Annotated in this window: 119 protein-coding genes, 2 tRNA genes and 4 pseudogenes (2 of these 125 running past the window's edge); 49 read left to right on the forward strand and 76 right to left on the reverse strand. The window is 62.8% G+C overall.

Annotation, left to right across the window (positions count from 1 at the left end):
- The 11 genes from rplV to rpsL all read right to left on the reverse strand — a co-directional run.
- Positions 1-166, reverse strand: partial view of a 50S ribosomal protein L22 gene (gene rplV, locus ATN00_RS01470; protein WP_021244949.1) — the start only. It extends 221 nt beyond the left edge of the window; only the first 166 of its 387 coding nucleotides appear in the window; it begins with the start codon at positions 164-166; the stop codon falls past the left edge of the window.
- Complete coding sequence (rpsS, locus tag ATN00_RS01475) at positions 166-441, reverse strand: 30S ribosomal protein S19 (protein ID WP_021244948.1); 276 nt, start codon at positions 439-441, stop codon at positions 166-168. The genes rplV and rpsS overlap by 1 nt, the downstream gene beginning before the upstream one ends.
- A 5-nt stretch (positions 442-446) precedes the next feature.
- Entirely contained in the window at positions 447-1,283 is an 837-nt protein-coding gene (gene rplB / locus ATN00_RS01480) for a 50S ribosomal protein L2 (protein WP_062061180.1), read from the reverse strand.
- 10 nt (positions 1,284-1,293) lie between these two features.
- A complete protein-coding gene (locus ATN00_RS01485) occupies positions 1,294-1,608 on the reverse strand; it encodes a 50S ribosomal protein L23 (RefSeq protein WP_021244946.1) in 315 nt (104 codons plus the stop codon).
- Entirely contained in the window at positions 1,601-2,224 is a 624-nt protein-coding gene (gene rplD, locus ATN00_RS01490) for a 50S ribosomal protein L4 (RefSeq protein WP_062061183.1), read from the reverse strand. The genes ATN00_RS01485 and rplD overlap by 8 nt, the downstream gene beginning before the upstream one ends.
- A 3-nt stretch (positions 2,225-2,227) precedes the next feature.
- The gene (gene rplC, locus ATN00_RS01495) at positions 2,228-2,986 is read right to left on the reverse strand and encodes a 50S ribosomal protein L3 (protein WP_062068266.1); all 759 of its coding nucleotides are present in this window, start codon (positions 2,984-2,986) and stop codon (positions 2,228-2,230) included.
- 256 nt (positions 2,987-3,242) lie between these two features.
- Positions 3,243-3,551 carry a 30S ribosomal protein S10 gene (rpsJ, locus tag ATN00_RS01500; RefSeq protein WP_004208724.1) on the reverse strand — a complete coding sequence of 103 codons (309 nt, stop codon included), beginning with the start codon at positions 3,549-3,551 and terminating at the stop codon, positions 3,243-3,245.
- 203 nt (positions 3,552-3,754) lie between these two features.
- Entirely contained in the window at positions 3,755-4,945 is a 1,191-nt protein-coding gene (gene tuf, locus ATN00_RS01505; protein WP_062061185.1) for an elongation factor Tu, read from the reverse strand.
- A gap of 137 nt (positions 4,946-5,082) precedes the next feature.
- Complete coding sequence (fusA, locus tag ATN00_RS01510; RefSeq protein WP_062061188.1) at positions 5,083-7,155, reverse strand: elongation factor G; 2,073 nt, start codon at positions 7,153-7,155, stop codon at positions 5,083-5,085.
- A 207-nt stretch (positions 7,156-7,362) separates the two neighbouring features.
- On the reverse strand, positions 7,363-7,833 hold the full coding sequence (gene rpsG / locus ATN00_RS01515; protein WP_062061191.1) for a 30S ribosomal protein S7: 471 nt from the start codon (positions 7,831-7,833) through the stop codon (positions 7,363-7,365).
- An 18-nt stretch (positions 7,834-7,851) separates the two neighbouring features.
- The gene (gene rpsL / locus ATN00_RS01520; RefSeq protein ID WP_026002556.1) at positions 7,852-8,223 is read right to left on the reverse strand and encodes a 30S ribosomal protein S12; all 372 of its coding nucleotides are present in this window, start codon (positions 8,221-8,223) and stop codon (positions 7,852-7,854) included.
- Between the two features lie 345 nt (positions 8,224-8,568).
- On the opposite strand from rpsL, the gene ATN00_RS23870 reads away from it, so the two are divergent.
- The 3 genes from ATN00_RS23870 to ATN00_RS01535 are packed head-to-tail and all read left to right on the forward strand — an operon-like array spanning position 8,569 to position 10,655.
- Positions 8,569-9,315 carry an EAL domain-containing protein gene (locus tag ATN00_RS23870; RefSeq protein WP_231746356.1) on the forward strand — a complete coding sequence of 249 codons (747 nt, stop codon included), beginning with the start codon at positions 8,569-8,571 and terminating at the stop codon, positions 9,313-9,315.
- Positions 9,251-10,288: a M23 family metallopeptidase gene (locus tag ATN00_RS01530; protein WP_231746357.1), complete on the forward strand. Its 1,038-nt coding sequence runs from the start codon at positions 9,251-9,253 to the stop codon at positions 10,286-10,288. Before ATN00_RS23870 ends, ATN00_RS01530 begins: the two co-directional genes overlap by 65 nt.
- Positions 10,227-10,655 (forward strand): bactofilin family protein, encoded by a 429-nt coding sequence (locus ATN00_RS01535; protein ID WP_062061200.1) that lies wholly within the window; start codon positions 10,227-10,229, stop codon positions 10,653-10,655. Before ATN00_RS01530 ends, ATN00_RS01535 begins: the two co-directional genes overlap by 62 nt.
- 2 nt (positions 10,656-10,657) lie before the next feature.
- Here ATN00_RS01535 and ATN00_RS01540 read toward each other — a convergent pair.
- The 3 genes and pseudogenes from ATN00_RS01540 to ATN00_RS23565 form a co-directional block, all read right to left on the reverse strand.
- Positions 10,658-11,452, reverse strand: a pseudogene (locus ATN00_RS01540) (YifB family Mg chelatase-like AAA ATPase); the annotation flags it as partial.
- Between the two features lie 64 nt (positions 11,453-11,516).
- Positions 11,517-12,323 carry a hypothetical protein gene (locus ATN00_RS23285; protein ID WP_156415194.1) on the reverse strand — a complete coding sequence of 269 codons (807 nt, stop codon included), beginning with the start codon at positions 12,321-12,323 and terminating at the stop codon, positions 11,517-11,519.
- Complete coding sequence (locus ATN00_RS23565; protein WP_062061206.1) at positions 12,275-12,502, reverse strand: DUF6471 domain-containing protein; 228 nt, start codon at positions 12,500-12,502, stop codon at positions 12,275-12,277. The genes ATN00_RS23285 and ATN00_RS23565 overlap by 49 nt, the downstream gene beginning before the upstream one ends.
- Positions 12,503-12,578: 76 nt before the next feature.
- Here ATN00_RS23565 and ATN00_RS01555 point away from each other — a divergent pair, with 76 nt between their 5' ends.
- Together ATN00_RS01555 and ATN00_RS01560 are read left to right on the forward strand one after the other, a co-directional pair.
- On the forward strand, positions 12,579-13,559 hold the full coding sequence (locus ATN00_RS01555) for an IS1595 family transposase (RefSeq protein ID WP_082635054.1): 981 nt from the start codon (positions 12,579-12,581) through the stop codon (positions 13,557-13,559).
- Positions 13,560-13,670: 111 nt separating this feature from the next.
- The gene (locus ATN00_RS01560; RefSeq protein ID WP_062061213.1) at positions 13,671-14,324 is read left to right on the forward strand and encodes a PIN domain-containing protein; all 654 of its coding nucleotides are present in this window, start codon (positions 13,671-13,673) and stop codon (positions 14,322-14,324) included.
- 10 nt (positions 14,325-14,334) lie between these two features.
- On the opposite strand, the gene ATN00_RS01565 is transcribed toward ATN00_RS01560, so the two are convergent.
- From ATN00_RS01565 to yajC, 8 genes and pseudogenes are all read right to left on the reverse strand, one after another.
- Positions 14,335-14,721: a hypothetical protein gene (locus tag ATN00_RS01565; protein ID WP_156415195.1), complete on the reverse strand. Its 387-nt coding sequence runs from the start codon at positions 14,719-14,721 to the stop codon at positions 14,335-14,337.
- 112 nt (positions 14,722-14,833) lie between these two features.
- Positions 14,834-15,559: pseudogene (locus ATN00_RS01570) on the reverse strand (magnesium chelatase domain-containing protein); the annotation flags it as partial.
- A gap of 30 nt (positions 15,560-15,589) precedes the next feature.
- Entirely contained in the window at positions 15,590-16,264 is a 675-nt protein-coding gene (locus tag ATN00_RS01575) for an RlmE family RNA methyltransferase (RefSeq protein WP_062061219.1), read from the reverse strand.
- Positions 16,261-17,370: a Ppx/GppA phosphatase family protein gene (locus tag ATN00_RS01580; protein WP_062061222.1), complete on the reverse strand. Its 1,110-nt coding sequence runs from the start codon at positions 17,368-17,370 to the stop codon at positions 16,261-16,263. Before ATN00_RS01580 ends, ATN00_RS01575 begins: the two co-directional genes overlap by 4 nt.
- Positions 17,371-17,464: 94 nt before the next feature.
- On the reverse strand, positions 17,465-17,803 hold the full coding sequence (locus ATN00_RS01585) for an Mth938-like domain-containing protein (RefSeq protein WP_082635056.1): 339 nt from the start codon (positions 17,801-17,803) through the stop codon (positions 17,465-17,467).
- A 56-nt stretch (positions 17,804-17,859) separates the two neighbouring features.
- Positions 17,860-18,843 (reverse strand): protein translocase subunit SecF, encoded by a 984-nt coding sequence (secF, locus tag ATN00_RS01590; RefSeq protein WP_062061225.1) that lies wholly within the window; start codon positions 18,841-18,843, stop codon positions 17,860-17,862.
- 18 nt (positions 18,844-18,861) lie between these two features.
- On the reverse strand, positions 18,862-20,460 hold the full coding sequence (secD, locus tag ATN00_RS01595) for a protein translocase subunit SecD (protein ID WP_062061227.1): 1,599 nt from the start codon (positions 20,458-20,460) through the stop codon (positions 18,862-18,864).
- Between the two features lie 7 nt (positions 20,461-20,467).
- Positions 20,468-20,803, reverse strand: coding sequence for a preprotein translocase subunit YajC (yajC, locus tag ATN00_RS01600; RefSeq protein WP_062061230.1), 336 nt, complete (start codon positions 20,801-20,803; stop codon positions 20,468-20,470).
- Positions 20,804-20,997: 194 nt separating this feature from the next.
- Here yajC and ATN00_RS01605 point away from each other — a divergent pair.
- From ATN00_RS01605 to ATN00_RS01630, 5 genes and pseudogenes are all read left to right on the forward strand, one after another.
- Positions 20,998-21,074: transfer RNA gene (locus ATN00_RS01605), tRNA-Pro, on the forward strand.
- A 146-nt stretch (positions 21,075-21,220) separates the two neighbouring features.
- Positions 21,221-21,760 carry a glycoside hydrolase family 108 protein gene (locus ATN00_RS01610; protein ID WP_062061233.1) on the forward strand — a complete coding sequence of 180 codons (540 nt, stop codon included), beginning with the start codon at positions 21,221-21,223 and terminating at the stop codon, positions 21,758-21,760.
- An 11-nt stretch (positions 21,761-21,771) separates the two neighbouring features.
- A complete protein-coding gene (locus ATN00_RS01615) occupies positions 21,772-22,044 on the forward strand; it encodes a 3TM-type holin (RefSeq protein ID WP_062061236.1) in 273 nt (90 codons plus the stop codon).
- A gap of 69 nt (positions 22,045-22,113) precedes the next feature.
- Positions 22,114-23,478: a transposase gene (locus tag ATN00_RS01620; RefSeq protein ID WP_013039168.1), complete on the forward strand. Its 1,365-nt coding sequence runs from the start codon at positions 22,114-22,116 to the stop codon at positions 23,476-23,478.
- Positions 23,479-24,322: 844 nt separating this feature from the next.
- A pseudogene (locus tag ATN00_RS01630) lies at positions 24,323-25,531 on the forward strand (AIPR family protein).
- 262 nt (positions 25,532-25,793) lie between these two features.
- On the opposite strand, the gene ATN00_RS01635 reads toward ATN00_RS01630, so the two are convergent.
- Positions 25,794-26,444: a glutathione S-transferase family protein gene (locus ATN00_RS01635; RefSeq protein ID WP_062061245.1), complete on the reverse strand. Its 651-nt coding sequence runs from the start codon at positions 26,442-26,444 to the stop codon at positions 25,794-25,796.
- Positions 26,445-26,633: 189 nt separating this feature from the next.
- Here ATN00_RS01635 and ATN00_RS01640 point away from each other — a divergent pair, with 189 nt between their 5' ends.
- The 4 genes from ATN00_RS01640 to ATN00_RS01655 all read left to right on the forward strand — a co-directional run bounded on the left by ATN00_RS01640 (position 26,634) and on the right by ATN00_RS01655 (position 28,814).
- Positions 26,634-27,122, forward strand: a complete 489-nt coding sequence (locus ATN00_RS01640) for a disulfide bond formation protein B (RefSeq protein ID WP_062061248.1) — start codon at positions 26,634-26,636, stop codon at positions 27,120-27,122.
- On the forward strand, positions 27,119-27,679 hold the full coding sequence (locus ATN00_RS01645) for a demethoxyubiquinone hydroxylase family protein (RefSeq protein ID WP_062061250.1): 561 nt from the start codon (positions 27,119-27,121) through the stop codon (positions 27,677-27,679). Before ATN00_RS01640 ends, ATN00_RS01645 begins: the two co-directional genes overlap by 4 nt.
- A 12-nt stretch (positions 27,680-27,691) precedes the next feature.
- On the forward strand, positions 27,692-28,273 hold the full coding sequence (locus ATN00_RS01650) for a hypothetical protein (RefSeq protein WP_062061252.1): 582 nt from the start codon (positions 27,692-27,694) through the stop codon (positions 28,271-28,273).
- 118 nt (positions 28,274-28,391) lie between these two features.
- Positions 28,392-28,814 carry a hypothetical protein gene (locus ATN00_RS01655; RefSeq protein WP_062061254.1) on the forward strand — a complete coding sequence of 141 codons (423 nt, stop codon included), beginning with the start codon at positions 28,392-28,394 and terminating at the stop codon, positions 28,812-28,814.
- A gap of 217 nt (positions 28,815-29,031) precedes the next feature.
- Here the strand turns inward: ATN00_RS01655 and ATN00_RS01660 are convergent, their stop codons facing one another.
- Positions 29,032-29,544: a hypothetical protein gene (locus ATN00_RS01660; protein ID WP_062061257.1), complete on the reverse strand. Its 513-nt coding sequence runs from the start codon at positions 29,542-29,544 to the stop codon at positions 29,032-29,034.
- 200 nt (positions 29,545-29,744) lie between these two features.
- Between ATN00_RS01660 and ATN00_RS01665 the strand changes: the two genes are divergently transcribed.
- From ATN00_RS01665 to gltB, 7 genes are all read left to right on the forward strand, one after another.
- Positions 29,745-30,278, forward strand: coding sequence for an Mpo1 family 2-hydroxy fatty acid dioxygenase (locus ATN00_RS01665; RefSeq protein ID WP_062061259.1), 534 nt, complete (start codon positions 29,745-29,747; stop codon positions 30,276-30,278).
- A 288-nt stretch (positions 30,279-30,566) separates the two neighbouring features.
- Positions 30,567-31,142 carry a TMEM165/GDT1 family protein gene (locus tag ATN00_RS01670; RefSeq protein WP_062061261.1) on the forward strand — a complete coding sequence of 192 codons (576 nt, stop codon included), beginning with the start codon at positions 30,567-30,569 and terminating at the stop codon, positions 31,140-31,142.
- 82 nt (positions 31,143-31,224) lie between these two features.
- Positions 31,225-32,160, forward strand: coding sequence for a complex I NDUFA9 subunit family protein (locus ATN00_RS01675; protein ID WP_231746358.1), 936 nt, complete (start codon positions 31,225-31,227; stop codon positions 32,158-32,160).
- Between the two features lie 143 nt (positions 32,161-32,303).
- Complete coding sequence (locus ATN00_RS01680) at positions 32,304-33,113, forward strand: undecaprenyl-diphosphate phosphatase (RefSeq protein WP_062061265.1); 810 nt, start codon at positions 32,304-32,306, stop codon at positions 33,111-33,113.
- A gap of 166 nt (positions 33,114-33,279) precedes the next feature.
- Positions 33,280-34,731 (forward strand): NAD(P)-dependent oxidoreductase, encoded by a 1,452-nt coding sequence (locus ATN00_RS01685; protein ID WP_062061267.1) that lies wholly within the window; start codon positions 33,280-33,282, stop codon positions 34,729-34,731.
- Complete coding sequence (locus ATN00_RS01690) at positions 34,728-35,477, forward strand: DUF2059 domain-containing protein (RefSeq protein WP_231746359.1); 750 nt, start codon at positions 34,728-34,730, stop codon at positions 35,475-35,477. The genes ATN00_RS01685 and ATN00_RS01690 overlap by 4 nt, the downstream gene beginning before the upstream one ends.
- On the forward strand, positions 35,477-40,018 hold the full coding sequence (gene gltB / locus ATN00_RS01695) for a glutamate synthase large subunit (RefSeq protein WP_062061272.1): 4,542 nt from the start codon (positions 35,477-35,479) through the stop codon (positions 40,016-40,018). The genes ATN00_RS01690 and gltB overlap by 1 nt, the downstream gene beginning before the upstream one ends.
- 13 nt (positions 40,019-40,031) lie before the next feature.
- Here the strand turns inward: gltB and ATN00_RS01700 are convergent, their stop codons facing one another.
- The gene (locus tag ATN00_RS01700; RefSeq protein ID WP_062061274.1) at positions 40,032-40,517 is read right to left on the reverse strand and encodes a hypothetical protein; all 486 of its coding nucleotides are present in this window, start codon (positions 40,515-40,517) and stop codon (positions 40,032-40,034) included.
- A 134-nt stretch (positions 40,518-40,651) separates the two neighbouring features.
- Here ATN00_RS01700 and ATN00_RS01705 point away from each other — a divergent pair.
- A tRNA-Leu gene (locus ATN00_RS01705) sits at positions 40,652-40,738 on the forward strand.
- A 124-nt stretch (positions 40,739-40,862) separates the two neighbouring features.
- On the opposite strand, the gene ATN00_RS22705 is transcribed toward ATN00_RS01705, so the two are convergent.
- Genes ATN00_RS22705 through ATN00_RS01770 form a run of 14 tightly spaced genes read right to left on the reverse strand, consistent with a single transcriptional unit; the run spans position 40,863 to position 53,382 of the window.
- Positions 40,863-41,087: a hypothetical protein gene (locus ATN00_RS22705; protein WP_082635058.1), complete on the reverse strand. Its 225-nt coding sequence runs from the start codon at positions 41,085-41,087 to the stop codon at positions 40,863-40,865.
- A gap of 9 nt (positions 41,088-41,096) precedes the next feature.
- Positions 41,097-41,432, reverse strand: a complete 336-nt coding sequence (locus ATN00_RS01710; protein ID WP_062061276.1) for a DUF736 domain-containing protein — start codon at positions 41,430-41,432, stop codon at positions 41,097-41,099.
- The gene (locus tag ATN00_RS01715; RefSeq protein WP_062061279.1) at positions 41,429-41,650 is read right to left on the reverse strand and encodes a DUF2274 domain-containing protein; all 222 of its coding nucleotides are present in this window, start codon (positions 41,648-41,650) and stop codon (positions 41,429-41,431) included. Before ATN00_RS01715 ends, ATN00_RS01710 begins: the two co-directional genes overlap by 4 nt.
- A 14-nt stretch (positions 41,651-41,664) precedes the next feature.
- The gene (locus ATN00_RS01720; RefSeq protein WP_062061282.1) at positions 41,665-42,972 is read right to left on the reverse strand and encodes a TraB/TrbI/VirB10 family type IV secretion system protein; all 1,308 of its coding nucleotides are present in this window, start codon (positions 42,970-42,972) and stop codon (positions 41,665-41,667) included.
- Positions 42,969-43,949 carry a P-type conjugative transfer protein TrbG gene (trbG, locus tag ATN00_RS01725; protein WP_062061284.1) on the reverse strand — a complete coding sequence of 327 codons (981 nt, stop codon included), beginning with the start codon at positions 43,947-43,949 and terminating at the stop codon, positions 42,969-42,971. The genes ATN00_RS01720 and trbG overlap by 4 nt, the downstream gene beginning before the upstream one ends.
- A complete protein-coding gene (gene trbF, locus ATN00_RS01730) occupies positions 43,946-44,773 on the reverse strand; it encodes a conjugal transfer protein TrbF (RefSeq protein WP_062061287.1) in 828 nt (275 codons plus the stop codon). The genes trbG and trbF overlap by 4 nt, the downstream gene beginning before the upstream one ends.
- 5 nt (positions 44,774-44,778) lie before the next feature.
- A complete protein-coding gene (gene trbL, locus ATN00_RS01735) occupies positions 44,779-46,098 on the reverse strand; it encodes a P-type conjugative transfer protein TrbL (RefSeq protein WP_062061290.1) in 1,320 nt (439 codons plus the stop codon).
- A 25-nt stretch (positions 46,099-46,123) separates the two neighbouring features.
- Complete coding sequence (gene trbJ, locus ATN00_RS01740; protein ID WP_231746360.1) at positions 46,124-46,807, reverse strand: P-type conjugative transfer protein TrbJ; 684 nt, start codon at positions 46,805-46,807, stop codon at positions 46,124-46,126.
- 41 nt (positions 46,808-46,848) lie between these two features.
- Positions 46,849-49,314, reverse strand: coding sequence for a conjugal transfer protein TrbE (trbE, locus tag ATN00_RS01745; RefSeq protein WP_062061296.1), 2,466 nt, complete (start codon positions 49,312-49,314; stop codon positions 46,849-46,851).
- Positions 49,308-49,595, reverse strand: coding sequence for a VirB3 family type IV secretion system protein (locus ATN00_RS01750; RefSeq protein ID WP_082635059.1), 288 nt, complete (start codon positions 49,593-49,595; stop codon positions 49,308-49,310). The genes trbE and ATN00_RS01750 overlap by 7 nt, the downstream gene beginning before the upstream one ends.
- Positions 49,595-49,927, reverse strand: a complete 333-nt coding sequence (locus ATN00_RS01755) for a TrbC/VirB2 family type IV secretion system protein (protein WP_062061299.1) — start codon at positions 49,925-49,927, stop codon at positions 49,595-49,597. The genes ATN00_RS01750 and ATN00_RS01755 overlap by 1 nt, the downstream gene beginning before the upstream one ends.
- 5 nt (positions 49,928-49,932) lie before the next feature.
- Complete coding sequence (gene trbB / locus ATN00_RS01760) at positions 49,933-50,910, reverse strand: P-type conjugative transfer ATPase TrbB (RefSeq protein WP_197413645.1); 978 nt, start codon at positions 50,908-50,910, stop codon at positions 49,933-49,935.
- Positions 50,907-51,311: a ribbon-helix-helix domain-containing protein gene (locus ATN00_RS01765; RefSeq protein ID WP_062061302.1), complete on the reverse strand. Its 405-nt coding sequence runs from the start codon at positions 51,309-51,311 to the stop codon at positions 50,907-50,909. The genes trbB and ATN00_RS01765 overlap by 4 nt, the downstream gene beginning before the upstream one ends.
- Positions 51,312-51,327: 16 nt before the next feature.
- Positions 51,328-53,382, reverse strand: coding sequence for a conjugal transfer protein TraG (locus ATN00_RS01770; RefSeq protein ID WP_062061305.1), 2,055 nt, complete (start codon positions 53,380-53,382; stop codon positions 51,328-51,330).
- A gap of 211 nt (positions 53,383-53,593) precedes the next feature.
- On the opposite strand from ATN00_RS01770, the gene ATN00_RS01775 reads away from it, so the two are divergent.
- From ATN00_RS01775 to ATN00_RS01785, 3 genes are all read left to right on the forward strand, one after another.
- On the forward strand, positions 53,594-53,896 hold the full coding sequence (locus tag ATN00_RS01775; protein ID WP_062061308.1) for a type II toxin-antitoxin system TacA family antitoxin: 303 nt from the start codon (positions 53,594-53,596) through the stop codon (positions 53,894-53,896).
- 3 nt (positions 53,897-53,899) lie between these two features.
- Positions 53,900-54,409, forward strand: a complete 510-nt coding sequence (locus ATN00_RS01780; RefSeq protein ID WP_062061311.1) for a GNAT family N-acetyltransferase — start codon at positions 53,900-53,902, stop codon at positions 54,407-54,409.
- 203 nt (positions 54,410-54,612) lie between these two features.
- Positions 54,613-56,046, forward strand: coding sequence for a DUF2235 domain-containing protein (locus tag ATN00_RS01785; protein WP_062061313.1), 1,434 nt, complete (start codon positions 54,613-54,615; stop codon positions 56,044-56,046).
- A gap of 140 nt (positions 56,047-56,186) precedes the next feature.
- Here the strand turns inward: ATN00_RS01785 and ATN00_RS23290 are convergent, their stop codons facing one another.
- A complete protein-coding gene (locus tag ATN00_RS23290) occupies positions 56,187-56,684 on the reverse strand; it encodes a hypothetical protein (RefSeq protein ID WP_156415196.1) in 498 nt (165 codons plus the stop codon).
- 257 nt (positions 56,685-56,941) lie between these two features.
- Here ATN00_RS23290 and ATN00_RS01795 point away from each other — a divergent pair, with 257 nt between their 5' ends.
- Positions 56,942-58,285, forward strand: coding sequence for a hypothetical protein (locus ATN00_RS01795; RefSeq protein WP_062061317.1), 1,344 nt, complete (start codon positions 56,942-56,944; stop codon positions 58,283-58,285).
- Positions 58,286-58,469: 184 nt separating this feature from the next.
- On the opposite strand, the gene ATN00_RS01800 is transcribed toward ATN00_RS01795, so the two are convergent.
- Entirely contained in the window at positions 58,470-59,102 is a 633-nt protein-coding gene (locus ATN00_RS01800; protein ID WP_062061320.1) for a tyrosine-type recombinase/integrase, read from the reverse strand.
- Positions 59,103-59,215: 113 nt separating this feature from the next.
- Between ATN00_RS01800 and ATN00_RS01805 the strand changes: the two genes are divergently transcribed.
- Positions 59,216-59,506: a type II toxin-antitoxin system RelE/ParE family toxin gene (locus tag ATN00_RS01805; protein WP_062061323.1), complete on the forward strand. Its 291-nt coding sequence runs from the start codon at positions 59,216-59,218 to the stop codon at positions 59,504-59,506.
- On the forward strand, positions 59,496-59,798 hold the full coding sequence (locus ATN00_RS01810) for a HigA family addiction module antitoxin (RefSeq protein ID WP_062061326.1): 303 nt from the start codon (positions 59,496-59,498) through the stop codon (positions 59,796-59,798). The genes ATN00_RS01805 and ATN00_RS01810 overlap by 11 nt, the downstream gene beginning before the upstream one ends.
- 205 nt (positions 59,799-60,003) lie before the next feature.
- On the opposite strand, the gene ATN00_RS01815 is transcribed toward ATN00_RS01810, so the two are convergent.
- Both ATN00_RS01815 and ATN00_RS01820 read right to left on the reverse strand, forming a co-directional pair.
- Positions 60,004-60,900 carry a hypothetical protein gene (locus tag ATN00_RS01815; RefSeq protein WP_062061329.1) on the reverse strand — a complete coding sequence of 299 codons (897 nt, stop codon included), beginning with the start codon at positions 60,898-60,900 and terminating at the stop codon, positions 60,004-60,006.
- Between the two features lie 88 nt (positions 60,901-60,988).
- The gene (locus ATN00_RS01820; protein WP_082635060.1) at positions 60,989-62,230 is read right to left on the reverse strand and encodes a S8 family serine peptidase; all 1,242 of its coding nucleotides are present in this window, start codon (positions 62,228-62,230) and stop codon (positions 60,989-60,991) included.
- Positions 62,231-62,312: 82 nt separating this feature from the next.
- On the opposite strand from ATN00_RS01820, the gene ATN00_RS01825 reads away from it, so the two are divergent.
- Together ATN00_RS01825 and ATN00_RS01830 are read left to right on the forward strand one after the other, a co-directional pair.
- Entirely contained in the window at positions 62,313-62,813 is a 501-nt protein-coding gene (locus tag ATN00_RS01825) for an RNA polymerase sigma factor (protein ID WP_257720669.1), read from the forward strand.
- The gene (locus ATN00_RS01830) at positions 62,810-63,517 is read left to right on the forward strand and encodes an anti-sigma factor family protein (protein ID WP_062061335.1); all 708 of its coding nucleotides are present in this window, start codon (positions 62,810-62,812) and stop codon (positions 63,515-63,517) included. Before ATN00_RS01825 ends, ATN00_RS01830 begins: the two co-directional genes overlap by 4 nt.
- A gap of 269 nt (positions 63,518-63,786) precedes the next feature.
- On the opposite strand, the gene groL is transcribed toward ATN00_RS01830, so the two are convergent.
- Positions 63,787-65,406 (reverse strand): chaperonin GroEL, encoded by a 1,620-nt coding sequence (gene groL / locus ATN00_RS01835; protein WP_062061339.1) that lies wholly within the window; start codon positions 65,404-65,406, stop codon positions 63,787-63,789.
- A gap of 55 nt (positions 65,407-65,461) precedes the next feature.
- On the reverse strand, positions 65,462-65,776 hold the full coding sequence (gene groES / locus ATN00_RS01840; protein ID WP_062061342.1) for a co-chaperone GroES: 315 nt from the start codon (positions 65,774-65,776) through the stop codon (positions 65,462-65,464).
- Positions 65,777-66,026: 250 nt separating this feature from the next.
- Between groES and ATN00_RS01845 the strand changes: the two genes are divergently transcribed.
- From ATN00_RS01845 to ATN00_RS01855, 3 genes are read left to right on the forward strand one after another with little or no spacing between them, the layout of a single operon-like run.
- On the forward strand, positions 66,027-66,263 hold the full coding sequence (locus ATN00_RS01845) for a hypothetical protein (RefSeq protein WP_062061345.1): 237 nt from the start codon (positions 66,027-66,029) through the stop codon (positions 66,261-66,263).
- Entirely contained in the window at positions 66,260-66,529 is a 270-nt protein-coding gene (locus ATN00_RS01850; protein WP_062061348.1) for an usg protein, read from the forward strand. The genes ATN00_RS01845 and ATN00_RS01850 overlap by 4 nt, the downstream gene beginning before the upstream one ends.
- Entirely contained in the window at positions 66,526-66,900 is a 375-nt protein-coding gene (locus tag ATN00_RS01855) for a hypothetical protein (RefSeq protein WP_062061351.1), read from the forward strand. Before ATN00_RS01850 ends, ATN00_RS01855 begins: the two co-directional genes overlap by 4 nt.
- A gap of 43 nt (positions 66,901-66,943) precedes the next feature.
- On the opposite strand, the gene ATN00_RS01860 is transcribed toward ATN00_RS01855, so the two are convergent.
- The 4 genes from ATN00_RS01860 to ATN00_RS01875 form a co-directional block, all read right to left on the reverse strand.
- Positions 66,944-67,507 (reverse strand): hypothetical protein, encoded by a 564-nt coding sequence (locus tag ATN00_RS01860; RefSeq protein WP_062062632.1) that lies wholly within the window; start codon positions 67,505-67,507, stop codon positions 66,944-66,946.
- A gap of 35 nt (positions 67,508-67,542) precedes the next feature.
- Positions 67,543-68,052, reverse strand: coding sequence for an NADH dehydrogenase ubiquinone Fe-S protein 4 (locus ATN00_RS01865; protein WP_335338080.1), 510 nt, complete (start codon positions 68,050-68,052; stop codon positions 67,543-67,545).
- Entirely contained in the window at positions 68,015-68,536 is a 522-nt protein-coding gene (locus ATN00_RS01870; RefSeq protein WP_062068276.1) for an Hsp20/alpha crystallin family protein, read from the reverse strand. Before ATN00_RS01870 ends, ATN00_RS01865 begins: the two co-directional genes overlap by 38 nt.
- A gap of 84 nt (positions 68,537-68,620) precedes the next feature.
- Entirely contained in the window at positions 68,621-69,094 is a 474-nt protein-coding gene (locus ATN00_RS01875; RefSeq protein ID WP_062061360.1) for an Hsp20 family protein, read from the reverse strand.
- Positions 69,095-69,529: 435 nt separating this feature from the next.
- Here ATN00_RS01875 and ATN00_RS01880 point away from each other — a divergent pair, with 435 nt between their 5' ends.
- The 4 genes from ATN00_RS01880 to ATN00_RS01895 are packed head-to-tail and all read left to right on the forward strand — an operon-like array spanning position 69,530 to position 71,925.
- A complete protein-coding gene (locus tag ATN00_RS01880) occupies positions 69,530-70,168 on the forward strand; it encodes a Bax inhibitor-1/YccA family protein (protein ID WP_156415324.1) in 639 nt (212 codons plus the stop codon).
- Positions 70,169-70,184: 16 nt separating this feature from the next.
- Complete coding sequence (locus ATN00_RS01885) at positions 70,185-70,826, forward strand: HdeD family acid-resistance protein (protein ID WP_062061365.1); 642 nt, start codon at positions 70,185-70,187, stop codon at positions 70,824-70,826.
- Positions 70,823-71,068: a hypothetical protein gene (locus ATN00_RS01890; RefSeq protein WP_062061368.1), complete on the forward strand. Its 246-nt coding sequence runs from the start codon at positions 70,823-70,825 to the stop codon at positions 71,066-71,068. Before ATN00_RS01885 ends, ATN00_RS01890 begins: the two co-directional genes overlap by 4 nt.
- The gene (locus tag ATN00_RS01895; protein ID WP_231746361.1) at positions 71,065-71,925 is read left to right on the forward strand and encodes a trypsin-like peptidase domain-containing protein; all 861 of its coding nucleotides are present in this window, start codon (positions 71,065-71,067) and stop codon (positions 71,923-71,925) included. Before ATN00_RS01890 ends, ATN00_RS01895 begins: the two co-directional genes overlap by 4 nt.
- Positions 71,926-71,953: 28 nt before the next feature.
- Here ATN00_RS01895 and ATN00_RS01900 read toward each other — a convergent pair whose 3' ends face one another.
- The 11 genes from ATN00_RS01900 to ATN00_RS01955 form a co-directional block, all read right to left on the reverse strand.
- Positions 71,954-73,003 (reverse strand): PAS domain S-box protein, encoded by a 1,050-nt coding sequence (locus ATN00_RS01900; protein WP_082635061.1) that lies wholly within the window; start codon positions 73,001-73,003, stop codon positions 71,954-71,956.
- 1,341 nt (positions 73,004-74,344) lie between these two features.
- On the reverse strand, positions 74,345-75,577 hold the full coding sequence (locus tag ATN00_RS01910; protein WP_062068283.1) for an APC family permease: 1,233 nt from the start codon (positions 75,575-75,577) through the stop codon (positions 74,345-74,347).
- 29 nt (positions 75,578-75,606) lie between these two features.
- Complete coding sequence (locus ATN00_RS01915; protein ID WP_062061372.1) at positions 75,607-76,032, reverse strand: c-type cytochrome; 426 nt, start codon at positions 76,030-76,032, stop codon at positions 75,607-75,609.
- An 88-nt stretch (positions 76,033-76,120) separates the two neighbouring features.
- Positions 76,121-77,380, reverse strand: coding sequence for a ferredoxin reductase family protein (locus ATN00_RS01920; protein WP_062061374.1), 1,260 nt, complete (start codon positions 77,378-77,380; stop codon positions 76,121-76,123).
- A gap of 192 nt (positions 77,381-77,572) precedes the next feature.
- Positions 77,573-79,342, reverse strand: a complete 1,770-nt coding sequence (locus ATN00_RS01925) for a SulP family inorganic anion transporter (RefSeq protein WP_062061376.1) — start codon at positions 79,340-79,342, stop codon at positions 77,573-77,575.
- Positions 79,343-79,365: 23 nt separating this feature from the next.
- Entirely contained in the window at positions 79,366-79,785 is a 420-nt protein-coding gene (locus ATN00_RS01930) for a protein tyrosine phosphatase family protein (RefSeq protein WP_062061378.1), read from the reverse strand.
- Complete coding sequence (locus tag ATN00_RS01935; protein WP_062061379.1) at positions 79,782-80,216, reverse strand: YeeE/YedE family protein; 435 nt, start codon at positions 80,214-80,216, stop codon at positions 79,782-79,784. The genes ATN00_RS01930 and ATN00_RS01935 overlap by 4 nt, the downstream gene beginning before the upstream one ends.
- A 3-nt stretch (positions 80,217-80,219) precedes the next feature.
- The gene (locus tag ATN00_RS01940; RefSeq protein WP_062061383.1) at positions 80,220-80,654 is read right to left on the reverse strand and encodes a YeeE/YedE family protein; all 435 of its coding nucleotides are present in this window, start codon (positions 80,652-80,654) and stop codon (positions 80,220-80,222) included.
- The gene (locus tag ATN00_RS01945) at positions 80,654-81,583 is read right to left on the reverse strand and encodes an MBL fold metallo-hydrolase (RefSeq protein ID WP_062061386.1); all 930 of its coding nucleotides are present in this window, start codon (positions 81,581-81,583) and stop codon (positions 80,654-80,656) included. Before ATN00_RS01945 ends, ATN00_RS01940 begins: the two co-directional genes overlap by 1 nt.
- Positions 81,580-81,939, reverse strand: a complete 360-nt coding sequence (locus ATN00_RS01950) for an ArsR/SmtB family transcription factor (RefSeq protein WP_062061389.1) — start codon at positions 81,937-81,939, stop codon at positions 81,580-81,582. Before ATN00_RS01950 ends, ATN00_RS01945 begins: the two co-directional genes overlap by 4 nt.
- Before the next feature lie 225 nt (positions 81,940-82,164).
- A complete protein-coding gene (locus tag ATN00_RS01955; protein ID WP_062061392.1) occupies positions 82,165-83,061 on the reverse strand; it encodes a LysR family transcriptional regulator in 897 nt (298 codons plus the stop codon).
- A gap of 120 nt (positions 83,062-83,181) precedes the next feature.
- On the opposite strand from ATN00_RS01955, the gene ATN00_RS01960 reads away from it, so the two are divergent.
- A complete protein-coding gene (locus tag ATN00_RS01960; RefSeq protein ID WP_062061395.1) occupies positions 83,182-83,790 on the forward strand; it encodes a DUF6448 family protein in 609 nt (202 codons plus the stop codon).
- 146 nt (positions 83,791-83,936) lie between these two features.
- On the opposite strand, the gene ATN00_RS01965 is transcribed toward ATN00_RS01960, so the two are convergent.
- The 5 genes and pseudogenes from ATN00_RS01965 to ATN00_RS24175 form a co-directional block, all read right to left on the reverse strand.
- Positions 83,937-84,569: a tyrosine-type recombinase/integrase gene (locus ATN00_RS01965; RefSeq protein ID WP_062061398.1), complete on the reverse strand. Its 633-nt coding sequence runs from the start codon at positions 84,567-84,569 to the stop codon at positions 83,937-83,939.
- A 244-nt stretch (positions 84,570-84,813) separates the two neighbouring features.
- A complete protein-coding gene (gene arsH / locus ATN00_RS01970) occupies positions 84,814-85,554 on the reverse strand; it encodes an arsenical resistance protein ArsH (RefSeq protein ID WP_062061401.1) in 741 nt (246 codons plus the stop codon).
- Between the two features lie 13 nt (positions 85,555-85,567).
- Positions 85,568-86,638 carry an ACR3 family arsenite efflux transporter gene (gene arsB, locus ATN00_RS01975; RefSeq protein WP_062068285.1) on the reverse strand — a complete coding sequence of 357 codons (1,071 nt, stop codon included), beginning with the start codon at positions 86,636-86,638 and terminating at the stop codon, positions 85,568-85,570.
- A 20-nt stretch (positions 86,639-86,658) separates the two neighbouring features.
- Positions 86,659-87,087, reverse strand: a complete 429-nt coding sequence (arsC, locus tag ATN00_RS23570; protein WP_062068287.1) for an arsenate reductase (glutaredoxin) — start codon at positions 87,085-87,087, stop codon at positions 86,659-86,661.
- Positions 87,088-87,201: 114 nt separating this feature from the next.
- Positions 87,202-87,453: pseudogene (locus tag ATN00_RS24175) on the reverse strand (ArsR/SmtB family transcription factor); the annotation flags it as partial.
- Positions 87,454-87,594: 141 nt separating this feature from the next.
- Here ATN00_RS24175 and ATN00_RS01985 point away from each other — a divergent pair.
- The 4 genes from ATN00_RS01985 (at position 87,595) to ATN00_RS02005 (ending at position 92,541) form a co-directional block, all read left to right on the forward strand.
- Positions 87,595-88,641 carry an ArsO family NAD(P)H-dependent flavin-containing monooxygenase gene (locus tag ATN00_RS01985; RefSeq protein ID WP_062061404.1) on the forward strand — a complete coding sequence of 349 codons (1,047 nt, stop codon included), beginning with the start codon at positions 87,595-87,597 and terminating at the stop codon, positions 88,639-88,641.
- A 364-nt stretch (positions 88,642-89,005) separates the two neighbouring features.
- On the forward strand, positions 89,006-89,347 hold the full coding sequence (locus ATN00_RS01995; RefSeq protein WP_062061410.1) for a cupin domain-containing protein: 342 nt from the start codon (positions 89,006-89,008) through the stop codon (positions 89,345-89,347).
- Positions 89,348-89,403: 56 nt separating this feature from the next.
- Positions 89,404-91,647, forward strand: a complete 2,244-nt coding sequence (locus tag ATN00_RS02000) for a nitric-oxide reductase large subunit (RefSeq protein ID WP_062061413.1) — start codon at positions 89,404-89,406, stop codon at positions 91,645-91,647.
- A gap of 261 nt (positions 91,648-91,908) precedes the next feature.
- Positions 91,909-92,541 carry a tyrosine-type recombinase/integrase gene (locus ATN00_RS02005; protein ID WP_062061416.1) on the forward strand — a complete coding sequence of 211 codons (633 nt, stop codon included), beginning with the start codon at positions 91,909-91,911 and terminating at the stop codon, positions 92,539-92,541.
- An 87-nt stretch (positions 92,542-92,628) separates the two neighbouring features.
- Here ATN00_RS02005 and cueR read toward each other — a convergent pair whose 3' ends face one another.
- Together cueR and ATN00_RS02015 are read right to left on the reverse strand one after the other, a co-directional pair.
- The gene (gene cueR, locus ATN00_RS02010; protein ID WP_062061419.1) at positions 92,629-93,048 is read right to left on the reverse strand and encodes a Cu(I)-responsive transcriptional regulator; all 420 of its coding nucleotides are present in this window, start codon (positions 93,046-93,048) and stop codon (positions 92,629-92,631) included.
- On the reverse strand, positions 93,045-95,408 hold the full coding sequence (locus ATN00_RS02015; RefSeq protein ID WP_062061422.1) for a heavy metal translocating P-type ATPase: 2,364 nt from the start codon (positions 95,406-95,408) through the stop codon (positions 93,045-93,047). The genes cueR and ATN00_RS02015 overlap by 4 nt, the downstream gene beginning before the upstream one ends.
- A 152-nt stretch (positions 95,409-95,560) precedes the next feature.
- Between ATN00_RS02015 and ATN00_RS02020 the strand changes: the two genes are divergently transcribed.
- From ATN00_RS02020 to ATN00_RS02035, 4 genes are all read left to right on the forward strand, one after another.
- Positions 95,561-95,902, forward strand: coding sequence for a hypothetical protein (locus tag ATN00_RS02020; protein ID WP_156415198.1), 342 nt, complete (start codon positions 95,561-95,563; stop codon positions 95,900-95,902).
- Between the two features lie 31 nt (positions 95,903-95,933).
- Positions 95,934-96,179, forward strand: coding sequence for a hypothetical protein (locus ATN00_RS02025; protein WP_062061428.1), 246 nt, complete (start codon positions 95,934-95,936; stop codon positions 96,177-96,179).
- 85 nt (positions 96,180-96,264) lie between these two features.
- A complete protein-coding gene (locus ATN00_RS02030; RefSeq protein ID WP_062061431.1) occupies positions 96,265-98,073 on the forward strand; it encodes a copper resistance system multicopper oxidase in 1,809 nt (602 codons plus the stop codon).
- On the forward strand, positions 98,070-99,086 hold the full coding sequence (locus ATN00_RS02035; RefSeq protein WP_062061434.1) for a copper resistance protein B: 1,017 nt from the start codon (positions 98,070-98,072) through the stop codon (positions 99,084-99,086). The genes ATN00_RS02030 and ATN00_RS02035 overlap by 4 nt, the downstream gene beginning before the upstream one ends.
- Positions 99,087-99,506: 420 nt before the next feature.
- On the opposite strand, the gene ATN00_RS02040 is transcribed toward ATN00_RS02035, so the two are convergent.
- A protein-coding gene (locus ATN00_RS02040) for an IS3 family transposase (protein WP_373886176.1) occupies positions 99,507-100,870 on the reverse strand; the annotation gives its coding sequence in 2 pieces (ribosomal slippage) (positions 99,507-100,520 and positions 100,523-100,870; 1,362 coding nt in all).
- 90 nt (positions 100,871-100,960) lie between these two features.
- On the opposite strand from ATN00_RS02040, the gene ATN00_RS24180 reads away from it, so the two are divergent.
- Together ATN00_RS24180 and ATN00_RS02050 are read left to right on the forward strand one after the other, a co-directional pair.
- Positions 100,961-101,083 carry a hypothetical protein gene (locus tag ATN00_RS24180; RefSeq protein ID WP_257720653.1) on the forward strand — a complete coding sequence of 41 codons (123 nt, stop codon included), beginning with the start codon at positions 100,961-100,963 and terminating at the stop codon, positions 101,081-101,083.
- Positions 101,080-102,156, forward strand: coding sequence for an SAVED domain-containing protein (locus ATN00_RS02050; protein ID WP_062061437.1), 1,077 nt, complete (start codon positions 101,080-101,082; stop codon positions 102,154-102,156). The genes ATN00_RS24180 and ATN00_RS02050 overlap by 4 nt, the downstream gene beginning before the upstream one ends.
- Positions 102,157-102,379: 223 nt before the next feature.
- Here ATN00_RS02050 and rlxS read toward each other — a convergent pair whose 3' ends face one another.
- From rlxS to ATN00_RS02080, 6 genes are all read right to left on the reverse strand, one after another.
- The gene (gene rlxS, locus ATN00_RS02055; protein ID WP_062061440.1) at positions 102,380-104,371 is read right to left on the reverse strand and encodes a relaxase/mobilization nuclease RlxS; all 1,992 of its coding nucleotides are present in this window, start codon (positions 104,369-104,371) and stop codon (positions 102,380-102,382) included.
- Between the two features lie 291 nt (positions 104,372-104,662).
- Positions 104,663-104,800 (reverse strand): hypothetical protein, encoded by a 138-nt coding sequence (locus tag ATN00_RS23300; protein WP_156415200.1) that lies wholly within the window; start codon positions 104,798-104,800, stop codon positions 104,663-104,665.
- Positions 104,801-105,052: 252 nt separating this feature from the next.
- Positions 105,053-105,709, reverse strand: a complete 657-nt coding sequence (locus tag ATN00_RS02065; protein ID WP_062061446.1) for a lytic transglycosylase domain-containing protein — start codon at positions 105,707-105,709, stop codon at positions 105,053-105,055.
- Positions 105,697-106,284, reverse strand: a complete 588-nt coding sequence (locus ATN00_RS02070; protein ID WP_062061449.1) for a S26 family signal peptidase — start codon at positions 106,282-106,284, stop codon at positions 105,697-105,699. Before ATN00_RS02070 ends, ATN00_RS02065 begins: the two co-directional genes overlap by 13 nt.
- Entirely contained in the window at positions 106,277-106,522 is a 246-nt protein-coding gene (locus ATN00_RS02075; RefSeq protein WP_062061452.1) for a helix-turn-helix domain-containing protein, read from the reverse strand. The genes ATN00_RS02070 and ATN00_RS02075 overlap by 8 nt, the downstream gene beginning before the upstream one ends.
- Positions 106,523-106,705: 183 nt before the next feature.
- On the reverse strand, positions 106,706-107,038 hold the full coding sequence (locus tag ATN00_RS02080) for a DUF736 domain-containing protein (RefSeq protein ID WP_062061455.1): 333 nt from the start codon (positions 107,036-107,038) through the stop codon (positions 106,706-106,708).
- 533 nt (positions 107,039-107,571) lie between these two features.
- On the opposite strand from ATN00_RS02080, the gene ATN00_RS02085 reads away from it, so the two are divergent.
- Positions 107,572-108,213, forward strand: coding sequence for a hypothetical protein (locus ATN00_RS02085; RefSeq protein ID WP_062061458.1), 642 nt, complete (start codon positions 107,572-107,574; stop codon positions 108,211-108,213).
- Positions 108,214-108,284: 71 nt separating this feature from the next.
- On the opposite strand, the gene ATN00_RS02090 is transcribed toward ATN00_RS02085, so the two are convergent.
- Together ATN00_RS02090 and ATN00_RS02095 are read right to left on the reverse strand one after the other, a co-directional pair.
- A complete protein-coding gene (locus tag ATN00_RS02090; RefSeq protein WP_062061461.1) occupies positions 108,285-110,090 on the reverse strand; it encodes a ParB/RepB/Spo0J family partition protein in 1,806 nt (601 codons plus the stop codon).
- A 98-nt stretch (positions 110,091-110,188) separates the two neighbouring features.
- Positions 110,189-110,453 carry the 3' portion of a DUF2958 domain-containing protein gene (locus tag ATN00_RS02095; protein ID WP_062061464.1) on the reverse strand. It continues 143 nt past the right edge of the window, so 265 of the gene's 408 nt are visible here — the last part of the coding sequence; its start codon lies off the right edge, out of view; its stop codon occupies positions 110,189-110,191.

The raw sequence follows: 110,453 nt of genomic DNA on the forward strand, positions 1-110,453 counted from the left end.
CCATCGCCTTCTTCGAGAAGGTGAGCACATTGAGCGCGTCCTCGACCTTCCGGCCACGGATCAGCGCGGCGACCAGGTTCAGCTTCTGGGCCGAACCGCGAATCTGCGTGCCAACGGCCAGCGCCTCATTGTCGGCGACGCGACGGGGAGCTTTTTCCTTGCTCATTAGCGCTTGCCCTTCTTGTCGGCGGCGTGGCCGGGGAAGTAGCGGGTCGGAGCGAATTCGCCCAGCTTGTGACCCACCATATCCTCGTTGACGGACACCGGAACATGCTTGCGGCCGTTATAGACGTTGAACGTCAGGCCGACGAACTGCGGCAGGATGGTGGAGCGGCGCGACCAGGTCTTGATCGGCGCACGGCCACCGGCGTCCTGCGCGGCTTCCGCCTTCTTCAGAAGGCTGAGGTCCACGAACGGACCTTTCCAGACGGAACGAGCCATCTCGCTTACCTCTTCTTCTTGGCGTGGCGGCTACGGATGATGAACTTGTCCGTCGCCTTGTTGTGGCGGGTGCGCGCACCCTTGGTCGGCTTGCCCCAGGGCGTGACCGGATGACGGCCGCCCGAGGTGCGGCCTTCACCACCACCATGCGGGTGATCGACCGGGTTCTTCGCCACGCCGCGCGTCAGCGGACGGCGGCCGAGCCAGCGACTGCGGCCCGCCTTGGCGAGATTGGTGTTCGCGTTGTCGGGGTTCGACACGGCGCCAACGGTGCCCATGCAATCCGAGCGGATGTAGCGCTGTTCGCCCGAAGACAGGCGAACCATCACCATGCCACGATCGCGACCGACCAGCTGGGCGTAAGTGCCCGCCGAACGGCAGAGCTGACCGCCCTTGCCGGGCTTCATCTCGATATTGTGGATGATGGTACCGACCGGCATCTGACCCAGTTCCATCGCGTTGCCCGGCTTCACGTCGGTCTTCTTGCCTGCGATGACCTTGTCACCGGGAGCAAGACGCTGCGGCGCCAGGATATACGCCTGGGTGCCGTCGGGATAATTGACCAGCGCGATGAAGGCGGTGCGGTTGGGGTCATATTCCAGACGCTCGACCGTGCCTTCCACGTCCCACAGCCGACGCTTGAAGTCGATGATGCGGTAACGCTGCTTGTGACCGCCCGCGATACCGCGCGAGGTCACATGGCCCTTGTTGTTACGGCCACCGGTCTTGCGCTTGCCTTCGGTCAGCGCCTTGACGGGCTTGCCCTTATGCAGGCTGGATTTGTCGACGAGGATCAGGCCGCGCTGGGCCGGGCTCGTCGGATTATAGTGCTTGAGTGCCATCTATCCTGCCTCAAATACCGGTGGTGACGTCGATGGACTGGCCTTCGGCCAGCGTGACGATCGCCTTCTTGACGTCCGAACGCTTGTAGGGCTTGCCCTTCCAGCGCTTCGTCTTGCCCTTCTGCACCAGCGTGTTGACCGCCTTCACGGTCACGCCGAACAGCGCTTCCACAGCTGCCTTGATTTCCGGCTTGGACGCATCGCCCGCCACCTTGAAAACCACGGCGTTGTTCTCGCTGAGAAGGGTCGACTTCTCGGTGATGTGCGGGGCGACCACGACGTCATAATGACGGTTGTCAACCGTTGCGGCTTGCTTCTTAGCCATTGAAACGGGCCTCCAGCTTTTCGACCGCGGCGCGGGTGAGCACCAGCGAGTCGGCCTTCAGGATGTCGTAAACATTGGCGCCCACGGCGGGCAACAGGTTTACGCCGACGATGTTGGCCGAGGCCTTGGCAAAGCTGATGTTGACCGCGTCGCCGTCGATGAACAGCGCCTTGGAGAGGTTCAGCTTGGCGAGGCTGGCGACCAGTTCCCGGGTCTTGCCGTCCTTGACGTCGAGAGTGTCGATGATGGTGAGCGAACCGCTCTTGACCTTCGACGACAGCGCCATCTTCAGGCCCAGCGCGCGAACCTTCTTGTTCAGCGAGGGGTTGAAGTCGCGGACGCGGGCGCCATGAGCCTTACCACCACCGATGAACACCGGAGCGCGGCGATCACCGTGACGAGCGGTGCCGCCACCCTTCTGGCGGCCGAACTTCTTGCCGGTGCGGGCGACGTCGCTACGCTCGCGGGTGCCACGGGCGGTGCCGCGACGCTTTTCGAGCTGCCAGGTGACGACGCGATGCAGGATGTCGGCGCGGGGCTCGAGGCCGAACACGGCATCGTTGAGCTCCAGGTCGCCGGCGGCCTGCGCGTCGAGGGTCTGTACCTTGACCTTCATGGTTTAGCCCTCCTGGCCTTCGGTGGCTTCCACTGCCACGACTTCTTCAGCCGGGGTATCAGCAGGAGCGCTGTCGTTGCTGTTGTCAGCCTTCTTCAGGCTGGCGGGATAAGGCGCATCCGCCGGACGGGCGACCTTAACGGCGTCGCTGACAGTCAGCCAGGTGCCCTTGGCGCCCGGAACGCTGCCCTTCACGAACAGCAGGCCGCGCTCGACGTCCGTGCGGACGATTTCGAGGTTCTGCTGGGTCCGCTCACGATCACCCATGTGGCCGGCCATCTTCTTGTTCTTGAAGACGCGGCCCGGATCCTGCCGGTTACCCGTCGAACCATGAGCACGGTGGCTGATCGACACGCCGTGGGTGGCGCGCATGCCGCCGAAGCCCCAGCGCTTCATAGCGCCGGCAAAGCCCTTGCCCTGGGTGTGACCGGCAACATCGACCAGCTGACCGGTGATGAAATGATCGGCCGCGATCTCGGCACCGACATCGAGGAGCGCATCCTCGGCGACGCGGAATTCGACCAGACGCGCCTTCGGCTCCACTTCCGCCTTGGCGAAGTGGCCGCGCTGCGGCTTGGCGACATTCTTGACCTTCGCGACGCCCGCGCCGAGCTGGACCGCGACATAACCGTCACGATCGACTTCCTTGCGGGCCACGACCTGATTGCCCTCAAGGGCAAGAACCGTAACCGGAACATGACGTCCGTCCTCTTGGAACAGACGGGTCATCCCGACTTTCTTAGCGATAACGCCAGTGCGCATCACCATTACTCCCATAGAGGCCCGCCTTAGCAGCGGGCGTATCCAACGAAAAAACCGCTCCGGATTCCTCCTTCGCGGCCAACCCAATGTGTAGATCACCCCGTCCGGGTTGGATGCCACCCCCTACTCGGGAACAGCGACGGGGGACCAGGACCGCGACATGAGTCGCGCGGTATCCCTTGTGTCGTTTGAGCCTCGGGATACCCCGAAACGCCCGATACCCTGCCCTCCTTTCGGAAAGCAGGGACTTGTCGGCTCAGGCCAACTTGATCTCTACGTTCACGCCGGCAGCCAGATCCAGCTTCATCAGCGCGTCGACCGTCTGCGGCGTCGGCTGCACAATGTCAAGCATACGCTTGTAGGTGCGGACCTCGAACTGCTCGCGCGACTTCTTGTCGATATGCGGGCCACGGTTGACCGTGAACTTCTCGATGCGCGTCGGCAAAGGAATCGGACCGCGAATGAGGGCGCCCGTGCGACGGGCGGTTTCGGCGATGTCGCCGGTCGCCTGATCGAGCACGCGATGATCGAACGCCTTAAGGCGAATGCGGATGTTGCTGTCCATATCCCTAACCGATGCGAAAGAGCCAAAAACCAGAGCATTTTCCAGTCAGCTGGAACAGCTGACGATTCAGAAAATGCGCCAAACCAAAAATATACCGCCTCAACATTGCCCTTCTAGCTCCTGCGAGCCGGAGAAAGGCGATCCGAGGCGGCGAAAATTCCAAGCGGCGCGAATCAGGCGATTCGCGCCGCTTGGTGCCTATATTACTTCGAGATCGTGCCGACAACCCCTGCGCCAACCGTGCGGCCACCTTCGCGGATCGCGAAGCGCAGACCGGAGTCCATGGCGATGGGAGCAATCAGCTTCACGCCGAGCTTCACATTGTCGCCGGGCATGACCATCTCGGTGCCCTCGGGCAGGACAACCTCACCAGTGACGTCCGTGGTGCGGAAGTAGAACTGCGGACGATAGTTGGCGAAGAACGGCGTGTGACGGCCACCTTCTTCCTTCGACAACACATAGACTTCCGCATCGAACTCGGTGTGCGGCGTAACCGAACCGGGCTTAGCCAGAACCTGGCCACGCTCGACATCTTCACGACCCACGCCACGAACCAGCGCGCCGATATTGTCGCCCGCGCGGCCCTCGTCGAGCAGCTTGCGGAACATTTCGACGCCGGTGACGGTGGTCTTGCGGGTATCCTTGATACCGACGATCTCGACTTCCTCGCCAACCTTGACGATGCCGGTCTCGACGCGGCCGGTGACGACGGTGCCGCGACCCGAGATCGAGAACACGTCTTCGATCGGCATCAGGAAAGGCTTGTCAACCGGACGCTCCGGCTGCGGGATCCAGCTGTCGACGGCAGCCATCAGCTTCAGAACGGCTTCACGACCGATTTCGTCGTTGGAACCGTCCAGAGCCTTCACGGCCGAACCGGCGATGATCGGAATATTGTCGCCGTCGAAGTCGTAGGACGACAGCAGCTCGCGGATTTCCAGCTCAACAAGCTCGAGGATTTCCGCGTCGTCGACGAGGTCGACCTTGTTCATGAACACGACCAGCTGGGGAACGCCGACCTGCTTGGCGAGCAGGATGTGCTCACGGGTCTGCGGCATCGGGCCGTCAGTGGCCGACACGACCAGAATCGCGCCATCCATCTGGGCGGCACCGGTGATCATGTTCTTCACATAGTCAGCGTGACCCGGGCAGTCGACGTGCGCGTAGTGACGCGCTTCGGTTTCATATTCGACGTGCGCGGTCGAAATGGTGATGCCGCGCTCGCGCTCTTCAGGCGCCTTGTCGATATTGGCATAGTCGACAAAGGTCGCGCCGCCGGTTTCGGCGAGAACCTTGGTGATTGCCGCGGTCAGCGAGGTCTTGCCATGGTCGACGTGACCGATGGTGCCGATATTGCAGTGCGGCTTCGTCCGCTCAAACTTAGCTTTCGCCATTTTTTCCTACCTTCTAATCAAATCCGCTGTGTGGTTTGACCGCTCGGCCGCGCCTTGCGAAGGCGCGTCCATAGCAGCAAATTTCTAGATTACCAGCCCCAAACCGACCCGCTCGCGCAGGCCGGTCGGGAAAATCGTCAGGCCATCTTCGCCTTGACTTCGTCCGCGACATTTTGCGGCACTTCATCATAGTGCGAAAACTGCATGCTGTACTGCGCGCGTCCCTGCGTGAAGGAGCGCAGCTGGTTGACATAACCGAACATGTTGGCCAGCGGCACCAGTGCATCGACAGTCTGAGCGTTGCCGCGGCTGTCCGTGCCCTGGATCTGTCCGCGACGGCTGTTCATGTCGCCGATGACGTCGCCCAGATATTCTTCCGGGGTCACGACTTCGACCTTCATGATCGGTTCGAGCAGCTTGATCCCGGACTTCTGCGCCGCCTCGCGCATCGCGCCGCGGGCACAGATTTCAAAGGCCAGCGCCGACGAATCGACGTCGTGGTACGCGCCGTCCGTCAGGTGAACTTCGAAGTCGATGATCGGGAAACCGATGAGCTGACCGGTCAGAGCCGTTTCGCGGAAACCCTTTTCCACCGACGGGATATATTCGCGCGGAATGTTGCCGCCCTTGATCTCGTCGAAGAACTGGAAGCCCGAACCGCGCTCGCCGGGGACCACGGTCACCTTGACGCGGCCAAACTGGCCCGAGCCGCCCGACTGCTTCTTGTGGGTATAGTCGATGTCGACCTTTTTCGCGAGATATTCGCGATAGGCCACCTGCGGCGCGCCGACATTCGCCTCGACCTTGAACTCGCGCTTCATGCGGTCGACGAGGATTTCGAGGTGAAGCTCGCCCATGCCCTTGATGATCGTCTGGCCCGATTCGTGATCGGTCGAGACGCGGAAGGATGGATCCTCGGCAGCCAGGCGGTTGAGGGCGATGCCCATCTTTTCCTGGTCGGCCTTGGTCTTGGGTTCGACCGACAGTTCAATCACCGGCTCGGGAAATTCCATCCGTTCCAGAATGATCGGCTGCTTTTCCGAACACAGCGTGTCGCCGGTAGTCGTTTCCTTCATCCCGGCCAGCGCGACGATGTCGCCGGCATAGGCCGTATCGACGTCTTCACGGCTGTTCGCATGCATGAGGAGCATACGGCCGATCTTTTCCTTCTTGTCCTTGACCGAGTTCAGATAGGTGCCCTTGGTCAGGGTGCCCGAATAAACGCGCAGGAAGGTCAGCGAGCCGACGAAGGGATCGTTCATGATCTTGAACGCAAGGCCAGCGAACGGCGCATCGTCGCTCGTCGGGCGACTGTCGGGGGTTTCGCCGTCCATCTTGACGCCCTGCACGTCTTCAATGTCGAGCGGACTGGGCAGGTAGTCGACAACGGCGTCGAGCAGCGGCTGCACGCCCTTGTTCTTGAACGAGGAGCCGCACAGCACCGGTACGAATGCCTGCCCGAGCGTACCCTTGCGGATCAGCTTCTTGAGCGTATCGACATCAGGCAGATTGCCTTCCAGATAGGCTTCCATCGCCTCATCGTCCTGCTCGACGGCAAGTTCGATCAGCCTTTCGCGATATTCGGCGGCCTTGTCGGCCAGATCGGCCGGAATTTCCTTATATTCGAACTCGGCGCCCAGGCTTTCATCCTTCCAGATGATCGCGCGGTCATGCACGAGATCGACCAGGCCGACAAAGTCCGACTCCGCGCCAATGGGGAGATAGAGGACGGCCGGGATAGCGCCCAGGCGATCAATGATCGTCTGCACGCAATAGTAGAAATTCGCGCCGGTGCGGTCGAGCTTGTTGATGTAGCACATCCGCGGCACTTTGTACTTGTCCGCCTGGCGCCACACGGTTTCCGACTGCGGCTCAACGCCCGCCACGCCATCAAACGCGGCGACCGCGCCGTCCAGCACGCGCAGCGAACGCTCGACTTCGATGGTGAAGTCGACGTGGCCGGGCGTATCGATGATGTTCAGGCGGTGGTCGTTCCAGAAGCAAGTGGTGGCCGCGGACGTGATGGTGATGCCACGCTCCTGCTCCTGCTCCATCCAGTCCATGGTGGCGGCGCCGTCATGGACTTCGCCGATCTTGTAGGACTTGCCGGTATAATAAAGGATACGCTCGGTCGTGGTGGTCTTACCGGCGTCAATATGCGCCATGATACCGAAATTGCGATAGCGTTCGAGCGGATGGCTGCGGGCCATGATCGTTACTCCGTTGCCGCGATGCGGCGGTCAAACCTTGAGACTTGGGACTGAAACTTCAATCCGTTCGGCCCTTCGACTGCACTCAGGAGAGCTTGTCGAAGCCCTGTTTCCTTCCCGGGAAGGCGTGCAGCCCTTTGACAAGCTCCGGGCGAACGGGAACCAGGGAAGCGGGAACCGCATGGCCCCCGCTTCCCAATATAGTGCTTACCAGCGATAGTGCGAGAAGGCGCGGTTCGCTTCCGCCATGCGATGTGTGTCTTCGCGCTTCTTGACCGCATTGCCGCGGTTGTTGGCAGCGTCCAGAAGCTCGCCCGACAGGCGGGCGGCCATGGTAGTTTCGCTGCGGTTGCGCGACGCGGTGATAAGCCAGCGGATGGCCAGCGCCTGGGCGCGCTCGGGGCGCACTTCGACGGGCACCTGATAGGTCGCACCGCCAACGCGGCGGCTGCGGACCTCGATGCCGGGCTTCACATTGTTCAGCGCGTCATGGAACATCTGGATCGGATCCTTCTTGGCCTTAGCCTCGACGGTATCCAGCGCACCATAGACGATCGATTCGGCAACGGCTTTCTTGCCGTCCTGCATGATGCTGTTCATGAACTTGGAAAGAACGATATCGCCGAACTTGGGATCGGGCAGGATAACGCGCTTTTCGGGGCGACGACGACGTGACATATTATTGGCCTCCCCTTCTTACTTAGGACGCTTCGCGCCGTATTTGGAACGGCTCTGCTTACGGTCCTTGACGCCCTGGGTATCCAGAACGCCGCGCAGCACATGGTAGCGCACACCGGGAAGGTCGCGTACGCGACCGCCACGGATCAGCACAACGCTATGCTCCTGAAGGTTATGACCTTCACCCGGAATGTAGGTGATGACTTCGCGCTGGTTGACCAGACGCACCTTCGCCACCTTACGGAGAGCCGAGTTCGGCTTCTTCGGGGTCGTCGTGTAGACGCGGGTGCAAACACCGCGCTTCTGCGGGTTCGCATCCATTGCAGGGACCTTCGACTTGGCCTTCTGCGGTTCGCGGCCCTTCCGGACCAGCTGGTTGATTGTTGGCATGAAGCCCTTCACCTTTTTTCAGTTACTTTACCGCGCGCACTCCCGCGTTCCTGGCCGAAAGAAGAGATAATCTCCAAACAGCAAAGGCCCCCGGCGGGCAAACGCCCCCTGGAGCCGCAAGAGCACCCGGCAATGTTCAGCTCTGTGTTCGCCCGGCGAATGTGGAAAAAAGACGAGTCCTTCCGCCGCAGGTCGCTGGGCTGGCGCGCCTATAGCGAAGCGGGCTTTTATGGTCAAGCACGGGCCGGATGCGCTCCACCCCATTAACAAGGAGGCGTGGTCAACGTGCCGCTCTGGCAAATAATGGCGCAACGCTGAAACGCATATTCATGACCGTGCCAAGTCGTGGAATATAATCTGCAACGATTGAGCGCCGCCGGCATTTCCATCGCGCTGGACGATTTCGGCACCGGCTATGCTTCGTTCTCCCACCTCACGCAATTTCCGATCGACATCATCAAGATCGACCGCTGCTTCCTCCGGGATCTTAAAACCAATCCCGACGACGCCGCCATCGTCCGCATCGTGCTGAACCTGGCATATAGTTTGGGCATCCGCACCGTGGCCGAGGGTGTGGAAAATGAAAATCAGCTCGCTTATCTGCGCGCCGGCGGATGTCATTATGGACAGGGCTTCCTGTTCGGCGCGGCGGTCCCGCGTCCCGGATTTCTGAACTTCAGCGAATCGACCGCCGCCTGTTCGCTGGCTGATGACAAATTTTTCTCGCCAACAGAGGAACCAAAACGCCTTTTCCTCGTTTTGCCGCGCCCAGCGCTCGACTCGTCACGAGTCCGTAATGATGGATTCGCGCCAACCGGATTCTTTTTGCTAGCCGCCCGCTACTCACATCAAGAGTCGGACGGGGTCGCAATTGCCGCAACGAAGCAAGAAGGGGAGGATTTCCTTCAGGGAAAGGCTTGCAGCCTTTTGCCCGGAAAGAGAGATTTTCCTACGCTCCGGCGGCCAGGTGAAATTCATCCGGATTTCCCGGCGTTTACAGCTGTGTGCCGCGGGGGCATTGTCCATCGTGCTGATTGGATGGGCCGCGCTCACCATAGCCATGGTGGCGGGCAGCGCCGCCGTCGCACATGACCGTGCCGTGCTGGCGCAACAAGGCAAAACCGTCGCCAGCAAGGCCAGCAAGGTCGAACATTACCGGAAATCCGTCGAAGAACTGACGCAGGATCTGGAAGAGCGTCAGGATTTCATGGACGATCTCTACCGGACGCATTTCGGTGCCGAAGGCGGCGCCCTATCGGCGCGGGTAATCGGCTCTCCTGACGCGGAAACGAAGAAGGACGCGGAGCAGGGCGGCCCGGCCACAAAGACAAGCATGGCGCCCGAAGCGGCTCCCCTCATGAAGATCGATGCGCGGCAACGGCATTTTGCGCTGTTGCTCGCCACCGCAGTCGAGCGGCGCGCGGACAAAGCCGCTGCCGCCATCCGCAGCTTCGGCCTTAATCCCGAATCCCTGAGCCGCAATGCCGCGCGGGCGCAGGGCGGGCCCTTCGTGCCATGGCCTGGCGAGCGGGAGGACATGCCCAGGGAACTCGCCCGGCTCGCCAGCGCACTGTCCCGCCTGGAATTTCTTGAAAGCGGCCTGATCGCCATCCCTTCGGGCAAGCCGACAACGGCGCCGATGGAAACAAGTTCATACGGCTATCGCCGCGACCCGTTCAACGGTCATGCCGCTTTCCATGCAGGCATGGATTTCCCCGGCCGCCATGGCCAGCCCATATTGGCCGCAGCCAAGGGCAAGGTGGTCTATGTCGGACAGCGTCAGGGCTATGGCAATGTGGTGGAGGTCGAACATGGCAATGGTCTGATGACCCGCTATGCTCATCTATCCGGTTTTTCGAGCCGCGTGGGCCAGACCGTCGCGCGCGGCGACGCCATCGGACGCATGGGATCGACGGGCCGTTCGACCGGCACGCATCTGCATTTCGAAGTGCGTATCGACGGCCAACCCATCAACCCCCGCCGTTTCCTGGAGGCCCGGCAAGATGTTCTCCAAATCCAGCAAATCGCAAAGGCCCGTTTCGCCGGCATCGGCAACCGGGGCTAAGAAAACGCCCTTTTCGCTGATCGGCGGCGATGTCAGCATCACCGGCGATCTGAGCGCCTCGGTTGACCTCCATATCGATGGCAGGATCGAAGGCGACATCACCTGCGCCGCGCTGGTGCAGGGCCCCGACAGTCACATCATGGGCCATGTGATAGCCAGCAGCGCCCGGCTCGCCGGACTGGTCGACGGATCGATCACGGCAGAGGAACTGACGGTGGAGAGCAGCGCACGGATCACCGGCGATGTAACCTACAGGCGGATTTCCATCGAACCAGGCAGCCGGATCGACGGAAGGCTGACGCACCGGGACGGTGAAGAAACCCCAGCCGCCGAACTGAAGCTGATTACCAGCGACGGCGCGGCCTGAATTCAGTTCACCGGCGGGCGGCGACGATAGCTGAGCGCTTCGGCCACATGCACGCGGCCCACACGGTCGGCTCCGGCAAGGTCGGCGATGGTCCGGGCGACGCGCAGAACGCGGGTGTAGCCGCGCGCGGACAGCTTCATGGCGGCGGCAGCCTGCGCCAACAACTCCCGTCCCGCCTCGTCCGGACCCGCCACATCTTCCAGCCTTTCGCCATCCACCTCCGCATTGGTCCGGGTGCGCGTTCCGGCATAGCGTTCGGTCTGGATCGTCCGCGCGGCCGCAACGCGGGCGGCGACTTCGGCAGACCCCTCGCTGGGCGGGGGCAGGACCAGATCGGCGCCTGTCACCGCCTGCACTTCCACATGCAGGTCGATGCGATCCAGAAGCGGTCCCGATACCTTCGCCTGATAGTCCGACGCACAACGCGGCGCGCGTGAGCAGGCGAGGGCCGGATCGCCTAGATGCCCGCAGCGACAGGGATTCATCGCCGCGATAAGCTGAACCCGTGCCGGGAAAGTGACATGGGCATTGGCGCGCGCGACCGTCACTTCGCCGGTTTCGAGCGGTTGGCGGAGGGAATCGAGCACGGCCCGCTGGAATTCGGGAAGTTCGTCGAGGAATAATATGCCCAGATGCGCCATGCTGACCTCACCGGGCCGGGCACGCAGTCCGCCCCCCACCAGCGCGGCCATGGAAGCGCTGTGGTGGGGCGCACGGAAGGGACGCGCACGGCTGATCCTCCCCCCCTGCAATGTGCCCGCGACGCTTGCGACCATGGAGGTTTCCAGCGCTTCCGGCATTATGTAGCAAACGCACCAAGGGAGGGCGCGCCTGCGCTAAGGGTGCGTGATTAGCGCGACTCTATTCCTCGCGCTCAGTCTCTTTGGCGGTGTCGGGGTAGACATGCAGTTCCCACGGCATTTTTTTGAAAAGCCAGTCAGCGAGATAAAACGTGGCCTCCCGGTTCCATTTTCCGCCCATCTGATCGTCGTACGAAATCGCGATCTTAATATGCAGCTTGCAAGGTTTTGTAGGGAGCGTTGGACCATAGGTTCCGGCACGGATAACGCCAGTCACGCAATGATCTGGATCGACCATGCCAAAAGGATGATTCACAGGAAACCATTCTCCGTTTTCATCAATCATGTGCCGCGTGATCATCTTGACGTTGACAGCGGGAGTCTGGCCAAAATTCCGGACGCGAAGTTTGATGACGGACCGCGATTCCACAATAACGGATTCAATTCCGAGATAAGCGCGAAGCTGACGGATTGCGGAGTTTTTTGCGATGCTGTTGGCTTCCCTGGCTTGGGCAAGGGACTTCTCAGTCTGCCTAAGCGCCATGACAACCAGCACCACGCTGACAAAGGAGAGAACACCTCCAAATCCGCCGATCAGGTTCCCCCACCAGCCACTTTCCGCAGCTTTTTCCGCCGCGACGGCGGCGCGCCACTGGGCGCAAAGATCGGCGGTGTCGTGGTCTTTGGCTTGGTAACAGCTATCGGCATATTTATCGGGATAAGCCGCGTAGTTGCCAGTAGGCGCGGTGGCGCTCTTTTCCTGCTGCTCGGTTTTGGCGCTTGGGCTTTCTTTATGTGGTGGAGCAGCCCCTAGTAAAACTATCCATCCGACAGCCGCAAGGATGACGCCCCTATCGCCTCTAAACATTGTATGAGAAACACCGCTGTGAATTTGCCCCGGCTCAGCTTGTTCCTGATATTCGGCTCAGAGTCCACCACGCCGACAGCGGCGAGCTTCTCAACTAGCTGAGCATAAGAGACATTTCGGCGCTTCAATTCCGCCTTCAGCAACCCCTTAACCTTCGCTTCCCATTCCGTATCGGCCACGTTTGCACTCCATTCGTCGCAAACGCCATCATACACGATACATTTGCCCTTGTGCAAGATACAGTTATGTCATTATATGCGATGCATAAGCAACGGATACGATGACATGCAACACTTCCTCCTTTCCTCCAAAGCCCGCACGATCAGCCTCAAGGCTGTTTTCAGCATGGGCGAGGACAAGGCGTATCAAACCTTCTGCGATATGCGTTGGGCTGACACGGACGGCGAAGCTGTGTGCCCGCGCTGCGGCTGCACGGAAAGCTACAGCATTGCCACGCGCCGCAAGTTCAAGTGCGTTGGCTGTCACCACCAGTACAGCGTCACCAGCGGCACTATCTTCGCCTCGCGTAAGATGAGCTTCACCGATCTGCTGGCCGCTATCGTGATCTTCGTGAACGGCGCGAAGGGCGTTGCCGCGCTCCAACTGAGCCGCGACCTGGATTGCCAGTACAAGACGGCTTTCGTACTCACGCACAAGCTGCGCGAGGCGATGGCGCGTGAGCAGATGGACCGCCAGCTTGACGGCGTGGTGGAAATCGACGGCGCGTATTTCGGCGGCTACAGCAAGCCGGAAAACCGCAAGGAAGATCGCAAGGATCGCCGCTTGAAGGCGAACCTCACTGGCAAGCGCCAGTGCGTTGTCATCATGCGTGAGCGCAACGGCAAGTCGCTGCCCTTCATCGTCCGCAATGAAGGCGATGCCGTTCCCTACGTCCGCGATCATGTTGGCACCGTTGCCACGATCATGGCCGACGAAGGTACGGGATGGGATGCGCTTCATGCCGGTTGGGATACGCGCCGCGTAAATCACTCGGTAGCGTTTCTGGACAACGGCGCTTGCACCAATCAGGCCGAAAGCTACTTCTCTCGCCTGCGTCGGATGGAAGTCGGAACGCACCACCATATCGCTGGCCCGTACATCGGCCAGTATGCGCGGGAGGCTTCGTGGCGCGAAGATAACCGCCGCGTCGATAACGGCACTCAGGCGGTGATGGTGACGGCTGCGGCAATGGAAGCGCCGGTTAGCCGTCAGTGGAAGGGCTACTGGCAGCGCTAAAAAGCAAAAACCCCAAGAGCCGTAGCTCCTGGGGGATCCGCTGGGCGCACCATGCGGCGTTGCAATTGCTGATCTAGGAATCTACCGAGTCCGTGTCAACAGGGAGTTAACGTGCGCGGGGCACTTTATATCGACGGATTCAACCTCTACCACGCAGTGGATGATCTTGGAGTTCCGCATTACAAATGGTGTAACTTCTGGAAATTGGCCGAGCTAATTTCCAAGGGGCAGGCACGTTCGATAACCCGCGTCGTATTTTGTACCGCATACTTCAAAGGCGACCATGGCAAGCGGGTCAGGCACGAGGCGCTTGTAAACGCTCAAGCCATCGTGGGAGTTGAAACCAAGTTGGGTCACACCACAACCGAGCCTATGAAATGCAAAAGGCACAGTTGCGGGCATCGTTGGGATCAGCCCCGTGAAAAGGAAACGGACATAAACCTGTCTCTGTCCCTTTTTGCCGACGCCTGTGACGATGTTTTTGACGTAGCTTTTCTGCTGACCGCCGACACCGATCAGGCGGCAACAATATCATTCTTCCGCAATCGCTTTCCCGATAAACGCATCGTCAACGTGATCCCTCCCGGCAGAATGCCGTCGCAGCACCTTGCAAACTTGGCTCACGGAAAGATCCGGATGACAGCGAATCACCTGGATACGTGCGCCTTGCCTGAAATGGTGGCTAAGGATGGGTTCAAAACGATATACCGGCCCGCTGAGTATGCGCCGCCACCGGGTTGGGTCCACCCAGACGACAGGCCGTAAGGCTTTAGGGCTACCTGACAATCTCCCACTGCAGCCAAAGCCCCGTTTCCTCAACCGACCGCACTAGGCCATTCTGGCGCTTATCGCGCAGCACATGGCCCACCCGCCGGGTCATGATGTTGAGGATACCAGCATCGTTCTCTAGCCCGCGCTGATCCACGATCATGGCGGCTATCTCCCGCGTGGAAAGCGGCCCCTTTGCTACACGCAGGATCGACAGCACTGCGCGGCTCATCTCCCCTCGCTTGCTCCATGACTTGGGTGGCACGAACACCTTGGGCAAAACGCTCTCCTGCACGAAGTCAGGGGCGAACAGCCGGAGTGTGGCGTCCAGATGCTCCAGATCGGTGGATAGCTGCTGAAGGCGAGCGTGGCACAAGGCAATCTCGCCGGTCATCTCTGCGCGCTTCCGTTTGAGCGCATCTAGGGCGTAGTCCGTCATACGATGACATTACGCACTACAGGCGATTACATCTATCTAGAGGCTGGTGCGTTTGCTACATAATGCCGAGCGCTTCTCCGGGGGTCAGTTCGGGGAGGATGCCAGGCAGGCAACTTGCCATCAGTGATTTACCCGCGCCCGGAGGCCCCATCATCAATAGATTGTGGCCGCCGGCCGCCGCGATCTCCAGGGCACGTTTGGCTGTTTCCTGTCCCTTCACCTGCTTGAGATCCGCAGTGCGGGCTGGCGGTTCAACCGCGCCTGGCTGCGGTGGCGACAGGGCGGCCGTGCCTTTGAAATGATTGAGAAGACCGAGAAGATCAGGCGCGGCGATGACTTCGACCTGTCCGGCCCAGGCGGCCTCCGATCCTTGCGCGACGGGGCAGACAAGGCCCATCTCCCGCTCCCCTGCGTGGAGCGCGGCGAGCAGCACGCCCGGCGTCGGCGCGATCCGCCCGTCAAGGCTGAGTTCGCCTACGACGACATAGCCCGCCAGCGTTTCCGCATCGATAACGCCCATCGCGCCAAGCAGCGCCAGCGCAATGGGAAGGTCGAAATGCGATCCTTCCTTAGGCAAGCCGGCAGGCGACAGGTTGACCGTGATCCGCTTGGGCGGGAGCGACAGGCCAATGGCAGCGATAGCATTGCGGACGCGCTCACGGCTTTCTGCCACCGCCTTGTCCGGCAGGCCGACGACGATGAAATTGGGCAGACCCGCAACAAGCTGGCACTGCACTTCGACGCCGCGCGCCTCCAGCCCGAGATAGGCCACTGTCGATACCGTGGAAACCAAGAGCCCCCCTGCCCTTTTCTGATGGCCGTTTCAGTCCTGCTTTTCAGGCTGGCCCTTGAACCCCTGCGCGACGACATACCATTCGACGCTGCCCTTTCGGCTGGCGGGCGGCTTGGCATGTTTGATCGTGGTGAAATGCTTCTTGAGCACGGCAAGGAGATCGGCGTCGGTGCCGCCCGCGAAAACCTTCGCGACGAAGGTGCCGCCCTTGCGGAGATTTTCGACCGCGAACCATGCCGCGGCCTCGACCAGCGCCATGGTCCGCAGATGGTCCGTCTGCGGATGGCCGACCGTGTTCGCCGCCATGTCGGAAATCACAAGATCGGGCGCCTCGCCCAACGTATCCCGCAATAGGTCAGGCGCCTTGTCGTCCATGAAGTCCATTTCGAACAGGGTGACGCCGGGAATGGGATCGGTCGGCAGCAGGTCGATGCCCACCACCTTCGCCTTGGGGCTGAGCTTCCGCACGACCTGCGCCCAACCGCCGGGTGCGACGCCCAGATCGACGACGGCGCGCGATCCCTTCACGAAATGGAATTTCTCATCCAGTTCGATCAGCTTGAAGGCGGCGCGGCTGCGCCATCCTTCCGCCTTGGCGCGGCGGACATAGGGGTCGTTCAGATGCCGTTCGAGCCAGCGGGTCGATTGGGCCGTGCGCCCTTTCGCCGACTTCACCCGAATCTTGCCAGCGCCCGCGCCCCTCACATCATGCCTCCATCGCGTTCCATCAGGCTACGCAATATGCCTTCGCGGATGCCCCGGTCCGCGACGCCCAGACGCGCAGCGGGCCAGATGTCCAATATCGATTCGAGGATCGCGCAGCCCGCCACGACCAGATCGGCCCGTTCCGTACCGATGCAGGGCAGCTTCTGCCGCTCCGCCAGGTTCATAGTGGAAAGACGCGCGGAAATGGCGCGCATCGACGTGGAGGGAACGATGAGCCCGTCTATGACATGCCGGTCATAGCGTTGCAGATTGAGGTGCAGGCTGGCGAGCGTCGTCACCGTACCCGATGTGCCCAGCAACCGGATATCCGCCTGATCTCGGGGCAGACGGCGTGCAATGGCGGAAAACGCATCTGCGACCCGCGCGCGCATCCGGCCATAAGCGGCCAAACGTTCGGCGGGATCGGCGTGATCGAACGCTTCGCTTTCGGTCAATGAAACGACGCCCCATGGGGCGCTGATCCAGTCCACTATTTGCGGGGTGCCCTTGCTTCTCGCTTCCACCAGCACCAGTTCGGTCGAACCCCCGCCAATGTCGAAGATGAGCGCGGGACCGTTGCCTGGCTCCAGTAGCGCATGACAGCCCAGCACGGCCAGCCGCGCTTCTTCCTGCGCGCTGATGATATCAAGCGCTATGCCAGTTTCTCGATAGACCCTGTGGATAAACGCCTGCCCGTTGGTGGCGCGACGGCAGGCTTCCGTCGCGACCGAGCGGGCCAGGGTGACATGACGGCGGCGCAGCTTTTCAGCGCAGACGGACAGAGCGGCAATGGCCCGATCGATCGCCGCGTCGCTGATGCAGCCCGTGGCGGCCAGCCCTTCACCCAGACGCACGATCCGTGAAAAAGCGTCGACGACAATGAAACCGTCCGACGACGGCTTGGCGATCAGCAAACGGCAGTTGTTGGTGCCCAGATCGATGGCAGCATAGGCATGGCGTTGGTGCGATATATGGGCGCCCCGTTTGGTTGGGGGAGGAATGACCGCAGCCTTGCTCCCACTGTCCGGACCGTTGCGGGCGCGGTTGCCCGAAAAACGGCCGGCTGGGCCGGAACTCTGCGGCGATGGGCGGCTGTGCTGCACCATGGCCGTATCTCACTTCATCAACGCCGGGCCGGGAGGCTCCGGTACTTGATGACAAACCTAGGCAGATGCGCGCCAAAGCGCAAGGCGCATGGAATCAGAGAGGTAAGAGCGCCGCGACAATCCAGCGTTCCTCCGCCCTGAGCACGCCCCAGGCGCGCGCCGCCGCGCGGCTGTCCATGACTTCGACGCCGATCCCCCTGGCTTCCAGATCGCGAACGAAGCTGCGGGAAGGTTGACGCAAACCGGCGCCCGTTCCAAGGAGGAGAAACTCCGGGCGGGGATCAAGGTCGAACAGGTCACCCAAGGCCGCAGCCGTCAGCACATCGGGGCTGCGCGCTTCGTCCCAAGCCAATGCTCTTAAAGGACTGAGCAGCAGTCCGGCCGGGAAGACATCGTCTTTCACGCGGAAGCCGCGACCGCAAAAGCCGGTCACGATCGGCCCCTGCCCCGCATCATCACGGCGCAGCTCTATTCCGGTGCGTTTGCCGTTCAGGGCCGCGCCCCATCGTCGCGCGGTCCCACCCGCTCAGCCTGCGCGGCGATGGACTTGCGCTCCTTGCGCTCGCCCGCCTGCGGCGTCAGGCCAAGGGTGATCAGCAGCGAGGAGGACACATAGACCGACGAATAAGTACCCACGACAATGCCCAGCATCATGGCGGCGGTGAAGCCGCGCAACACATGGCCGCCGAACAGCAGCAACGCGCCCAGCGCCAGCATGATCGTCACCGAGGTCATGACCGTGCGGGGCAGCGTTTCATTGACGGACAGGTCGATCAGAGCCTTCATGTCCATCTTGCGGTATTTCCGCATATTCTCGCGGATGCGGTCGTCGATCACCATCTTGTCGTTGATGGAGTAGCCCACGATCGTCAGCACGGCGGCGACGATATTGAGGTCGAATTCCAACTGGGTGATGGCGAAGAAACCGAGCGTCATCAACACGTCGTGCATGATCGCGACGAAGGTCGATATGCCGAACTGCCATTCGTAACGGAACCAGGAGAAGATCGCGATACCGATCACCGCCAGCATGACGGCCAGCACGCCGTTCTGGATCAACTCACCCGACACCTTGCCCGATACCGTGTCATACCGGGAAAAGGTGACGCCGGGGAACTCCGCCGTCATCGCCTTGCGCGCCTTTTCCACAATGGCGTTGGCCGCGCCCGCCCCGCCCTGTTCGGGGAGCGGCAGGCGGATCTGAACCGTCCTGGGATCGCCGAATTGCTGGAGAGATCCGTCGCCCACGCCCAGACGGTCGACGGTCGTGCGGACCTTGTCGAGTTGGGGCGGTTGCTGGAAGCGGGCTTCGATCATCAGGCCGCCGACAAAATCGACGCCCAGATTGAGGCCGCGATGCAGGGTCGCACCAACGGCCAGCACCGTCAGCAGCGCCGTGAGCGCGAACGCCCAGTGCCGCAGCTTGACGAAGCCGATATTGGTGTTGTCGGGGACGAGCTTAAGCAGTTTCATATTGTCTCTCCCGCCCCGTCAGATGTTGATTTCGGTCGGGCGCTTGGTACGCAGCCACCACGCGGCGAGCACACGCGTGAAGGTCACGGCGGTGTATACGCTGGTGGCGATGCCGATCAGCAGCACGATGGCGAAACCCTTGATCGGACCCGAACCCAGCGCCAGCATGATGCCGCCTGCAATGGCGTGAGTCACGTTCGCCTCGAAGATGGTGCGGCTGGCTTCCTTATAGCCATATTCGATCGCCTGCACCACGCCCCGGCCACGTCGCCGCTCTTCGCGAATCCGCTCGTAGATAAGGACGTTGGCGTCCACCGCCGTGCCGATGGTGAGCACGAAACCGGCGATGCCCGGCAGGGTCAGCGTCGCGCCGAGAATGCCCATCACGCCCAGAATGACCAGCACGTTGATGGTCACGGCGATATTCGCATAAACGCCGAAACGCCCGTAGCTGAAGAACATGAAGGCCGCGACGGCGACCACGGCGATAACCGAGGCGATCAGACCCGCGCGAATGGAGTCGGCGCCAAGCTGCGGCCCGACAGTGCGTTCCTCGACCACCGTCAACGCAACCGGCAACTTGCCCGAACGCAACGCTATGGCGAGCTGGTTGGCGCTCTCGACCGTGAAATTACCGCTGATCTGCGCGCTGCCGCCCAGAATCGGCTCATTGATGTTCGGCGCGGACAGCACTTTGCCGTCCAGGATGATGGCAAAGGGCCGATTGACATTCTGCGACGTCACCTGCCCGAATTTGCGACCGCCAGAACCATTGAAGCGGATATTGACGATCGCCTGGTTGTTCTGGTCATAGCCCTGCGTCGCGTCGGTCAGATCCTCGCCCGACACCATCACCTGCCGCTTGACCGCGATCACCGGCACGCGGGATGGATTGTCCGGATAGGGCAGGACTTCGCTGCCCACCGGGGCGCGGCCCTGCGCCACTTCGGCGGGGTTGGCGTTGACGTCGACCAGCTTGAATTCGAGCTTCGCGGTCTGGCCCAGAAGGTCTTTCAGCGCCTTGGGATTCTGAAGGCCCGGCACCTGTACGACGATACGATTGTCGCCCTGCTGCTGGATGGTAGGTTCGCGGGTGCCCATTTCGTCGATGCGCTTGCGGATAACCTCGGTCGCGACTTCCATCGCGCTCTTCACCGCATTGTTGATGCCTGCATCGGTGGGCGTGATGACGATGGTGGAGCTGTTCACCACTTCGACATTGAAGTCGCGCTGGCCGGTGAGACCCGCGCCCTGGGTCAACGGGCGGATGCGCTCGACGGCGGCATCGACCTGCGCGGGATTGCGAACCATGAAGCTGAGCTTGCCGTCGCGGCTGGAAATGTCGCCGACCGCGATCTTCGGATCACCCCGGCGCAGTTCGGTGCGGACCTGCTCCTCCATATTGGTGAGCCGCTGTTTCGCGACGTCCTGCGTGGAGGCTTCGAGCAACAGGTGGCTGCCGCCGGAAAGGTCGAGGCCAAGGTTCACGCGGGTCTGCATGAACCGGGGCAGCTTTTCGGCAGCCGAGTCCGGCAGGAAGCTGGGCACGGCACACAGGATGCCGATGACCAGCGGCAGCAAGATCGCGGCGACCGCCCAGCGCGAGAAGTTCAGCATCGCTCGCTCAGTCGTTCGCGGGCTTGGCGGTCATGGGATCGACGACATCGGACAGGGTGCCCTTGACGGCCTTCACCTTCATGCCCGGCGCGAGTTCGACATCGACATAGACGTCGTCGACACGGACAACCTTGCCGACGAGGCCGCCGCCGGTGACGACCTGATCGCCCTTCTTCACTGCCTCGATCTTGGTCTTGTGATCCTTCATCCGCTTTTGCTGCGGACGGATCAGCAGGAACCAGAAGACTACGAAGATCAGGACCAGCGGAAGCATCTGCACCAGCATGGAAGCGCCGGAAGCTTGCCCGCCAGCGGTCTGGGCAAAAGCTGGAGTTATGAGCATGGGTGGGACTTTCGCCTTGTTCTCTGTTCTCTTGTCCAAAATCGCGGGCGCGCGGCACCCACGGATCAAGGGCGGGCGGCTAACACAGCGGGACCGGCGAGGCAATATGATTAGGGAATGAGGCAAGCCGTAAAAAGCGATGACCGAGGGCCTTGCATGTTATCGAACATGCATCTATGTGCCGCGGCTCCGGTCGGGACGTAGCGCAGCCTGGTAGCGCATCACACTGGGGGTGTGGGGGTCGGAGGTTCGAATCCTCTCGTCCCGACCAAAATCAAGAGAGAGATGGCGAGGGGATCGCCGTTTCTTGCCCCTCCTATTTTTCCTATTTGTTGAACCCGCGTGGTTTTTGCTGTCCTACAGCGAACCATATGGGATAAATGATTCGCCTTTCCGGGAACATGGGGACAGGCGGACATGGACATTGCGGCGTTGATCGACGAGCTGATCGAACGCGAGGGCGGGTATAGCCATCACCCGGCCGATCGCGGCGGGCCGACCAACTGGGGCATCACGCAGGGCGTGGCGCGTGACAATGGCTATGTCGGGGACATGCGGACAATGCCGCGCGCGGTGGCGGAAAGCATCTATCGGCGGCTTTACTGGGAACGGCCGGGCTATGCCTTCGCCGCGGAGATCGCGCCGGAGGTGGCGGCGGAGCTGTTCGACACCGGGGTGAATATGGGTCCGGCGGTGGCGACGGGCTTCCTCCAGCGGGCGCTCAATGCGCTCAATCGCAACCAGAAGGATTATCCCGACCTGAAGGTGGACCGGATGATCGGGGCGAAGACGCTGGGCGCGCTCGGCGCGTTCATGGCCCTGCGCGGATCGGCGGGCGAACGCGTGCTGCTGAAAGCGGTCGAGGCGTTGCAGGGGGAGCGCTATATCGCGCTGGCGGAAAGCCGGCCCGCTAATGAAGCCTTTCTCTACGGGTGGCTGGCGAACCGTATCGGTTAAGGAGAGGCCATATGAGCAGGCAGGAACAGACAACGGACACGGACGACGCATGGGTCAGGCGGGCGCGGCCGGCCTTTCTCTACATGATGTATGGGCTGCTGCTGTGGTCGGTGCCGATGGGCCTGATCGCGGGCATCCGGCCGCACATGGCGGCGGCCATGGTCGAGGGGATGCGCGCCTATCTGGAGGCGCTGCCGGAACCGCTCTATGCCCTCTTCGGCACGGGCTATCTGGGCTACACCGCCGCGCGGGCGTGGGGGAAAGCGAAGGGCGTCGAGCGTTAACAGGCCGTTGACGAAGTCGGCGGTGGCTGATTCAGTGCGGCAGTGGGATTGTCTGGCGGGTTAGCGGCGATGGCGATGGGGCGTGATAGCGAGGTCCAGTCCGATTTGATCGTGACGTGGGCGGAGATACCGCGTTCACCGGGGCATGTTTTCTACGACAAGCTCCAGAAGCTGCTGGCCGAGGCGGGCTTCGATGGCTTTGTCGAGAAGACGTGCAAGCCCTATTATGCGCCGCGGATGGGAGCCCCGTCGCTGCCGCCGGGCCGCTATTTCCGCATGCTGCTGATCGGCTATTTCGAGGGCATCGACAGCGAACGCGGGATTGTCTGGCGCTGTTCGGATTCGCTGTCGCTGCGGGAGTTCCTGCGACTGTCGAGCCGCGACAAGGTCCCTGATCATAGCTGGTTGTCGAAGACGCGGAGCCGCCTGCCGCACGAGGTACATGACCAGATCTTCGGCTGGGTACTGGCCCTCGTCGCCGGGCACGATCTGGTGAAAGGCGAGCGGATCGGCGTCGATGGCTCGACCATGGAGGCGAACGCCGCGCTGCGTACCATCGTGCGGCGTGACAATGGCGAGACCTACCGCGAGATGCTGGTGCGCATGGCGCAAGAGAGCGGCATCGACACGCCGACGATCGACGACCTTGTCCGGCTCGATCGCAAACGCAAGGGCAAGAAGCTGTCGAATGCGGACTGGGCGAGCAAGACCGATCCCGACGCGAAGGTCGCGCGGATGAAGAACGGCTCGACGCGTCTGGCCTACAAGCCCGAACACGCGGTCGATCTCGACACGGGTGTTATCGTGGCAGCGCCGATCCACCCGGCCGACAAGGGCGACACGACAACGCTCGACGCCACGCTGGAGACGGCAGCACGCAACCTCGCCGACATTGGCCTGGCGCCGACGTCCGGGGATCCCTGCGATCTTGTGACCGATAAAGGCTATCATTCGCGCGAGCTCCTCAAGGGTCTCGACGGCGACATCTGGAAGACGCGCATCGCCGAGCCGGCACCGCCGAATGGATATCTGCGCTGGCACGGCGACGAGGCTGCCCAGAAGGCCGTCTACGCCAATCGGTCTCGCCTGAAATCCGCCGTCGGACGCAAGGCGATGCGCAAGCGTGGTGAGATGGTCGAGCGTAGCTTTGCCCACGTCCTGGATCGCGGCGGCATGCGCCGCGCGTGGCTGCGCGGGCGCGAGAATGTTCACAAGCGTTATTTGATCCACGTCGCCGGGTTCAATCTTGGCATTCTCATGCGCGCCCTGTTCGGTTGCGGCACTCCGAGGGGCGCCAGGGGCGCATCCAAGGCATTCTTGTTCGTAGTTCAGACCGATGTTGCGCTCGTCATCGCCCTCGTCGCCGAGTTCGACGGAGAAAGGGCCATGCTCCTCATCGTTTTTACCCCTGAAGGCGCTGACAGACCCGGCTGAAAACCGACTTCGTCACCGCGCTGTTAAGGCGCGGATCGGTGTTTGGTTCCGGCGGGCTGTGAATCTTCGCGGCGGCAGTTTTTGCGTGGGAGCCACAGCTTCGCGGCATGCCTTATCTTTATCTTTTCCGACTAGGGCTGTTTGCCGTCTGACCGGTTTCTGGTGCCGGGTAAAGAATAACAGCTGCCTTGGAACCGCCGCCTATCCCATTGCCTTGGGATATCACCACCGGCGTGACGCAAGTCTCAACCTCTCAAGGAAGGGCTGGATTTCCTCCCCGCAGGTCCTATGGTTGTGTCCAACATCCTGTGAGTAGAGGCCGTCCGCGCATCCTGTTATCAAGGCTCAGTGCCAGCAATTCAAAACTAACGAATCTCTGCACCATATGTCTGAATCTGAGGTCTTCGAAGCCTATACAATCTATTCTGTAATTTCAGGACAACTTGGTCACGGTATTAACCCCCTACAAGTTCATCTTAAAGGAGACGAGTTCGGGCTAGACGGCGCCGCTGTGATCATCCAGGGGGATTTGGTTACGGATACCGATGAGGCCAACGCCGCCCTACAGGACGTTAACAACCCTGAAGTCGAATTCGCGTTCTTTCAGTCCAAGACCGGTACCAGCTACGACTATGGCGATATCGGAAAACTCTTCGATGCGGTAGAAAAATTCTTTGATGATGAACTTTACGGCGAGAGCGACCAGTTAGACGATCTCATAAATGTCAAGGACGTCATTTATAAGAAAGCCGTGGCGAAGAAAAATCCCGGACTGCGTATCTACTATGCAACGTCCGAGCTTTATAAAAACCCGCCTCGGATTGAGAAACTAATCGACGATCGGATGCAGCGGCTCAAAGACCGCAGTATCTTTGACAAAGATCGAATTATTATCGAAATGCTGGGAGCGGACAAGCTCCAAACATTCTACCGTTCCGCGTCTCGCTCTGCTCAAGTCAAGATAGAATTTCCTAAGCAGGTGTCCTTGCCGAAAAATGAAAAGGTCGAACAGGGCTACATCGGTTTCATAGATGCATCTGAGTTGGTGAAGATGGTTGAAGTCAAGGATGACAAAGGAATAGTCATAGGCGTCAACCGATATGTATTTTTCGACAATGTCCGCGATTACAATGAGAACTCTCCCCTTAACAAGCGTATTTCTGACACCATCGGCGACGATCAGGGATATGACTTCGTGTTCCGTAACAATGGTGTCACCGCAATTGCAAAATCTATACATTGTACAGCCGACGAGTTCCGAATTGAGGATTACCAGATTGTTAACGGTTGCTAAACAACTAATATTCTTTTCAACAATCGGGATAACCTCAAAGGCATCTCTGTTCCTTTTCGTCTGATCGGAGCAAATGATGATGATTTCATCGCATCTATAATTATCGGCACGAACAGCCAGAACAAGATCAATGAAGAGCAGTTTCTCGCATTGCTGCCGTTTGTCAAGAACCTCGAAGAGTACTGCCAATCGATCGATGATCAATTAAAGATCTTCATTGAACGCCGCGAGAACCAATATCAACGCGAGGAGATTGAGCGGGCCCGCATCATGCAGTTTCCGGTATTGATGAAGGCGATCTCCGCAACTCTTCTGAACCAGCCGAACCGATCGGCACGAGATTACAAGAAGATTTTCAAAGAAAATGTCGGTCTTATTTTCCAAGAGGAGAGCGATGTTCGACTGTATCATGCAGTCGCGTACCTTTACTACAGATTGGAGTTTTTGTGGCGCAATCAGAAAATCGATAATGCCTTGAAGATATATCGCTTCTATATCCTGTGGGGCGTCTATCAGGCAATTACTCATAGCGTCGATGTCTTGAAGGTGCGGAAGCCGAAGGATGTGACTGCCATCGCGAAGTCTATCGTGGACACTGCTGCGGACGAAGACAAGTTCAAGGCGATGGTCAAAGACGTGTCAAAGAAGCTAACAAATTTGGCAGCGCAACTGAGTTCGGAGAACCGCGAAAAGCTACGAGATGCAATCCGCGCAGACACTTTCTTCGGCCGTGTTCGTGAGAGCCTATTCCCAAAGTGAAGGCGTTCAAACTGGGTGAACAGAAACCGAAAACTGGCCAGGCACCGAATCGATCGATCTGCTGTAAGCGTGGAACCTCCACAGAGTAGGAGTCAGCAACCGCACTCTGAAAAAGTGTCAACCGAGAGAAAGTCGTTTACGATTTCTACGTTCGATCCTTATATGAACGATTTGCGGCTTTGGAGACGGTGGCCAGGCATATGGAACGGCGAAAAGTCGGCGCGTTGCTGACGCTCTGGCAAAACCCGCACCACGCCACTTGTCACCCTACCCTTCCCTCCCCCCTCTCCCGATCAGCTGCCTCGAACTGCTCGATCTGTTCGGTCCGGGCCTTCTGGAAGGCGGGGCGGCTGGTGATGCGCGTTACATAGGCTTCGCTCGCCGGCCGGTCGCCATAGGCGCGGATGTCCGGGATGCGTAGGACATCGGCCATCAACAGGTCCGCTATGGTGAAGCGGTTCGCCGCCAGCCATGGCCGCTCGCCCAATATTCTCTCCACATGGCCGAGGCGCTGGCCGAGCCAGCCGGTGAGATCGTCACTCTCCCCGCCGGTCATCTTCAGGAACCACCATGGCACCGTCACCATCTCCATCGAGTTGAGCGCGGCGATGGTCCATTGCAATGTCTGCGCTTCTCCCACCGGATCGCGCGGCATCAGCCTGTCGCTTTTGCGGGCGAGATGGAGGAGGCAGGCGCCGCTTTCGAATATCTCCAGCCCTCCATCGTTCAGGAACGGAACCTGGCCGAAGGGCTGGCGCTCCAGATGATTGGTTTCGCGCCCGTCGAACGGGACCGTGCCGATCGCGTAGGCAAGACCGGCTTCCTCGCACGCCCAGCGTAGCCGCAGGTCGCGCACGAAACCGCGCGGGCCGGGAGGAACCCAGTCATAGGTCCAGATGGTCAGTTCGCTCATGGCGGCGCGCCCTTCCTGTATCGGTTGCGGGGAACATCTTCTCATGCGGCTATTGGCGTCGAGTCAAATCATCATCGGCCTTTTGGTTGCATGGTTTGAGGCCGCGCGCGCCCGGCGGACCGGCATGGGAAAATAATCCTGCCGCAAGTTCAGCATGACGAAAGGCGCGCAGGGGTTTAAGCGGGCGTCATGAAGCATTTGCCCCTTGCCCGCGCATTGGCGCTGATCGTTCCGCTGGTCCTGCTGGGCGGGGCCTATGCCTCGCAATATGTCGGCGGGCTGCATCCGTGCGAAATGTGCTGGTGGCAGCGTTATCCGCACATGGCGGCGATCGTGCTGGCGGCGGCGGCCTTTGCGGTCAGGGGACGGCCCTGCTGGAGCGCGGCGTTCACGGCGCTGGCGGCCATCGCCATCGGGATCAGCGGGGGGATCGGCATTTTCCATGCGGGCGTCGAATATGGCTGGTGGCAGGGGCTGACCGCCTGTTCGACCAGTCCGGGGGGCGGCAGTTCCGCCGATATACTCGACCAGATCATGGCGACGCCGATCACGCGCTGCGACGTGGCGCCGTGGAGTTTGCTGGGCATTTCGCTGGCGGGATATAACGGCCTCTTGTCGCTTGGGTCCGCGCTCGCCATCTTGGGGCTGCTGAGCCGCAAAGGAGCACAGAAAGCATGAGCGCGCCCAAGCCCCAGGATTTCCCCCGCCCCGGCCGCCGGTCGAGCGACGCGGCGCGCGCCGCCATGCTGCGCGTGGACCAAGCGGGCGAGTTCGGCGCGACGCGCATCTATGCGGGACAGCTTGCGGTGATGGGGGACCGCCATCCCGACGCCCGCCTGATCGCAGGCATGGCCGCGCAGGAAGAACGGCACCGCAGGACATTCGACGCGATGATCGCGCGCAGGGGCGTGCGGCCAACGGCGCTGACGCCGATCTGGAGCGTGGCGGGCTTTGCGCTGGGCGCGGTGACGGCGGCCATCGGCCCGCGCGCCGCCATGGCCTGCACCGCCGCCATCGAAACGGAAATCGACCGCCACTATTCCGAGCAGCTCAAGGAATTGGGTCAGGACGACCCGGAACTCTCCACGCTCATCGCGGATTTTCAGGCGGAGGAAGTCGAGCATCGCGACACTGCGCTGGCCCATGGCGCGGAGCAGGCCCCGGCCTATCCCCTCCTGTCGGGTGCCATCCGTCTGGGTTGCCGTGCCGCCATCGCGCTTTCGAAGCGCATCTGAAAGGACGCTATCATGATGAAGACGCCGATGTTCGCCGCCGCCCTGCTGATGATGGGGACCGCCCTGCCCGCCATGGCGCAGACCGGCCCCGCCGATCAGGCCGCGCCCGCCGCGAGGCCGGAGAATGAAAAGGTGAACCTCGTCATCGTCTATGGCGACGATCCCTGCCCGCAAAGCGCCGGCAACGACATCGTGGTGTGCGCGCGCAAGGGCGAGGAGGAACGCTATCGCATCCCTGAACCGCTGCGCGGCGACCCGAACCAGCCCAGCCATCAGGCATGGGGCGAGCGGGTGCGGTCGATGGAATATGTCGGCCGCAGCGGCACGGAAAGCTGCTCTCCGGTGGGCGGCGGCGGGGCGACCGGCTGCTTCGCGCAGCTGGCGCGGCTGGCCAAGGCGGAGCGACGGGCGGCCGATAATGCAAGCTGGAAGGATCTGGTGGAGGCGGAGCGCGCGCGGCGGCTTTCCACCATCGACGCCGACAGCAAGGCGATCGAGGCGCAGGCCGTGGCCGATGAAAAGGCGCAGGCCGCGGAGCAGCAACGGCAGCAGCAGGCCGAGGAGCCGACTGGCGGCGCGCCCGATCAGCCTTGATGAACGCAGGGCCTGACGGAACCGTCACGGCCGCGGCGTCTTAAAAGCCGCTTCCCCCATATTGGGCGCATGGGGGATATATATGAGGGATATAGGGGCGAACGGAAGGATTTACGTCATGCGTTTTCGTGCCCTGTTGCCTTCGCTGCTGGTGATGGCCCTGCCTGCGCTGGCGGGGACAGCCGCGCAGGGCGCCCCTGCCCCGCCTCCCGTGCCCGCCGATCCGCCGCAGCGCGTGGCGACGCTGGTGGTCTATGGCGAAGACCCCTGCCCCAAAAGCGAGGGCGACGAGATCGTCGTATGCGCGCGCAAGCCCGAATCCGAACGCTATCGCATCCCCAAGAAGCTGCGCGAAAAACCCGAACCGGCGGGTGGCCCCGGATGGGGCAGCCAGGTCGCGACCATGGAACAGGTCCAGCGGCAAACCCTGCCGGGAAGCTGCTCGGCCATCGGCAGCAACGGCTTCACCGGCTGCACCGCCAAGATGCTGGAACAATGGTTCGCCGAACGGCGGATGCAGGAGTCGAAGGGCGAGCCTTAAGGGGGGCGGCCAATTGCGGCCCCTCAAATCCTCCCATGAAGGGAAAGGGGACCGGTGGAGGAATAGCACCGTCCCGATAGCGCGATGAGCTTCCGGTTCGCCACCTCCCCTTGCAGGGAAGAATTTATAGGTCTGCTCATATGCAATCGACCATGGTTAGAGATTCAGCGATTTTTCCAAATCGTCCAAAAGCAGCCGCAAAATGGAAAAATGACTTTTACTGCCCGGCGGGCGTAAAAGCAGTATCAGGGCTACGAGGAAATCCGATCTGCTCGTCGAGCGCTCGGGCATAGGGCAAGCGATAGTCTATCATACCTTCACTTGCTTCTCCGAAAATGGGGTAAGGCAAATTTAGATGCTCGATGGCCGCCCAACTGCCGTTCGCCTCGCTAAGCAGTAATCTGACCTTCTCCTTCCTATGAAAGGAAATCTCACAACCTCCTGCCGGTATTCTCAAAGAGAATGATGACAATCTCGGCCCTTTGAAGACTTTGCTTACCTTCAGGATAACCGGAATCGGCTTTTTTGCCCTGTAATCATATCCGCCAAGTCGAACAATTTTTCCATCCACTATAGCATCGACCTGTAGGATGTTCTGCCTCGCCTGTTCAATAATGGGAGGCGCTTTATAATCGGGAGAAGGCAGCGAACATCCCAATACTGCGCTTGCACTGGACGCCGAGACAGCCAAGAAAAATGATTTTGTGCGTTTGAAGGCCATCTTCAACACAAGATGTTGCTCCTTGGGGAATGGCAAGTCGAATCCCTTTGCTTCTTAACGCTTACAGTCGCCACTCCGCTCCCACCCACCCCCACCCGCGAACAGAGAAAATCACGAAAATTTCCTTGCGGGGGGACGCGAAGAGGGACAGAATCGGTTTCGGAAAGGACGCGGCGGAAGATCGCGCCCAAGGAGGAGGAGCCGGAGCGATGAGCAAGCTGGTCCACCATTTGACACTCTATGCGGCCTATCACCGCAATCCCCATAATGTCGCCACGCATATGGTGGGCATCCCGATGATCGTGCTGGGCGTCGACATATTGCTCTCACGCCCGATATTGCCCGCCGATCCCATCTCCCTGACGCCGGCCATCGCCCTATCGACGCTGGCGGCCTTTTATTATCTGGGGCTGGACGCAATGCTGGGGGCGATCATGACCGCGCTGCTGGTGATCGGCTGCTGGATGGGCATCGAAGTCGCGCAGATGCCGACAGGCCTGTGGCTGACGGCTGGCGGGGGGCTGTTCATCGCGGGCTGGGCGCTGCAACTGGTTGGCCATGGCTATGAGGGACGCAAGCCCGCCTTTCTGGACGATATACGCGGCCTGCTCATCGGACCGCTGTTCATCGTGACGGAGATCGTCTTTGCGCTGGGCGCGCGGCGGAACGTGCGGCAGGCGATCGAAAAGCGGCTGACCAAACCGTCGGAACGCGGCCATCATGGCCATGACTTGCCTTCGTGAAACGACTGCCCTAAAGGCGGACCCGTCATCTGGGGAGTAGCCAGCCGTTGCGGGCTTTCTGCGTACCGTGATTTCCGAGCCGGCGGCTGTTCCAGCCGCTTCGAAATCACTCTGCAACGGGCCGTTCGTCAACATATTCGGCCGAGAGGTCGTGGCGGACGGGATGGGCGGGAACATATGGTTCCAGCGCATCGGGCGAGACCAATGGCATCGCATCTTCCAGTCCGGCCGGGCGGGAGGACGCGGTGGCATTGCGTCTTTCACCTTCGCCCGGCCCCGGAAATCTGAATGGAAGCTCTCCTCACCTCCGCCGCGCTGGTCGCGCTCGCCGAAATGGGCGACAAGACGCAACTGCTCGCCATGCTGCTCGCCACCCGCTTCCGAAAGCCGGTGCCGATCATCATGGGCATATTGTTCGCGACGCTCGCCAATCATTTCCTGGCCGCTTTGGTCGGACACTCCATCGCGGGCGTGCTGACGCGGGACTGGTTCCGCTATGCCGTGGCCGCCAGTTTCATCGCGATGGCGGCGTGGACGCTGATCCCCGACACAATCGACGAGGACGCGCCGCTCAAGGCGCCGTCGAAGGCGGGCGTGTTCGTGACTACGCTGGTCGCCTTCTTCCTGGTCGAGATGGGCGACAAGACGCAGGTGGCGACCGTGGCGCTGGGCGCGCGCTTCGACAATCTGATCGCGGTGACGGCGGGCACGACGCTGGGCATGATGATCGCCAATGTGCCCGCGGTCCTGTTCGGCGAGGTGCTGGCGAAAAAGGTGCCGATGCGCGCGCTTCAGATCGGCGCGGCGCTGCTGTTCCTGCTTCTGGGCCTGTGGATGATTGCCGGTCTGCAAGGCTGGATATGATATAAGGCGGTTGTCAGCAGGCGGCGGCTGATGCAAGGGGGAGGCCAAGAGTCTTCCCCCTTATTCAGACATGGGACGCGTGATGAAGGACAGTCTGGTTACCCTGTTCGGCGGCGGCGGCTTTCTGGGCCGTCAGGTGGCGCAGGCGCTGCTGGAGCGCGGTGCGCGAGTGCGCGTGGCGCAGCGCGATCTGGCGGGCGCGGTGCGGATCAAGCCGCTGGGCGGCCTGGGCCAGACGCAGTTCGTCGTGGCGGACATCCGCAAGCCCAAAAGCGTCGCGCTGGCCGTCGCGGACAGCGACATCGTCATCAACCTGGTCGGCATATTGAGCGGCGATTTCGACGCGGTGCACCATCAGGGTGCGGCCAATGTGGCGAAGGCGGCGGCGGACGCAGGCGTCAAGGCGCTGGTCCATGTGTCGGCCATCGGCGCGGACGCGCAAAGCCCGTCCGCCTATGGCCGGTCCAAGGCGGCGGGCGAAGCGGCGGTCAAGGCGGCCTTTCCGAACGCGACCATCATCCGGCCGTCGATCATCTTCGGGCCGGAAGACCAGTTCCTCAACCGCTTTGCCGACCTGATCCGCATGGCTCCCGTGGTGCCGGTGATCGGCGCGGGCACGAAGTTCCAGCCGGTGTTCGTCACCGATGTCGCGGGGGCCATCGTCAATGCGGCGGCGCAGCCGGACGCGCATGGCGGCAAGACCTATGAACTGGGCGGGCCGCAGGTGCTGAGCATGATGGAGCTCAATGCATGGATCGCCAAGGCCATCGGGCGGGAACGCAGCCTGATGGCGGTGCCCGCGCCGATCGCTTCGCTGATCGCGACCTTTGGTTTCCTGCCGGGCGCGCCGATCACGCGGGACCAATATGCGATGCTGCAAAAGGACAATGTGGTCGCGCCGGACGCGCAAGGGCTGGCGGCGCTGGGCATCGCGCCGACGCCAATGGGCGCGGTCGCGGAAGGCTGGCTGGTGCGCTATCGCCGGCATGGCCGCTTCGCCGGGCGCGTAAAGGCCTGAACCGATCCATCGACGGGACGAAAGCCGCTCGCGACCGGCTGCCCATGGGGCGCTTTGCGGGCGGCGCGGTCTGCGGCAATGTGTGCGGCGCACAATCGTGCTTTCCCCGTAACGAAAACCTGACCCGAGGACCATAGCGCCCCATGGACATGCATTATCTGACGGTCATCCTGCTCGGCATCGTCGAGGGGCTGACCGAATTCCTGCCGGTATCCTCGACCGGCCACCTCATATTGGCCAGCGAACTGCTGGGCTATGACGCATCGACCTGGGCGATGTTCAATGTCGTGATCCAGCTCGGCGCGATCATGGCGGTGGTGGTGCTGTATTGGCGGACATTCTGGGCGGTCGCCATGGGCCTGCTGCGGCGGGAGCCGGTGAGCTGGCGTTTCCTGCGGAACCTGCTGATCGCGTTCATGCCATCGGCCGTCATCGGGCTGGCGCTGCATAATTATATCGAAGTGCTGCTGGGCGCGCCGCAGGTCGTGGCCTGGGCGCTCATCGTCGGCGGCATCGCCATCCTGCTGATCGAGCGGATGGTCAAGAAAGCGGAATATCACGGCATCGCCGACATTCCGCTGCTGCAAGTGGCCGGTATCGGCTTCATCCAGTGCATTTCGATGATCCCCGGGGTGAGCCGTTCGGGCGCGACGATCATGGGCGCCTTGATGTTGGGCGTGGAGCGGCGGACGGCCGCGGAGTTCAGCTTCTTCCTCGCCATCCCCACCATGCTGGGCGCGAGCACGCTGGAGTTGCTGAAAAAGGGCGATCAGATCACCAGCGCCAGCGTGGGATGGGGCAGCATCGCGCTGGGCTTTATCGTTTCCTTCATCGTCGCGCTGCTGGTCATCAAATGGTTTGTGGGACTCGTGTCGCGGCGGGGATTCACGCCCTTTGCCTGGTATCGAATCGTGGCGGGCGCGGCGGCATTGATCTGGCTGGCGGCAAGATAGGTCCGTTTCGGAACTATATAAACGCCTTATCCTGCAATCCATTCGCATTAAAGACGGATGATGCTGGATTTTAGGTAAATTATGCTGACCTAATGGCCAGAATCCGCGTGACTTTGCCTATCTTTGAGCCTATGTGAGCGCCTGCAATATTTTCCAGGGGCGACTTATGGGTGACAATCCGATGCTGAAGTTTGTGGGGACGGGCCAGGCCTATCCCGAAAAACGCTCGGCGCAGGATCGCGCGGACGATTTCCTTGAGATCAGCCGCAGCTTCATTCTGGACCGGGCGGAAGAGCAGGCGTCGCGCTGTTCGCAATGCGGCGTGCCCTATTGCTCGACCCATTGCCCGCTGCACAATCATATCCCCGACTGGCTGCGCCTGACCGCGGAAGGGCGGCTGCGCGAAGCCTATGAGCTGTCCAACCTCACCAGCACCATGCCGGAAATCTGCGGCCGCATCTGCCCGCAGGATCGCCTGTGCGAAGGCAATTGCGTCATCGAATTTTCCGGCCATGGCGCCGTCACCATCGGCAGCGTCGAAAAATACATCACCGATACGGCGTGGAAGGAAGGCTGGGTCGAACCACTGGTGCCCGGCAGCCCCACCGGCCAGTCGGTCGGCGTGATCGGCGCGGGCCCGGCGGGCCTGACCACGGCGGAATATCTGCGCGTCGCGGGATATGAGGTGCATGTCTATGACCGGCACGACCGGGCGGGCGGGCTGCTGACCTATGGCATTCCCGGCTTCAAGCTGGAAAAGGACGTGGTGATGCGCCGCGTCCAGCGGCTGAAGGACGGCGGCATCGTCTTTCACCAGAGCTTCGAGGTCGGACGCGACGCCACGCTGGAAGAGCTGCGCCAGAAGCATGACGCGGTGCTGATCGCGACCGGCGTCTACAAGCCGCGCGACATCAAGGCGCCGGGCGTGGGCGCACCGGGCGTGGTGAAGGCGCTGGACTATCTGACCGCTTCCAACAAGGCGGGCTTTGGCGACGCGGTGCCGGAACATGAGGACGGGTCACTGCTGGCGGCGGGCAAGAATGTCGTCGTCATCGGCGGCGGCGACACCGCGATGGACTGCGTCCGCACCGCCATCCGCCAGGGCGCCAAGTCGGTGAAGTGCCTCTATCGCCGCGACCGGGAAAACATGCCCGGATCGCAGCGCGAAGTCGCCAATGCCGAGGAGGAAGGCGTCGAGTTCGTGTGGCTGACCGCGCCGGTGGCGTTCGAAGGCACGGAGCATGTCACCGGCGTCAAGGTGACGAAGATGCGGCTGGGTTCACCCGACGCTTCGGGCCGCCGCGCGCCGGAGCCGGACCCCGGCAGCGAGCACACGCTGGAGGCGGACCTTGTCATCAAGGCGCTGGGCTATGACCCGGAAGAACTGCCGCGGCTGTTCGGATCGGAAGACCTGTCGGTCACGCGCTGGGGCACGCTGCGCGTCGATCATCGCACGATGATGACCAGCGTGGACGGCGTGTTCGCGGCGGGCGACATCGTGCGCGGCGCTTCGCTGGTCGTCTGGGCGATCCGCGACGGCCGCGATGTGACCGAGCATATGCACCGCTACCTCAAGGCACAGGCCAAGGCAGCGGCGGGCGAAAGGGTCGCCGCGTGAGAAAGAGGCTGTTCTGGATGGCGGGGGCCGCGCTGGCTTTCGCCGCCCCTGCCCCCCTTCTTGCACAGGCGCAGGAGCAGGCGGCCGATCCCGCGCGGATCGCGGCGGCGAAGCCGGTGGTGGACAAGGTGTTTCCTGTCGGCACCTATCGTCGGATGATGGGCGAAACCATGTCCAAGATGATGGACAGCATGATGGACGGCGTCATGAAGATGCCGCTCGCGCAGCTCGCCCGCATCGGTGGCGTGCCGTCGGAGAAGATCGCGACCCTCAATGATGCATCCATGGCGGAGATCGGCGCGATACTCGACCCGCATTTCCGCGAGCGGACGAAGAAGGGCATGGACGCAATGATGGCGTCCATGGCGGACCTGATGAACGGGTTCGAGCCGCAGGTGCGCGACGCGCTGACCCGCGCCTATGCCCGCAAGTTCGACGGGCGGCAGCTTGGTGAGCTGAACGGCTTTTTCGCGACGCCGACCGGCGATCTGTATGCCCGCGAATCCATGATGATGTTCATGGACCCGGAAATCATGCGCGAAATGCAGGCTTTCATGCCTGAGATGATGAAGAAGATGCCCGACATCGCGGCAAAGGCGGAGGCGGCGACCAAAGACCTGCCCGCCCCCCGCAAGATTGCCGACCTGTCGCCCGCCGAACGCGACCGGCTGGCGAAGCTGTTGGGCGTGAAGGCCGGCGACCTCAATGACAACGCCGCTTCGACAAGCGACGAAGGGACCGAATGATGACTGAGCAGACCCCTTTCATGGCCAGCCCCGAAGAGCGCGCACGCATCGCTGCCGAGGGCATGTATCACCCCGAGATGGAAGGCGACGCCTGTGGCGTGGGCCTGGTTGCGGCCACCGATGGCCGTGCCAGCCGCCGCGTGGTGGTGAGCGCCATCGATGCGCTGAAAGCCGTGTGGCATCGCGGCGCGGTGGACGCGGACGGCAAGACCGGCGACGGCGCTGGCATCCATGTCGACCTGCCGGTGCGCTTCTTTGACGACGCCATCGCCGACAGCGGCCACAAGCCCATGCCCAACCGGCTCGCCGTCGGCATGATCTTCCTGCCGCGCACGGATCTGTCGGCGCAGGAAACCTGCCGCACCATCGTCGAAAGCGAGATCATCGACGCGGGCTACACCATCTATGGCTGGCGCCAGGTGCCGGTCGACGTGTCGGTCATCGGCGAGAAGGCGCAGCGCACCCGCCCGGAAATCGAGCAGATCATGATCGCCGGGCCGATGCCCGAGGAACGCGATCAGGCCGAGTTCGAAAAAGACCTCTACCTCATCCGCCGCCGGATCGAGAAGAAGGTGATCGCCGCGCAGATCAACGATTTCTACGTCTGTTCGCTGTCCTGCCGCTCGATCATCTACAAGGGGCTGTTCCTGGCGGAATCGCTGTCGGTTTTCTACCCCGACCTTCAGGACGAGCGGTTCGAAAGCCGGGTCGCGATCTTCCACCAGCGTTATTCGACCAACACCTTTCCGCAATGGTGGCTGGCCCAGCCCTTCCGCACGCTGGCGCATAATGGCGAGATCAACACGATCCGCGGCAACCAGAACTGGATGAAGAGCCACGAGATCAAGATGGCCAGCCTCGCATTCGGCGAATATAGCGAGGACATCAAGCCGGTGATCCCGGCGGGCGCTTCGGACACCGCCGCGCTCGACGCCGTGTTCGAGGCAATCTGTCGCGCCGGGCGCGACGCGCCTACGGCCAAGCTGATGCTGGTTCCCGAAGCGTGGCAGAGCGACAAGGCCGACCTGCCCCGCCCCCATGCGGATATGTATGAATATCTCGCCTCCGTGATGGAGCCGTGGGACGGCCCCGCCGCGCTGGCGATGACCGATGGCCGCTGGGTCGTCGCGGGCGTGGACCGCAACGCGCTGCGTCCGCTGCGCTATACGCTGACGGGCGACAATCTGCTGATCGTGGGGTCCGAAACCGGCATGGTCGTGGTGCCCGAAACCACCATCATCCGCAAAGGCCGCATGGGCCCCGGCCAGATGATCGCCGTCGATCTGCTCGAAGGCGAACTCTATGACGACCGCGCGATCAAGGACAGGATCGCGGGCGAAGCGCCCTATGGCGAACTCATCAAGGACTTCATGTCGATCGAGGACCTGCCGCAGGCGCCCAGCGCACTGCCGCAATGGGACAAGGCGGAACTGACGCGCCGCCAGGTCGCGGCCAACATGACGCTGGAGGACATGGAGCTGATCCTCAGCCCCATGGTCGAGGATGCGAAGGAAGCCATCGGCTCCATGGGCGACGATACGCCGCTGGCCGTCATTTCCGACAAGCCGCGCACGGTCAGCCATTTCTTCCGCCAGAATTTCAGCCAGGTCACGAACCCGCCGATCGACAGCTTGCGCGAACGGCATGTGATGAGCCTCAAGACGCGCTTTTCGAACCTCAACAACATTCTGGAAGAAGGCGCGCAGAAGAACAACGTGCTGGTGCTGGATTCGCCGGTGCTGACATCGGCCGAATGGACGCGGCTGAAGGCGCATTTCGGCCATGCGGTCGCGGAAATCGACTGCACCTTCCCGGCCGAGGGCGGGCAGGAGCAGTTGCGCGCGGCGATCACCCGCATCCGCGAGGAAGCGGAACAGGCGGTACGCGAAGGACACAGCGAAATCTTCCTGACGGACGAGCATGTCAGCGCCGACCGGGTCGCCATTGCGGGCGTGCTGGCGGCGGCGGCGGTGCACACGCACCTGGTCCGCAAGGGGCTGCGTAGCTATGCGTCGATCAACATACGCTGCGCCGAGGCGCTCGACACCCATTATTTCGCGGTGCTGATCGGCGTGGGCGCGACCACGGTGAACGCCTATCTGGCCGAAGCCAGCATCGCTGACCGCCATGCGCGCGGCCTGTTCGGCGACCTGCCGCTGGAGCAGTGCTTCGAGCGTTATCGGGTGGCGATCAACGAGGGTCTGCTCAAGATCATGTCCAAAATGGGCATCGCGGTCATCAGCAGCTATCGCGGCGGCTATAATTTCGAGGCGGTGGGCCTGTCCCGCGCGCTGGTGAACGACCTGTTCCCCGGCATGCCCGCCAAGATTTCGGGCGAAGGCTATCATTCGCTGCACTACAGCGCGAAGATGCGGCACGACGCCGCTTATGACAGCGCGATCGTGCGCCTGCCGGTGGGCGGCTTCTATCGCCAGCGCGACGGCGGGGAGAGCCATGCCTATTCGGCGCAGCTCATGCACCTGCTGCAAACATCGGTCGCGACGGACAGCTATTCGACCTATCTGCAATTTTCGCGCGGGGTGCGGGATTTGCCGCCGGTCTATCTGCGCGACCTGCTGGAGTTCAACTTCGCCCGCGAGGCCGTGCCGATCGACGAAGTGGAAGCCACCACGGAAATCCGCAAGCGCTTCGTGACGCCGGGCATGTCGCTGGGCGCGCTCAGCCCCGAAGCGCATGAGACGCTGGCCATCGCCATGAACCGCATCGGCGCGAAGGCCGTGAGCGGCGAAGGCGGCGAGGATGCGAACCGTTTCAAGCCCTATGAGAATGGCGACAACGCGAACTCGGTCATCAAGCAGATCGCGTCAGGCCGTTTCGGCGTCCATGCCGAATATCTGGGATCGGCCGAGGAGATCGAGATCAAGGTCGCGCAGGGCGCCAAGCCCGGCGAAGGCGGCCAGCTTCCCGGCTTCAAGGTGACGGAGTTCATCGCCAAGCTGCGCCATTCGACGCCCGGCGTGACGCTGATCTCTCCGCCGCCGCACCATGACATCTATTCGATCGAGGATCTGGCGCAGCTCATCTACGACTGCAAGCAGATCAACCCGCGCGCGCGGGTGTGCGTGAAGCTCGTCAGCCAGGCGGGCATCGGCACGGTCGCGGCGGGCGTCGCGAAGGCCCATGCCGACGTCATCCTGGTGGCGGGCCATGTCGGCGGCACGGGCGCGTCGCCGCAGACGTCGATCAAATATGCGGGCACGCCGTGGGAAATGGGCCTGTCGGAAGCCAATCAGGTGCTGACGCTCAACGGCCTGCGGCACCGGGTGAAGCTGCGGACGGACGGCGGGCTCAAGACCGGGCGCGACATCGTGATCGCGGCGATCCTGGGCGCGGAGGAATTCGGCATCGGCACGCTATCGCTGGTGGCCATGGGCTGCATCATGGTGCGTCAGTGCCACAGCAACACCTGCCCGGTGGGCGTGTGCGTGCAGGACGAAAAGCTGCGGCAGAAGTTCACCGGCACGCCCGAGAAGGTCATCAACCTCATGACCTTCATCGCCGAGGAAGTGCGCGAGGTTCTGGCGCGGCTGGGCTTCCGCAGCCTGGACGAGGTGATCGGGCGGACGGAACTGCTGAAGCAGGTCAATCGTGGTGCGGAGCATCTGGACGACCTCGACCTCAATCCCATCCTCGCCAAGGTGGATGCGCCCGACGAGCAGCGGCGCTTCAGCCTCGACGCGTGGCGCAACGAAGTGCCCGATAGCCTCGACGCGCAGATGATGCGCGACGCCAAGGCCGTGTTCGAACGGGGCGAGAAGATGCAGCTCACCTATACGGTGCGTAACACGCATCGCGCGGTGGGCACGCGCCTGTCGGCCGCCGTGACCGAACGCTTCGGCATGTCGGCGCTGGCGGACGGGCATCTGACGGTGCGCCTGCGCGGAAGCGCGGGCCAGTCGCTGGGCGCGTTCCTGTGCAAGGGCATCACGCTGGAAGTCTTTGGCGACGCCAACGACTATGTGGGCAAGGGGCTGTCGGGCGGCACCATCGTGGTCCGCACGACCGTCTCCAGCCCGCTGTCGAGCAAGGACAACACGATCATCGGCAACACCGTCCTTTATGGCGCGACCGCGGGCAAGCTGTTCGCGGCGGGTCAGGCGGGCGAACGCTTCGCGGTCCGCAATTCGGGCGCGCAGGTCGTGGTCGAAGGCTGCGGCGCCAATGGCTGCGAATATATGACCGGCGGCATAGCGGTGATTCTGGGCAAGACCGGCGCCAATTTCGGCGCGGGCATGACCGGCGGCATGGCCTTCATCCTCGACGAGGAGGGCAGTTTCCCGGCGCAGGCTAACCCGGAGAGCATCGTCTGGCAGCGGCTGGAAAGCGCGCATTGGGAAACGGAGCTGAAGGCGCTGATCGCCCAGCATGCGGTCGCCACCGACAGCAGATGGTCGAACACGGTGCTGGACGACTGGGACCGCTGGCGGCGCTATTTCTGGCAGGTCTGTCCCAAGGAGATGGTGAACCGGCTGGCCTATCCGCTAAGCGATGCGCCTGCGGAGGTGGTCGCGGCCGAATAAGGCCACATCGGCTTCAAGGCTGGGCGGGGACGGCCGGCGCGAGCGTCGGGCGGACCTTCACCGGAACGGATTTCGGTATGGCGGCGGGGGAAGGGTCTTCTCCCGCCGCTAATCTTTCCGGCGAGGGCGACAGGCGAGACGCGGACGCGGGCGGGGTCTCGACCGGCATGGCCGTCCCATCGCCGGACGTCATATAATCCTGCACCACCGGGTCCGTGCTGCCGTGGATCATGCCGTCAGCATCCCAGTTGCCCTGGTCCGCCGCCATCTGCCGCTCGGCAAGCGTCGGACCGCAGCCGGTGCATCGGATGACGGCCGGCCCCTGTTCCGGCGTGGTGGGCGCGAAGCCGGCCAGATCATCCTCCGGCGCGTCGAACATTTCGGTTTCCGCGACGCGTGGCGCCCTTTCCGGCGTGGTCACGAAATGGCCTAGCCCCATGCCCAGCAGAACCGCCGCGCCCGTGGCGCTCGCCCCGGCGATCCAGAAGGTTCTTGCCATGGCCGCCTCCTCTTGTCGTGACCCGTTCCCGTCAATCGTAACGCATATGCAGATCGGTTGTTGCATAGGGAAAAAGCCTTTGCTAAGGGCCGGCTCCTACCAAGGCACCGGCCCCGCCGGTTCCCCGGAAATGTGCGGTCGTGGCGGAATTGGTAGACGCGCAACGTTGAGGTCGTTGTGGCCGAAAGGCCGTGGAAGTTCGAGTCTTCTCGACCGCACCAATGTCCTTTGAAAACAAAGGATATTTTTGGGGGTTTGGCACAGTTTGGCACACTGCCACCCCCCCGAATATGCTGTGAACGGTGTAAAAATCCGGATGGATGACGGGGCGTTTTCGCTGCTCCGTCACCGGATTTTCCGGGGCCGCCCGCCTCTACCAATCGGCAGATCGCTGCTCTCCTTTGCCCATTCACGAGCGACCTCCGGTAGCCACCGCGGACGGGCAAGCGCCGCAACACGCGGCGGCAGCTTTTCCGGACTTTGCGACACCATCCGGCAGATGGTGGTTTCGGAATAGGAGAGGAACTTCGCCAACTCCCTCGGGGTCCACAGGCCGTCATCCTCGTTCACCGTCCCCTCCTATTGTCGGTTTGAGCGCGGGTCAGATGGTGGCAGTACCAGATGCGCCGTCAGCCCCTCGGCATCGGGGAACAGCATGGCGCTGATCGGATAGAACGGATCGTCGATCCGAACGCGCAGATATTCGCGCGGCGGTTCGCTGTGCGACGTTCGCTCCCAGGCATCGCCTATGTGGTGCCAGCCCAGCATGACCCGGAACGATGGCGCTCGGTCGCTCGCGCGGTCGTCGTTGGGCACGAGGCGGATTTGCCGCTGGATCGCGAGCGTGCTGATCTCGCCTTCCCATCCGCCCTGCTTCGACCGCTTGAACCGGCCGATAATCCTCCTGCGTATCATGTGCCGGCCTCCATCTCTTTGCGGGCCTTGGCAAAGGCGCGGTCGCTGGCGAGGAAGGTTTCGAGCATGGCGGGAATGAGGTCCGCTACCTCGGCTTTGTCGGCATAGGTGCAGTTGTAGAGCGCCGCATAGTCGGCAAGCGCATGAGCAATGTCCGGTGTGACGGTGATGCCGATCTTGACCGGTGTACGATCGGGCAGTTTTGCGAGTTTGAGCACGGGGCATCTCCTTGTTAGCGAGCGCCGCCCCAGGGCCGCAATTGAATGTCCTTGTGAACGATCACACGAAGCGGCCAACCGGGACGGACGGTGATGGTGGGCTGGATGTTGAGGTTCCTGGAAACGATCTGCTGACCGGCCTGGTTGGCGGACTGTTGGGTGGATTGCCGGATCGCGCGGACAAGATCGCTTTCATCGCTGCCAAGCGACAATTCGGTTCCGACGCCAAGCAGGGTCGAGAGCGCAACTCCTTTGAGCAGGCGCCAGGTGTGGAAGTCCACCTTGTCGGACAGGCCGGCATAGCCCGCCGCATCGGTCGCCGGGAGATTGTCAATCTGGATGGAACTGCCGTCGGGGAGGATGATCCGCTGCCAGACCAGCAGCGCACGGCTTTGGCCGAAGGCGACGACGCTGTCGTAGCTACCGATCAGGCGCGAGCCCTGCGGGATCAGCAGTATCCGGCCCGTCACGGTGTCGAAGACCGGCTCCGTCACCTGCGCCACCACCATGCCCGGAAGGTCGGAATTGAGCCCGGTGATAAGGCTGGCGGCGATCACGCTCCCTGCCATGATCTGATAAGGCGAAGCCGGGGTCTGGAGGGCATGAGCGTTATAGATGCCGCTGGACGATTGTTGTCCGATGAAGTCCAGCTTGCGCTGCTGTGCATTTTGGTCACGGTCGGGATCGAGCGCGAGGCGGCCAGCCTGCTCGTTTTCGGTTCCCGGCGCAATGCTGGCCGTGGCCGCGCCATCGCTACCAGTTGCCATCGAAACGCCTGAGGCCCGCCCAGACGATTGCACCATCACGCCAGCCTCGCGTGCTTGATGGGCCTGCGCGGCAATGCGCTGGCGTTCGGCTTCTGCAGCCTGCTCCGCCGCCGTCATGCCTCGCGGTGCGGTCACTGGATCAGATGGAACCGCTCCCCCCGCTGCAAGCTCGCGCTGACGGTCGAGGATCGGCTTGCCGAGGTCGCCGGGAAGCGGATCGCCAAGGATCGGCGTGGTTGGCGTCACCTTGCTGTAGTCGCCGGGTAGGTTGGCGACCGCGTCGGCGGGCGTGCGCCGCTCGGTCATCGCTCTTTCTTCGGATTGGATGATCTGGAGGGTCTTCGGCCCCAGTGCCATCCAGGCGATGCCAGCAATGGCGAGCGATCCCACCGCCGCACCGCCGACGACAACGCCGCGTCGAAAGCGCACCACGCGGCGCGGCGCGGCCCGAAGGACAAGCTTCTCGGGAGCGACCTTGCCGGTTCCCGCGGTGCCGGATGGGGTTGTCTGGGTGGTGGCATCGGCCGCAGCCGTATCGACAAGTGGCTCGCTCATTTGCGCGCCCTCCCGGTCCGACCGTCAGTGCGGCTGATCCGCACGACGGCCTGAGGATTCTCGCCCAACCGCAATTCTGCCGCGCCGAATAGCCGATCGACGATATAGTGATTGGCACTGACCCGGTAGTTGACGAGCTGGCTCTGCCCCAACGGTCCTACCACAAACAGCGGTGGCGCTTCGCCCTGATCGAGCCGCGCGGGAAACTCGATATAGACCTTGTTGCCGTCATCCCATGCGCGGACCGGACGCCATGGCGGATTGTCGCCCGTGATCGTGTAGCGGAACTTGAGATTGGTGAGCGCCACGCCGTCGGCGATGGGCTTTGCCTGTTCGGCGCGGATGTTCTGGCGCTGCAAGGCGACGAGCCGGTCCTGCGGATAGGTCCACGAGATTGCTGCCATGGCGGTCTTGTCGGTGCTTTCGAGTGCCAGATGATACGCCCGCCGATCGGTGGTAATGACCATGTTCGTGACAAGGCCTGGGGCAAAGGGTTTGACCAGCACATGCACGCGCATGTCCTCGCCGGCACCGCTGTTGGTATCGCCGATTGCCCAGCGCACCGTATCGCCCGCCGATACGGCCACGAGCTTCTCGCCGGGCTGCAACGCGATGTCACTGACCCGCTCCGGCGCGGCGTAGAGGCGGTATATTGCGCCTTCAGTCCAGGGATAGACCTGCACCGCATTGATATAGCCCGCGCTCGACGGCTCTCGCATCGCCGCCCGGTTGGCGGCCTCCACTCTTGCGGTCGGCGGGCTGGTATCGCGACTGGCGGTTGGGCGTGGCAGAAGCTGGCCCGGAAGAGGCAGCGGAACCGGAGTCTGCACAATTTCGACAGGCTTCGGCGGCTCTGCCTCCAGTATGGCGGGCTGGAACTGCGCGCTATCGAGCGCGATCACGGGCGGCGGCGTCCTTCCAGCGCAGGCCGTGGCGAGCGCCAGCAGCGGCACGGTCAGTGCGACATTCCGGATCATGGATGGTTTCCTTTCTGCTCGGACGTGGTTGAGGCGGGGTCCGGCGTCAGCTCTGACGGAACCGGAGCGGCGTTCGAAATCGTCGGTTTGAAAGCGGGTGGCTCCCGTGAGGAGGATGCGTCTCCCGATTGAATGGGCTGGCCGTCCAGTTCGCGCGCCCAGTCGATCGCGTTGACGAATAGCCCGAGCGGATTCTTGCGGAGAGCATCGGCCGTCTTGGGCGGTTGCATCACCACGGTGAGCATGGCGGTCCAATGCTCGGTCTTCGCAAGGCTGCCACGCTCGTAGATGCTCTCGGTCCATTTGACCTGGAAGCTGCTGTCGGATGCACGCACAACGCTCGTCACCTGGACCGAAACGCTGCGCTGACCGATCCCGGCGAAGGGGTCGTTGGAGCGGGCATATTCATTGAGGAAGATCGCAGCGCGGTCGGTGGCGAAGTCGTAGGCGGCGAGCCAGTTCGTCTTTACCAGCACCGGATCGGTCGAGACGGAACGGACATGGGTGATGAAACGCGCCAGATGCCATGCCACCTGTCCGTCGGTCGGCTTGTAATTCTGGATCGCCGGCGCGACCGAGCGAGCCTCGCCCAAGCGGTCCACCTCGACCACATAGGGTGCGACACGGGCCTGCATCGACTGCCAGACATTCGATGCGATCAGGATTCCGGTCAGACCGAGACAGGAGAAGGCGACAAGCCGCCAATTCCGCGCCTGAACACGTGCAGAACCGATACGCTCGTCCCAAAGTTGACCGGCGCGTTGATAGGGAGTTTCAGGCTGGGGCGTGACCCCATAGCGCTGGACGGATCGCTTGAAGATCATGGGGTTCATTCCTTTTCGCTGAGGTCGGGATTGGCTCCGCCGCCGGGCCGGTCACCATCCTTGACCGCCTGCACGGCCATGTGGCGGTGATGACGCGCCGTCTGCTGCGCATGCAGATTGCGCGCCCATGCCGGGGTCGGATCGGATGGAGTTGCGCCGCTGGACGGAGCGGAAGGAGCCGGCGATGTGCTGCCGGCAGTCCATGCGGCTTGGCTACCCTTCGCCGCGCTTTCCCGGATCGGACCGACAATGCGCGAGGCCGCGGTTCTGACGCCTTGCGACGCCGCGCCGCCAGCAGCCGTGGCGATACCGCCGAGGCCAGCACCGATGCTGGCGCTGCCGGACGTTTCCTGGCCGAGCCTGTAGGCACTGGAGGCAGCCGATCCCATCGCAGTGCCGGCTCGAATCGCGCCCATGCCGCCGCGTCCCGCCAGCATCGCACCGCGCGTCCCCAGCACGGCCGCACCTCCCGTCATGATCGCCGCGCCCGCCATCGTGCCGACGGCAGCACCAGCGCCAAGCTGCGGAGCGCCGGAAACGAGGCCCGATGCGATGCCCGGACCGAAGATACCGAGGCCGAAGAGAGTCAAGGCGCCCATCAGCAGGGTCAGAGCCTCGGAGATCTCGGGATCGCTGCCCAGCAGGGGCGTCATCTGGTCGAAGAGATTGGTGCCGATGCCGATGATGACGGCCAGCACCATGACCTTGATGCCCGACGACACGACATTGCCCAGCACTCGTTCGGCGAGGAAGCTGGTCTTGTTCCAGAGCGCGAAGGGTACGAGGACGAACCCGGCGAGCGCCGTCAGCTTGAATTCCAGGATGGTGATGAAGAGCTGGATGGCGAGGATGAAGAAGGCGAGCACCACCAACAGCCAGCAGATGAGCAGCACTGCGATCGACAGGAAGTTGCCGAAGAATTCCGGAAAGCCCGAAAGTTCGGACACCTTCTCGAGCAAGGGATGCGCTGCCTGGAACCCGGTGCCGGCGATCGCGCCGGGGTGCATGAGGTCGTCGGCCGACACGCCCCCGCCGCCCGCCGTGATGCCGAGACCGGAGAAACTGCGGAAGATGATCTCGGCGAGCGTGCTGAAGTTGCCGATGATGAAGGCGAAGGCCCCGACATAGAGGACTTTCTTGATGAGCTTGCCGAGCACATCCTGATCACTCTCGATCGCCCACCACAGCGCGGCCAGGGTCACATCGATGCCGATCAGCACCGTGGTGAGAAATGCCACATCGCCCGACAACAGACCGAAACCGCTGTCGATGTAGCTGATGAAGGCTTCGAGGAAGCTGTCGATGATATTGAGGTCGGGGTTCATGACCGGGCCGCCTTTGTGGATGCCGTCAGTTGCGCGTGTATATTTGTGCCGAACCGATGAAGCGCTTCGTCCGCTCGCGCGCAGCTTCCATGGCCTGTTGCTGACGCGCGCGCTCGAGTGCATCGGCGCGATATTGCGCCGCCATCATCTGCTGGATCTGGAACTGCTGCTTGGTGCTGAGCGCGATGAGCTGGTTGGTCGCTTGCGCAGCCTGCAGGCTTCCGGTCGCCGACTGGCTCTGCGTGACGAGTTCGCCGAGCAACTCGGCATCGGCTCCGACGTTCTCGACCACCTGCGCCTGCACACGCATGGTCTGGCGATAGCCCTGCATCGAGGCCTGAAAGCGGGCACGGGCCTGCGTGACGATCTCATTGGTGGAAAGCGCGGTATCGAAGACGGCGGGAAACTGCTGGCGTAATGCCTCGTCGGTCGAGGCGAGGTCGAAGGCGATGCCCTCGGCCTGGTTCATCAGCGTACCGATCCGCTGCATCGAGCGGGTGATCTGCGTGAGAGAGGAGAAGTCGAGGCGCTGGAGATGCTTGGCCATATCGGTCAGCATCGACGCCTGGTTCTGAAGCGCCTGAATCTGGTTGTTGATCTGTTGCAGCGTGCGGGCTGCGGTCAGCACGTTCTGCGCGTAGTTCGATGGATCGAACACCACGATGGCGTGCGCCGGGGCGACGGGCACGATCATGACGGTCGTGACCATCGATGTCACGGCCAGAAATGCGGCGAATGGGCGGAATCTCATCACAATAGCTCCTTCTGCTGAGGGGTGATTGGCTCGGTCCCGGCGCGCTGCGCACCGGGAAAGCCGGGGATCAGCTGCGAAGCCCAGGAGAGCCCGCGCACTTCGAGAAAGGCCGCGAGGAAGCCGTCAGCGCCTTCGCGATGCAGCAGGGCGTCGATCAGGTTTTGGGTTTCGGGATCGGATGCGCCGCATAAGCTGAGCGCGATGGGGCCAAGGGCGAGTTCGAACAGGCGATTGCCGCGCCGCGATTGCAGATAATAATGTCGCTTGGGCGTGGCGCGGGCGATCAGCTCGATCTGCCGGTCGTTGAGACCGAAGCGCTCATAGGCGGCGCGGCCCTGCGGCTCGATGGCGCGATCGTTCGCGAGGAAGATGCGTTGCGGGCAGGATTCGATGATCGCCGGGGCAATGCTGCTATCGGCAATGTCGGCGAGCGACTGGGTGGCGAACACCACGCTGACATTCTTCTTGCGGAGAACCTTCAGCCATTCGCGGATGCGCTGGGCGAACAGCGGGTTGTCGAGAAACACCCATGCCTCGTCCAGAACCAGCAAGGTCGGGCGTCCGTCGAAGCGTTCCTCAAGCCGGTGGAACAGATAGGTCAGCACCGGGGCGACGACGCCCGCGCTGTGCATCAGCGCCTCGGTCTCGAAGCACTGCATGCTGGACAAGCGCAGGCTGTTTTCCGCTGCATCGAGCAGACGGCCGAACGGCCCCTCCAGCGTATAGGGCAGCAGCGCGGCCTTGAGCGCGTTGGACTGCAAGAGGACCGACAGGCCGGTGAGCGTGCGTTCCTCGACCGGGGCGCTGGCGAGGCTCGTGAGTGCGGACCACAAGGCTTCCTTGACCTCGGGCGTCACTTCGACCTTTTCATGGGCGACCAGCGCGGCTACCCATTCGGCCGCCCATGTGCGTTCGGCATCGTCGTCGATATTGCGCAGGGGCTGGAACGCCAGCGCGTCACTCTCACCCAACGCATGATGCGCGCCGCCACAGGCCAGCACCGTCGCACGGGCGGATAGCCCCTTGTCGAAAATATATACTTGAGCGCCCGGATAGCGCCGGAACTGAAGCGCGAGCAGCGCCAGCAGCACCGACTTACCCGCGCCAGTCGGCCCGACGATCAACATATGGCCGACATCGCCGACATGGATAGACAGGCGGAACGGCGTCGATCCGCTTGTCTCGGCATAGAACAGCGGCGGCCCGTTCAGATGATCGTTGCGCGCCGGCCCTGCCCAGACCGACGACAGCGGCATCAGATGGGCAAGGTTCAGCGTATGGACCAGCGGTTGCCTGATATTTGCGTAGACATGGCCGGGCAGCGATCCCAGCCAGGCTTCGACCGCGTTGACGCTTTCACGGATGCTAGTGAAGCCCAGGCCATTGACGATACGCTCGACGATGCGGACCTTTTCATCGGCGGCAAAACGATCCTCGTCCGACACGGTGATCGTCGCGGTATAATAGCCGAACGCCACATGGTCGCCGCCGAGCGCCTGTAGCGCGAGATCGGCATCGGCGACTTTGTTGTCGGCATCGCTGTCGGTCAGCTGAACCGGCTCGTTCATCATCACTTCGCGCATGAGCTGCGCGATGGACTTCCTCTTGTTGAACCACTGACGGCGGATGCGGGTCAGCGTCTTGTTGGCCGCCGTCTTGTCGAGCGCGATGAATCGGGTCGCCCAGCGATAGGCGAAACCCTGATGGTTGAGCGTATCGAGAATGCCTGGCCGGGTCGCATTGGGAAAACCAAGCACTGTGACAGTGCGCAGATGGCGCGCGCCCAACATCGGTTCGATCCCGCCGGAAAGCGGCGTATCGACCAACAGCCCGTCGAGATACATCGGTGTTTCCGGCACCGCGACGGGATGGCGCGTTGCGGAAATGCAGTCGTGGAGGAAAGTCAGTGTTTCAGCGTCGTCCAACGCGCGGACCTCGTCCATGAAACCGGAAAGCAAGTCCAGAACCCGGTCGGTCTCGGCGATGAAACCGCGCAGTTCCTGCCGCCAATCGCGATCCTGTTGCGGTGTCTCGCGTTCGAGCAGCGCCCGTTCAGCGCGGCTCACCTGATCGGCGGGCGGCAGGTAGCAGAGGGTCAAATGATAGCGGCTCTCGAAATGCTGACCCCGCCTCCCATCGAAATGCGCCCGCCGTTCCTCATCCACGAGCCAGGAAGCGGGATCGGGAAAGACGCTGTCGGGATAGCCCAGCGCCTCAATGCGTTCGGCATCGAAGAACAGCGCCCAGCCCGATCCCAGACGCCGCAGTGCATTGTTCGCCCGCGCGCAGACCGAAACCAACTCAGCTTCGGTCGCTGATTCCAGGTCTGGGCCGCGAAAGCGAAGTGTGCGCTGGAAGCTTCCATCCTTGTTCAGCACCACGCCCTTGGCCACCAACGCAGCCCAGGGGAGATGATCGGCAAGGCGATCGGCGCCATTGCGGTATTCACGCAGGATCAGCATGAGAGGTAGGCCTTCTGTCGGAGGTGACGGACGACAACGGGCGCGAAATCCGGATCGCGTTTCGCCGCGAAGACCGCGAGGCTATGTCCGGCTAGCCAGAGCAAAAGTCCCGCGATCCATTGCTGGAGACCAAGCCCCATCGCGGCGGCGAGCGTGCCGTTGAGGATCGCGATTCCGCGCGGCGCACCCCCAAGCAGGATCCGTTCGGTGAGCGCGCGGTGCAGTGACACCTCGAAACCTTCGATGTGCCCACCGGCTGGGATGGAGTTGGCCCCGGTCATCAGATCAGCGCTCCGCCACCAAAGCTGAAGAAGGAGAGGAAAAAGCTCGATGCCGCGAAGGCGATCGAGAGGCCGAAGACGATCTGGATCAGCTTGCGGAAACCGCCAGAGGTTTCGCCGAAGGCGAGCGCCAAGCCGGTCGAGATAATGATGATGACCGCGACGATCTTGGCGACCGGGCCTTGCACCGATTCTAGAACCTGTTGCAGCGGCTCTTCCCACGGCATGCCCGAGCCGGCGGCCATGGCGGAGATGGGCAAGAGCAGCGTCGCGGCGGCGAGCAGCAACTTGTTGGGCAAGCGGCGGATAGTGGGCACATTGAGGGCATGCATGGGATTCAATCTCCTGTGCTGTGGGGGATGATGAGGTCGGTGACGGCGAAATCGCCGTCGACATCGAGCCCGTCCACCTCGGCAACGGTCTCGACCCTGCGGCCGGTGCCCCGGCCGGAGATGAACACGATCATGTCGATGGCTTCGGCGATCAGCCGCCGTGGCACCGTGATGACGCACTCGGCAACAAGCTGCTCGATCCGGTAAAGCGCAGAGCGCGCGCTGTTGGCATGAACCGTCGTGATCCCGCCCGGATGACCGGTGTTCCAGGCCTTCAGCATGTCCAGCGCCTCGCCGCCTCGGACTTCACCAACGATAATGCGATCGGGGCGCAGACGCAGCGTCGAACGCACCAGGTCAGCCATCGTTACAACGCCAGGCCGGGTGTGCAGCGCCACCGTGTCCGGCGCGGCGCATTGCAGCTCGCGTGTGTCCTCAATGATGATGACTCGCTCGTCGAGCGTTGCCATCTCGGCCAGCAAGGCGTTCGCCAGCGTGGTTTTGCCTGAAGACGTACCGCCCGCGACAAGGATGTTCTTGCGCTCGACAACGGCCATAGACAGCGCCAGCGCGACTTCGGCGCGCATAATGCCGCCCGTCACATAGTCCGTCAGTGTGTGGATGCGCACGGCCGGCTTGCGGATGGAAAAGCAAGGTGCGGTCGACACCGGCGGCAATAGCCCTTCGAACCGCTCCCCGCCTTCCGGCAGTTCGGCGCTGACGATCGGCGCGCCGGCGTGGACCTCGGCGCGGACGTGCGAGGCTACCAGCCGGATGATGCGTTCAGCCTCCGCCGGTTCCACCCGCACTTCCGAATCCACACGGCCTTCGCCCAGCAGATCGAGCCGTAGCGAACCGTCCGGATTGACCATGATCTCGAGGACGCGCGGGTCGGAAAGCGCAGCGGCAATCGCCGGTCCCATCGCGGTGCGCAGCATCGCCCGGCGACGGCCCTGCGAGGTCAGATTGACACCGCCGCTCATTGTCCGCCTCCGTTATCGGAAGGCGTGGAACCGATGGACCGGCCGGCGGCGAGTTGCCGCCCTACCTGGTCGACGAAGCGGCGGAAGCGTTCGCGGCCGATCGCCTGCGCCGCCTTGTCGGCTTCGGGCAGCGGCGCGGTTACGGTGAGCTGGTAGCGGACGAACAGCGACAACGTTTCGAGCAAGACCAGACTGTCACGTTCGATCCGGCCAAGCTGGGTGCTGATCCGGTCGAGCCGGACTTTCAGAAGATCGTCCACTTCCCGCGTGGCGCGGCGATTGAGATAATCGCGCAGCGCATCGGACACGATCGCAGACTTCGACGTGCCCGGCTTCGAACCGAGCCGTTCCAACTGCGCGGTCAGATCCTCATCGAGATAGAGATGATGGCGGGGTTTCATGAATACCAGGCTCCCGTCAGAAGCTCGGCAGCAGATCGTCGCCGCGATCGGCTTCATTCATGGCATGAGCACGCTGCACACTGCCCAGGCCACGCAGGCGATCCATGGTCTGCCGATCGGAGCCCGCGTCACTCTCGTCCTCGATGCCGGTCAGCACCTCACGATCCGGCTCTGCGGCCTGAACGCTCTGTTCTTCCGGCAGGCCGGGGTGGCGCTGTTGCTGCAAACCGCCCTCGGCTTCCTCATCGAGGGTCGCGCCTTCTTCATCAGCGGCGGGGATCAGCCCATCATGCAGACCGCGAATTTCGACACCCCAGTCGTCCGGGCGCGGATCGGGCCGGTCGGCATAAGCCGCGTCGCCGTCGCCATTACGACCGAGATCGGGCGCGGGCAGTACGCGCGAGGTGAAATTGCGGTCTTGATAATAACGCAGCTTCTTCGCCCGGATCGGCGCAAGGCCAGACACCAGTACCAATTCGTCGGCAGGCGGGAGCTGCATTACCTCTCCCGGCGTCAGCAGCGGGCGGGCCGTTTCCTGCCGTGACACCATGACGTGGCTGAGCCAGGGGGCGAGCCGGTGTCCGGCATAGTTGCGCTGAGCACGCAATTCGGTCGCGGTGCCGAGCGCGTCGCTGATCCGCTTCGCCGTGCGCTCGTCGTTGCTGCTGAACGCTATACGGACATGGCAATTGTCGAGAATGGCGTTGTTCTCGCCATAGGCCTTGCTGATCTGATTGAGGCTCTGCGCGATCAGGTAGGCCCGAATGCCGTAGCCCGCCATGAAGGCCAGCGCCGTCTCGAAGAAGTCGAGCCGCCCGAGCGCCGGAAACTCGTCCAGCATCATCAGCAATTGATGCTTGCGGCTCTTCTTCGGGTCGCCCTCCAGGCGTTCGGTCAGGCGGCGGCCGATCTGGTTGAGGACCAGACGGACCAGCGGCTTGGTCCGCGAAATGTCGGATGGCGGAATGACCAGATAGAGCGATACCGGGGATTTGGCGTCGACAAGATCGGCAATACGCCAGTCGCATGCGGCCGTGTTCCGCGCCACGATTGGATCGCGATAAAGTCCAAGGAAGGACATGGCGGTGGATAGGACGCCGGAGCGTTCGTTCTCCGATTTGTTCAGCACTTCGCGTGCCGCCGACGCAACGACCGGGTGGACCTTCGGATGCTCCTTGGTACCCAGATGATTGGTCGCCATCATGCGCCGCAGCGTGTGCGCGAAGGATCGCTGCGGATCGGACAGGAAGGTCGCTACCCGCGCGAGGGTCTTTTCCTCCTCGGCATAGAGGACATGAAGGATGGCCCCAACCAAGAGGCTGTGCGAGGTCTTTTCCCAATGCGAGCGGCGTTCGAGCGCGCCTTCGGGATCGACGAGGATATCCGCGATATTTTGGACATCGCGCACCTCGTCGGGGCCTTTGCGTACTTCCAGCAAGGGATTGTAACGCGCCGAGCGTGGATCGGTCGGGTTGAACAACAGGCAATGCGAGAATCGCGAGCGCCAACCTGCGGTAAGTTGCCAGTTCTCGCCCTTGATATCATGCACGACGACGCTGCCGGTCCAGGACAGCAGCGAGGGGACGACAAGCCCGACGCCCTTGCCCGACCGCGTCGGCGCGAAGGCCATGACGTGCTCCGGCCCATCATGGCGCAGATAGTCCCCGCGATAGCGGCCGAGAAATACTCCGGCGGCACCGAACAACCCGGCTTTGGCGATCTCCGCGCGCGAGGCCCAGCGGGAGGAACCATAAGTGGTGACATGGCGGTTCTGCCGCGCCCGCCAGAGCGAACCGGCGATCGCCGACGCGCAACCGAGAAAGCCGCTGGCCCCCGCCAGCGCACCGGCCTTGTTGAAGACTTGGGGGGCATAAGCTTCGTAGTGATACCACCAGGCGAAAAGCTGCCAGGGCCGATAAATGGGAATACCGAAGGCAACCGCCCAAGGCATCCCAAGCTGCGCCTGATAGCCGAGCATGGATGCGGCCCACTGAGTAGCGGCCCACACGCCCAATATCACGATGGCAAAAACGACGAATATCTGCCCGACAAGCAGCTTGGTAGGGGTCATGGCATTGGCTCCGACTCGCGGGCCGCGACAGGCGGCACGAAGAGAGGCAAGGCTGGATCAGATCAGCGGATGGGCGTTACGTCGGTTGCGCACAGCCAAACCCGCTGAAGGCACGGTCTGGGATACGGCCGAGTGACCATTGATTGCCGTCCGCGCCATCCCGTATTGCAAAATACAATACAATCTGTCATATAGGTAGTGGAGGTGAATCATGCCGCAGCCCGCACAACGCAAGGAACATCCGCTGTCCATGAGGCTACCGGATACCGACATCGCCATCATCGACCGTGCCGCTAGGCTGCGGGGACGTTCGCGCACCGACTTCGTGCGCGATGCCGCCGTGCGCGCGGCCGAGGAAGTGCTGATGGAAACCACACCGATCCGCATGAGCGCGGAAGGGTTCGACGCGTTCATGGCCGCCGTGTCTGGCCCAGCGGTTCCCGTTCCCGAAATGGTGGAACTGTTCCGCCGCGCCGCGCCATGGGAAGCTGACCACTCCGCCACCGGGGAATAATCCTTGGCGATTTCTGGCCCCGAGCCGCTTACGGCCGCGCATGACGTATCCGGCTTCTCCTGCGGCAAACCCTCGCTCGACCGCTGGTTGCAGACGCGGGCACTCGCCAATCAGGAGAAGGGCTTCACGGCGGTCATGGTGGTCCACGAAGGTGGGCATGTCATCGGCTATTATGGGCTTGCGCCGACGTCGATCATTCCGGCTCAGCTTCCCCGATCTATCCGAACTGGGCAACCGCCCGATCCCGTCCCGTGCCTGCTTTTGGCGCAACTTGCCACGGATCAAAGCTGGGTCGGTAAAGGCATCGGCGCCGGTCTGCTCAAGCATGCATTGCAGCGATGCGTGACCGCCTCCCGGCTGATCGGAGGGCGCGCGTTGGTGGTCAATGCCGTGGATGATGAGGCGGCAGCGTTCTGGCGAAGGTGGGGATTTCTACCCTCCAAGGACGATCCGCTAACCCTGTTACGCTCAATTGGAGATATCGCTGCCTCACTCGGCGCTTGGGATCATTGATCGGGGCTGTATCCGCCGACAAAGCAGACCTTCATCACCATATTCCTGCTCGTCAAAATTTGCCTTTCATTCATCCGTCCTCAAAGCCGCTAATGTGGTCAATGCCCTTCACCGCCCTCAGTTGCGTCAACGACCAGCATTTGCAGATTTGACCCGACGATTGTTCTTGCTATGTTCAATCCTGCATGTTCGAGGGGGAAGCCATGTCGAAGAACATTGTCGTCTTTTCCGATGGCACTGGACAAGTTGGCGGCCTCAAGCCTGAGCAGCGCTTGAGCAATATTTACAAACTCTACCGTGCTTGCAGGGTAGACCCTCAAAACGACATCAATCCCGCTGAGCAAATCGCATTCTACGATCCGGGCCTTGGGACAGATGAGGGTACGTCAGGTTGGTTCAAATGGTCGCGTTGGGCGAAGAAGCTACTCGGCTCCGCGACGGGGCGCGGCATTGGCCACAATATTGCTGATTGCTACGAGTTCATCATCAACCACTGGGAAGCGGGCGATCGGATCTGGATCTTCGGATTTAGCCGAGGGGCCTATACAGCGCGTTGTGTTGCCAATGTGCTTTCTCTTTGCGGAGTGCCCACTCAGGACGCCGACGGCAAGCGGCTTACTCGATTTCGGCGTTGTACGCGGGCTATCGCCGATGAAGCCGTCCACCAAGTCTACGAACATGGTGCAGGTCATCCACTGGCCGAGTTTGAGAGCGAGCGCGACGAACTCGCACGCCGATTTCGTGAAAGATATGCGAGCGACAGTGACGGCGTTCCAAACGCCAGTCCTTATTTCATAGGTGTCTTTGACACCGTTGCAGCTCTCGGGGCGAAGGGCTGGAAGCGTACCGGGATCTTCGCGATCTTTGGTCTCGCTATCGTTGCTCTTTGTAGCGTTCTGGCAATCCCGATAACTTGGATATCGGACTACTCTTGGTCACACGTAGCCGGCCTGAGCGCCGTGGCGGTCATCGTGGCCCCTCTGATCATGCTGCGGATGAAGGCCCGAAGGACCATTAAGGACTTTCCAAAGAAGGGCGATCGTAGGTCACATTATATCAGCTGGAAGGCTGACAATTACGATCGGAGCCTAAGTAAGCATGTGAGGTACGCGCGCCATGCTATCTCCATTGATGAACGAAGAGAGGATTTCCCGCGAGTGAAGTGGGGAAGGCACGACGTCATTCGCAAGAAGGAAAGCGAAACCGACGAGCCATTGATCCAGCTTTGGTTCGCTGGAAATCACTCAGACATTGGCGGTAGCTATCCTGAATCGGAATCGCGGTTGTCTGACATCGCATTGGAGTGGATGGTCGAGCAGGCTACGTCTAACGATATTCCTCATCGCTTGCTGGTCGATCGCAGAGTTCTGCATCTATTTCCTGACCCCACTGCTCTGCAGCATTGCGAAATACTGGGATTTGCAAATGCTCATCCTGTGATCTCCCGCTTCGTCAACTGGACCGCCAAGCCTCGGAAAGGCGTGTTGGGCGGCACCTTGCATCCGTCAGTCGAAGTTCGGTTTGCCTGCAACGAAGTCTGTCAGAGTGGCGTAACGGGTCCATATCGTCCGGAAACGTTGCGGGAAGACGTTCGCTTTGGCTCATATTACTCAGATTCCATTTCGTCGGACGGCTGACACGGGCTTTGGCGCATCACAAACGCCAACATTGCTGCCGTTCGAGCGCTCAACAAGGCCGCCTAATAGCTGTCGTCCGTTCATTCGGCGGCAGAAAACAGCAAACCAACGCATTGGTTCGGCTACGGATCGTCTCTGAACTACCGATGTAAAATTCGGGCGGAAATGAAGTCGTTGATTTCGGTGTATTCTGCTGTTCTCTTTTGAAACAACCATTCGGCCAGCTCTTTTACAACCACCCAATTTGCTTCGAGCTCAGCACGCGCTTCAGATTCAAGCTTGTCATATTTTCGGGAGAGACCTGCTCCAGTGAGCTGCTGGACTGTAAGTTCGTGGTCGGGCTTGGCGCATGCTGGATTGGGTGTAAGCGATTTGTCGCTCTCAGATGCGATTTGCTCTGCGATAAACCCAGCGACAAGAATTTTTCCCAAATCCCTCGCGACTTCCGGTTTGGTCGTTATTTTATTCGATGCTTCGAGACCAGCCGCTTCCAGTTTCGAAGGGATCAGACCTACATAAGCCTCTCCCGGTCCATATGCCTCGAGTTGGATCGGCCCAGCTTGAAGGTGATATGATGAAAGGTACGCCATCACAGCGTGACCTGCTTCATGGAAGGCTGCTTCAAGCTTAATCGTCACTGAGGTAAAGTCCCACAATCGCAGCGGCCGTCGCGTCGCGCTGGCGACGTATCACCTTCTCCTTTTGCCACAACCAGCAATGCGATATCGCCAAGATATCCGCCGTTCAAGGCTCAAGCAGAGGCCTTCAAAACTTGCCTTACGTTCATCGATTAAGCGGTGCGCCTAATTGACCGGTCTCACCGCGATTTGCCGAAGATACGGTTGCTCGCGTATTTTGCCCGCCATGAATGTCGAAGCGTGCTAGCCCGCACCACATGTCGACGAAGTCCACAGCACAGCACGTCAGCGCCTTTCTCGACGAATGGCAGGCGACGACGGTGATGGTGCAGGAACGCGCCGGCCGTGGCGACAGCGCGTTCCTGAAGGAGATCGTGTTGCTGGAAGGCATGGATCGCGCGAATTGCGTCAGCAAGGCCGGCAATTCGCACCTCGATGCCGCCGCGAAAACGCTGCTTTTACGCGAAGGCCTGGCCGCCAAACTCTCGCGGCAGACCGCGCGCAATGCGCTGCTCCGCGGCCTCTCCGAGCACCTCCCCAAAGCGCTTAAGACCCGCCGGCTGTCCGAGCATGCCATCGTCGAGAAAGCACTCACCTTCCTCGCCGCGCATCCGCGTGACGACGGCCTCTATCTGTTTCCCGTCGTGTTCGCCCACCGCGCGAAGGAAACCGACTTCCGCGTCGGCGCCGCGCGCATCGTGGCGCGGCCGGTCCTCGAGGCAGAGTTGGCGGATGCCTGGGCCCGGCACGACGCGCCCGACGACGAGTGGGCGCGGCGCCTCGGCGACGACTGGAAAAGGCACGCGCAATCCTTCGACCACTTCATCACCGTGGAGATTGCGGGACACGAGGAGCGCATGGCTTGGCCGGTGGCACGCGACGCCGCCGAATGCCTGCTCAACCTGATCCGGATGTTCTTTGGATACGACGCGATGGACGATGTCCGGATCGGCGACGGATACCTCTGGCAGGAGACCCGCTCGGCGATGCGGCTCACCTCGGACGGACATATTTGCCTGTCGACGTCCTTGGGCGGCGGCGGCTCGCACTTGGAGGACGGCTGGACCGAGCCCTTCAATCGCCATCTCGGCCATTTCGCGCGTCTGCTCAGCGACGTCGTCACCTGGCACACCGTGCAGGACGGCAAGCCCGATGCGCTGCTCGAGAGACTCACCTACTTCAATCGGCTCATTTCGGAAGCCTATGCCGAGCCGCATCACCCGATCCGGCTGGTGCGGTTGGTGGCGGCGCTTGAGGCGCTCACCCTGGTTGGCGACAAGGACAAGGCGCACAACCTGTCGCATCGCTGCGGATGCACGGGGGGCAGCGGTGATCCCGAGGCATATTGCCGAATCTACGACGCCGTGCGGGAAGCCTATCGCTGGCGCAACGCGGTCGTCCATGGCGACGCACCGCGGGATGGCGAGGTCATGCGCGCATTCCGCCGGCTCGAGCGTCATATCCTCGACATCTATCTCGGGCTGCTCTCGCTGCACGCCGGCATTGCCAACGCCGCTCGGCCGCGGTCGATCGGGGCGCTGCGGCGCGAGTTCGGCGCCCGCGTCGATATGTTCTTCTGGTCGCAGAACCTAGCGACCTGAGGCACCGCAATCGTAGAGGCCACATCGTCAAGCGGAAAATGGCAGAAGCCTGCCGTTTCGGAAGGTTTTGCCAGAACCGCCAACATTGCAGTCCTTCATTGGATCAGAACAGCCCGCCGATACCTGCCGGTCGTTCATCAGGCCAAACCGGCTTCCCGGCGGCCTCGGGAAGCCGGAACCAGTGTCAAATTTCCGTCCGTTCGGACAGTGTCAGAGCATCATCCACGTCGACGCCTAGGTAACGGACCGTGTTCTCAATGTTCGTATGTCCCAGCAGGATCTGGACGGCCCGAAGATTGCCTGTGGCTTTGTAGATCAGTGCTGCCTTGGTCCGTCGCATCGAGTGCGTGCCATACTCCCGCTTGTCTAGGCCAATCGTTGAAACCCACTCGTCGACAAGACGAGCATACTGCCGTGTGCTCAAATGGCCGAGATAATCGATCCTGCTTGGGAATACGAAGTCGCAAATCGTGCCGCCGCGCCGATCGAGCCATGTCTTCAGGCTCTTGCGTGCTTCCGTCATGATCTCGAACTGCACAGGTCGACCGGTCTTTTGTTGGATGACGGTCGCGCGATCCCGAAATGACCCCGCGCTCATCAGGTCGCCGATCCTGATTTTGACCAGATCGCAGCCTCGCAATTTGCTGTCGATGGCGAGATCGAACAGGGCCCGGTCGCGTAGACGTTTGTGTTCGTCGAGATAGAAACGGATCGCCCAGATATCGCGAGGCTTCAGCGGGCGCTTCGGCCCAACTTTTTTCCCTGCGTTCCAAGGGCTCCGATCATGAATGGCGGGGTCGAGGTCTGAATGTCCCATGATAGTTCTCCGATGGCCGGTATGGCCAGCGCGAGTATAGTATGCACGTCTCGCCCCCCGACGTGTGTCGCGCGACACTTGACAATCCTGCGACGGCGCGCTACATCCGAACAATGGAAATAGAGAGCATCAGGCACAAAGGCCTGCGCCGCTTCTTTGAGACGGGCAACTCCAAAGGCCTGGTTGGAGATGCGGGGCGATTGCGCAAGATGCTCGCTTTCATCGACGCTGCGGAAAGCTTCGAGGAGCTGTCAGTGCCTCCGAACTTCGGATTGCATGAGCTGACAGGCGATCGGAAAGGGAACTGGTCGATGACGGTTACGAGAAACTGGCGGATGACCTTCGGTTTGAATGGTGAAGGCGCGCTAATCGATATGGATCTGGAGGATTATCATGGCGCTTAAGATGCACCCTTCGCTCGCGGTCCACGTGGGAGACTGGTTGAAGACCGAAATCGTGGAGCCTGCACAGGTTAGCGTGACGGCTTTGGCCGAGCATTTTGGCGTATCGAGGCAGGCGTTGAGCACCTTGCTGAACGGCAATGCGAACCTGTCTGCTGATATGGCTATTCGGTTTGAGAAGGCCTTCGGCATCAAGGCCGACACTCTGTTGCGGATGCAGACGGCCTATGAGCTGGCCCAGGCCCGCGAGCACGAGCAGGACATAAAGGTCGAGAAGCTCGCAAAAGCTGCCTGACACGCCGACAAAGTAGGCGTTCCCACACCACTCCACGCAGCCTGATAGCTGCCCACTATTCATTTGACCGCATGGTAGTGGGTTGCTCATCTTGGGTTGGCAGGATGGGCAAACGCGGTCAGCCAGGGCAATTGAGTTGACAGCCCCCTCGCAGGACGTGCCCGGAGCGCAGAATCGCTCCGGGCATCAGTTCCAATCCCCGACCTTATTGATCGTCAGCAGCCTTCTGGTCGGCCGCCGTCTGCTTGATCTGGCTTTCGTTCATCGCCGACATCACGGCGTTTCCGCTCGCGGAGAAGTTCGCGGCGGGCAACGTCGCCATCTGGCCATCGACCTTGACGAAAATTTGCTGGGCTTCGCCATGGGCGTTGGAGATCACCTGGCGGACCCGGCCTATGCGTTCGCCATCGGGCGAGAGGACGGGCATTCCCCTGGTCACGGTGAAGCCAGCGTCGCCGTTACTCGCCTCCTCGGCCGAACCCGACAGCGGAGCACCGGCACCCCCGGACGAACCGGAGCCGGAAACGCTCCCCGAACCGGCTAGCGAACCGTTCAGAGTGCCGGCGACGCCCGAGATCAGACCCTGTCCCTGGCCGCTCGCGTTGCCGGCGGCTCCGCGCGCGCCATCGACCGCGCCCGCAGCCTGCCCGCGAACCTCGCCGACCGCCGATTGTGCTGTGCCGCGAACGGCGTCGGTTCCGATGAGTTGCGCATCGACGCCGCCGGAGCCACTGGCGCTGCCGTTGCCCGACGCGCTACCGGTGAGCGACGATACCGGGCTGGTCAGCGAATTCGTGGTGGTGCCGCCTCCGGCGGCGTTGACGTTCCGATCGGCTTTGACGTGCCCGCTCTTGCGCTCGACGCTCTGGCTGCCGGTGCTGCTCGCGGCGCCGCGCAGGGTCCCGCTGGTCCCCTGACGGACGCTGTCGAGGGTGCCGCCGACGCCGCCGATGCCGTTCAAAGTGCCACCAATGGTGCCATTCAACGTGCCTTCCAGGCTACCGCCGATGCCGCCAAGTCCGCCGCCGCCAAGTATCTGAGCATGAGCGACCGGCACGGTCGAGAGCAGCAGGACTGTCGAAAATACGATAACGGTACGCATGGCTTCAAATCCTTTCCTCGCTGTCACGAGAGGGCATTCACGCCGTCTCTCGATCGGAAAACGAGGGGGCCTTGCCATTTAATCCATCTTATTTTCGCCGTGCGCAGGATTGGCAGAGCAGACCTCGCCCGAATACGGAATCGACGCCCCGGCGGCCGAGATCGACAGCCTCGCGGTCGAGTGTGGGAATGATATTGCCACTGCCCAGGGCAGCGGCGACACGCGCGGCGACGAAAGGCACGGCGTAGGATGTGCCTCGGACCCGCACCCATCGGCCGGCGGCATTGCGCGCCAGCAGGTCGGCCCCTGGAGCGGCGTAATCGAGGTGCGCCGCCCGCCCTGCCTCTATCAGCGCCCGGTTGCGTCCATCCACGGCGGTGACCGCGATGACGTGAGGGTAAGAGGCGGGATAGGCCGGCGGAGCGGCCGGCCCGTCGTTGCCGACCGCCGCGATGATGTAAACGCCCCGCCGCTGCGCGGCGCTAACGGCGCGGGCGACCACCGGATTGCTGGGACCGACGAGACTTATGGAAACCACGCGGATATTCCGGCCGATGAGCCAGTCGAGTCCACGCGCGATCGCCAATGCGTTGCCACCGGCCGGGTCCGCACCATAGACGTCGGCTACCACGATCCGTCGAACCCCGGCCCAGCCCAGAATCGAGGCGACCGCGCTGCCGTGGTCGCTGGAAGCGGACGCCCCCTCGGCGAATCTGCGAGTGGCGGTGACCGCGATTGTCGCGCCCGGCGCGCCGTCGATCACGCCGACCGTCTGGTCGATCGATGCCGCTGTCGGGGCACGAGCAGCCGTACCGCGTGCAACGACCGCCCCCGCCTGAAAATACAATGTGTCCGCCGAAATCGTCGCATCGGGCCGGAGCTTGCGCAACGCCGCTTGCGCTTTCGCCAGTGGCATGGCGCTGGGCACCGCCAGCCGCACGACATCGATTTCGAGCGCGTCGAGCCTCTCGTGGCTTAACGGCGCGAAGCCGGCGTCACGTGCCTTGGCGATGTCTGTATCGTTCGCGCCGATCAGTAGCAGCTCGCCGCGTCGCGCCGGTGCGCCATCGGCGTCGAGTTCCATACTCTCGCGGTTTCGACGCACCAGGTTCGACAGGCGCGATGCCCGCGCGTCGGCGAGCCGGGCCGCGCCACGCGTTACATCGCCGACCGTGTCCCGCAGGGGATCGAGCGCACGCTCGGTCGTGTCGAGAACATCGCCGATCACCGGGCCGACCGGCGGCAAGCCGAGCTGTGCGGCCGCCGGAGCGGAAACCAGTATGGCCAAGGCCAATAATGGGGCCAATAATGGGGCAGAACCGGTACGCATACGTTCCTTCAAGCAGGCTTGTCATCGAGCATTGGATTAAACGGGTGGGCTACGTCGTTTCATCCGTGAAAGGCGAAGAAAACTGTCGGCACACCAAAAAGGCGGGTTCGAGGACGGACTTCTGGCGTTGCTGCCACGAATGCGACGCTTTGCGGCGGGGCTTGCACACAATTTGCCCGAAGCCGACGACCTTTGCCAGATGACGATCGAGCGGGCGCTGCGCAGCCGTATGCAATGGCAAGTCGGCACCCGCCTGGATAGCTGGATGTATCGGATCATGCGCAATATCTGGATCGATGAAGGGCGGGCGACGACGCGGCGAATGAAGACTTTCGTCGACGCGGACGAAGGGCTAGCCGTGGGACATAGCGGCGGCCAGGAAGAGCACGCCGAACTGAGCGACGTCGATCGGGCACTGGCGAAGTTGCCCGACGAGCAGCGAGAAGCGGTGCTTCTCGTGATGGTCGAGGGCTACTCCTACAAGGAGGCTGCCGAGATCGCCGGCTGTCCGGTCGGCACCCTGAACTCGCGTTTGGTACGCGGGCGCGATGCCCTGATGGCCCTGCTGGGAGAGACGGCATGACCCTTTCTCGCGAGATGATCGCCGCCTACACCGATGGAGAGCTGGAAGGTGAAACCCTCCATGAAGTCGAAGCGCTGCTTGCCGCTGATCCGTCGCTGCTGGCGCAGGTTGAGGCCCATCGCGCGCTGAAAGCTCGGCTTTCCGCCCACTTCGCGCCGATTGCCGAGGCCCCCGTTCCCGAACGCTTGATCCGTGCGATAAAAGGCGGCGCGGAGGTGGTCGATCTTTCGGAAGCCAAACGCCAGCGGCAGGATGCCACTACGCGGAAACCACGTTGGCGCTGGATTGTCGGCCCTGCGCTGGCCGCCTCGCTGGTGCTGGCGCTATTCGGTACGGGGCTGGTTCAGCGGTCGCCCGGCTCCTATGCCGAAGGCGAGATTGCCGCAGCGCTCGAAAACCAACTGGTCGAGACGCAGTCGGCGCAAGCATCCGTGCGCATCCTGCTCAGCTTCCGCGACAGCACGGGACATATTTGTCGCGGTTTCTCGAGTACCGAGCGGTCGGGCATCGCCTGCCGTGACGACCGTGGATGGAAGCTAGACAAGGTGATTGGCGGATCTCGGGCCGCACGTGGCGATGGCGAGTACCGGCAGGCCGGCAGCGCAGACGCTGCAGTTCTGGCAGCCATTCAGGACATCGCCCAAGGTCCCGCTCTCGACGCGCAAGAGGAGCAAAGTGCCAGGAGCAAGGGCTGGCGGGAATAGGTGCGGCATGAAACGCCAACATTCCAGACATTCGAGTTTTCAGATTGCCGTGATCGATTCCTGTCTTTCGTTCATCACGCATTTGAGAAGGATGAAAGACTTGGTCTGGGACAGAGCGCCGTCCCACAGCAATAAGTCGACCGACAGCTGTTGCCAGGAGCCGACATCCAGCAGTTGCCTGACCGGCATCGAAGAATAATAGAAAGGGACTTGTCGCTCTTAAGCTCTTAAGCTCCGGGGAGCCCGAGTATCGGGCTCCCCGTCTCACGTCAGTAGTCCATCGCCGGCATCGGCGCGGCCTTTTCCTCTTTCGGCACTTCGGCGACGAGGGCCTCGGTAGTGATGAGGAGCGAGGCGACAGAGGCCGCGTCCTGCAGCGCGGTACGCACGACCTTGGCCGGGTCGATCACACCGGCCTGGACGAGATCCTGGTACTCGCCGGACGCTGCGTTGAAGCCCCAGTTGTAGTCGTCGCTCTCGAGCAGCTTGCCGACGATCCAGGCGCCGTCCTCGCCGGCGTTCTCGGCGATCTGTCGGGCGGGGGCGCGTAGCGCCCGGCGGACGATGTCGATGCCCGACTGCTGGTCGTCATTCGCGGCCTTGAGGCCATCCAAGGCCTTGAGCGCGCGCAGCAACGACACGCCGCCGCCGGGCAGGATGCCCTCTTCGACCGCGGCGCGGGTGGCATGCAGCGCATCGTCGACCCGGTCTTTCTTCTCCTTGACCTCGACTTCGGTCGCACCGCCGACGCGGATCACCGCGACACCGCCGGCAAGCTTGGCGAGCCGTTCCTGCAGCTTCTCGCGGTCATAATCGCTGGTGGTCGTCTCGATCTGCTGGCGGATCTGCGCGACGCGGCCGTCGATGTCGGCCTTGGTACCGACGCCGTCGATGATCGTGGTGTTGTCCTTGTCGATCGTGACTTTCTTGGCGCGGCCGAGCATGCCGATCGTCACGTTCTCGAGCTTGGTGCCGAGCTCCTCACTGACGACATTGCCACCGGTGAGGACGGCGATATCCTCGAGCATCGCCTTGCGGCGATCGCCGAAGCCCGGCGCCTTGACCGCCGCGATCTTGAGGCCGCCGCGCAGCTTGTTGACGACCAAGGTCGCCAGGGCCTCGCCCTCCACATCCTCGGCGATGATCAGCAGCGGGCGGCCCGATTGGACGACCTTCTCGAGCAGCGGCACGAGGGCCTGCAGGTTCGACAGCTTCTTCTCGTGGATCAGGATGTACGGATCATCCAGTTCCACCTTGAGCTTCTCGGCATTGGTGATGAAGTACGGCGAGAGGTAGCCGCGGTCGAACTGCATACCCTCGACGGTCTCGAGCTCGGTCGCGAGGCTCTTGGCCTCCTCGACCGTGATCACGCCCTCATTGCCGACCTTCTCCATTGCCTCGGCAAGGATTCGGCCCACTTCCTCGTCGCCATTGGCCGAGATTGTCGCGACCTGCGCGATCTCGCTATTGGCGCTCACCTTCCTGGCATGGGCTTCGAGGTCGGCGACGACGGTGGTCACCGCCAGATCGATGCCGCGCTTGATGTCCATCGGGTTCATGCCCGCAGCGACGGCCTTCGAGCCTTCGCGCACGATCGCCTGGGCGAGCACGGTCGCTGTGGTGGTGCCGTCGCCGGCCTTATCGTTCTGCTTGCTTGCGACCTCGCGCAGCATCTGCGCGCCCATATTCTCGAACTTGTCGGCAAGTTCGATTTCCTTGGCGACGGTGACGCCGTCCTTGGTGATGCGGGGGGCGCCGAAGCTCTTCTCGATGACGACGTTGCGGCCCTTGGGGCCAAGCGTCGCCTTGACCGCGTTCGCGAGCGTATCGACGCCGCGCAGCATGCGGTCACGCGCGTCCGATGCAAATTTGACTTCCTTTGCAGCCATCGCTGCTACTCCTTTCTATGTCCTTCCTGAATGTTCGAGGGATGAGGGCGGTCGATCAGGCCGCCTGCTTGAGCGGCACGACGTTGTCGATCACGCCAAGGATATCGCTCTCCTTCATGATGAGCAGATCCTCGCCATCGATCTTGACCTCGGTGCCCGACCATTTGCCGAACAGGATCCGATCACCGGCCTTCACTGACAGTTCGACGAGCGTGCCCTTGTCGTCGCGGGCGCCCGGCCCGACGGCGACAACCTCGCCTTCCTGCGGTTTTTCCTTGGCGGTGTCAGGGATGATGATGCCGCCCGAGGTCTTCTCCTCGGCGTCGATGCGACGGACGACCACACGGTCGTGCAAGGGGCGGAAATGCATGGCAAAAGCTCCAGATGCAAAACATGATGTGACAGACCCTGCCGTTCATCCGAACGACAGGTTTCGCTGAGCTAGGAAAACCGATTTTTCCGTTCAAGAGGCGGAATGAAATTTTTTGGCACTCTTGGCGTTGGAGTGCCAATCGGGTCCAACTTGCCTCTTGACGAGACTCGGAACGGAACCAAAATTCTCCGGTGCGGGTCTGTCCCGCATCAACGAAAGGAGCGACACAAGGAAAGGAGTTTTGGCCATGTCGCAGCCCTACGCACGTTTTCTTCACCCCTTTGATGTTGCGCGGCATCCGGATTTGGAACCCGAAGTGAAGCGTGCCATCCTCGCATCCTGGGCATCGGATCGATCTGCCGTGCGAGACAAGCCGGCGCTTCGCAAACCCCCGGGCGCAAAACGCGCCGTACCGATCGATGAAGTGCTCGCCGCCATGCGCTCGCTCGACGAAGGCAGGGATTCGGGTAGTCGGCTTCAATGAGGGATCGCGCTTTCCTCGCTCAGCTGCAGGGATATGGGCTAACCACCGCCGAAGTGCACTACTACCGGCCGGACGCCCCTTCACTACTGCAGCTGTACGTTTGGCAGGAGTATGATCTTGCGCCCGATTTCCCGGTGCTGTTCGACTTCCTCGATCATTGGCGGCGCGAGATCGAGGCGGCGCTCCACTCGGTGCAAATCGCGCACGACCAGCTCGTTCGTCCGACCGAGTGGCGCGCCGTCGATGGCGTGATCAGGATGCAATGACGAGGGGGCCGCTGCGAAAGTGGCGCGAACGCGGCGGCCGCCGCGTCCGCATTGCCTTGCCATTCGACGACATCATGGAGTTCGCGCTCGCGCTCCTGTCGGTGCCGCCCGAGGAACTGGAGGCGCTGGGCTGGAGCTTTGCCGATCGCAAGCGGCTGCTCGATCATTTTCTGCGCTCAGGCAAGGCCGCGCAGCGGATCGCGCCCGATCGTCTCGGAGCAATGCCGATCGAGCTCCGCCTGCCGCAGCGCGACGTCGACCGGCTGCAGCACTTCGCGCGCCGCGAGCTTCCCAAGGCGGCGAGCAGCGCCGGCGTGATCGACCGGGTCCTCGCCGCGCTGGATCGGGCATCCCATCGGCAGCGCGGGTGAATCGTGAAAGGCCCGGGAGAAATTGCTTCTCCCGGGCCATCGCTCAAATGGTCTTCGCTGGTGATGCCAGCTTGCCATGATCGGCAACGGCTTGAACCGGCCCGCGTGACGGTGCGCCGCAGTCACCGGAACTACTCGAAACGACCTTTGGCTGCTGGTCCGCGCCGAGCGACGTTACCTGGATGCTGCGGCTGCAAGTACCGTTTCCGGTGCTGGTAGAGACGAAGCGATAGCTCACGGTTCCTGCCGGCAGGGTGCCGAAGGCGGCCCGGTCGGGCGTTGCGCCTCTGGCCGCCGCCGCTTCGAGCATCCGCGCCTGGCGGAACATCGCATCCATCTGCCGATCCATGTCGGCGGCGATCCGGTCGAACAGCGCGAACGGCGCGGTTATCGCCGGATCGGCAAATCGCACCGGCGCGAACCTCATCGCCGGCTCAACGGTGACCTTGGGCGCCACATCGCCCTGGTACTCGATCCGGGCAAGCGAGCCGTCGGGCAAGTCGATAGTCATGACCCGGTTGTGGTTTGCGGCCGCGATAGCCGTCCCCGCGGTGGCGATTGCCGCCGCGCCGGCCAAGACGGCTGTACGAAGCAATTTTCGCATCATTCGTCCTTTCGTTGCTGGTTTGGTGGGTGAGAGATCTAACCGGCCACGCTGAACCTTGGATGACAATCACGCTCTGCCGCAGCGATCGGATAGGCACCGCAGCAACGCGCATGCGGACCTGTCGGCGAGCAGCACAGCACTGGAGCGGGCGCCGCGGGCAGGTAAGCGTGAAGCGGGCGCTGGCGACGCGCCTCTCCATGGACTGAGAAACGCAATCCTTGCCGCTGGCAATAGTTCGCCGCCGCCTCCAAGTTGGGAAAGCGCAGCTCGATCGTCTCGAGCGGATCGCCGCCGCCGGTCCATCCGGTTAGTGGATCCGCCACTGGCCGCCAGCGAGGCGCGAAGCGAACCTTCCACTGTTCGCGCCGGCCTCGTCCGCCTTGATTAGTGGCCGGCAGCACCGGCTCTATCATGGCACAGGCCTCGCGTGGCAGCGCGCTGGACGGGTCAGGCCCGGTGTGATTGTCGTTGGCGAATGGCCCGGAACCGAGGTTCCGGGCCAGACCGTCACGCCGCCTTGCCATTGACCGGGATGCGGCGGACATTTTCGTTCGCCGCCTCCGTCTTGGGCAGGGTGACCGTCAACACGCCGTTCCTGAACGTCGCGTTCGCCTGGTCACGGTCGACCCCCTTGGGCAGTCCGATACGCCGTTCAAAGCGGCCGTAGCTGCGCTCGCTATAGCCACGATCCTTGTCTTCGACCTCGGACCGCTTCTCGCCGCGAAGCGTTAGCGCACCGTCTTCGACGGTAATCTCCACGTCCTTCTCGTCGAGACCCGGCAGTTCCGCCGTGACGCGGATCTCCTTGTCGGTCTCGCCGAGCTCCACATGGGGCCAACCGGCAGCGCGGTCGAGGCCGGCGAAGGCGGGCACGCCGAAGCCGCGGAAGACGTCGTCGAACAGTCGGTTCACCTCGCGATGGAGCGAGAGCAGCGGGTGGGTATCATTGTCGCGGCCGCGCTCGGCACTGACCGGGACAGGGAGCCGGTTTTCCTGCCGGCTCCAGGGAATGAGATCACGAAAAGCCATGATGGTCATCTCCTTTTCTGGCTGGAAGGGTAAAGGCCTGCCGGCCCGCAGAGTGCGGCGCCGGCAAACCAGTTAAACCAAGGATCAAGCCGCTTCGCGGACCTTGTCCTTGGGCGCCTCGATCTGATCCTGGGCAGCATTGCTGCCGCCGATCTCGATCCGGCGCGGCTTCATCGCCTCGGGGACGACACGCTTGAGCGCGATGCTCAGCAGGCCGTTCTCAAAGCTGGCATTGCCGGCTTCCACGAAGTCAGCGAGCTGGAAGCGCCGCTCGAAGGCGCGCGCGGCGATACCGCGATGCAGATAGTCGCCCTTGCCGTTATCCTCGGCGCGTTTGCCGGTGACGGTGAGCTGGTTCTGCTGCGCCACCACCTCGATGTCTTCGGGGCGAAAGCCGGCGACTGCCAGCGTGATGCGATAGCTGTCCTCGCCATCCTTCAGGATGTCGAAGGGCGGATAGCCATCGTCTTCACGCGCGCCTGCTTCGAGCAGGTTGAACAGGCGATCGAAGCCTACGGTCGAGCGCCGATAGGGCGCGAAATCAAAGTTAGTTCTCATTTCCAAATCCTCCTATGAAGCGATCTGGGCATGAGAGGCGCCGGTAAACGGAGAGCCGACGCTCTCTATGTCCAACCGGACCCGAACGGCGTCCGGCAACAAAAATCTAGGTAGGCATCGAGGGCTTTCAAGAGGTTTTTGCGCACACACTTTTTGCCCGCGCGTGCTCTTGAATTTACAGAAGCGGTTACAAGATCTTGCCTGCGGACCGGGCCCCTCTGGCGGCGGCTGCAAAGCCTCCGCGATGTCGGACCGCATCGAGTGCGCTCGGTGCAGGATCGCGCAGCTTCAACGTGAAGCCGGCCGAGTGCCTCATTGACTTGAAGATCAATGGAGTGAGGCATGAACAGACATTTTGACCCTATCACCTATCCGCCCCCTTCGCCGGCGCGCGCCGGCGGCGCAGCCATCTATGATGAAGGCCTTCGCCGGCACATGCTCGGCGTCTATCGCAACATGGCGCTGGGCCTCGGTATCACGGCGCTCGTCGCGCTGCTGGTCGCGAGCACGCCCGCGCTTTACCAGCCGATCTTCGGTACGCCGCTGAAGTGGGTGGCCATCTTCGCACCTTTGGCGTTCGTGCTGTTCTTCTCGTTCCGCGTCGAGCGGATGACGACCACGCAAGCGCGAACCGCTTTCTATGCCTTCGCAGCTGTGATGGGCGTGTCGATGGCGAGCATCTTCCTCGTCTTCACCGGCACCAGCATCGCGCTCGCCTTCTTCAGCGCAGCGGCGGTGTTCGCGGGCATGAGCCTGTGGGGCTATACGACCAACGTCGACCTTTCGCGTTGGTCCACCTTCCTGATGGTCGGGTTGATCGGCGTGGTCATCGCCAGCCTCGTCAACCTGTTCATCGGGTCCTCGATGCTCCAGCTAGTCTTCTCGATCGCCGGCGTGCTGGTGTTTACGGGGCTCACCGCTTGGGACACCCAGCGCCTGAAGAGCGAGTATCTGGCCTATGCTGGAACCGAGCGGGCGGACAAGTTGGCCGTGATGGGCGCGCTGTCGCTCTATCTCAATCTTATCAACCTGTTCCAGCTGCTGCTGAGCCTGTTCGGGCAGCGTGAGGAGTGACGAAGGAGGCCAAGCTATGACGAGCATATCGGCCACGGTTCCCCATGCCGGTGCGGGCAGCGACGCCCGCACCGGCGTTCCGCTGCTCAACCACAACTGGGGATGGTTTGTCGTTCGTGGCGTCCTCGCGTTGAGCTTAGGCGTGGTCGCGTTCCTGTTTCCTGTAAGCGCCCTGTTCGCCTTCACCATGGTGTTCGCCGCCTATGCCGGCGCCGATGGCCTACTCTCGACGATCGCTGGCGTGCGCGGCGCCACTCGAAAGGAAGAGCGCTGGTGGACGCTGATCCTGCGCGGCATCATCGGCGTCGCGGTCGCGGTCTTGTTCGTGCTGATGCCCTTTGTGGCGACAGCCAGCTATGCTCTGGCGACACTGTCGGTGCTGAGCGCCTGGGCCATCCTCACCGGAGTGCTGGAGATCGCCGCCGCGATCCGCCTGCGCAAGGAGATCGAGGGCGAGTGGCTGCTCGCGCTTTCGGGCGTGCTCTCCCTATTGCTCGGGATTGCGGTGCCGGTGGCGCTTTATATGAATCCGCCCGCCACGATCCTGTCGGTCGCATGGGCGATCGCGATCTATGCTGTCATCGCCGGTGTGGTCCTGATCGGCTTCGGGCTGCGGCTGCGCCAGCGGCCGGAGGAAACGAAAGGAGAGACGGCATGACGCGCGAAGACGTGATCGCGATCGCCGGGTCGCTGGAGGACCGCTTTATCGTCGAGATATTGGACGCCGGCGGCGATCGGGCCGATCTGATCGAGGCCGTCGCACGGGCGCGCGGCGAGCCGCTGGATTTTCCGGCGGCGCCGCGCCCCATGTCCGCGACCGTGTCGCGACTGTGCGAGATCCTCGAAACCGCCGACACAGCCGTCGCAGACCCGCTTGAGTTGAAGGATGGTCGCCCGTGAGCCCAGCTGGACCGGACCTGCGTCCGCCGCGCGGCTGGCTGGCCCTGCTTGCAGCGATCGGCCTGGCCTCAGGTGTGGCCGGCGGCGTGGGGGTGGCTTGGCTCAAGTCCGACCGTGACATGGTGATTGGGGCGGAAAGCGCACAGGTTTCCGTCGACGCCGTCCCGCTTAATCGGCTGACGGTCGCACCGCTTGTCGAGCGTGTTGCGCCCGCTGTGGTAAACATCGCGGTGCTGCAGGCGTCGCCCTATGCGCAGAACCCGCTGCTGCGCGATCCTTATTATCGCTTCTTCCTCGGCGTGCCCGACGAGGCACTGGCGCCGCGGATCTCGGCGGGCTCCGGGTTCGTGGTCGATGCCGCGCGCGGTCTGGTTGTCACCAACCACCATGTCGTCGAGAATGCCCGCGCCATTGCCGTTGGCATTGGTGATCGGCAGGTCGAAGCCGAGTTTCTCGGCAGCGATCCGCGGTCCGACATCGCCGTGCTGCGCATTCCAGCTCGCGGGCTGAAACAGCTTCCGTTGGGTGACTCGGACAAGACGCAGGTCGGTGACTATGTGGTCGCCATCGGCAACCCGTTCGAGGTGGGGCAGACCGTCACGGCGGGAATCGTCAGCGGGCTGCGCGGCTCGCCCGACGGCGGCGCTCGCTACATCCAGACCGATGCGCCGATCAACCCGGGGAACTCGGGCGGCCCCTTGATCAACATGCGTGGCGAAGCGGTCGGCGTGAACAGCGCGATCATCGGCCCCAATGGCGGTAATGTCGGCATCGGCCTGGCCGTGCCATCGCGCGCTGCGCGCCAGGTCGTCGAGCATATAGCCGGTGTAAGCTTACACGGTGGAAGCGGGTCTTAGACCGGGAAGTCCAGCTGCTTTGAGAGCGTCATCTCAGGCGATCACGTAGAACCGTCAGGGTGACACGCAATCCCTCCGGCCGCCACTCACGCTCGATGGTGCCGCCAAGCTGTCCGCTGGCCAGGCGCCCAAGCAAGCTGCCGAATCCATCTTCCCCCGGCTCATCGCTCCGCGGGCCGCCGCGCTCATCCCAGATCAAAGCAAGCGTATCTTTTTTCGCGACGCATTCGACGGTGACGGTGCCCGATGGTGACGACAACGCGCCGTATTTCGCGGCATTGGTAGCCAGTTCGTGGAGGATGAGTGCGATCGTGGTCATCGCGTTTCCGGGTAACGTCACATCATCGCCGTTGATTCGCAGCCGGTCATCGCCACCGCCAGCACCCTCGTAAGGTGCCAAAATCGTCCGAAGCAATACGTGGAGCCTAACCGAATCGTTACTGCCGGCAGCGGAGTCCTTCGGCATTGTGAGAGCGTGCGCACGCGCCAGCGCGCTCAAACGCTCCTGGACGATGGAGGCCAGTTCCTGTGGGCTTGCAGCATCGCGCACGCTCATGCCGACGAGGCTGCCTGCAAGCGCGAACAGGTTCTTCATCCGGTGGTCCATCTCACGCAGCAACAAGCGTTGCCGCTCCTCGGCTTGCTTGCGCTCCGTAATGTCGCGCGCGATCGTGGAGGCGCCGATAACCGTGCCGTTCGCATCGCGCAACGGTGATACGCTGAGCGAGATGTCTATCAGACTCCCGTCCTTGCGGCGCCTGACCGTTTCATAGTGACGGACGCGCTCGCCTCGGCGCAGCCGTGCCAGGATCGGTGCCTCGTCGTCCTGCCGATCATCTGGCAGGAGAAGCATGACCGACTTTCCGACGATCTCGGCGGCGCGATAGCCGAACAGCCGTTCCGCTCCCCTGTTCCAGCTCGTGATGGTTCCATCCAGATCTTTCGCCAGAATGGCGTCGTCGGAGGACTCGACGATCGCGGCCAGGCGCTGCGCGATCTCGTCCCTTGCGCGGCGCCGCTCATAAGGCAGGCCGGGCATCGCGCCAGATGGCGCGTGGCTTTCACCAAGGTCACTCATCCTCTTTTCCACTCACTCGAAGAGGTCGTTTCCAAAGCGTTCGCGGCCGAGATTAGCCGGGGTTTGGCGCTGCCGCCTTCGAACGCTGCGCCGGCGACGCCCTTGGAGCGATGGCTGGCTAGATCGGACCGATTTGGAATTTTCGACCCGCCCCGAAGCCGCAGAGTCTGAAGTGCCACCAAGAGTCGACGCAGCAAACGTAACAAAAGCATGGTCGTCGAACAACCGCCCGATCACCTGTGACGTTATACGGACGCTGCTGTCCCGGCTATCGCAGACCTCACGCGGTGACGCACCCCGCCGCCGGCCGTTTCTGGCACGTTGCCGATTGTCTTCTTGGATCAGCCCGGGCGGCAGCTTCCGTCGAGACGGGACGTTGATCGAGCAAACCTAGACGACCGACCCTGGTCGGAAGCGACCAATGCAAAGCCGGCCAGCGGACTGGCAAGTGCCGCCAACATTCCAGACATTCGAGTTTCAGATTGCCGTGATCGATTCCTGCCTTTCGTTCATCACGCATTTGAGAAGGATGAAAGACTTGGTCTGGGACTTTGCTGCCGTTCGCAGGCTACATGTCGGACGGCAGCTCCTGTTGGGAGCGGACGTCCGGCATCTATCCGACCGGCGTCGCAGAACGACGCGAGCTGGGCCGGCACCAGAATAGCAGGTTCTGACGAGCACAGGCCAAAGCAGCGTATCGGCTTTCAGGCAGTCTCCGCTGGACACAGCGTGACCGCTGCGGGGTGGGGAGCTGCCGTTTGGCTGGATCGACCAAACCGGGCTTAAATTCAAAATCAGTTACGGTGGCCACACCTCACGCAGGTGCCGTCACCTTGCCCGGTGAGTAGCCATCGCAGAGGTTTGTGCAGGTACGGGCGGCTGCATTGCTCGCACAGGAGGAATGTTCCGAGCGCACCGGCAGGCACCATACCGGCAAACAGCAGGTAGAGGTTACCCGAGATTGCACCAATAAGCATCATGAGTACGAAGACGATGCCTATGGGGCGGACCTTGTTGGCCCGGTCAAATCTGCGCATACCCCGAGTTCCCTTGTGCACGTCCAAGGCTGTGTCGCGGAATACTGGCCCACGGGGCGAACGTCCGCAACTGGGCCGGCTGCTGAATGGCAGGTCTGCAGCGAGCCAATGCACATAGCTGCCGTTGGAGAGCGGACACATGCGGAGATCAACCTCTTCGGGAACGACCGATTGGTTGGGCGACGCGTCCCCAACACAAGAAACGGCGTGATATTGGGAGATAATGGGAGGGCGGGTGGCAGTGCAGATGGCTTCTGCTGTCACCCCAACGCGAATGTATGCTCCCGCGCTATTGACAGTCGCCCTAGAGAGCAAAGTCGGCGGCAAGCAGCGCCACCGTGGATGCGAAACCAACGACTGGCACCCATACCGGGCAAACAAAAACGTGGTCAGGCGCGCTCGCTTCCGCCCTCTTTATCTTTAGCAGTGCCAGATTGATGATCGCGAAGATCACAAGCGTACCTCTTGCTGCGAGGTCAGCCAGGCCCCCAAGCGACAGCGCGACGGCCAGCGCCAGGATCGCCACCACGCCAATGGCGGTGGTGACAAGCGGAGTGCCCGTCACGGAGCTGACGGTGCCGAGCCGCGACGGCAGAAAACCTTGCCGCGCCATCCCGTAAAGGACCCGCGCAATCATGATCATGTGGACCACCACGCCATTGAGGGTGGCCACGATCGCGATGGCGCTCATCGTCACCAGCGGAAACCCGGTCAGGCGCTCGAATACCAGGGCCAGGGGCGCCTCGGACGCACCCAGCTCAACAGGCGGGACCGCGACCACCGCGATCCAGACTACGACGAAGTACAGCACGGCCGTGATTCCCAGAGTCAGGAACAGCGCGCGCGGCAAGGTTCGCGTCGGCTCCTTCAACTCCTCCGAAATGTTGACCAGGTGCTCGAAGCCGAGGAACGCGAACACCGCCACCAGGCTCGATCCCAGCACTGAAACCCAGGCAGCCGCGTCGCCGGGACCAGGTACGAGTTCAGGCAGCCGCTCAAGAGGCGCTTCGCCCATCATGAGGCCGGCTCCGATGATCGCGAGGAGCCCGCCAATCTCGATCACGGTCATTATGCCGGCGAAGGTGACCGACTGCGTCGTCGCGAGGCACGACACCGCCCCCATGGCCAGGACCACCCCGGCGATGATCCAGAAATCGGGCCAGTCGAGAAACGACGCGATATAGCCAGCGCTGCCGCTGGCGATCGTGGCGGCGGATATCGTGGCCGTAGCGACCACCAAGAGCCCGACCGAAAGGCTGAGCCAACGGCGGTCGAATGCTGCTTGGGCGTAGGCCGCTTCGCTCGCGCTTACCGGCATGCGCGTGCCGAGCTCGGCGAAAGAGGCGGCGCTCAAGGCCATCGGTATGGCGGCGACGAGGAAGGCCAGCGGAGCGTGCATCCCGCTCCGGTCCGCCATGACGCCGACCAGGACGTATATCCCGGCCCCGATCGTCACTCCGAGGCCGTAGAGAACCGCGTGCGTCAGCGATAACGAACGAACCAGCCCGCGTTGCGGCGTTGCCGGGTCGCTGCTCACGAGGCTTTCATTGCCGGACGCAGGCGGGATCAAAGCGGCTCAAAACACCTCGCCATCGCCTCCTCGTCGGTCGATGGTTGAGCGCATGGGTCGATGGATCTCAGGTAGACGAGCAAGTTATCGACGTCGCGCGGCGACAGCCGAAACGCCGGCATGCGCGCATGAGCCACTTCGATGCCCCGGACGAATGCCCCTCGGAGGTCCTCGATCGCGTAGCGCTTGTAGAGGTCGCGCAGCGGTGGCGCCTCTGCAATGGCGCTGGCGCCGGTGAGGTCGATTGCGTGGCATCGCGAGCATTGTTGCTCGGCGACTATCCTGCCCAGCTTTGCTTCGGGCGGTATCGGGGCCGCCTCGGACGGCAGCGCGCTGGCGGTGGAAGGCGCAGGGCGCTCTGCACAGCCTGCTGCCAGCACGAAAGTCGCCAACGCCGCGATGAAAAATCCGGGATGCCTCATCTTAGACCCCTCGTCGGTTCGAGCTGTATCGACCCCATCTGGCAAGTCAGACGGTGAGGGCTTTGTTCCGGAGCGATGCGCCTGGAGGTCATCGGAAGGCAAACAGTTCGTGGCGAATGGCGCCGCTGCGAAGGCCATGACCGCTCGCGGCCCGGCGAACCGCATCCAGCAGCCCTCGGGGCCCGCACACCGCTATGTCGAGCTGCGACGCGTCCACGCTCTGCGCGATCTGCCCGAACCGCTGCGTGAACGCCTCGGATGAGGGGCCGGCACTTACCGGCACGAACTCAATACCCCGATCGCGGGCCATCGCCTCCAGGACGGACACGTCGGGGAACGCCCGGCCGGGCGTGAAGAAGTAGAACAGCGTCACTTGTTCGAAGCGGTCCGCCTCGCCATCCCGCATCCAGGCGATGAACGGCGATATTCCCACGCCCCCGCCGATCCAGATTTCCCGCTCACACTCCGGTTTCCGCTCGAAGCGGCCGTAGGGTGCATAGACGTCGGCGTGCATGCCGGGCTCGACCTCGGCGATCAGCTTCGTCGTATAGTCGCCGAGCGCACGAATGACGAAACTGATCCTCCCGTCCGCCGAAGGGGCCGAGGCGATCGTGAACGGATGCGGCTCGCGCAGCCCGTCCGCCTTCATACGCAGGAACCCGAAGTGGCCCGCGTGGAACCGCGCCCGGTGGCTTATCGGCTCGAGCTCGATCTCGGCCGCGCCGGATCCGCGCGAGACCTTGACGACCCGGTAGTGACCGTGGCGCGCCACCAGCGGGTAGAGCAACAGCTTGTAGGCGGCCGCCAGCACGGCGAGTGCCGAGAGCCCGGCAAGCCACAGCCCGGCGGCGCTACCGAGTTCAATCGGCGACTTGATGCTGAGCCAGTGGGCGACGACGACAAGGAACAGCGGTCCCGAAAGGCGATGCCACCAGCGCCACACGCTGTAGGGGATGTTCCGGTTCAGCGCGAGGATCACGATCGCCATCAGCGCGACAAAGCTGGCCTGCCGCACGAATCGGGTCCCGGCGGACGGCAAGGCCAGGATCGCTTCGGCCTGCCACAGCGGATCGCCCGCCTTGAAAAGCAGATGCACCGAGGCCAGTGCAAGTGCAAAGACACCCAGCCACTTGTGAGCTTCGTATACTCGGTCCAGTCCGCCGAAGAGTCCTTCCATCATGGGCCAGCGTGCAGCCAGAATCGCTGCGGTGGCCATCAGTGCCAGAGCTGAAATCCCGCAAGCCAAACTAAGCGTCGCGGGTGTCCACCAGGTTATCGGCGGGACCTCCAATAGTGCGAGGCCTAAGCTAATCGCCACGATCCCGATAATCGCTTGCCACGACTTCATAATACCACCGGCTCCGTGCTGCAGCACTCAAGGGCGAGCAGTGCGCCCAGCATGCATCCGAATGTCCGGCGCCGTCAAATTGGGGATCGTGGCGCCTCCCGCTTGATGAGTCGCGCCTGCCCGACATTTCGCCGCACCTACTGGCCCCGCCATACCTAACAGCAGGTCGGCTGATCGAACCTTCACCAGCAGCTAGATCAGACCACGTGCCAGCCAGAGATCGTCCCGTTGAGGGGGCACTTCGTTCTCGCTTCTCTTTATCAAGCTTGAGAACGCCTCATCCTGTGAGAGGAAGACCTCGCCGCTGAGCTCTTCGAGGAACGAGGAGCGCTGCAACCGGTCCATCACCGGACCCTTCACCTCGGACAGGTGCAGCTTGATGCCCCCATCGGCCAGCCGGTGATTGATTGCCTCGAGGCTTTCGAGCGCCGAGGCGTCGATCGAGTTCACGGCCGAGGCCATCAGCACGAGATGCTTCGCCTCGGGGTAGTCGGCCACCGTCTCGAGCACGAATTCCTCGAGCCAGCGGGCGTTGAGATAGGTTAGGCTCTCGTCGATGCGGATCGTCAGCACGCACGGATCGGTCAGGACCTTGTGCCGCTTGACGTTGCGGAAGTGTCCCGTCTCCGGCACGCGGCCGACGATCGCGGCATGGGGGCGCGACGAGCGCCACAGGTAGAGCGCCAGGCTGAGCCCAACGCCGGCGATCACACCTGGTTCTACGCCGAGCAGCAACGTCACGGCTATGGTCGCGGCCATAGCGGCGAAGTCCGCTCGCGAGTAGCGCCAGATGGTGCGCGGCGTCTTCAGGTCCACCAGACTCAAGACCGCCACGATGATGGTCGCGGCCAGCGTCGCCAGGGGCAAGGCGTAGAGCAGAGGCGTGAGGAACAGCGCGGCGATGGCGATGCCGACGGCGGTGAAGGCGCCGGCGGCGGGCGTTTCGGCACCGGCGTCGAAGTTCACCACCGACCGCGCGAACCCGCCAGTGACGGGATAGCCGCCGGAGAACGACGCGGCGACGTTCGCCGCGCCGAGGCCAATGAGCTCCTGGTCGGGATCAATCCGCTGTCTCTTCTTAGCCGCGAGGGTCTGCGCCACCGAAACCGACTCAACGAAGCCGATGATCGACAGGAGCAGCGCAGGAATCGCCAGTTGCTGCCACAGGCGAGGGTCGAACAGCGGCACCGTCAGCGGCGGGAGGTTCTGGGGGATGCTTCCGACCACCCGGACGCCCTGCCGCTCCAGATCGAACACGACGACTGCGAGCGTCGCCGCCGCGACCGCTGCGATCGGGCCGGCCTTGGCGACGAGGTCGGCCGGACGCGGCTGCAGCCCCGCCCTGATCAGGACCGGCTTCAGGCCCTTGCGGACCCAGAAGAGGAACGCCGTCGAGAGCACGCCAATGACCAGCGTCGGCAGGTTGGTGTCGGGAAGGTTGGCCAGCAATGTCTCGACCAGCTCGGGCATCGCTTCGCCCGAAGCCGAAATGCCGAAGATTGCCTTCAGCTGGCTGGTGGCGATGATGATGCCGGAAGCGGTAATGAAGCCGGAGACGACCGGATGCGACAGAAGGTTTGCCAGGAAGCCAAGCTTGAGCACGCCCATCAGCAGCAGGATCAGGCCCGAAAGCAGCGCCAGCACCAGCGCGGCGGCGATGAATTCGGCGCTGCCTGGAGGCGCCACGCTGCTCGCGGCGGTCAGAGTCATCAGCGAGATGACGGCCACGGGCCCGACCGCGAGCGCGCGACTGGTGCCGAACAGCGCATAAGCGACGATGGGGAGGATCGAGGCGTAGAGGCCGACTTCGGGGGGCAGCCCCGCGAGCATCGCATAAGCGAGGCTCTGTGGGATCAGCATGATCGTGACGATTCCCGCCGCGACGAGGTCGTTCGTGAGCGCGGTGCCGCTATAGGCGCGACCCCAATCGAGGATTGGCAGGTAGCGGGCAAGGCGCGGCATGATCGGGCGGGCCTCGGCTTCCCTCAGCGCTTCGCCAAGCGGTCGTGCAACGCTGCGATGTCGTAGCCGGCATCGGCAGCGGTGCGGATCAACTCCTCAGCCGAACGCTGGCCGGCGTTCGACAACGCCCAGAGCGAGGTGGATCGCGCGCCCGTGCGGCAAAAGCCAACGATCGGCCCGGGCAGCTCCTCGAGCGCGGCTCTGAATCGGGCGGCATCCTCGTCGGAGATGGCGCTCGGCGTTACTGGAATGTGGCGCGCGTCCATGCCCGCATCGCGCGCGGCTCGCTCGATCGTCGTCCAGTCGGGCTGATCCGGCTCTTCCCCGTCGGGGCGGTTGCTGATCACCGACCGAAAGCCGGCAGCGGCAAGCTCTTGCATGTCCGCCGGATCGATCTGCGGTGTGACCGACAGGCGATCGGAGAGGCGCTTGGGCTGTGTCATGAGGCAACCTTTCGTTCCATGGTGATTTTCTGGAGCAGCATGCCCGCGAGCATGGCTGCGACGAACGGGATGGCATGCACCGGCGACAGCACGAGCGATGCCACGGCAGGGCCTGGGCAAAGGCCAGCAATGCCCCAGCCGATGCCGAACAGCGCAGCGCCGGCAATCAGGCGCGGATCGAGATCAGTCCGATCTGGAAGGGCGAATTTTTCGCCGAATACGGGCTTCGTCATGCGCGCCTGGATACGCCAGGCCACTGCCATGACCAGAACCGCGCCGCCCATGACGAAGGCGAGGGTGGGGTCCCAGTCGCCGAACATGTCAAGGAAGCCGCGCACCCGTTGCGGATCGGTCATGCCCGAGACGGTCAGACCCATCCCGAACAGGGACCCCGAGGCAATCGGTGGCAGAAGCTTGCGGAGATGGGCCATGCGTCAGGCTCCGATCAGCGACATGAGAAACACGGTGGCGATCCCGGCCGCCATGAAGGTGGCGGTCGCCACAATCGAGCGCTGCGACAGCCTGCTGACACCGCACACGCCGTGACCGCTGGTGCAGCCGCTGCCCATCCGGGTGCCGAACCCGACAAGCAGGCCGGCAACGATCAGCAGCGGCCAGCCGGCAAAGAGTGCCGGCTCCCAGTCGGTTGCAAGACGGATCGCCAGCGCTCCGAACGGAAGGCCGATGATGAAGCCCCAAGCGCTCGTGCGCGCCATGCTTCCTTCGGCGATGCCGGTGCCGCGGGCGAGTATGCCCGAGACCCCGGCGATCCGCCCCGCCCCCAGCAGCATCAGCGCCGCGGCAAGGCCGATCAGCACGCCGCCGACCAGACCCTGCAGCGGAGCGGCATCCGGAAAGCCGGGAAGCATCACAGCTTGTTCACCGGCACTTTGAGGTAGGATGTCCCGTCATCCTCCGGTGGGGGCAAGTGCCCGCCGCGCATATTGACCTGAATCGAGGGCAGGATCAGCCGCGGCATCTCGAGAGTTGCGTCACGCTGCGTGCGCATCTCGACGAACTCGTCCTCGGTCACATCCTTGTGCAGGTGAACGTTGGCGGTCCGCTCGGCGAGCATCGTGGTCTCCCACACGAACTCTTCCCGATTGGGCGCCTTGTAATCGTGGCACAGGAACACGCGGGTCTGATCCGGCAAATTCATGAGACGCCGGACCGAGCGGTACAGCTTGTGCGCATCGCCGCCGGGGAAGTCGGCGCGCGCCGAGCCGTAGTCGGGCATGAACATCGTATCGCCGATGAACGCGGCATCGCCGATGATGTAGGCCAAGTCCGCCGGCGTGTGCCCGGGCACGTGGAGCGCGATCAGCGGGATCTCGCCGATCATCAGCTCCTCGCCGTCCTCGAGCAGGCGGTCGAACTGCGAGCCGTCCCGCGCGAACTCGGTGCCTTCGTTGAAGATCTTGCCGAACACGCCCTGGACGGTGATGATTTCGCTGCCGATGGCGAGCTTGCCGCCAAGCTTCTCCTGCAGGTAGGGAGCGGCCGACAGGTGGTCCGCGTGGGCGTGGGTCTCGAGGATCCAGTCGACCGTCAGTCCCTGCTCCTGCACGTAGGCGACGATCTCATCGGCGGCCTCGAAGCTGGTCCGCCCCGACGGCTGGTCGAAGTCCCACACGCTGTCGATGATCGCCGCGCGTCGGGTGGCGTCGTCGCTCACGACATAGCTCGCGGTGAAGGTCGGCTCGTGGAAGAACGCCCGGACGTGCGGCGCGCGCAGCTCGCCGGCGAGCACGGCGTCTACCTGGGCGATGGCTTTCTCGATGTTGCGATCCTGCGTCATGCGTTTTCTCCGGATTCAAGCTCCCGAGCACTTGTATTGCCAAGCTCAGGGCAAAAGATTTGATGGAGTAGAACGAGCACTTGCTCGGCCTTGGGATCACAGACGCGGTAGAATACGCACTGGGCGTCCTTTCGCGTGGCGACGATGCCCTCCTCGCGCAGTTTGGCAAGGTGCTGGGACAGCGCTGACTGGCTGAGCCCGACACGGTCGATCAATTCGCCCACCGACAACTCGCCGGCCTCTGCGAGGTAGCAGAGAACAAGTAGGCGGCATTCGTTCGCCATGACCTTGAGAAGACGGGTCGCCTCGCCCGCCTGGCGTGTGAACTCCGAAGTTGGAATTCCTATAGCGCTCATTCTGAGCCTCCATTAGACATGTCTAATTTAGAGTGGACTAATGAAGGTTCAAGAGCGGAAGTTAGTTTCTTCGTTGGGGCAACGTCAGGCCGGGATCACCCGGCGAGCCTCGCTCCGCACGGGGACCGCCAATCGGCGGTTCTCGAAAGCCTGACCGGCAACAAGCGTCAGGACAACCTTAGCCTCATGTCTTGTACCCGTCACAGCCGCTGTTTGGTCTACTGCTCATTCCACTTGCCGGCCTTCCAGCAGCGGCGCGTCCGCCGCCAAGGCTTCGGCTAGAAAATCGAGAAGCGCGCGGATACGGGCGGTGTGGCGCAAGTCCTCATGGGTCAGAAGCCAAAGATCGAGACTGAAGGCGTCGGGCAGTTGTGCGACGCGCACTAGATCGGGCTCCAGGTCGGCAATGCCGCAGGGCAGGGGCGCGAGCCCGATGCCGGCTTTCGCCGCAGCAACAGCGGCGGCGACCGAGTTCACGCGAAAGACCGGGCGAACCTTCGGCAGGAAGCGCGCAAAGCGGCTGGCGAGCGCCGCGTGATCGGACTCGAATCCGATCCAGTCTCGTTCCGCCAATGGCATATCCTTGTCTCGATCCCTTATGCCGATGGCCCCGTAGGAGGCGAAGACGAGCCGTCCGACGCGGCGCCCCACCAAGGTTTCCGGTGGCTGGTTGCCTACGCGAAGCGCGACGTCGGCTTCGTGCCGGCTGAGGTTCACCGCAGCGTTGGATACGGCAACTTCGAGCTCTATGCCTGGATAGGCGACGCGAAAGGCCGCGAGGTGGCGCGGCAGCAGCCAGACCGCCAGCATGTCGATCGTGGCGATCCGGACCGTGCCGCTCAGCCGCAAATCCTGGCCCACCACCTTCCGGCCCAGCGCGGCAATCTCCGCCTCGACGCGCAGAGCGGACTCGCGCATCTCCTCCCCGGCTGCCGTCAGGACATAGCCGCCGGGAAGGCGGTCGAAGAGCCGCACCTCGAGCGCCCGCTCGAAGGCGCCGATCCGCCGGAAAACGGTGGAGTGATTGACGCCGAGCGCTCGCGCCGCCCCGGAGAGTGAGCCGGCGCGAGCGACCGCGAGAAATACCCGCAGGTCGTCCCAGTTGTCAGCGTTTGCATTCATGCAAAGACAACTTGCAATTTTCGCCACTACCTTTGCAGGGTAGCACACCACATCTTTTCAGACGAGGCAAGGCTCGTGGGAGCCCGCCAGGAAGAACGAGAAGATCGGAAAGGGTTCGAAATGCAGATCCGCCGTCACCTGCTTGCCGTCGCCGCCTCTCTGGGCGCATTGGCGGTCGTCATACCCACCCCCGCTTTGGCCCACTGCGACAGCATGGATGGCCCGGTGGTGCATGACGCGCAAAGGGCTCTCAGCGAGGCAAACCTGACCCCGGTTCTCAAGTGGGTCACGCAAGAAGACGAGGATGAGATCCGCAGCGCGTTCCAGATGACGCTGGCGGTGCGTGGGGAAAGCGACGCCGCGATGCAGGTGGCCGATCGCTACTTTTACGAAACTGTGATCCGGGTCCACCGCGCCAGTGAGGGAGAGGGCTTCACCGGGCTAAAACCTGCGGGCAGCGTTGACCCGGCGATTGCCGCCGCTGACAGGGCGCTGCAGACCGGCCAAGTTGGACCGCTCGCCGATGAGCTGGCATCCGCGGTTCGCCATGGGGTCGAGGAGCGCTTTGCGGACGCCTACCAGAAACGACAAGTAGCAGAAGAGTCGGTCGCGCAGGGGCGCGAGTACGTGGAGGCCTACGTGCAGTTCACGCACTTCGCCGAAGGCGTGCAGCATCTGACCGAGGCCGGCGCCAGCCACCAGCACCGGGAGACTTCGGCCGACCATTAAGTACTGCATCGTTCTTCCGGCAGCGAAGGTCTGATCCACGAAGCTCATGGAGATAGTGGCGGCATCGGGTCGTGACGGTCGAACCACTGCGCTTCCGTTGCCGCCAGCAGCGGCCATCGGGCAGTGCCCGATGGCCGCATCGATAGTCAGATTTCGGTGCGCTCGGCGAGGAGGAGCGCGTCCTCCACATCGACGCCCAGATAGCGAACGGTGTTCTCGATCTTGGTGTGACCGAGCAAGATCTGCACCGCGCGTAGGTTTCCGGTGGCCCTGTAGATCATGGCAGCCTTGGTGCGGCGCATCGAATGCGTGCCATAGTCTTCTCGGCGCAGTCCGACGGCTGTGACCAATTCGTCCAGCAGCCTGGCATATTGGCGCGTGCTCATGGGGCGACGGTGATCAAGACGACTGGGAAAGACATACCCATCGGCTGGTCCACCACGGCGCAGGAGCCATGTGGCAAGGCTGGCGCGAGCGTCAGCGGTAATCTCGAACTGCACCGGTCGTCCTGTTTTCTGCTGGATGACGAGCGCGCGGTTCCGAATATCGGACCCCGCCACAAGATCACCGATCTTGAGCTTCACGAGGTCGCAGCCGCGCAGCTTGCTGTCGATGGCAAGGTCGAACAGCGCGCGATCACGGAGCCGCTCCTCTCGATCGAGGAAGAACCGGATCGCCCAGATCTGCTTCTGGGTGAGCGGTCGCTTCGTTCCCACCGTCTTTCCAGCATTCCAGGCCACGCGGTGGTGCATCGCCGGGTCTAAGTGCGAGTAGGTCATCGTCATTCTCCGTGGCCGTGATTGGCCATGGAGAAGAACGGGTCCGACCGGCCTGCCTCGACACAAAGCGGCCATTGCTGCGTGCCGTCTCGATGACCGCTTTCGGGAGAGGCCGGCGGCTGGCCTAATGACCGAGATGAGGGCGCCTTGCTGACCGGCAGCTTGTGAAGGGACCGGTATTACGGCTCCTGGGCCGTCTGCTGACGGCCCGCTTTAGTTGGCTCGAGGGCTCAAGCGGACATGGTCAGTCCTTCGCCAGCCCCGCCCGCTCGACGTGAGTATCGACTGGCTCGCCCCGATCCTTGCGCTCGGAATAGCGATCGACGAACTGCCGGGCATGTGGCCGCAGCAGCACGGTGAAGCGGACCAGTTCCTCCATCACGTCGACGATGCGATCGTAATAGCCGGAGGGCCGCATTCGCCCTTCCTCATCGAACTCCTCGTATGCCTTGGCGATGCTCGACTGGTTGGGGATCGTCACCATGCGCATCCAGCGCCCGAGGATGCGGAGCGTGTTGATCGTGTTGAAGGACTGGGATCCGGCACACACCTGCATGACCGCCAGTGTTCTGCCCTGGGTCGGCCGAAGCCCCTTGTAGGCGAGCGGAAGGTGATCGATCTGGGCCTTCATTATGCCCGAAATCTGGCCGTGGCGTTCGGGGCTGCACCAGACCTGTCCCTCGGACCACAGCGAGTGCTCGCGCAGCTCGTGCACGGCGGGGTGATCGTCGTTGGCGACCTGGTCGGGCAGCGGCAGGTCCGACGGATCGAAAATGCGCGTCTCGCAGCCGAACAGCTGCAGCAGCCGCGCCGCCTCTTCGACGGCGAGCCGCGAATAGGAGCGCTCGCGGAGCGATCCGTAGAGCAATAGGATGCGCGGGGCCGGGTCGAGCCTGCCGAGGCCGGATGCCGGGCTATGGCGGACGTACTCGCGCCTCAGCGCGGGCACGTGATCGGGGTCCGGGAGAACGCGTATACGGGACATGGTCGTCTGCTGTTCAGGAGGCGGGAAAGCGGTCGCGGGTGCGGTTGGCGTAAGCGACCAGCGAGAGCATGACCGGGACCTCGACCAGCACGCCGACGACGGTCGCCAGCGCGGCCCCGCTGGAAAGACCGAACAGCCCGATCGCCACCGCCACGGCGAGTTCGAAGAAGTTGGACGTGCCGATCATCGCGCACGGCGCCGCGATGTTGTGCGGCACTCTCCACGCTTTCGCCGCCGCATAAGTCAGCGCGAAGATGCCGTAGGACTGGATGATGATTGGAATAGCGATCAGCACGATCAGCAGCGGATTGGCCACGATCGTCCCTGCCTGGAACGCGAACAGCAGCACGACCGTCGCCAGCAGGCCGACGATCGACCACGGCTTGAGCCGCGCGGTGAAGGCATCGACGGCCGTCTCGTCGCCGCCGTGGCGTGCGACGACCCGCCGCCGGGTGATCGCCCCGGCGACGAGCGGAATGACCACGTAAAGCCCGACCGAGAGCAGCAGGGTCTCCCACGGCACTTCGATGTCGGTGACGCCGAGCAGCAGGGCGACGATCGGCGCAAAGGCGACGATCATCACGAGGTCGTTCACCGAGACCTGCACCAGCGTGTAGGCTGGGTCGCCGCGCGTCATCTGCGACCAGACGAAGACCATCGCGGTGCACGGCGCGGCGCCGAGCAGAATGAGCCCGGCGATGTACTCGTCGGCCGCCCCTTCGCCGATCACGCCCGCGTACAGGTAATCGAAGAACAACACGGCCAGCGCCGCCATCGTGAACGGCTTGATCAGCCAGTTGACCACCAGCGTGATGATCAGCCCCTTGGGCTTCCTGCCGATATTCCGAATGCTGGCGAAGTCCACCGCGACCATCATCGGGTAGATCATCGCCCAGATGAGCAGCGCGACGACAAGATTGACCGACGCGTACTCGAGCTGCGAAAGCACGCCCACGGTGCCCGGCGCGACCAGCCCGAGCGCGATCCCGGCGACGATCGCCAGCGCCACCCAGACCGACAGGAAGCGCTCGAACGCGCCCAGCGGCGAGTTCGCCGGGGCGCGGGCTGCCAGCTCGCTGGACACGCCGGTTCCCTGAAGTCCGCTCACCGCAGGCGCCGGCCGTCGGCATCGACGACCTGCTCGCCATCCTCCTTGGCGAATGCACCCGCCTGGCGCGCGGGCAGGAGGTCGAGCACCGCTTCCGAAGGCCGGCACAGCTTCACGCCGAGCGGCGACACGACCAGAGGGCGGTTGATGAGGATCGGATGCTCCATCATCGCGTCGAGGAGCTGCGCGTCGGTGAGCCCCGTGTCGTCGAGGCCGAGTTCGGCGTAGGGCGTTCCTTTTTCGCGGAGCAGATCGCGCGGGGTCAGGCCGGCCCGCTTGATCAGGCCTTCGAGCATAGCGCGCGACGGCGGCGTCTTGAGGTACTCGATCACGTGCGGCTCGATGCCCGCGTTGCGGATCATCGCCAGCGCGTTGCGCGAGGTCCCGCATTCGGGGTTGTGGTAGATGACGACCTCGCCGCCCATCGGGCGAGTTCCGCTCTCTGGCTCGCCCCATTCGAGTTCGCCTGTTAGGTCGACGCACATCTCGGGGGCGCCGCCGCAGCAGTCCTGCAGCAGGAACGTGAGCAGGCGCTTCATACCGGCGTAGTCCGCGCGGTAGCGGATCAGGCGGCTTTCGCGTTCGGAGGTCACCAGGCCGGCGCGCTCGAGCGTCGAGAGGTGATGCGACATCGTCGAGGGCGGTACGCCAGCGCCGCTGGCGATGTCACCGGCCACCAGGCCGTCAGGCCCGGCTTTGACGAGCATGCGGAACACCGAAAGACGCGTCTCGTGGGCGAGCGCGCCAAGCGCATCCACCGCCCAGACCTGTCGTGCGAGCTCATCCATCATCAACCTTTCGATAGCCGTCAAAATAGTTGCAGCTGGTGGGTCGATCAACCGATAATTCGAGAAGCGTCGAAATTTGTTCGCCTGGCAGGACCGTGCCGGCTACGTTGCACGGGGATGGCCTGATCAACCAGGCACGAGGGCATGATGACCGAGCATGACATCATCATCATCGGCGGAGGGCAGATGGGCCTTGCGCTCGGCTATTATCTGCGGCGCGCCGGCGCCGACTTCCTGATCCTCGACGGCGAGGACGGACCCGGCGGTGCCTGGCGGCATGGCTGGGATTCGCTGCGCCTGTTTTCTCCGGCTGGCTACAGCTCGCTACCGGGCTGGCTCATGCCGCCGACCGAACACGGAGGTTTCCCGACGCGCGACGACGTGATCGCCTACCTCACCCGGTACGAGCAGCGCTACGAGTTTCGGATCGAGCGGCCGGTCAGAGTGCTGGAGGTGAGCCGGACCGATAACGCCCTCATCATGAGAACGGATCGCGGCGGCTATCTCGCCAGGCAAGTGGTGAGCGCCACGGGGACCTGGTCCGAACCCTACAGTCCGAAAATCCCAGGACGTGACCTGTTCGAAGGTGCACAACTACACTCAGCCCATTATCGCTCGCCAGACGACTTCGCGGGCAAGACAGTCCTCGTCGTTGGCGGGGGCAACAGCGGCGCGCAAATCCTGGCCGAGCTGTCCCAGGTCGCGGATGCCACCTGGGTAACTCTCAGGGACCCGCTCTTCCTCCCCGACGATGTCGACGGACGCGTGTTGTTCGAACGAGCTACGGCTCGCTTGAAAGCAGGGCCTAGCGCAGAGCCGGTGGGCGGGATCGGGGATATCGTGATGGTGCCGCCGGTCAGGGACGCCCGCAATCGCGGGGTCCTCGGCTCGGTTCGCCCCTTCACCCGCATGACCCGAGATGGAGTCGTATGGGAGGATGGTCGGGAGAGCAAAGTCGACGCCATCATCTGGTGCACCGGCTTTGGCCCTGCGTTGGACCATTTGCGCTCCCTGGGCATCGTCGGCAAGGAAGGCCGCGTCGAGGTGGACGGCCAGCAAGCCGTCGCGGAGCCTCGCCTCTGGCTCGCGGGCTATGGGGATTGGTGTGGTCCGGGCTCGGCGACGATCATGGGCGCGGCGCGAACCGCTCGCGACCTAGCCGATCAACTCGTTTCTTCCCTCAAGACATAGGCCTCCGCAACGTCCGCTTTGCAGTGTTCAATGGATATCCCCGAATGACCGTCTTGAGGGCGCATTGCTGCCAGGCGGCTTCGCGGTAGGCGAATGGCTGGTTCTGGTGAAAGCTGCTGGTCAAAGCCCGATCGGCGAACGACGCATTCTGGTCGACTGCCGCCGGAAGCAAGCGCCGGATCGTGGGACAAACCTGCCAATCGCGAGACGGCGGCGAACGGCGGGTTCCGCACCCATTGCGGACATTGTCAGCATCAATAGCTGCTTGACGCGGTATGGCTTGGCCGGGATGATGGGCAAATGATGCGCCGCATGAAGCCTGCGGGATGCTGTTCGAAACAACTTCGATTGGGGGCGCGCAACGATGGCCTTGAAGCACGTAACGTCAGGCGAGGTGGCGCATCTTGCCGGTATCGATGATCCGGCGGCGCGGACGCGTGCGCTTGCCCGGACAAGCTCGTTCGAGGCGATCCATCTTGTCGTGCGGGCGGGAGAGTCTCTTCCGGCCCACAAGGTCGATGGGTCCATAATCCTCCATTGCCTGGAGGGGCATGTCGCTTTCGAAGCGGGCAAATCCCCAGATATGCGTGCCGGCGACTGGGTGTATCTGGAGCCGGGAACGCCCCATGCCGTGCGCGGTATTGCCGACAGCGCGCTTCTGCTAACCATCCTGTTCGATGCGCCGGCTTTCCGTACCGACACCTGAACTGTCATCTATTTTGTTATGATTGGCTGAGTCGCTCGGTCAGCAAGGGGAGTTTCGTGGGGGAATATCGCAAGCTGTGGTGGACGCTGATCGCGGTCCTCGTCGTCACGTTCAGCATATTGGGGTTCTACGGCACCGAATTCTATAAAAAGCCGCCCCCGATTCCCGCACAGGTCGTATCGGCCAGCGGCACCGTGCTGATGACCCGCGATGATATTCTCGATGGGCAGACGGCGTGGCAAAGCACTGGCGGCATGCAGGTCGGGTCGATCTGGGGGCATGGCGCCTACCAAGCGCCCGACTGGTCGGCGGACTGGCTGCACCGCGAACTCACCACCTGGCTCGATCTCACCGCGCAGGAAACCGCCGGCATGCGGTTCGATGCCCTCCAGCCCGGAGAACAGGCCAAGCTGCGATATTGGCTGGAGCAGGAATATCGCCAGAACACGTATGATCCCGGCACCGGCACGCTGACCGTTTCCGACCGCCGGGCGCGTGCCATGGCGCAAGTCGCGGACTATTATCAGCGGCTCTATGGCAACGATCCGGCTCTGCGGGAGCGGCGCGACAATTACGCCATGAAAGAGAACACGCTGCCCAGCGGGGAGCGACGGGAAGACCTGACCCACTTCTTCTTCTGGACCGCCTGGGCCACCGCCACCGAACGGCCGGGGACGGATGCGACCTATACCAACAACTGGCCGCCCGAACCGCTGATCAGCAATCACCCCACCGCCGAAAACATCATGTGGTCGCTGGCCTGCGTCATGATCCTGATCGCCGGGGTGGGCGCGCTGATCTGGGGCTGGGCGTTCCTGCGAAGGCATGAGCCTGAACCCGAAGCGCCCGCGAGCGATCCGATGCTCGCCGTCGGGGTGACAGCATCGCAAAAGGCGGTCGGCAAATATCTGTTCGTCGTGATGGCGCTGTTCGTGGCGCAGGTGTTCCTCGGCGGTCTGACCGCCCATTACACGATCGAGGGGCAAGGCTTTTATGGCCTCGACCTGTCATGGCTGCCCTATTCGCTCAGCCGCACCTGGCACGTCCAGAGCGCGATCTTCTGGATCGCCACCGCGTTTCTGGCGGCGGGGCTGTTCCTCGCGCCGCTCATCAACGGCGGCAAGGACCCCAAATATCAGGCGCTGGGCGTTCATATCCTGTTCGTGGCGCTGCTGATAGTGGTGGTCGGCTCCTATGCCGGCACGTTCTTCGCCATCGCGCAGGTGATGCCGCCGGAGCTGAACTTCTGGTTTGGCCATCAGGGCTATGAATATCTCGATCTTGGCCGGTTTTGGCAGGTTGCGCTGTTCATCGGCCTCTTGTTCTGGCTCGGCCTGATGCTGCGCGCGATGATCCCCGCGCTGCGTGGCGGCGGAGACAAGAATCTGATCGCCCTGCTGTGCGTATCGGTCGTCGCCATCGGCCTGTTCTACGGCTCGGGCCTGTTCTACGGAGAGCGCACCCACATCACGATCATGGAATATTGGCGCTGGTGGGTGGTGCATCTGTGGGTCGAGGGCATCTTCGAGGTGTTCGCCACCACCGCCCTCGCCTTCATCTTCGCCTCCATGGGACTGGTGTCGCGGCGCATCGCCACGGCCGCCGCATTGACGTCGGCGTCGCTGTTCATGGTCGGCGGGGTACCGGGCACGTTCCATCACCTCTATTTCTCGGGTACCACGACGCCGGTCATGGCGGTCGGCGCGGCGTTCAGCGCGCTGGAAGTCGTACCGCTCATCGTACTCGGCTACGAGGCCTGGGAACATTGGAGCTACAAGGACCGCGCGCCGTGGATGCAGCGGGTGAAATGGCCGCTGATGTGCTTTGTCGCGGTCGCCTTCTGGAACATGCTGGGCGCGGGCGTTTTCGGCTTCATGATCAATACGCCGGTGGCGCTATTCTACCTGCAAGGCCTCAACACCACGGCGGTTCATGCCCATGCCGCTCTGTTTGGCGTCTATGGCTTCCTGTCACTGGGCTTCGTGCTGTTGATCCTGCGCTATCTGCGTCCTGACATGATGTTCAACGAAGGGCTGATGAAAACCGGCTTCTGGAGCCTCAACGCGGGTTTGGTGCTGATGATCTTCACCAGTCTGCTGCCGGTCGGACTGTTCCAGTTCCAAGCGAGCACCAGCGTCGGCATGTGGTATGCGCGCAGCGACGAATTTCTCCAGCAGCCCTTCCTCGAAACCCTGCGCTGGGTCCGCACCTTCGGCGATGTCGTGTTTATCGTGGGCGCCGTGGCGGTCGCATGGCAGGTCGTAATCCTCGGCCGGTGGCGCAGGGAGGCGCAGGCGTAACAGCCGGTGGACCGACAGCTCGCCGCCATCCTTGCATGACGGCTTTCCGGATCAACAAATTGCGCGCGGAACGGCGTACATTGAGCGCGCTGCCACCCGTCCGTTCAATATCTGGCGGATGGCCGTTTCCAGCAGGAGCTGCTGTTCACCCACCTATCGGCGAACGGCTTGAACTGGTCGGCACGAACCCCAAAGTCACTCCTTCGAATCTTCTTCTGCAAGCGTTCTGCAGATGGCCAATGTGGCCGTAGGAGAACGATCATGGAGATGCCTGAAACAGAACTCACCGCCACCAAGCGCCCGGTTTGGAATGCCGGAAGGACTGTGGGTGCAAAGCGGGCTCTGAAACCGAAGCAAATTTGGGAAATCCGTTTCTACCTCAATCAGCGCCGCCGCCTGCGAGATCGAGCGCTGTTCGATCTGGCGATCGACAGCAAGCTTCGGGGCTGCGACCTTGTGCAGATGAAGATCGGCGACATTGTCAGCGGAGGGCAGATCCGAACGCGGGCAATCGTAATGCAGCAGAAAACAGGCCGGCCCGTTCAGTTCGAACTGCTGCCAGATGCTCGGGCGAGCTTGCTGGCATGGCTCGAACGCCGGGGCGGCACGGTGGACGATTATGTGTTCCCGAGCCGGGTTGATCATAACGGGCACCTGAGCACACGGCAGTACGCTCGGCTTGTCGACGAATGGGTGACAGGGGTCGGGCTGATGCCAAGCGAGTATGGCACCCACTCGCTTCGGCGAACGAAGGCATCGATCATCTACAGGGCGACGGGCAATCTGCGGGCTGTCCAAATCCTGCTCGGCCATAGCAAGATAGAAAATACGGTGCGCTATCTCGGGATCGACGTGGAGGATGCGCTTGCGCTTGCCGAAAACACCGAGATCTGAACCCACTGACGCCCGTTTTCGGTAGAGAGCCGGATACGGGCGTCTGGGACTTTCCGGTCATTCATCCGTTGTCCCATGAATGACCGGTTAGAGTTCGGCTTCCGCCATTGCACCGTCCGCGTCGCCGGACATACGCTCGATGATCGGGCAGTCGGGCCGGTCGTCGCCATGGCAACGGTCAGCCAATTCCAGCAGCGTGCGGCGCAGGGCCTGAAGCACATCGGCCTTGCGACCGAGTTCTTCGGCGCGAGCGACGGCGAGTGCCTTCACCTCGGCGCTGGCGCGCTGAGAATTGCTCCACAGCCCGAGGAGATCTCGGATCTCCTCGATCGGAAAGCCGAGATCGCGGGCATTTGCGATGAAGCGCAGGCGGAGGACATCGGCATCGCCATAATCGCGATAGCCGCTGTCCCGGCGCGGTGGTGCCGGGATCAGGCCGATCTTCTCATAATGGCGGATCATCCGCTGCGAGACGCCACTCGCGTGCGAGGCCGCGCCGATATTCACAGCTTCACCCGGTTGAGGCGCAGCGCGTTGGCGACGACGCTCACCGACGACAAGGCCATCGCCGCCGCTGCGATCATCGGCGAGAGCAGGATGCCGAAGAACGGGTAGAGCAATCCGGCCGCGATCGGCACGCCCGCCGCATTGTAGACGAATGCGAAGAACAGGTTCTGGCGGATATTGGACATCGTCGCCTCGCTGAGCTGACGGGCGCGGACGATGCCGTTGAGATCGCCCTTGAGCAGAGTCACGCCCGCGCTTTCCATGGCGACATCCGTGCCGTGCCCCATGGCGATGCCGACATCCGCCGCTGCAAGGGCTGGTGCGTCGTTGACCCCATCGCCCGCCATCGCGACGACGCGCCCATCCTGCTTCAGCCGCGCGACGACATCTGCCTTCTGGTCGGGCAGGACATCGGCCTCGACAGCATCAATGCCGAGTTGACGAGCGACCGCTTCAGCCGTGGTGCGGTTGTCGCCGGTCAGCATCACCACCTTGATGCCGTCGGCGCGCAGCGCGGCCAGCGCTTCCGCCGTCGTCGGCTTGATCGGATCGGCGATGGCGAAAATCCCCACGGCCCGAGCATCCAGTCCCATGAAGATCGCCGTCGCGCCATCGCCGCGAAGCGTATCGGCCTCGGCAGCAAGCGGCGCAGTATCGATCCCCGATTCCGCCAGGAAGCGCGCATTGCCTAACGTGACTCGCTTGCCCTCGACCGTGCCCAGCGCGCCCTTTCCGGTGGGCGAATCGAAATCGCTCACAAGCGGGATTTCGATGTTCCGGCCCATCGCCGCGTCAACGATCGCCAGTGCCAGCGGATGCTCCGACGCGCGCTCGACCCCGGCGGCGATCCGCAGGAGGCCGGTTTCCTCGAAGCCATCCGCCGCGATGATGCGGGTGACGGCGGGCTTGCCTTCGGTCAGGGTGCCGGTCTTGTCGACAACCAGCGTATCGACCTTCTCCATATGCTCCAGCGCTTCGGCATTCTTGATGAGGACGCCAAGCCCCGCACCGCGCCCGACACCGACCATGATCGACATCGGCGTCGCCAATCCCAGAGCGCAGGGGCACGCGATGATCAGCACCGATACCGCCGCGATCAGCCCATGGGCAAAGCGCGGCTCTGGCCCCCAGGTCCCCCAGATGACGAAGGCAAGGACAGCGACCCCGATGACTACCGGCACGAACCAGCCGGAAACCTGATCGGCCATGCGCTGGATCGGCGCGCGCGAGCGCTGCGCCTCGGCCACCATCTGGACGATGCGGGACAGCATAGTATCCCGCCCGACCTTGTCGGCGCGAATGACCAGAGCGCCGCTCTGGTTCATCGTGCCGCCGATCACCATGTCGCCATCCGCTTTGGTGACGGGCATGGATTCGCCCGTCACCATCGCTTCATCGAGCGCCGAGCGCCCGTCCTCGACGACGCCATCGACCGGCACCTTTTCACCCGGCCGCACCCGCAGCCGATCGCCTGCCACGACATCTTCCAGCGGGATTTCCGCTTCGCTGCCATCTTCGGCGATACGCCGCGCGGTTTTGGGTGCGAGATTGAGCAATGCCTTGATCGCGCCTGACGTGCGTTCGCGCGCGCGCAGTTCCAGAACCTGCCCCAGCAGCACCAGCACGGTGATGACGGCGGCGGCCTCGAAATAGACTGCGACCGTCCCGTCGGCGGCGCGGAAGGCATCGGGGAAGATGCCAGGCGCCAGCGTGGCGACGATGCTATAGAGCCACGCAACGCCGGTCCCCATCGCAATCAGCGTGAACATGTTGAGATTGCGCGTTTTGAGCGAAGCCCAGCCGCGCTCGAAGAAGGGCCAGCCGGCCCACAGCACGACCGGCGTCGCCAGCGCGAACTGAATCCAGATCGAGGTCTTCATCGGCACGAGATGATGCAGGGCCGGGAACAGATGCCCGCCCATTTCAAGGATGAAAACCGGGATCGCCAGCGCGAGTCCAATCCAGAAACGCCGCGACATGTCGGTCAGTTCGGCGCTCGGCCCGGTGTCGGCAGTGACCATTTCCGGCTCAAGCCCCATGCCGCAGATCGGGCAGGCGCCGGGGTGGTCCTGTCGGATTTCGGGGTGCATCGGACAGGTCCAGATCGTGCCCTCCGGCGCAGCAACGGGTTCGGCGGCGGACTTATTCAGATAGGCTTCCGGATCACCGACGAATTTCGCGCGGCAGCCGGCGCTGCAAAAATGATAGTCGTGGCCCGCATAGGTCGCGTGATACGCGGTTTGTTCCGGATCGACCGTCATGCCGCAAACCGGATCGACGACCGGCCCGGCGGAATGCTTGTCATGGCCACCACAACAACTGTGGTCCCCGGAATGTGCGCTATGTTTCGACTCGGCCATGCACCTGTCTCCTTCTATCGCATGGCAATATGAAGATTGACACTATGTCAGAGTCAATAAGCGCCTTGACCTTGTCATAATGTCAAGGTGCATGGAGAGTTCGAAAAGGATTCGAATCGTTGTCACCCAAGGCCCAGGCACCCAACAGGATTATGATGAAGTTGCTTTCGTCACTCCTGATCGCGCTTTCAATGCTCGTCTCGTCTGTGTCCATGGCGAACGGCAATATAGCGGCTACGTCGCACCAGGGTGCGATGCAAATGGCTTCGATGGCAGGACATTGTGCCGGCAGCGATTCTCCGTCCGATCGTAAATCACCCGAACCCGGCATGCACTGCGCTGTTGCCTGCGCGGCGTTCCCGGCAATCGCTCCCTTGATCGAGCAGCGCGATCAGCCAACAAAGACGCCACATCCTGTTGCGAGCCAGCAACATCTCGCCGCGATCACGCTTAAGGGAGAAACGCCGCCTCCGCGTATGACTCCGAAGAATTGAGGTTCACCCACCTTCTTTCGGAGATTTAGCTATGAAGTTGATACTTGCTGCGATCACGATGATGATCGCCACGCCCGCCTTCGCCCAAAGTACTGCACCGGCCGATGTGCATGGCCAACACACCAATCAGGCCGGAAAGACCGGCCATGACAGGCATGAAGGCCACAATATGTCCAGCGACTGCTGCGAGAAAATGAAAACCGAAGGCAAGGCGATGCCCCCTTCGGAGGCGCCTGCCGCCGATCCGCATGCCGGACATGGCACGAGCCAGCATTGATCGGACGCGAACCGGGAGGTGACTTTCTCGCTTCCCGGTTCATTCAGCACATAAAGGGCTCCCCGATGGAGCCGAGGACAAAATCATGACACAGACGATCGATCGACGATCCCTACTGCGTGCCGGCGCGGTCGGTGCCGCTGGACTGGGCTTTTCCGGCCTGTTCCCAGCCTGGGCGCAGACCGGCTCGCTGGGGCTTGCCCCGCAGATGCCTACGCTTTCGGGCGAAGATATCCACCTCAAGATCGCCAATACCCCTTTCACTGTTGGCGGACGAACCGGCCATGCCGTTACGATGAATGGCGTGCTCCCGGCGCCATTAATCCGGCTGCGCGAAGGTCAGAATGTTCGCCTTCATGTTGAGAACACGCTCAACGAGGACAGCTCAATCCACTGGCACGGGCTGATCGTTCCGTTCCAGATGGATGGCGTGCCCGGCGTCAGCTTTCCGGGAATCAAGCCGCACTCCACCTTCGTGTATGAGTTTCCGTTGCTGCAAAGCGGCACCTATTGGTACCACAGCCACTCGGGCCTCCAGGAGCAGCAGGGCCATTACGGCCCGATCGTGATCGATCCGGCGGAATCCGATCCGGTCGCCTATGATCGCGAACACGTGATCGTTCTCAGCGACTGGACCTTCCTGCATCCGCACCAGCTCGTCACCAAGCTCAAGGGGGAAGGCGGTTACTTCAACCGCCAGCGGCAGACATTATTCGGCATGATGAAGGGCGGGCCGGAAGAAGGCATGTCCGCGTCGGACCGCGCTATGTGGGGGAAGATGCGGATGGACCCCACCGACATCGCGGACGTGACGGCCGCCACCTATACCTATCTCGTCAATGGTCATGGACCGGCGGAAAACTGGACCGGCCTGTTCCGCCCCGGTGAGCGGGTGCGCCTGCGCATCATCAACGCCGCTACTATGACAATCTTCAACCTCCGCATTCCGGGCCTGCCAATGACCGTGGTCAGCGCTGACGGGCTGAATGTCCGACCCGTCGCGGTGGACGAGTTCCAGATCGGAAATGCCGAGACCTATGACGTCATCATCGAACCGACCGAGGACAAGGCGTTCACGGTGGTGGCGGAATCGATCGACCGTTCCGGCATGGCGCGCGCCACGCTCGCACCACGCCTGGGCATGATTGCGCCCGTTCCACCACTTCGCCCACGTCCGACGCTCACCATGACGGATATGGGCATGGGCGGCATGGAACATGGTTCAATGGCTGGAATGGACCATGGTGCCATGGCCGGAATGGATCATGGTGCTATGGCCGCCGGGGCCAGCGCAGCGGCGGCAGATCATGGTAGTTCCCATTCGATGGGTAGCATGAACATGCGTGACAAATCCCTGGTCCCCGACAGCGTCAAGGTCGGCGTCGGCGTGGAAGCCATCGCCATGTCGCCGGTCGATCGAACCGGCGATCCGGGCGTCGGGCTGGAAGACGTCGGCCACAAGGTACTGACCTACCGTGACCTCATGTCGCTCACTCCCAACCCTGACACGCGCCCGCCGCAACGCACGATCGAGGTTCATCTCACCGGCAACATGGAGCGCTTCATGTGGTCGTTCGATGGTGAGAAATTCAGCGAGGGCGTCGAGCCGATCCGCTTCGAACGCAACGAACGCGCACGGGTCGTCCTCATCAACGATACGATGATGACCCACCCGATCCATCTGCACGGCCATTTCTTCGAGGTGGTGAACGGCCATACCGGCAGCTATCCGCGCAAGCACACCGTCAATGTGCTGCCCGGCGGCAAGGTCAGCTTCGACCTGACCGCCGATGCACCAGGCGACTGGGCGTTTCACTGCCATTTGCTACTCCACATGCACGCGGGGATGTTTCGTGTCGTCACCGTCCGCCCGCTTGAGGGAGAAGCAGCATGAAATCTCTCCTGGGCGTACTCCTCGTCACGATCGCAACGCCTGTCCTGGCGCAGCAGGATCATGGCGTCGCCATGCAGCAGGCGACGACCGATCCGCACGCGCAGCATCCGGCGGATGAACAATCAGCCGATCCTCATGCCGGGCACGACATGCTGCCGAAGCCTTCCGAGCCGACAGATCCGCACGCTGGCCACCAGATGCCTTCGGCCCCGGCAACGGACGCGCACCATGCGCATGCAGGGCATGAACCCGGCATTCCCGATCCGCCGATCGGGCCGCCCTCGGCGGCGGCATTGGGTGGCCCCGCTTATGCCGCCGACGCTATTTTCGGCACTCCGGCAATGGCTCCGGCCCGCGAAACCGTCCGCAAGGAACATGGCGATATCAAAAGCAGCATGATCCTGATCGATCAGCTCGAAACGATGATCGGTAAGGGCAAGGACGGTTATGCGTGGAACGTCCAGGGCTGGTACGGCGGCGACATCAACAGGCTGTGGGTCAAGACCGAGGGCGAGAGCAGCTTCGGCGAACGTTTGGAGAGCGTCGAGGTGCAGGCGCTCTGGAGCCGTGCGCTCGACCCGTGGTGGAACCTCCAGGCCGGCGTTCGTCACGATTTTCGCGCCGGCCGGGATCGCAGCTATGCCGTTCTGGGTGTGCAGGGCCTTGCCCCCTATTGGTTCGAAGTCGACGGAGCCCTGTTCCTCTCGGACAAGGGTGACGTCACCTGGCGGTTCGAAGCGGAATATGATCAGCGCCTGACCCAGAAGCTGATCCTCCAGCCCGCGGCCGAATTGAACTTCTCCGCGCAGGATATTCCTGAGCTAGGCATCGGCTCAGGGCTGTCCACCGCCGAACTGGGATTACGCCTGCGCTATCAGTTCGTGCCCGAGTTCGCACCCTATGTCGGCGTGAAGTACGAACGCGCCTTTGGCGATACGGCGGATTTCCGGCGTGCCCGGGACGAGAAGGCCGGAGGCTGGAAGCTGCTGATCGGAATCCGATCCTGGTTCTAACGAAGATATAATTTAAGGACCGGCCTGCTCATTGAGGCAGGCCGGTAACCCTACATTTCGCATGACACGCTGTTTTTGAACTGAGAAAAGACTGAGGGCAACCGAACGACGGGGCCGGTCCTTCCAGCGGCGTTCACGCGAAGCATGATCGTGAGCTAGCGCGCAAAGTAACTGCCCAATGGCATCCGGCAGGCATGCATCGGGCGATTACAGGTTCAGGCAAAAAGGTTCGCCACAACTTCGCCGCTGGATGTACCGGTCTGCCACGCCTGCCACTGGAAGCGCTTGGGATTTAGCTTTTTATTACCAAGTACGATGGCAACGGCCGCATCAGGCAGTCTTTCACTGTCCGTCGTCAGAACATTCGGCACAACTCGCGGCGTAGATTAGCGGAGTGCGGACCTCGTCAGGGGGTTGATGTTAGGCGGCGAACTTGCGGTGCTGCAAGCGCCGATGTTCGATGGTCTGTCGCTTGATCCTTTCGCGCAGTTTGATGATTGCCGGAGCCCTGCCGAAGTAGGCGTCGGCAGGCGTCACGTTGGCCAGGCTCTCGTGGTATCGCTGGTGATTGTAGTGCTCGACGAAGGCCTCGATGTGGGCTTCGAGGTCGCCGGGCAGGAAGTAGTTTTCCAGCAAGATGCGGTTTTTCAGGGTCTGGTGCCAGCGCTCGATCTTGCCCTGGGTTTGGGGATGACACGGGGCGCCGCGGACATGGCTCATCTTCCGGGCCTCGATGTATTCCGCCAGCTCACCCGCGATGTAGCTGGGGCCATTATCGCTGAGTAGCCGGGGTTTGTGCAGCACCGTGGCGCTGTCGCAACCAGAAGCCGCCAGGGCGAGGTCCAGCGTGTCGGTGACGTCCTCGGCTCGCATGTTGGTGCACAGCTTCCAGGCGATGATGTAGCGTGAGAAGTCGTCGAGCACGGTCGACAGATACATCCAGCCCCACCCGATGATCTTGAAGTAGGTGAAGTCGGTCTGCCACATCTCGTTCGGCCGCGTGGTTTTCGTGTGGAACTGATCGGCAGCCTTGATCACGACATAGGCCGGGCTGGTGATCAGGTCGTGGGCCTTCAACAGGCGGTAAACCGTGGATTCCGACACGAAGTAGCGCTGCCCATCGGTGAAGCGCACGGCCAGTTCCCGGGGGCTCAGCTCAGACTGTTCCAGCGCCAGCTCGATGATCTGGTCGTGGATGCCCGCCGGGATGCGGTTCCACACCCGGCTCGGCGCCGATGGCCGATCTTCCAACGCCTCCGGCCCGCCTTCGAGGTAGCGATCATACCAGCGGTAGAATGTCCGACGAGGGATGCCGAGTTGGTCCAGCGTGCGCTTGGCCGACAGGTGCGACTGCTCGACGGTTCTGATGATCTCGAGCTTCTCGGATGCGGGATACCTCATTCGTCGTTGCCCCCATCCGCGACCATGCTTTTTTTGAGCAGACGGTTTTCCAGTGTCAGATCGGCCACGCATTCCTTCAGGGCCCGGGCTTCGCGGCGCAGGTCCTGGACCTCTCCGGTGGTCGCGGCACGGGCGGTGTCGCCGGCCAGGCGGCGCTTGCCAGCTTCCATGAACTCCTTCGACCAGGTGTAATACAGGCTCTGGGCAATGCCTTCCTTGCGGCATAGCTCGGCGATGCTGTCTTCCCCGCGCAGGCCATCCAGCACGATGCGGATCTTGTCCTCGGCCGAAAAGTGGCGCCGGGTCTGTCGGCGGATGTCCTTCACTACCCGCTCTGCTGGGGCCTTGGCGGGCGATTTTACATTGGAGGATCTGGGCTTCATCTTCGTTCCTTCGTCACTACGACGAAGCCCAGATCCTCCTTAAATCACAACCTCAAATCTGTGCCATCGGTGCTGACGGCGGACATCGCCATGCTGCTGATCGTGCGCACGGCTTGGTGGCGGCGGCTGTTGTTGTCGGCGACGCTGTTCCAGCGCGGCGCGCCACCGGAGCCGATCGAGATCATCGACGGCGCGAAGGGGAACCAGACGTGAAAAAGCATTTCGACTATTTCATTCGCTCCTGGATCGATTTCATCTTCCTGCGCCCGCTGCCGGGCATGCGGCTCATCAAATGGGGCGTGACGCTGATCCTCGCGACCTTTGCCGGGTTCGCGCTGACGGTTGGCATCCCGACCGAGAACGGCCGGATTGATGTGTCCTTCGATTCCGGTGCCGGCATACCGGCCTTTGTTTTGGCGCTTGTCCTCACGCTCGCCTCCCTAATGATTATCGGTGGAGCACTATGGCTGATTGTCGATCTGCGACGCGAGAGCCGCAAGCAAGTGCTGGCGATCGAGCTGCGAGGGCTACGGGACATGAGTGGACAACCGCTCATCTCCGCGGTCCCCACGGGGATTATGGACCGGCGCGTCTCACTCCTACTCGATATCCGGCAGGGTGCGGACGGCGTTTTGCTTTCGCCCGAGCAGGCGTTGGCCAGGCTCGAGAGCCTACCGCACATGATCCATCAGAACTCGACAGGCCGGGACCGTCGCGACCTCACGGTCGTTGCCGGCGGCATGGCCGCGGTGCCGTTCGCCTTTCTGATGGGGGTTCTTCTAGATGATGAGGGCCGTGTGACCCTGCTGGACTGGGATCGGGCCCAAGAATGCTGGCGCGGTCTCGACGAACCAGACGACGGCGAGCGATTGGTGCTGACCGGGCTCGAGACGGTCGGTGATGCCAGCGAAGTTGTGGTCGCGGTCTCGGTGTCTTACCCGGAGGATCGGGTTGCTATCGCACATCGCTTCCCAGGCCTGCCGGTCATTCGGCTAGGGCTACCTGCTCCGACAATCGATCATCATTGGTCAGCGGCGAAACAGGCGGCATGGGCGCAGCAATTCTTCGACTTGGCGCGCCAGCTTTGTGCGACTAATGTCCGGCAAGTTCACCTTGTGCTTGTTGCGCCGACCAGCGTGGTGATCAGCTTCGGCCGCAGCTACGACAAGCGCAATCTGCCGGCACTCACCGTCTATCAATATGAGAATGGATCGCCAGCGACCTACCCATGGGGTATCAAGATGCCCGTCGCGAACGCGCCAGGCGCAACGCTTGTTCGCTCATGAATTTGAAATCTTCGGCTCGTCGAGTGCCACAAGGGCGAAACCGGAAGATGGTGTAGAGCAGCGAATTGGATGTCCGCTTTGGGGCAGAGTCGAGGGGCCCTTGGACGTCTGATAAGAGGGCGCGAAGCTGACTCCCGAACTTGCGGCGAAAAACGTCCGCTATCCCGATTTACCTTCCTATGAGCTGCCGTTCCGGATCGTCCGCAACGCCAGTCATTGCCCCTTATGAAATCGATGGCCCACCACGCTGGCGACCGATGGTCCAGTTAATGGCATCGCCACGCACAATGCCGGATACCTCTTTGCCGATATGGCGTTCGAGCACCGGCCGCCACGGCACGAGGGTAAATTCGCGGCTCTTTTCGATCAGCGCGTAGCGGCCCGACGCGAGTTCGACCGGCCGGCGATATAGGCCCTCGATGCGCTCGCCGTTTCGGGCTTCGGCATAGCCCAGCCCGAGTTCGCTGGAGAGCTGCCCGGCAACGCGGGCAAGTTCTCGCCGCCGCAGGGTGGCAAGCAGGTTCGTGCGGATAACGGTGCGCCCCTGTTCTTCCCGTGCCAGTCCTTGCGCTATCAGCCATTGGCGCCGCCGGTCGAGCGCCTCCCTCACTTCCCTGCCGAAGCCGGCATCGCGCGGGGGTTCCACTTCCGCGCCGACAAGCTGGCGATCGAGCCAGGTCGCGCCGTCACTGAACACCTGCCGGTCGAGCGGGAGCGCGGAGAGTGTATCGACGATTACCGGTGCAGTCTTCGCCCGCTGGGCCTCGAACGCGGCAGCGCGCTCGATATGATCGGGTGCAATGATCCATGTGCCATCCGCCTCGCGCTCGACCCCGCTTCCCTCTCTGGCCAGGCCCCTGCGCATTGCCTCCAGCCGCCGGACATGGGTTTCGGCAAAGGTCTGCGTCGCATTGGGATCGTGGCTCAGGTGGATGTCGATGCTGTAGTGCCCGCCATGGGCGGAGGCGATCTCGGTCACGGTGCGATCCACGGCGCGGGCGACCGTCGATTTCGGGTCGATCCGTACCAGCGCACCCGCCGGGATAGGATCGGTCGCATCCCCCTTGCCGATATCGACATAATGGCTGCGCCCATCGGTCGCATCGACGATCAGATAATGGCGGTCGTTGATCTCGTCGGACAGGCCTCGCTCGACCACCTGCCCGACGATTGGTATCATGGTCGCGGGATCGGCGATCGCATAGTCGGCTGCCACGCGCTCCAGCCCATGGTCGGTGAAGGCCCGCTGCATGGTGCGAATGATGTCGCCGCGCTCGCCCATCCGGCGCAGCACATCGTCCGTACCTTCGGCGAGCCGCCAGCGACCCGGTGCGATCTCGCCCGCAAGACCCAGCCGGCCAAGCTTTTGCAATCGCCCGGCGCGCAATGATTGCTGGACAGGATCGCGGTCGACAGCTTCTACGATCCGCTCTCGATCCATGTCGCGCAGCAGACGCCGGTCGATGCTCGTCAACCGTTCCTGCTCCATCTCGCGATGCAGCCGGTCGCTGATTTCCATATCGGTGCGCGGCCCCAGATCGAGCGAGACCAGTTCAGCGGCGCGTTCGCGGATGCCGCCTGTCAAATATTCGCGACCGATGACAAGATCGCGACCCCGCTCGTCCTTACCACGCACGACGATATGGCTATGGGGATGGCCGGTGTTGAAGTGATCGACCGCCACCCAGTCCAGCTTCGTGCCCAGATCCTGCTCCATTTGTGTCATCATGCGGCGAGTCAGCGACTTGAGATCGCCGTAGCTTTGACCATCCTCGGCTGAGACGATGAAGCGGAACTGATGCTTGTCGCCATCCGCGCGTTCGAGGAAGGCGCGGCCATCCGCCTTTTCCTGTTCGGCGGTGTAGAGCTGGCCCGGCGTGCCTTCACGAGTGACGCCGTCGCGCTGGATATAGCGCAGATGCGCGCGGGCGGCATTCATTCCCTTTGCCCGATCGAGCCGGACGATGCGCGATTTCACCATGACGCGGCGCTGACGGAAAGCGGCGAAACGATCGCGCGAGGCGAGCACGCGGCCGACGCCCACGCCGACACCCGAGCGGTTGCCGTGGAACCGGCCCCGGCTTCCTCCGCCGGACTTGATGCCGCCGGCGAGATTGGCGGCCTGCAAGACCTGGCTCATATAGCTGCGCCCGCGCCGGATCGGGGTGCTGCGCTGCTTGCCAAGACGTGGTTCGATCTCGTCGTCATCGGACATGGCGCATCCCTCCGGCTTCCGTCGATGGCGCCATGGGAAAGCCCAGAAATCCGGGGGCTTTGACGGGGTGTGGCGCCATAGCCTCCCGGATGGCGCCATCGGCGATCATCCAGAAAATGATGTGCAGACAATAAGTTATGGCGGAGTGCCCGAAGGGCATGGTGCCATTTCTTTGATCTTGCCTTACCCTTTCTCCCCTCGGAAACGCTCCCGTCCTTCCTCTTCCTGCCTTTGCCGCGATCATAGAAAAGGCCGGGAACGACGCCGGGCGACGCCGTTCCCCAAACCCCGTCAATCCTCCTGTCGCTGCCGTTCCAGTTCTGCCAGTGCAGCTTGCAATTCGGTCTCGATCTGTCGGATTTCGGCCGGATCGTCGTTCCATGACAGTTCCGCCTGAAGCTCGTCGATATGCTGCTGAATGGTCATCATCGCCTCCTGATCTTCGAAAGATGGAGGCTGCGCCCGGTATGGAGCGGGCCGGGTCAAGGACCGCGAAGCGGCCGCGCGAGCGGCGATGCCGGGCGCGATTTTTTCCGGCCTGGCGCCCAATCAATGAGGAGGGAACCGGCCTTGCCAAGCCGGGAAAAATCGTGTCCGGCGTCGTCCTTGAGGCGGCCCGTTCCATGCCGGATACTGGGCAATCTCGAGCGGATATCCTCCTCTCCCCAAACGCCGGGCCTCTCATTTCTGGTCCTCCCGCGACTGTTCCAGCGTCACGAACAGCGGGTTTTCTGGTGGCGCTTCGGTGGCTGGTGGGTCCGACTTGCTCACCATTCCTAGTGCGAAGAAGAGCCGCTTCCCCGACAGGATCTCAGGCGGCATCGTGGACGTGGCCGGTTCTCGCGCGAGCTGGGAGATATAGGCGCGCGTCTCGCCGGGAAGCGGCCTTCCTGTGCGCAAATGCTCGGCGTAACGTCCAGGACCGGCATTATAGGCGGCGAACAGACCGGGATATCCGAAGCGATCATACATGGCACCCAGGTAAGCCGTGCCCGCCAGGATATTGTCGCGCGGATCATGCGGATCGGGGCCAAGCCCGTGCCGGCGGCGCAGGCTTTCCCATGTGCCGGGCATGATCTGCATCAGTCCCATCGCACCGGCGCTGGAGGTGATCGGACGGCCATGGAGATGTGTCCGGCCACGGCTTTCGGCCTGCATGACGGCGGCGATCCAGGCCTGCGGCACGCCGAACCGGCGCGAAGCTTCGGCGATGAATGAACGCCAGCGTTCGACGGCCGGGGAGGTATGTTCCACCATTGGCGTGGAATTCGCGAATGTCGCGGACGGTATCGCGAGCGCCAGCAGCAGCGGCGTGAAGGGGCGGATCAGCGCAGCCATAATGGCACCGCCTTTCCGATCAGCGCGTCCTCATCGATCGGCCCGAAATAGCGACCATCGAACGAGTCCGGCGCATCCATCAGCAGGAGCACGCGCCCGCCCCGGAGCAATTCGCATCCGTTCCACCAGGGCAGCGGGCGGCCCTGCCGGTCGGCGGTGCGGCGATCCGAGACCTTCACGCCGTTGACGAAAATCTCGTAACCGAGCGCGCAGACATCATCGCCATCGCGCGCGGCGATCCGCTTCAGGAGCGGCACATTGGCGGGCAGATAATGGCGCGCGGCGGCAAGCGAGCGGACGCTTTCGGGCGTGTGCGCCAACACCATGTCGCCAGCGCGGAAACGGGCATAGGGATCAACCCGCCACAGCCCGATGGGGGCGCTCGCCGACGCATTCCAGATCAGGCGCGGGGCTGGCCGGATGGCGAAGTCGAGCGTCGTGGCAAGCCCGATCAGGGCCAAGCCGATGCTGCTTGCGATCAGGACCGGTCGGCGGCGCGCCCGAAGCTGGCGGGCGAGTGGCGGATGCCATTCGAGCAGCGGTGCGGGCGTGGGTTTCGGGAGCCGTTTACGCATCGCGGCCTCCCGTCGCCGGGGGTATTTGGCCGTTGGTGCGCGACCACTCGTCGAGGTCGTCGATATGGTAGCGGATGAAACGGCCATGGCGGCGGAAGCGCGGGCCGAGCCCTTTCCACCGCATCTGTTCGAGCGTCCGCCAGTTGAGGCCGATATAGAAGGCGGCCTGTGCGGTGTTGAGGAACGGGCTGCCCTTTCGCGCCCGCGCAGCGCGGGCGTTCGGATCGTCGTCGTCCATGTCTGATGCTCCTTTTTCGGGCATGGAAGCGACGGGTTCATCGCCTCGGATGCCGGAGAGCATTTGGACGCGCCGGGGTGCGCTCGGGCAGGCCCGGTTCAGCCAACCCCCGGATTCGGGCGATCCAGGAATTGGATACGCAAAGCCCCCGCGCTGGAGAGGACGCGGGGGCCTGCGAGCCGGTCAGGCGGCTTCGTTGACGATCACGGCAAGCACGTCGTCATCGTCCTGTCCGGCAGCGCGGCCGAGATTGGCGTAGATCGGCCACTGCGCGATCTGCGGGTGGAAGATGCGCAGCGAGATATAGGGCTTTCCGGTCTCGCGACTGACCTTGATCCAGCCAGCGCCGAGTTCGTTCGCACCGCTGTAGATGCGGAAATCGGGCTGGCGTTCGCTCGCCTTGGCGGGGTTGGGAACGATCTCGATGCCGACCGGATTGCGGCGGCCGAGGAGCGCGATGCTCCCGCGCATTTCGTTGGTTTCAGGGTTGCGCGAGACGATACCGAGAGTGGACATGACATAAGCTCCTTTGCTGTCCGCCGGAGCCGATCCCCGGCGATGCATGGACCGCGATGGGCTGGCTGGGACGCACGCACCCGAGAGGGCCGGAGCGTAAGCGAAGGACCGGGTGCGCGGATTATTTTGGAGCGTAGCGGCCGCGAGGAGCCGGAAGCGCAGCGACGGCGGGGAAAATAGTTCGTGCTCCCGGTTGCGGGCGTCCAGGACCGCCCATAGGTCCGACATGCAGCCGGGATCGCGCCCGGTGTGAGAGGCGAAACGGGGCTGGTTTTCTGCCCAAGAACGCTCTTTCGCTTCCCCGAAGCCTGTCGACATATGAGCGCAGGATCGCCGATCCGCACTCCGTAGACATGGGCAATTGCGCCTGTCACTTGCGCTCGCTCACCATGCTGATAGCATCGGCGGCGGTCGATCCGACCGGACCTGTCGCCGGGTCAAAACGGACCGGAAATACCCATCGACGCGCACCGATCCCTTTCGGGCCGTCACGTAATCGGCGACTGACGGCTAGCTATGAAAGGAACGGTCGCATGGCCGCGATTCTGCTGACGCCTGCCAATCTTCATCACCTCAAAAGCTGCCTGCGCGTGGCGCTCCCGTACGTCAAATCCAGCTACATAAGCGAGGGGCTGGCCGCTGCGCTCGGCTATCGCACCCACGCCGCGCTGCTGGCCGATATGAAGGCCTCGCCCGAAAAATATCCGCCGCTCGGGCGGGCTAGCGATGTGAAACTGGCCGAGCGGCTAAGTGATTTTAAAGTAACCGATTGTGTGGCGAGCGTGGAAGGCGTGGCCCGTGATGCCGTCCCCGACCCGATCTGGTGTGTCGCTAAAAGAGCGGATCGGGAGGCGAACAGCCGGTGGCACCAGCAATGTCGAAGGCGAGGATTTCCGCTCATCTTCGTCTATGTGACGGGGAAGTCGGCCCAGCTCGATTGGGATTACATTACGCTTGATCCGAAGAGGGAAGCACATCTCCACGATGAAGCAGGACTGGCATTGGAAGATCGGATGATCGCCAGTTTCCAGAAGAGAGCGGCCAACGATTTAGGTAATCCATCTTTCCGGGGAACGTCCTGCGTTGGGAGGATTGTGAGACTCGCTCCGGCGACCGCCCGCGCTCTGGCCGATGATTTTTTCGAGATGCTGTATACGCCGGTGCGCGCGGCATAGCCGCGTGTACCGGCGCGATTTTTCAGGCCAGACATGATGAAAGGGACGGCGGTTGCCGTCCCTTTCTTAATTCACTCTGCTGCGACGGCGTAGGGATCGACTGGCCCGATCTCGACGGGAAGCGGCGCGGGCAGCCCCTTGATATGCGGCTCGACCTGCTTCCACTTGGCGAGCGAAGCGAAAGGCCGGGCAGTATAGCTGGCGGCGGGGAAACGCAGCCAGCGGGGAACCCAGCCCTCGACCTTCCTGCGGTCATTGCTGCCGGTCAGGCAGTCGCGGACAATGGCTTTCTGCGTCTTCACCTTCTCCGCGATATTGCCGTCCGCAACCTTTTTGCCCGCCACTTCGCGTAGCATGGCATTCGCCATCTGCCGGTCACGGACAAGATCGAACAGCGCATCGTCGGGAGTCCATAGCGCGCCCATATCGACCTTGAGATAGCTGCCCACGGCCTCGACCACGGCGCTGCCTGCTTCCATCGTCTCGCCCATGACCACGGCAAGAATGGCGAGCACATCGCCGTCGCCAAGGGCGAGCAGCCGGGCGAAGATCGCGGCGGTTCCTTCGCTCCTGCCATTCCCGCCCGTGACGGTCGGTTCGTCGTGTGAGAAGTCCAGCAGCGCCAGAGCCGCGCGGCGTCTGGCATCGAATAAAGCTTCCGCCGTGCTGGTTTCAACGCTCTCGGCGGTCGCCTCATTGCGGCAATAGGACTTCTCGGTCTTTATGGTCCAGAGCGGCGATCCGGTGATGGCATGGGCGACCATCAGGCGCAGCGCCGCGCCGGGATGATCGGTCAGCACGGCGCGGGCGGCGGCATGGCGGTGGAGGTCGATATAGGTCTGCAAGCTGCTCGTCGTCTCGCTGCGCTGGTCGCGCGCTGCCTGTTTGTCGGCCTCGGTCTGACCCGATCTGGCTTCCTGCGCGCGGGCCTTCTTCGCCTCTTTGCCCGACAAGTAGCCCTCGTGGATTTCGACTTCGCCGCCATGGGTGATGCTGATGAACACCTTGCCGCCCTTGGTCTTGGGCGTCCGTTCATATTCCCACGCATGGAAATAGCGCCCCGGTTCCATGATTTCGACATCGGCCCAGTCATCGGAGAGAAGCTCGTCGCGCCTGACGGCGATGGCTTCATTCTGTGCGCGCCAGAACTGATCGGCATCGGCGAAAATGCCGTCCTCGCCGAACAGGTCCGCGACGATCTTGCTCTTATATCCGTCGAGCGGAAAGATCGCGTGTCTGGTGGAAATGGATGCGCCGCCGAACAGCCATGATTTGAGTTGCTGGCCGGTGGGGACATATTCGTCCGGGCTGTCGAACAGGGCTAGCCATTCCTTCTGCTGCGCCTTGGTCGCAAGGGTCAGATGGCGGACGCTCGCAACATTGATCTCGCCATCACGATAGAGGTTGCGGATACGGGGCAGCAGATTGCCGAGCGCAAGGATGCGGCGGACGTAGAGGTCGGTGAGGCCGAAGGTCTGCCCGATCTGTTCGGGCGTCCGGCCTTCCTTCTGCACGAGGCGGGTGAAGGTGTCCCATTGGGTGACTTCGTCGGGATCGAGCCTGCCGATATTTTCGATCAGCGAGGCTTCCAGCGCGGCGGCATCGTCGCCCGGCTCCATGATCGCGCATGGCAAGGCGTCCGCTTCGCCGTTTTCCTGCGCGGCGAGACTGGCGGCATGGAACCGGCGCGCGCCTGCGATGATGCCGAACATATCAGGCTTGCCCTCGTCCTCGCCGGGACGCACGATCAGCGGTACGATGACGCCGCGCGCCTTCACGGTGGGGAGAATGTCGGAAACGTCCGGAGCCTTGTCGGCATGGCGCATATTGGTCTTGCTGACGAACAGCTTGCCAAGTTCGATATTTGCGAGTTGCATGGGTCTTCACTCCTTCTTGGGGTGGACCGGCTCCGTTCACTGTTATGGGAATTGCGGCGGACGGAGCCGGACAAACGCGGAGAAGAGTCCGCGCGGGCTCATCCGTCCGGGTCGGGCGGAATCTCGGTGTTTCGGTTCAATTCACGCGCGCGCGCCGCCGTCGCCGGTAGCCGCTCGTCCTCAGTGACGCGGCTTACGATACGCGCGGCATCGGCATAGACGGTGAGGCCGAAGCGGGCGCGAAAATACAGGTCACGCTCGATCCGCAGGCCATAGGGAAGCCGGACCGATACGATTTCGGTGAGGCTGAAGGTGCCCATTTCCGGGCATCCGAAACCAAGGTCGGCCAGCCCGAACAGAGTG

The sequence above is a fragment of the Sphingobium baderi genome (genome assembly GCF_001456115.1).
In the GTDB taxonomy this organism is placed as follows: domain Bacteria; phylum Pseudomonadota; class Alphaproteobacteria; order Sphingomonadales; family Sphingomonadaceae; genus Sphingobium; species Sphingobium baderi_A.

Excerpts from the sequence above, each read along its gene's own strand:
- ATN00_RS02065 (WP_062061446.1), bottom strand. The coding sequence starts at position 105,709 with ATGGCTGCGCTGATCCGCCCCTTCACGCCGCTGCTGCTGGCGCTCGCG.
- ATN00_RS02090 (WP_062061461.1), bottom strand. The coding sequence starts at position 110,090 with ATGCAACTCGCAAATATCGAACTTGGCAAGCTGTTCGTCAGCAAGACC.
- ATN00_RS01920 (WP_062061374.1), bottom strand. The coding sequence starts at position 77,380 with ATGAAGTCGTGGCAAGCGATTATCGGGATCGTGGCGATTAGCTTAGGC.
- ATN00_RS01640 (WP_062061248.1), top strand. The coding sequence starts at position 26,634 with ATGAAGCATTTGCCCCTTGCCCGCGCATTGGCGCTGATCGTTCCGCTG.
- trbB (WP_197413645.1), bottom strand. The coding sequence starts at position 50,910 with ATGAGCGGCGGTGTCAATCTGACCTCGCAGGGCCGTCGCCGGGCGATG.
- ATN00_RS01885 (WP_062061365.1), top strand. The coding sequence starts at position 70,185 with ATGACGAGCATATCGGCCACGGTTCCCCATGCCGGTGCGGGCAGCGAC.
- ATN00_RS01900 (WP_082635061.1), bottom strand. The coding sequence starts at position 73,003 with ATGAGTGACCTTGGTGAAAGCCACGCGCCATCTGGCGCGATGCCCGGC.
- rpsG (WP_062061191.1), bottom strand. The coding sequence starts at position 7,833 with ATGTCACGTCGTCGTCGCCCCGAAAAGCGCGTTATCCTGCCCGATCCC.
- ATN00_RS01680 (WP_062061265.1), top strand. The coding sequence starts at position 32,304 with ATGGACATGCATTATCTGACGGTCATCCTGCTCGGCATCGTCGAGGGG.
- ATN00_RS01620 (WP_013039168.1), top strand. The coding sequence starts at position 22,114 with ATGGCGATGGGGCGTGATAGCGAGGTCCAGTCCGATTTGATCGTGACG.
- ATN00_RS01820 (WP_082635060.1), bottom strand. The coding sequence starts at position 62,230 with ATGCGTACCGGTTCTGCCCCATTATTGGCCCCATTATTGGCCTTGGCC.
- ATN00_RS23285 (WP_156415194.1), bottom strand. The coding sequence starts at position 12,323 with ATGTTTAGAGGCGATAGGGGCGTCATCCTTGCGGCTGTCGGATGGATA.
- ATN00_RS23300 (WP_156415200.1), bottom strand. The coding sequence starts at position 104,800 with ATGATGACCATTCAGCAGCATATCGACGAGCTTCAGGCGGAACTGTCA.
- ATN00_RS01580 (WP_062061222.1), bottom strand. The coding sequence starts at position 17,370 with ATGGTGCAGCACAGCCGCCCATCGCCGCAGAGTTCCGGCCCAGCCGGC.
- ATN00_RS01535 (WP_062061200.1), top strand. The coding sequence starts at position 10,227 with ATGTTCTCCAAATCCAGCAAATCGCAAAGGCCCGTTTCGCCGGCATCG.
- ATN00_RS01720 (WP_062061282.1), bottom strand. The coding sequence starts at position 42,972 with ATGAGCGAGCCACTTGTCGATACGGCTGCGGCCGATGCCACCACCCAG.
- arsC (WP_062068287.1), bottom strand. The coding sequence starts at position 87,087 with ATGGGCGGCGAGGTCGTCATCTACCACAACCCCGAATGCGGGACCTCG.
- ATN00_RS02005 (WP_062061416.1), top strand. The coding sequence starts at position 91,909 with ATGGAGATGCCTGAAACAGAACTCACCGCCACCAAGCGCCCGGTTTGG.
- ATN00_RS01645 (WP_062061250.1), top strand. The coding sequence starts at position 27,119 with ATGAGCGCGCCCAAGCCCCAGGATTTCCCCCGCCCCGGCCGCCGGTCG.
- ATN00_RS01565 (WP_156415195.1), bottom strand. The coding sequence starts at position 14,721 with ATGACCGGCGAGATTGCCTTGTGCCACGCTCGCCTTCAGCAGCTATCC.
- ATN00_RS02030 (WP_062061431.1), top strand. The coding sequence starts at position 96,265 with ATGACACAGACGATCGATCGACGATCCCTACTGCGTGCCGGCGCGGTC.
- ATN00_RS01985 (WP_062061404.1), top strand. The coding sequence starts at position 87,595 with ATGATGACCGAGCATGACATCATCATCATCGGCGGAGGGCAGATGGGC.
- ATN00_RS02035 (WP_062061434.1), top strand. The coding sequence starts at position 98,070 with ATGAAATCTCTCCTGGGCGTACTCCTCGTCACGATCGCAACGCCTGTC.
- ATN00_RS01815 (WP_062061329.1), bottom strand. The coding sequence starts at position 60,900 with ATGCGTACCGTTATCGTATTTTCGACAGTCCTGCTGCTCTCGACCGTG.
- trbL (WP_062061290.1), bottom strand. The coding sequence starts at position 46,098 with ATGAACCCCGACCTCAATATCATCGACAGCTTCCTCGAAGCCTTCATC.
- ATN00_RS01770 (WP_062061305.1), bottom strand. The coding sequence starts at position 53,382 with ATGACCCCTACCAAGCTGCTTGTCGGGCAGATATTCGTCGTTTTTGCC.
- ATN00_RS01670 (WP_062061261.1), top strand. The coding sequence starts at position 30,567 with ATGGAAGCTCTCCTCACCTCCGCCGCGCTGGTCGCGCTCGCCGAAATG.
- ATN00_RS02020 (WP_156415198.1), top strand. The coding sequence starts at position 95,561 with ATGATGAAGTTGCTTTCGTCACTCCTGATCGCGCTTTCAATGCTCGTC.
- ATN00_RS01935 (WP_062061379.1), bottom strand. The coding sequence starts at position 80,216 with ATGGCCCATCTCCGCAAGCTTCTGCCACCGATTGCCTCGGGGTCCCTG.
- trbJ (WP_231746360.1), bottom strand. The coding sequence starts at position 46,807 with ATGGTCACGACCGTCATGATCGTGCCCGTCGCCCCGGCGCACGCCATC.
- ATN00_RS01925 (WP_062061376.1), bottom strand. The coding sequence starts at position 79,342 with ATGCCGCGCCTTGCCCGCTACCTGCCAATCCTCGATTGGGGTCGCGCC.
- rplC (WP_062068266.1), bottom strand. The coding sequence starts at position 2,986 with ATGCGCACTGGCGTTATCGCTAAGAAAGTCGGGATGACCCGTCTGTTC.
- ATN00_RS01830 (WP_062061335.1), top strand. The coding sequence starts at position 62,810 with ATGACCCTTTCTCGCGAGATGATCGCCGCCTACACCGATGGAGAGCTG.
- ATN00_RS24180 (WP_257720653.1), top strand. The coding sequence starts at position 100,961 with ATGCTGCTGATCGTGCGCACGGCTTGGTGGCGGCGGCTGTTGTTGTCG.
- ATN00_RS01880 (WP_156415324.1), top strand. The coding sequence starts at position 69,530 with ATGCTCGGCGTCTATCGCAACATGGCGCTGGGCCTCGGTATCACGGCG.
- ATN00_RS01965 (WP_062061398.1), bottom strand. The coding sequence starts at position 84,569 with ATGACCTACTCGCACTTAGACCCGGCGATGCACCACCGCGTGGCCTGG.
- fusA (WP_062061188.1), bottom strand. The coding sequence starts at position 7,155 with ATGGCCCGCAGCCATCCGCTCGAACGCTATCGCAATTTCGGTATCATG.
- ATN00_RS01945 (WP_062061386.1), bottom strand. The coding sequence starts at position 81,583 with ATGACGCAGGATCGCAACATCGAGAAAGCCATCGCCCAGGTAGACGCC.
- groL (WP_062061339.1), bottom strand. The coding sequence starts at position 65,406 with ATGGCTGCAAAGGAAGTCAAATTTGCATCGGACGCGCGTGACCGCATG.
- ATN00_RS01485 (WP_021244946.1), bottom strand. The coding sequence starts at position 1,608 with ATGGCTAAGAAGCAAGCCGCAACGGTTGACAACCGTCATTATGACGTC.
- ATN00_RS01850 (WP_062061348.1), top strand. The coding sequence starts at position 66,260 with ATGAGGGATCGCGCTTTCCTCGCTCAGCTGCAGGGATATGGGCTAACC.
- secD (WP_062061227.1), bottom strand. The coding sequence starts at position 20,460 with ATGCTGAACTTCTCGCGCTGGGCGGTCGCCGCGATCTTGCTGCCGCTG.
- ATN00_RS01785 (WP_062061313.1), top strand. The coding sequence starts at position 54,613 with ATGTCGAAGAACATTGTCGTCTTTTCCGATGGCACTGGACAAGTTGGC.
- ATN00_RS02025 (WP_062061428.1), top strand. The coding sequence starts at position 95,934 with ATGAAGTTGATACTTGCTGCGATCACGATGATGATCGCCACGCCCGCC.
- ATN00_RS01675 (WP_231746358.1), top strand. The coding sequence starts at position 31,225 with ATGAAGGACAGTCTGGTTACCCTGTTCGGCGGCGGCGGCTTTCTGGGC.
- ATN00_RS01955 (WP_062061392.1), bottom strand. The coding sequence starts at position 83,061 with ATGAATGCAAACGCTGACAACTGGGACGACCTGCGGGTATTTCTCGCG.
- ATN00_RS01940 (WP_062061383.1), bottom strand. The coding sequence starts at position 80,654 with ATGCTTCCCGGCTTTCCGGATGCCGCTCCGCTGCAGGGTCTGGTCGGC.
- tuf (WP_062061185.1), bottom strand. The coding sequence starts at position 4,945 with ATGGCGAAAGCTAAGTTTGAGCGGACGAAGCCGCACTGCAATATCGGC.
- ATN00_RS01765 (WP_062061302.1), bottom strand. The coding sequence starts at position 51,311 with ATGAAACCCCGCCATCATCTCTATCTCGATGAGGATCTGACCGCGCAG.
- ATN00_RS01865 (WP_335338080.1), bottom strand. The coding sequence starts at position 68,052 with ATGTCCGCCGCATCCCGGTCAATGGCAAGGCGGCGTGACGGTCTGGCC.
- ATN00_RS01995 (WP_062061410.1), top strand. The coding sequence starts at position 89,006 with ATGGCCTTGAAGCACGTAACGTCAGGCGAGGTGGCGCATCTTGCCGGT.
- rpsS (WP_021244948.1), bottom strand. The coding sequence starts at position 441 with ATGGCTCGTTCCGTCTGGAAAGGTCCGTTCGTGGACCTCAGCCTTCTG.
- ATN00_RS01750 (WP_082635059.1), bottom strand. The coding sequence starts at position 49,595 with ATGACCGGGGCCAACTCCATCCCAGCCGGTGGGCACATCGAAGGTTTC.
- gltB (WP_062061272.1), top strand. The coding sequence starts at position 35,477 with ATGACTGAGCAGACCCCTTTCATGGCCAGCCCCGAAGAGCGCGCACGC.
- rpsJ (WP_004208724.1), bottom strand. The coding sequence starts at position 3,551 with ATGGACAGCAACATCCGCATTCGCCTTAAGGCGTTCGATCATCGCGTG.
- ATN00_RS01700 (WP_062061274.1), bottom strand. The coding sequence starts at position 40,517 with ATGGCAAGAACCTTCTGGATCGCCGGGGCGAGCGCCACGGGCGCGGCG.
- rpsL (WP_026002556.1), bottom strand. The coding sequence starts at position 8,223 with ATGCCAACAATCAACCAGCTGGTCCGGAAGGGCCGCGAACCGCAGAAG.
- ATN00_RS01610 (WP_062061233.1), top strand. The coding sequence starts at position 21,221 with ATGGACATTGCGGCGTTGATCGACGAGCTGATCGAACGCGAGGGCGGG.
- rplB (WP_062061180.1), bottom strand. The coding sequence starts at position 1,283 with ATGGCACTCAAGCACTATAATCCGACGAGCCCGGCCCAGCGCGGCCTG.
- ATN00_RS01950 (WP_062061389.1), bottom strand. The coding sequence starts at position 81,939 with ATGAGCGCTATAGGAATTCCAACTTCGGAGTTCACACGCCAGGCGGGC.
- ATN00_RS01890 (WP_062061368.1), top strand. The coding sequence starts at position 70,823 with ATGACGCGCGAAGACGTGATCGCGATCGCCGGGTCGCTGGAGGACCGC.
- ATN00_RS01930 (WP_062061378.1), bottom strand. The coding sequence starts at position 79,785 with ATGACACAGCCCAAGCGCCTCTCCGATCGCCTGTCGGTCACACCGCAG.
- ATN00_RS01875 (WP_062061360.1), bottom strand. The coding sequence starts at position 69,094 with ATGAGAACTAACTTTGATTTCGCGCCCTATCGGCGCTCGACCGTAGGC.
- secF (WP_062061225.1), bottom strand. The coding sequence starts at position 18,843 with ATGAAACTGCTTAAGCTCGTCCCCGACAACACCAATATCGGCTTCGTC.
- trbF (WP_062061287.1), bottom strand. The coding sequence starts at position 44,773 with ATGATCTTCAAGCGATCCGTCCAGCGCTATGGGGTCACGCCCCAGCCT.
- trbG (WP_062061284.1), bottom strand. The coding sequence starts at position 43,949 with ATGATCCGGAATGTCGCACTGACCGTGCCGCTGCTGGCGCTCGCCACG.
- ATN00_RS01870 (WP_062068276.1), bottom strand. The coding sequence starts at position 68,536 with ATGGCTTTTCGTGATCTCATTCCCTGGAGCCGGCAGGAAAACCGGCTC.
- yajC (WP_062061230.1), bottom strand. The coding sequence starts at position 20,803 with ATGCTCATAACTCCAGCTTTTGCCCAGACCGCTGGCGGGCAAGCTTCC.
- ATN00_RS01555 (WP_082635054.1), top strand. The coding sequence starts at position 12,579 with ATGCGATGCATAAGCAACGGATACGATGACATGCAACACTTCCTCCTT.
- ATN00_RS01635 (WP_062061245.1), bottom strand. The coding sequence starts at position 26,444 with ATGAGCGAACTGACCATCTGGACCTATGACTGGGTTCCTCCCGGCCCG.
- ATN00_RS01795 (WP_062061317.1), top strand. The coding sequence starts at position 56,942 with ATGTCGACGAAGTCCACAGCACAGCACGTCAGCGCCTTTCTCGACGAA.
- rplD (WP_062061183.1), bottom strand. The coding sequence starts at position 2,224 with ATGAAGGTCAAGGTACAGACCCTCGACGCGCAGGCCGCCGGCGACCTG.
- ATN00_RS01800 (WP_062061320.1), bottom strand. The coding sequence starts at position 59,102 with ATGGGACATTCAGACCTCGACCCCGCCATTCATGATCGGAGCCCTTGG.
- ATN00_RS01685 (WP_062061267.1), top strand. The coding sequence starts at position 33,280 with ATGGGTGACAATCCGATGCTGAAGTTTGTGGGGACGGGCCAGGCCTAT.
- ATN00_RS01650 (WP_062061252.1), top strand. The coding sequence starts at position 27,692 with ATGATGAAGACGCCGATGTTCGCCGCCGCCCTGCTGATGATGGGGACC.
- ATN00_RS01655 (WP_062061254.1), top strand. The coding sequence starts at position 28,392 with ATGCGTTTTCGTGCCCTGTTGCCTTCGCTGCTGGTGATGGCCCTGCCT.
- ATN00_RS01755 (WP_062061299.1), bottom strand. The coding sequence starts at position 49,927 with ATGCATGCCCTCAATGTGCCCACTATCCGCCGCTTGCCCAACAAGTTG.
- ATN00_RS01960 (WP_062061395.1), top strand. The coding sequence starts at position 83,182 with ATGCAGATCCGCCGTCACCTGCTTGCCGTCGCCGCCTCTCTGGGCGCA.
- ATN00_RS02070 (WP_062061449.1), bottom strand. The coding sequence starts at position 106,284 with ATGCGTAAACGGCTCCCGAAACCCACGCCCGCACCGCTGCTCGAATGG.
- ATN00_RS01615 (WP_062061236.1), top strand. The coding sequence starts at position 21,772 with ATGAGCAGGCAGGAACAGACAACGGACACGGACGACGCATGGGTCAGG.
- ATN00_RS01805 (WP_062061323.1), top strand. The coding sequence starts at position 59,216 with ATGGAAATAGAGAGCATCAGGCACAAAGGCCTGCGCCGCTTCTTTGAG.
- ATN00_RS01810 (WP_062061326.1), top strand. The coding sequence starts at position 59,496 with ATGGCGCTTAAGATGCACCCTTCGCTCGCGGTCCACGTGGGAGACTGG.
- ATN00_RS01710 (WP_062061276.1), bottom strand. The coding sequence starts at position 41,432 with ATGATACGCAGGAGGATTATCGGCCGGTTCAAGCGGTCGAAGCAGGGC.
- ATN00_RS01915 (WP_062061372.1), bottom strand. The coding sequence starts at position 76,032 with ATGAGGCATCCCGGATTTTTCATCGCGGCGTTGGCGACTTTCGTGCTG.
- ATN00_RS01845 (WP_062061345.1), top strand. The coding sequence starts at position 66,027 with ATGTCGCAGCCCTACGCACGTTTTCTTCACCCCTTTGATGTTGCGCGG.
- rlxS (WP_062061440.1), bottom strand. The coding sequence starts at position 104,371 with ATGTCCGATGACGACGAGATCGAACCACGTCTTGGCAAGCAGCGCAGC.
- ATN00_RS01775 (WP_062061308.1), top strand. The coding sequence starts at position 53,594 with ATGCCGCAGCCCGCACAACGCAAGGAACATCCGCTGTCCATGAGGCTA.
- trbE (WP_062061296.1), bottom strand. The coding sequence starts at position 49,314 with ATGCTGATCCTGCGTGAATACCGCAATGGCGCCGATCGCCTTGCCGAT.
- ATN00_RS02080 (WP_062061455.1), bottom strand. The coding sequence starts at position 107,038 with ATGTCCACTCTCGGTATCGTCTCGCGCAACCCTGAAACCAACGAAATG.
- ATN00_RS01665 (WP_062061259.1), top strand. The coding sequence starts at position 29,745 with ATGAGCAAGCTGGTCCACCATTTGACACTCTATGCGGCCTATCACCGC.
- ATN00_RS02075 (WP_062061452.1), bottom strand. The coding sequence starts at position 106,522 with ATGGACGACGACGATCCGAACGCCCGCGCTGCGCGGGCGCGAAAGGGC.
- ATN00_RS02085 (WP_062061458.1), top strand. The coding sequence starts at position 107,572 with ATGGCCGCGATTCTGCTGACGCCTGCCAATCTTCATCACCTCAAAAGC.
- arsH (WP_062061401.1), bottom strand. The coding sequence starts at position 85,554 with ATGTCCCGTATACGCGTTCTCCCGGACCCCGATCACGTGCCCGCGCTG.
- groES (WP_062061342.1), bottom strand. The coding sequence starts at position 65,776 with ATGCATTTCCGCCCCTTGCACGACCGTGTGGTCGTCCGTCGCATCGAC.
- ATN00_RS01855 (WP_062061351.1), top strand. The coding sequence starts at position 66,526 with ATGACGAGGGGGCCGCTGCGAAAGTGGCGCGAACGCGGCGGCCGCCGC.
- ATN00_RS01860 (WP_062062632.1), bottom strand. The coding sequence starts at position 67,507 with ATGATGCGAAAATTGCTTCGTACAGCCGTCTTGGCCGGCGCGGCGGCA.
- ATN00_RS02015 (WP_062061422.1), bottom strand. The coding sequence starts at position 95,408 with ATGGCCGAGTCGAAACATAGCGCACATTCCGGGGACCACAGTTGTTGT.